Below are 115,343 nucleotides of genomic sequence, written 5' to 3'. Positions count from 1 at the left end.
GCGTTATGTAAACTCCCTGAAAATTACCCTATTTATACCAATCGTGGGGCAAGCGGCATTGATGGTTTAATTGCAACAATGGCAGGAATCGCAAAAGGTTCGAATGCTCCAACCGTGGGTGTTATTGGCGATATTTCCGCTCTGCACGATCTCAATTCTATTGCTCTACTACGCCAAATTACGCAACCAACCATTCTATTTATTATCAACAATAATGGGGGAGCAATTTTTGATATGCTACCAGTCGATCCTGTCGCAAAAGAGAAATTTTATCGCTTATCGCATAATCTTGAATTCTCACAAATAGCGACAATGTTTGGCTTGGAATATTTACGCCCGTATACTTGGGCAGATTTAGGCACCAAACTCAAACAAGCCTATGCACGCAAGGGCGTTACGCTAGTGGAAATTAAAGTCAATGACCAAGAAGGTAGTGCTTTATATAAAGGTATCATTGAACAAATCTCTCAAGCAATTATTGATTAATGCTCGCCTACCAATGGTATAAAAAACGTGGCAAGCCTGTTGTGTTTCTACACGGCTTGCTCGGGTCTAAACAGGATTGGGAAAAATGCTTCGATTATTTGCAAATAATTCCCGAAATCCGACCGCTTACCCTTGATCTCCCCTTTCATGGTGAAAGCCAAAATATTCCTTGTACTAATTTTGCTGAAATGCGTCAGCTACTACATTCTACACTCAATAATTTACTGGGTAATGAGCCATTTTGGCTTGTCGGTTATTCACTCGGTGGACGATTAGCCCTAGACTACACATTAAATAATCGTAATCCTAAACAGCTCGGTACGGTGTTGGAAGGTACAAATATTGGTTTAAATTCTGAGCAAGAACGCGCAAACCGCTGGCAAAATGATTGTCATTGGGCAGAACGTTTTCGAACAGAGCCTATTCGAAACGTATTAACAGATTGGTATCAACAGCCTGTGTTTAGGCAATTAAGTACGAACAAGCGGTTAGATCTTATCAATAATCGACAAAAGAATAACGGCTTACAAATTGCACATATGCTCAAAGCTACAAGCCTTGCTAAACAAGAAAATTTTAGTGGTAGTACTTGGGAAAATATTTATTTTCTAATTGGAGAACAAGATAATAAATTTCAACAAATAGCCTATCAAAACAATCTGCCTTATCGGCTTATTTCACATGCTGGGCATAATACCCATTGGGAAAACCCTAAAGAATTTATGCAACAACTTCGTATTATTATGGAAGAAAAAAATAATGGCACTACATCGCTGTCCTGAATGCCGCCACAAAATCAGTGAATCTTCCACAGTTTGTATTCACTGCGGTTTTTCATTTAGTGAAAATAATATGGCAAGTTATACACAGAAATTAGAACAACGCCGTTTACATAATGAAGAAATTAACCGAAAAAGCGTTAAATTACATTTGATTTGGCTAATCATTTTTACTTTAGTTATTGGTATTAGCGCTTACTTTAACCAATATTAAAAATGGCAACCAATGCTGCCATTTGTTATTATTTAGTGTTCAAATCTAAAAACTAAGGCTAGAAACTCACTAAGCCTTTTAACTTTTCAAGGGTTGATTCACCAATTCCAGATACTTTTGATAACTCATTAATATTTTTGATTTTTCCTTTTTTATTACGGTAATCAATAATTGCTTTCGCTTTTACCTCACCAATTCCATTGAGTGTTTGCAAGGTTGCTATATCTGCTTTATTTACATTCACTTTTGGCATTTTTTTAGTCGGAGTTTCACTAGTCGTTACTTTTTGAGTAATATCTTTTTTTATAATAGCTGCTTTTTCTAAAACCGATTTCTTAGCAGAATCTTTTGTTAATCCAACCGCTTGTTTAGTATGATTAAGCGACTCATTTACAGCCGGCTTGCTCATTTTAAGCACTTCAGTTACTTCTTTTTTTACATTAGGAACTGATAGTGTTTCTGCAAAAACAAACGATGAGTATATAACACTAATCGCAGCAAATAAATGTAGAAATAATTTCATTTTATTTTCCTTTTATTATCGTAAGTGAACGTCAAAAAAACCGTTAATATCTAATAATTTCAAACCATTATTAACCATCTGTTTAATTTCTTTATCTGAGAAATCATTACTGCTAATTTCTATGCCATTTTTAACTAAAGAGAGAGTACCATTCTCAAAATCTTGACGAACTTGTTTAGTTAAATCAGCAATTGTTCTTGTTCCATCAAGATATTGTGCTAAATGTTGAGAAAAGAAATCCAACTTAATTGGTTGATAATATTTATCTGATAAGTTTGTAATGTCTGGATTAAACATAACAAACTTAATAAAGTTTCTATATTTCTCTATAATTTTAGGTTTTTTCTTATAAGACGATGCTTTCTTTGGACTAAAAGATAGATATGTTCCATAAGAATGAATAAGAATAAATAATGTACTAATAACTTCTTCTTCATTATATTCTGGAAATTGTGATAACCAATCAAATACATCTCTTACCTTGCAAGGTTCATTTTTTGATTGTAAATATTCAAATAAATGTGCTCTTAGAGGAGTATAAAAAAGTTCTAAACTTCCAACGGATGTCGTCCAATAAGCAGCTTTTTCAGGTGTTGCCTCAACAAATTCAATTTTCACTGCAAAATAGATATCATAAAAATGATGGCAATAGGAATATTCTTCAATATTATTAGAAATCTCGTGTGTATCTAAATTTGCTTTATGTGTAATAATACTTGTTCTGAATTGTCTATTTTCAATAAAATCAACGTATTGTTCCACGCTTTCAAGTTTGTTCTCAAAAAACTGACATATTTGATTATATTCTTCATTTTGAAAAAGGAAATGATGAAAAATAATTGGTCTGGTACTATCTGTTACATAAGATAAATTATATTTAGAAATTTTTTGAATAAAATCTTTAAAATATAATGGATTATTATATCCCTCAAAATATTCATGAGCGATATAATACTTCTCTGACTTCATTATATCTTTAAAGGTATTCGCTAATACATTAGCAAATGGATTTAACGATCTTTCAAAAATATCGCTTGTAAATTTTAATGCCCCAAATGACTGTTCAGCCCGTTCCAACAGAGGTAAATTTGAATGACTACTAAAAAGCATTAATTCTTTTGCAATATCCTTTATTTTCCAGCCTGGATAAGTGTTATAACTAACATAAGCAATACCATTTGGTGCCAAATAATCTTGAATTGTTTGTAAAATCGCTTGTTGTACTGATTCTGGTACCCAACTAAACACACCGTGACAAATAATATAATCAAATTGAATCTTAAAACTTACTTGACTAATATCAGCAGTAACTAATTCTACATTCTCAACCCCTACTGCTTGCATCATTTGCTTTCCCACATTGATTTGATATTCAGCCAAATCAATGCCAACTATCTGACTATTCGGATAGCGGATTGCATAAGGTAATAAATTACCTCCATACGAACATCCAATTTCAAGTACTTTTGCATTAGCTAACGGAGCAGGATCTAATCCTTTCATCTTTGCAAGTGCATGTAAACGTGTTGGTTGGCAATGAGTAAATACGTTAGAAGTATAAGGCAGATCATTATAGCCTTGTGCTAAATCTGACGTGTGTTGTAGTGTCTCATTCATCGTTCTAAATACCATTAAAAATTATATTCTCATTGTAACACAAGGTTATACAAGATAAATTATTCTTATTTATAAAGAAACGGCTTTCTATTAGAGAAAGCCGTTAATCATAATTCATTAGAAAAACATATGCCTAAAGATTAAGCACTGCAAATAATACTAATACTGAATACAATGTAGATAATCCGTAGAAAATCCAACCACCCGCAGGGACATGTATTTTAAAATCATGTAACCCCAAATGAATACGATGCATTGCACACCACATTGGGAAAATCAGTAGAGCTAAAATTGCTAATTTACCAATCCAAGTGTGAGAAAACAGTACAATATTATCAGGAGATATTAAACCAAAAGGCAACAGAAATCCTAAAATAAGTACTAAGACCGGGAAAAATACTGCACTAATTGCTCCACCAGCACCAAAAAGTAGCCATACACTAGGTTCATTAGAACGTTTTGGGTTAAGTTTATCCATTTTCTACTCCTAAACTAGAATCAAAGCTAATAAGCTAACAAATGCAGTAATTCCCCAAAATACCCGAGAAACTAATTTCACATCAATACGTTGATTTTTTACAATGATATTCATCATTTGTGGTGCCATATTAAAAAACGTAAAGCTATTCAATAATACTGCTCCTAGAGTAATAATATTCAGAATAACGACTAACGGATTTTGTAGAAAGCCAATAAAGCTACTCTCAAAATTACCATTACCTAAACATACTAATCCATAAAATAGTTCTAAGCAGAACCACAATGTTGGTACGGATGTACTCTCACGTAAAACGTAAAATTTATAAAAATCTAACCGCTTCCACCACGTTGGAGATACTTCACGTACATACTTTTTACGTTTACTTGCTACTGTTGTCATTTTTCTCTCCTTACTTCTGTGGTTTCAGCATTGCAAATACATAATCTTTGGCACTTTCAATTTTACCTTGATTGACTGCTGATGACGGATTAACATGTTTTGGACAGACCTCAGAGCAATAACCCACAAAGGTACAACTCCATACCCCATTTTTACCATTGATAATCTTCATTCGCTCTGCTTTACCATTATCACGGTTATCTAAATTATATCGGTGTGCCAGTGTTAATGCAGCAGGTCCGACAAATTCTGGGTTTAATCCAAATTGTGGACAAGCGGCATAACATAAACCACAGTTGATACACATTGAGAATGTACGATATTTTTCTAATTGAGCAGGTGTCTGCTTTGTACGACTTTTAGCTAGTTCTTCTGCTGAATGAGGTTTACCGTCTAACGGTGGTGCTTTATTATCAATAATATACGGCTTGATAGACTCCAAACTCTCAATAAAATGGCTTAAATCAACAACCAAATCTTTCTCAATAGGGAAATTAGCAAGTGGCTCGATCCGCATATGGCCACTGTAATCACGCAAAAATGTTTTACAAGCTAATTTAGGCTTTCCATTCACCATCATTCCACAAGAGCCGCAGATTGCCATACGGCAAGACCAACGGAATGAAAGTTCTGGTTCTAATTCATCTTTAATATAACCAAGTGCATCAAGTAAAGAAGTTTGGCTATCATAAGGCACTTCATATTTGCTTAAAGATGGTTCGTTATCTTTCTCAGGGTTATAACGAAGTACCTCAACCGTCATTTTGCTTAGGTTACTCATCTTTTATTGCTCCTTTTTTGCTGCTTTTTCTTGAGCTTCTGCTTCTGCACCATATACACGTTTTGCTGGTTGCGATTTAGTAATTTTTACATCGCTATATTTGATAGTTGGCGCGCCATTTTCATTATAGAAAGCAAGAGTATGTTTTAAATAATTCACATCATCACGCTCTACATAATCTAAACGTTGATGTGCTCCACGAGACTCCTTACGATCTACTGCAGAAGATGAAATAGATTGTGCAACATCAAGAATATAGCCTAATTCAATTTTATAGAGTAAATCCGTATTAAAGACACTAGACGTATCTTTCACCTTAATACGTTTATAGCGGTCTTTTAATTCCGCAATCTTAGCAACCGTTGCTTCCATACTCTCTTGTGTACGATAAATACCACAACCTTCTTCCATTGAATCGCCCATCTCATTACGAATTTGTGACCAAGATTCTTCACCTTCTTGACGAGCTAATGCATAAACTCGATTAATTACATCTTGTGCTTGTGCATCAATGATTGCTTGATTACGAGTTGTCGTCTCTTCCGCACGACGAGCGGCCATTTCCCCTGCAACTTTACCAAATACGACAATTTCAGCTAGCGAGTTTGAGCCTAAACGATTTGCACCGTGTAACCCTGAAGATGCACATTCGCCAACAGCAAATAATCCTTTAATCGATGTTTCTGTTTGAGCATCAACTTCAATACCTCCCATTGTATAATGCACAACAGGGCGTACTGGAATAGGCTGTTTAGCTGGGTCAACCCCTTCATAAGCCTTAGCCAACTCACAAATAAATGGTAAACGTTCAAGTAAATATTTTTCACCTAAATGGCGTAAATCTAAATGTACAACATCAACACCTTTCGCTGTTTTTAACGTATTTCCCTTACGCCATTCTTGCCAGAAAGCTTGAGACACTTTATCTCGAGGCCCTAATTCCATATATTTATTTTCAGGCTTACCAATTGGTGTTTCTGGTCCTAAACCATAATCTTGTAAATAACGATAGCCATCTTTATTCACCAAAATACCACCTTCACCCCGGCAACCTTCGGTCATTAAAATGCCAGTATTTGGCAAACCTGTTGGGTGATACTGGACAAATTCCATATCACGCAGTGGCACGCCGTGGCGATATGCCATTGATAGCCCATCACCAGTAACAATACCACCATTGGTATTAAAGCGGTATGCACGACAACCACCACCAGTAGCAATCACAACAGCGTTTGCATTGATTTGCACAAAAGTGCCTTCCATCATATTCATTGCAACACAGCCACGAGCGTGTCCGTCATCAACTAAAATATCTAATACAAAATGCTCATCAAAACGGATAATTTGTGGATATTTAATTGATGTTTGAAATAACGTATGAAGTAAATGAAAACCTGTTTTATCGGCCGCAAACCACGTCCGTTCAATTTTCATACCACCAAAACGACGTACATTTATATCGCCATCATCTTTACGACTCCAAGGACAGCCCCAGCGCTCTAGTTGAGTCATTTCCACTGGTGAATGCTCTACAAAATACTCCACTACATCTTGTTCACATAACCAGTCACCACCGCCTACTGTATCATGGAAATGTTTTTCATAAGAATCGGTATCTTTTACTACCGCAGCAGCCCCACCTTCAGCCGCAACTGTATGGCTACGCATTGGATAAACTTTTGAAATTAAAGCAATTTTTAAATTAGGATTTGCCTCAGCAGCGGCAATAGCAGAACGTAAACCACTTCCGCCTGCACCCACAATAGCAATATCAACATTAACCGTCTGCACAATTTCCTCCTCGGGAAAATAAAAGGTATCACATAAAATTGCTGATATTTTGCCACTATTTTTAATTATTTATAACTATAATTTACAAATTATTAACATAAAAAATTTGGTTTTGTGATCTATCTCAAAAAACGCTAGTGAAAATCGTAAGTTATTGATAATCGCTATTATTAATGCGGTTATTTTAGCTCCAGATCGCTGAATAAGCGGTCTGTTACTCAATCAATTTTGTAATATTTATTTAAAAATATAGATAACTCACATTTATATTTTGTATAAAAAACTATCTATCATCTTACTAAATTACAATAAATGTTAAAAAAATGATAAGTTAGATCACTCATTCATCGGTATAATTTAAATTATTATTCCGTTTTTCATTTTATCACTATGAGATAAATAGGAAGATTTATTCATAATTTCGCAAAATTCTTGTAAAATCCAACCGCTTATTTCATTTTATGGTCAACCTATGTCGGATACTCAACACAAAGAGCCACAGGAACTTGAATCTGAAAATACATCGCTTTCAGATAACCTAGCAAAACCGCCACGCAAAAAACGCAAGTTTCTTTCTGCTTGTTTCAAACTATCTTTACTTGGCACTTGCTGTATCGCACTTTATTGCCTTTATCTCGATGGGAAAATTCGCTCAAAAATGGACGGCCAGGTTTGGAGTTTACCGGCTGAAATTTATGCACGAATCGAAAGTATTCGAATAAATGATAATCTGACCCTTGAACAGGTAAAACTTGCTTTAATTGATAATGGCTATCGTGAAGTCTCTGTTATTGCAACACCCGGTGATTTTAAAATTGAAAATAATACATTAGTGGTATTACGCCGAGCATTTCCTTTTCCAGAAACTCCTGAAGCACAACGTGTCCTACGTTTACGCTTTGTTGGTGATAAATTAGCCCGTATAGAAGATTTAGTTCGTTTAAAAGAAGTTGATGAATTTCGTCTTGATCCAAAACGGATTGCAATGCTCCATTCCGATAATGACGAAGAACGGGTAGTCTTACCCCTTCGTAATTATCCAAGTTTGCTGATTGAAACATTAATTTTAACGGAAGATAAACGCTTTTATACTCATAATGGCATTAGCCCATTAAGTATCGCTAGAGCGTTAATTACTAATTACCAGGCCGGCAAAACAGTGCAAGGCGCAAGTACGCTTACTCAACAACTGGTAAAAAATGTTTTCCTAACTAACGAAAAGTCCTTCGAACGTAAAATAAATGAAGCCTTGATGTCGATTATTTTAGATGCTCGCTACGATAAAAATCGTATTCTCGAAACTTATCTCAATGAAATTTATCTCGGGCAAAACGGTAGCTATCAAATTCACGGCTTCGCTCTTGCAAGCCAATTTTATTTCGGCAGACCTGTACAAGAAATTAGCTTATCACAAATGGCATTATTAGTGGGAATGGCAAAAGGGGCTTCACTCTACAATCCATGGCGTAATCCACAAGCCGCCTTGGAACGGCGAAATGTCGTACTACATATTTTGCTGGATAATAAAAAAATCTCCCAATCCGATTACGATTTCCTTGCACAACAGCCTCTTGGCGTAAAAGAAAAAAGCAATGTATATCGCCAGCAACCAGCATTTATGCACGCCTTAAATGTTGAACTTAAACGAGAACTTGGGGAATCTAATACCAGCCTACTCTCAGGTGCAAAAATTTTTACAACACTTGATCCAAAACAACAGCGTTCTGCGGAACTTGCAGTAATCAATGGGATTGCTAATCTTGAAAATGCCAATAAACGCATTAAAGATTTGCAATCTGCCGTTGTTGTTGCTGAATATGCTACAGGTAAAGTTCGAGCAATTGTGGGGGGAGTTCAAACCCAATATGCGGGCTTTAACCGAGCTTTGCAAACAAAACGTCAGATCGGATCGCTTGTTAAGCCTTCCATCTATGCAATCGCTTTATCTAACCCGAATTTATTCCGTTTAAATACACCTGTGAATAACCAACCAATTACGATCAGTATCAAAGGTAGCCCACCGTGGTCGCCTCGTAACTACGATCATCGTTTTAGTGGCTCTGTGATGTTAATGGACGCACTAGTTCGTTCATTGAACATTCCAACGGTCAATATTGGTATGAAAGTGGGGTTAAAAAAAGTTATTGAAAAGCAAAAAGAAATGGGCTGGGACGACGCAAAAATTCCACCATATCCTTCAACCTTGCTGGGTGCATACTCTATTTCCCCTTATGATGTAACGAAATCTTATCAAGTCATCGCTAACTCAGGGAAAAAAATCCCACTAACGACAATTGAAGCCATTATTTCAACCGAAGGCGAAATAGTTTATCAACGAGATCTCGGCAGTATCAATAATCAAATATTACCTGCTGAAGCCTCAATTCAAACCCTATACGCAATGCAGCAAGTCGTTGAACGAGGCACTGCTCGTAGCCTGCAAAATGATTTTTCAGCTCTCCATTTAGCAGGTAAAACAGGTACAACCAATAACGCCCGTGATACTTGGTTTGTTGGTATTGATGGTGAACATATTACGACTGTCTGGCTAGGAAAAGACAATAATAGCGATACCCATTTAACAGGTTCAAGTGGAGCATTACAAATCTACAAAGAATACCTTAAACGGGCATTACCAACCCCATTTAAATTACCAAAAAGTCCGAATATTCAATGGGTTGGGATTAACAGCTTTGGTGCTTGGGACTGTTCAAGTCCACGTCAAATTCCTGTTTGGAAAGATAAAGGACAACGTTATTGCACCAGTGGCGGCACAGTTGTACAACGTAAACCTAGTGTATGGGACGCTCTTTCCTTAGAGAAAGAAAATACCTCTCCAACCAAAGCTGATGAAGCCGAAGGACAAGCACCGAGTGAAGAAATCGCTCCTCGTGAATAAAAAATAAGTAAATTTTAAGCTAAAAAGACCGCTTGTAGCCAAATAACAAGCGGTCTCTTTTTCGCTATTTTTGCCAAAATATGGATTGCTTATCCTCTATTTACAACAGATTTTTAGTAATCAAACACAATCCCTATTTAATTTATAAAAAAGCATTGATTTCTTGGTGCGTTTTAGCTTTAATGCTTCCCCAATTTAATTTATCTATTCCCTAAATAACACAAGCAAAGAGGTATATTATGGCAGAGAGTTTTAGCGTTACACGCCGTTTTTTTGATGATAAAAATTACCCAAGAGGATTTTCACGCCACGGTGATTACACAATTCGTGAATCTCAAACTTTGGAACAATTTGGACAAGCGTGCTTAGCCTTAGAAAATGGTGAGCGTAAACCAACAACAGTAGAAGAAAAACAATTTGTAGCTGTGATGAAAGGTGAAAAAGCGCCCGAAACATTTTTAGAAAAAGTGTGGGTAAAATACCGCACCTTAACCACTAAAACTAAACGCATATACACACTTTCTGGCGATGTCAGTGGTGATATCGGCAGTGGCGATGATTCTGAATAAATAACTATACCAATGATGACGCCTATCGGCGTCTTCTTTCTTTTCTTTTAGCCAACAAACAGAACAATGACCTTACCTATCTCACAATATCCAGAACTTCTTGCAAAAAAAACAGCAGATCTTACCGCTTTACTTGCGCCATTTTCTGCACCTAAACTCGATGTTTTTGCCTCAGAACCAAGCCACTTTCGCCTACGGGCTGAATTTCGAGTATGGCACGATAGCCACGATCTCTATCATATTATGTTCGATCCTGTAACAAAGGAACGTTATCGAGTTGATCAATTTCCTATTGCGAGCCAGCTTATCAACAGAATGATGACTGTATTATTAGCCGAAATTAAAGGCAATGAAATACTTACACGCAAACTATTTCAAATTGATTATTTAAGCACCTTAAGTGGGCAAATCGCCGTCTCAATGCTCTATCATAAACCACTTACTGATGAATGGTGTGAGCAGGCAAAATTACTCAAACAAAGGCTAACGGGCTACGGCTTTAATGTCCAAATTATAGGACGAGCAACAAAGCAGAAAATTATACTTGATCACGATTATGTCGAAGAAGTACTAACAGTAGATAATACCCCTTACATTTATCGGCAAATGGAAAATAGCTTTACCCAACCTAACGGCAAAATGAATATTAAAATGCTAGAGTGGGCAAGGCAATGTACTGCGAATAGTCAAGGCGATTTACTTGAACTTTACTGTGGAAATGGCAATTTCTCGATTGCCCTCGCCAGTAATTTTCGTAAAGTGCTTGCCACAGAGATTGCGAAATCGTCTGTTGAATCCGCTCAATATAATATTAAGCAAAACGGTATTGAAAATTTAACTATTATCCGAATGTCCGCAAATGAATTCACGCAAGCCATTCAAGGAGTAAGAGAATTTTACCGTTTAAAAGGCGTAAATTTGAAAGAGTATGAGTGTAATACTATTTTTGTTGATCCACCACGAGCAGGACTTGATGCAGAGACATTAAAAATGGTACAAAGCTATGAGCGTATTTTATATATTTCCTGTAATCCAACCACATTAGTAGAAAATTTACAGACTCTCTGTGAAACTCATCGCATTGAAAAATGTGCATTGTTTGACCAATTCCCTTATACACACCATATTGAAAGCGGAATTTGGCTTATACGGAAAGAATAAATGCTGAAAAATAACGCATTTAAATATATTTATACATTTTTTTCTTGACCGTTTTACCAGTTATCTATATTATTTTGCCTGTTTTCAACGGAGGAATGGTCGAGCGGTTGAAGGCACCGGTCTTGAAAACCGGCGAGGGTTTGCGCCCTCCGTGAGTTCGAATCTCACTTCCTCCGCCATCAAATTCTAGCCTGTTGCTAATTGATTTAGTAGCAGGTTTTTCCTTAATAAAGTAAAAATATTGTTTTCAACACGGAGGAATGGTCGAGTGGTTGAAGGCACCGGTCTTGAAAACCGGCGAGGGTTTACGCCCTCCGTGAGTTCGAATCTCACTTCCTCCGCCATATAAACTAAAACGCAAGCCATTGGCTTGCGTTTTTTATTTATCTATTTACATCGAATAAACTTTTGATAAAACATTTCTTCAACCCTATACCTAATGTCAAAAGCAACACTGGCAAACTTAACCATAATGGTATGTCATCAAATTTCCACAGAGTCCCAACAAAAATACTACTCAATAATACCGCTTGCCCTAGCCCCATATTATTTTGGCTATTCAAACTCTGATTAATTTCAGCAAGGCGGTAATTTATTTGCTTTTGCTGTTGTAATGCTTGGAATACTGCTTCAGGAAATTCAGCAAAATGCTCACGAAATTGCGGTAAACGTTGCTGAATTTGACGTAACATCGACTGCACTCCCATTTGCTCATCAAGCCAATCTTGTAAAAACGGTTTTGCTGTTTGCCATAAATCTAATTGTGGATAAAGTTGTCTCCCTAGGCCTTCAATATAAAGTAATGTTTTTTGCAGTAGTACTAATTGGGGTTGTACCTGCATATTAAATTCACGAGCAACATTAAATAAATTGAGTAAGACTAACCCAAACGAAATTTCTGACAATGGTTTAGCAAAAATAGGCTCGCATACTTCACGAAAAGCTTGCTCAAACGCATCAATATCTGTATCTGCAGGTGTCCAACCAGACTCTACGTGTAGCAATGCAACTCGGCGATAATCACGATTAAAGAACGCGACAAAACTTTCAGCTAAATAGCGTTTATCATTCTGATTTAGTGTACCAACAATGCCACAATCAATGCCAATATATTGTGGATTTTCAGGATGCTTAGGATTGACGAAAATATTACCCGGGTGCATATCCGCATGGAAAAAGCTATCACGGAATACTTGAGTGAAAAATACCGTGACCCCTCGCTCCGCCAATAACTTCATTGCTGTGCCATTCGCCTCAAGTTCTGCGATATTTGACACAGGAATACCATAAATTCGTTCCATTACAATCACATTTTTATGGCAGAAAGCTTGATACATTTCTGGTACATATAGCATTTCGCTACCTTCAAAATTTGCTCGTAAACGTACTGCATTTGCCATTTCTTTACGCAAATCTAGCTCATCTAAAACCGTTTTTTCATACTCTCGAACGACTTCTGTAGCCCGTAATCGTTTCCCTTCTTTTGATAAACGAGGAATCCAGCCCGCCAAACGATACATTAAAGCCAAATCGTCTTTAATCACTGCTTCAATATCAGGACGTATCACTTTAAGAACCACTTCTTTACCTGCAAGCGGTTGGTTTTGATTAAATTTTGCAGTATGGACTTGTGCAATCGAAGCTGAAGCAAGAGCTATTTCATCAAAATCTTCAAACCACGTTTCCAATTTATCACCTAAGGCTCGTTCAATAATTTCCCGTGCCAATTTACCCTCAAAAGGAGTAACGGAGTCTTGTAGCAACGCTAGTTGATCAGCTAATTCAGGAGAGAACATATCCCGACGAGTTGAAAGCATTTGACCCAATTTTATCCAAACAGGACCAAGTTCTTGTAATGCCAAACGTAAACGTACGCCCAGCGGTTCATTTGGATATTGGTTTTTTACCCAAAATAATGATTTCCGCATCAATCGAGCCGAACGAGTAACAGGCACATTAGGGATCGCTTCATCTATCCCATAGCGTAAAAAAGTATGGATAATATGATAAAGACGGCGGAGGTTTTTTATAGTCATCTAACTCTCTTTTTTGCTCACTATAGTTAATGTTGAAAATTGTTGCTCTAATCTTACCGCTTGTTGGGCAAGCAATTCCACTTGATCGCAAAAATGAGCCACCTCTAAACGATGAACAAGTACTGGACGCTCAACCATCAAATTATCCACCATATTTTGGCTACTTCGAGCCACTTGGTTTTTCGCTTTGTAAAACACGTTACGAACAAAATCTGTCGTGGTTTGAGCGATGACATCACCAACAAAAGGGGAAAGCCATTCCGCAGGATCTTTTTCAATTTGATCAAGCAGTTGCGTAAAATGCTGTAAAACTTGAATATCACCTTGTAATATCAACGTTTTATCATTGATCAATGATGTCAATTTCGCTTTATCCGCTAATTTCGGTAACGCACTGGCTTCTAAGCTGACCGAACAATCAGGTTCGCCTTCATAAAGAGAAAGCCAATCCGTTCTTTGGGAACTAAAGAGAATAAAGCTGCTAAAGGTTGGTTGATTAAGCTGAATATGCAAAATCTTCCCATCTAATTTACGCAAAATAGGGGATAAATGTGGCGAATGTGCTAATAAATGATTAAAAAATGACTCTGCCCCCGCTGTGGCAAATTGTGGCAACATCAACTGTTGTAACAAACTGCTCATTAGAATTTATAGCCCCTATGTAATGCCACAATACCAGCACTTAAATTATAATAATTCACACTTTCAAACCCCGCATTTTCCATCATTGCTTTCAACTCATCTTGTTTTGGGTGCATTCGGATAGACTCTGCTAAATAGCGGTAGCTTTCGCCATCATTAACCACAGTTTCACCAATTTTAGGCAGAATATTAAACGAATAAAAATTATATACTTGACTTAATGGATCAATAATAGGTTTGGAGAATTCCAACACTAACAAACGCCCACCTGGCTTTAACACTCTATACATTGATCGCAATGCTTTATCTTTATCTGTTACATTACGCAAACCAAAACTAATCACAATACAATCAAAAGTATTGTCAGCAAAAGGTAAACTCTCGGCATTAGCTTGCACGTAATTCACATTGCCTACTATGCCCAAATTACGCAATTTATCACGTCCAACCTGCAACATTGAGCTATTAATATCAGCAAGAACAACCTCTCCACTCTCGCCTACAATACGAGAAAACTTTGCACTAAAATCGCCTGTTCCCCCAGCAAGATCTAACACTTTCTGCCCTTTACGCACCCCACTACAATCAATTGTAAATCGCTTCCAAACACGATGAATACCGAAAGAAAGCAGATCATTCATCAGATCATACTTGTCTGCTACGCTATGAAAAACATTAGCCACTAACTGTTGCTTTTCTTCTTTTGCTACCGTTTTAAACCCAAAATGGGTTGTTTCTGATTCAGGAGCGGGTGAGGCTTCTATCTCGTTCATTCTTTATCTCTCAACTCAAAAAATGGGCATACCTTAGCAAAAAAGCGGTCGAATTTCCTTAATATTTTGCAAAAATGTGAAGTCTGTCGTGGAAATCATTTTGAAAAACAGTAAGATAACTTATTATTGACAATTACTTAACAATTTCGTCAATTTCTCTTTTAATACAAATGTAGTTAATTATAGCAACAACAAGGTATCAACCCTTTTTGGAGAACAACAATGACACCTCAACTTCCTTTAGCAAAACAGATCAAAATCACCGACGTTGTACTACGAGATGCCCATCAATCACTTTTTGCTACCCGCTTACGCCTAAATGATATGTTACCTATCGCAAAAGAACTTGATGATATCGGATACTGGTCGCTTGAAGCTTGGGGAGGTGCAACTTTTGATGCCTGTATTCGCTTTCTCGGCGAAGATCCTTGGATTCGTTTAAGAGAGCTAAAAAAAGCAATGCCAAAAACCCCGCTACAAATGTTATTACGAGGGCAGAATTTACTAGGCTATCGCCACTATGCTGATGATGTTGTAGATAAATTTGTAGAACGAGCCATTAGAAATGGAATGTCGGTATTCCGAGTATTTGATGCAATGAATGATCCTCGCAATATGAAACAAGCCTTACAAGCGGTGAGATCTAATGGTGGACACGCACAGGGTACACTAAGCTACACCACAAGCCCCGTTCACTCTCTAAATACTTGGCTAGAATTAACCGAACAACTTCTTGAAATCGGTATAGATTCTCTCGTTATCAAAGATATGTCAGGTATTCTCACACCAATGGAAGCAGAACGCTTAGTCAGTGCAATCAAACAACAATATGATATACAACTTCATTTACACTGCCACTCGACCACTGGTATCGCAGAAATGACACAGCTCAAAGCTATTGAAGCAGGTGTTGATGGTATTGATACCTCTATTTCATCAATGAGTGGAACTTACGGACACCCTGCAACCGAAGCAATAGTCGCCACTTTACACAATACCCCTTACGATACGGGGCTAGATATCCAGAAATTAGAAAAAATTGCTGCCTATTTCCGTGAAGTCCGTAAAAAATACCGCCAATTTGAAGGGCAATTACGGGGTTCTGACAGCCGTATTTTAATTTCTCAAGTCCCAGGCGGTATGCTGACTAACCTTGAAAGCCAGCTAAAACAACAAAATGCGATGGATAAATTAGACCTTGTTTTACAAGAAATTCCACGAGTACGTAAAGATTTAGGCTACATTCCATTAGTTACGCCCACATCACAAATCGTCGGCACACAATCAGTAATCAACGTATTACTTGGAGAGCGTTATAAAAATATTGCAAATGAAGCAGCAGGGATTTTAAAAGGGGAATATGGTAAAACTCCTGCTCCAGTAAATGCTGAGTTACAAGCAAAAGTCCTTGATGGAAAAATGCCAATTACTGATCGCCCTGCTGATCACCTTTTACCTGAAATGGAAAAACTTTCAGCAGAAATTCAACAGCAAGCCAAAGAGAAAGGCATAACCCTATCAGAAAATGTCATCGATGATGTTTTAATTGTCGCTCTTTTCCCGCAAATTGGTTGGAAATTCCTTGAAAATCGGGGAAATCCTGATGCCTTTGAACCAGAACCTACTGGCGAAGTAATAGTAGAACAAGCGGTGAGTTCCAAACAAAAATCTGCAACACCAAAACCAGCAGAACAAACTGCAAGCACACCGCTTGATACGGCAATTACTGCACCAATGTCGGGAAATATTTGGAAAGTATTAGTAGAAGAAGGACAAAAAGTTTCTAAAGGCGAAGCACTGTTAATTTTAGAAGCAATGAAAATGGAGACTCAAATCTGTGCATCTCAGTCGGGTATTATAGAACAGCTTAATGTCAAAGCAGGCGATATAGTTACAGCAGGTGATATTTTAATCACCTTAACACTATAACATTTATTCAATATCAATTTTAATCCAAGGGTTTATATGAATATTTATCATACCAGTGAGCAATCAATTATTTGTGTACTTAAACCGCCTGCCGAGCTTGTCAAACAACAACAAATTTGGCAAATGGCAGAGCTTATCCAACAGCTACCCAACGTTGTAGAAATCGTTGTTGGAATGAATAATTTTACGGTATTTCACAATATGCAAGCCGATACCGACTTACTTAAACAACAACTTCAAGAAACGTGGCAAACTCTTTCACAACAACAAAATTCTCGTCAAGGTAAAATCGTTGAAATCCCTGTTCATTATGGCGGTGAATATGGTGAGGATCTTGCCAACGTTGCTGCATATCATCAAACAACACCAGAAGAAATTATTCAACGCCATACTAATGCGGTTTACACCGTTTTTATGATCGGTTTTCAACCCGGCTTCCCTTATTTAGGCGGGCTACCCGAAAACTTACATACCCCACGCCACAAAGTACCCCGTACTCGTGTTCCAGCAGGTTCAGTAGGCATTGGGGGAAGCCAAACAGGAATTTATCCATTTACTTCCCCGGGTGGCTGGCAACTCTTAGGCAAAACTGATCTTCCATTGTTTGATATTACAAAAACTCCCCCAGTATTATTACAAACTGGCGATACCGTTAGATTTATTGTAGAGAGTGTAAAACTATGATTTATATTGTAAATACCAGTGCTTTTGCGCATATTCAAGATTTAGGACGCTTCGGATTACGTCGTTTCGGTATTGGGCATACTGGGGCAATGGACACACTTGCTCTCCAAGCAGGTAATTTATTACTCAATAATGATGAAAATGCACCGGCTATTGAAATAACACTTGGTGGTTTAACGCTTACCTTTGACTGCGATACCCCCTTTTGTTTAACCGGTGCATTATTTGATGCAGATCTAGACGGTACGCCTGTTTACAGCTACTGGCGTTATACAGCTAAAGCCCGTCAAACACTTACAATCAAACGTAGCACAATGGGAAATTATGGCTATTTATGTGTAGCAGGCGGATTTATTGTTCCATCAATCCTCAATTCTTGTAGCACTGATCTCAAAGCTGGCTTTGGCGGATTTGAAGGAAGATTACTCAAAGCCGGAGATAATTTAACCACAGGTAAACGAGACACTTATCTTAGCCCACTAGGCATTGAACCCATTGCATTTACTAATCGTATTTATGCTACGGCATCATCTGAATACCACGCATTTTCTGAAGAAAGCCAACAATGCTTTTGGCAACAAGGTTGGGTATTACAACGCAATAGTAACAGAATGGGCTACCGCTTTGCAGGAGAGCAAATATTAGAGCTAAACACACCGCTTGAGATGCTTTCTTATGCCGCACCGATAGGAACAGTACAAGTTCCTCCTGATGGTCAGCCTATTATTTTAATGGCTGATGCACAAACAACGGGAGGCTATCCCAAAATTGCCTGCGTGATCAATGCCGATTTAGGCAGACTTGCTCAAAACCCTATTGGTAGCACACTCTATTTTGAACAAGTCTCGCACCAACAAGCGGTCGAATACCAACAAAAAAATGCAAATTATCTTGATAACATTCGGAGAATAGTGAATGAAATACGTTGATTTAAATGTCGATCTTGCCGAAGGCTGTGGCAATGATCATCGCTTACTACAATTGGTTACCTCTGCTAATATCGCTTGTGGCTTACACGCAGGGGATTTCAATGAAATGCGTAAGGCAATTTTGTGGGCAAAAGAAAATAAAGTACGAATTGGCGCTCACCCAAGTTTCCCAGATCGAGAAAATTTCGGTCGAACCAATATGCAACTGCCTGATGATGAATTAAAAGCTTGCTTACTGTATCAACTTGGTGCGATTAAAGCCCTTTGTGATGCAGAAAACCTACCAATAAGCTACGTAAAACCTCACGGAGCACTCTATAATCAAGCGGCAAAAGATCCTAAGTTAGCTCATCTCATTGCTGAAACCATTCACCAATTCGATCCGACTTTAAAATTGATGGGATTATCTGGTAGCTTAATGCTAAATGTTGCCAAAGAAGTTGGACTAGACGTTATTGCTGAAGTATTTGCAGATCGTCATTATTTATCAGACGGTTCGCTAGTTCCTCGTAGCCGTCCTGATGCATTAGTTGAAAATGATGAAGAAGCTATTGCCCAAGTCTTACAAATGATAGAACAAAAAACTGTAACATCTGTTGATGGTATCTATGTACCAATCCAAGCCGACAGTATTTGTTTACACGGAGACGGTGCTCACGCTATTGAATTTGCAGAGAAAATTCAGGAAGCACTCTCAGCCAAACATATAACTATCTGTGCCAACTCTCCTCAATAAGAAGGATTATCTTATGTCAAATAATCGTAACGCACTACTCGGTGCTGCATTTCTAATGGCAACTTCTGCCATTGGTCCAGGTTTTTTAACTCAAACGGCAACTTTTACCCAAACATTATTTGCCAGTTTTGGGTTTGTTATTTTACTCTCTATTTTGCTCGACATTGGTGCGCAGTTAAATATCTGGCGGATCATTGCCGTCTCCGAGAAAAAAGCACAAGATATTGCCAATGATGTATTACCTGGTGCAGGCTACTTTCTCGCTATTTTAATTGTAATGGGTGGGCTTGCCTTTAATATTGGAAATGTAGGTGGTGCAGGCTTAGGCTTGAATATTCTTACAGGGCTTTCTCCTGAAACAGGTGCTTTAATTAGCGGTGCAATTGCTGTTGCTGTTTTTCTGTTTAAAGAAGCCAGTAAAATAATGGATCGGTTCGCTCAAATTATGGGATTTATAATGATTGCCCTCACTGTTTATGTTGCTGTGCAATCCAATCCACCATTAGCAGATGTTGCAATTCATACGTTTGTACCAGAAAAATTAGATATTATTGCAATAGTAACATTGGTAGGTGGCACAGTTGGCGGTTACATTACTTTTGCAGGTGCTCACCGCTTACTTGATGCAGGAATTAAAGGAAAGCAATCCCTAAAAGAAGTTAGCAAAAGTTCAACTTCCGCAATTCTAATCGCTTCTGTAATGCGAATTGTTTTATTTTTAGCCGTATTAGGCGTCGTTAGCCAAGGCATTGCCCTTGATCCAAAAAATCCTGCCTCTACCCCATTTTCTTATGTTGCTGGAAATATAGGGCTTATCATTTTTGGTATTGTAATTTGGGCAGCCTCTATTACATCTGTAATCGGTGCAGCTTACACATCTGTTTCTTTTATTACTACCTTTTCACCAAAAATTGAAAAGCATAAAAATATCTGGATTATCGCTTTCATTGTTATTTCAACCTTAGTTTTAACACTCATTGGTAAACCAGCCCAAGTTTTAGTCTTTGTTGGAACATTAAATGGTTTAATTTTACCTATTTCATTAGGGTTAATCCTGCTTGCTGCATATAAAACCAAAATTGTTGGTGATTACAAACACCCTATTTGGCTTACCGTAATTGGTAGCATTGTTGTTATTACAATGGCAATTATGAGTGCAATTACATTATCTCGTTATATCTCCAATTTATTTTAACTAATTTGCAGTTTGCCTCTGTTAGAGGTTAAGATAAAATCACTATCATAAGAAAAGAATAGGAATTTTCGATGAAGACCGTTATTTTATACCTTACTAGAGATGGGCAAACTCGCAAAATTGCAGAACGAATTGCACAAGAAATGCACGGCGAAGTTACCGTACTTTCATTAAAAGAACAACCTAAGATTTCAGCCGAACAACTTATGCAATTTGATCAAGTTGTACTAGGGGCATCTATTCGTTATGGGCATTTTGACCCATTACTAGATCAATTTATTAAACAACACGCAACATTACTCAATCAAAAACAATCTGCATTTTTTAGTGTTAATCTTACCGCTCGCAAAGCAAATCGTAATACCCCAGAAAGTAATACCTATACACGAAAATTACTTGCTCGTATTGATTGGCAACCTAATCTAGTTAAAGTTTTCGCAGGGGCGCTACGCTATCCACGTTACCGCTGGTTTGATCGTGTAATGATTCGCTTTATTATGAAAATAACTGGAGGAGACACCGATACTCGCTACGAATATGAATATACAGATTGGCAGCAAGTTTCACAGTTCGCCAAACAACTTAGTAAGGATAATGAGTAAATTTAGTTAAATATAGTATAAATTTAACAATTATCACTTATAATTCTGCCGTCTGCCTAATACTATTAGGTCTCAATTTTACTTAGATTTAAAAAGGAACATTCTGTGAGTTTATTAAAAGAATTTCGTGAATTTGCTGTGAAAGGCAATGTTGTTGATTTAGCTATCGGTGTTATTATCGGTGGTGCATTTGGTAAAATCGTTTCATCTTTAGTAAGCGATATTGTAATGCCACCTATTGGCTTACTTATCGGCGGCGTAGATTTCAAAGATTTAGCCGTAGTATTAAAAGAGGCACAAGATGGCGCAGAAGCGGTTACTTTAAAATACGGTGCATTCTTACAAAACGTATTTGATTTTATCATTATTGCTATCGCTGTTTTTGCAATGGTAAAACTGATTAATAACCTGAAAAAAGCTCCAGAGCCTGAGCCAGAAAAAGCACCTGAACCAACAACAGAAGAAAAATTATTAACTGAAATTCGTGATTTATTAAAAAATAAATAATTCGGTTAGATAAAAAATGGCACACATCGTGCCATTTTTACTTTTTAACACATTCCAATTATAAAACTCCACAACATTGCTTAAATTTTTTCCCTGAACCACAAATACAAGGTTGCTTCTTAGTGGGTAATGGAACTGTCGGATCAACAAAATACCAACACTCTGCTATCTTTACAAACAGTGATAATTCATGATGAATTTGTATTCCTTCTACTGTTTTAAACAACGCATTAAATTCTACAACACTGTGATTTTTAGAAAAATTTGGTAAATGTTCAATCACTTCTAATCCAGCCCACTGCGTTGTTTCGCTCCATTGTTTCATCATTTGCTGATCTAATAATGACTGCTGGCTTGGCACTGTCGTTTTTACCAAATAATCGATATTTGTTTGAGTATATGCTGAATAACGAGAACGCATTAACTGTTCTGCCGTTACCGGGAGCTTTACATTAAGATGAAAAGGCTGGCAACAATCTTGATAAGCTAATGAAGATTGGCAAGGACATTGTTGGATATTTGACATAAGTAAAAAATTGGATAATCCCACCGCTTGTTAAAAGAAAAAACCTGCGTTTATACGCAGGTTCATAGTAAAATTTATTTTTTTACACGAGTATGTAATCCTTTCTTCTCCAGGTTACGATAAATTAACCACTGCTGGGTAATTGTAATCAGGTTAGAGGTTAACCAATAAAGCACTAAGCCTGATGGAAACCAAAGGAAAAATGCCGTAAATAACACAGGCATAAAAGTCATTACTTTCTGTTGCATTGGATCAGCAACTGGTGTTGGTGACATCTTCTGCAATAAGAACATTGACCCCCCCATTAACAATGGCAGGATATAATACGGATCTTGTGCTGATAAATCGTGAATCCAACCAAAGAATGGAGCGTGTCGAAGTTCAACCGCTTCCATAAATGTCCAGTAAAGAGCAATGAAAATTGGCATTTGCAATACGATTGGTAAGCAACCACCCATCGGGTTCACTTTCTCTTCTTTATACAGCTTCATCATCTCTTGGCTCATACGCTGGCGATCATCACCAAAACGCTCACGCATTTCTTGAATACGTGGCTGTAACATACGCATTTTTGCCATTGAAGTATATTGTGCTTTAGTTAATGGATAAAGAATAGTTTTTACCACAATAGTTACACAGATAATTGCTAGTCCCCAGTTCACCACTAATTTTTGAATATGTGTTAGTAACCAGAAAAGCGGTTTTGCGATAAACCATGCCCAACCATAATCTACAGTTAATTCAAAATTATTAGCCGCTTGCACCATCGCATTTTGATCTTTAGGACCTGTCCATAAATTACTTTTAATAGTTACTTCACTATTTGGTGCAACTTGTGTAAGTGGACCACGATAGCCCATTGTTCCCACACCGTTTGCAGTACGGCTATATAACGTATTCATTGCGTCTTGATCAGGAATCCACGCTGAAACAAAATAATGTTGTAAAATCGCAGCCCAACCAGCTTTAGTATCAATAGAAAGATTATTTTTCGCCATATCATCAAAGCTATACTTTTTATAGTTTACCTCTGAAGATGAGTACGCACCGCCCGTATAAGTTGGCATTGCAAAGTTGCCTGAACTTTCTACTAAGCTATGTTTAAGCTGTCCATAAGGCTGTACTTCTAGGCTTTCTGCTGTCTCATTTTTAATAGTGTAATTAACCGCAACATCATAACTACCACGTTTAAGTGTAAAGGTTTTAGTATAAATTACACCATCTTTCTCAAAAACAAGTGGAACATTCAGTTCATCTTGTCCTTCATTAAGGGTAAATTGATCAGCAGTCGTTTGATATTGGGGTCTACCTGCATTAGTATCAATACCATCTTTCCCCACTAAACCACTTTGAGCAATATATAAAACTTTACCGCTATCTTGTAGCAATTCAAGTGGGGTATTGGAATGGAGTTCGGCATTGAATTTTAATAAATCTGAATCAACAACATCACCACCTAACGTATCTACGGTTAAACGTAATACATCACTTTCGATAGTAATAGTTTTACCTTTAGCTGAATGTTCGGTAATCGGCGAACTTGTATTTGATGAAGCGGGAACATCGCCCGACTGTTTAGCTACTTGCTGTACCTGCTCTTGTTTTTGCGCTTGAATGGCAGGGTCAAAATCCTGCTGCCATTGCGTAAAAATCAAAAATGAGACAAGCAGTAACCCCATAATCAGTAAACTACGATTTGAGTTCATTTTAAGTTCTCTGTGGTTAAAGTGAATGGGGAAACCCCACGAATAGAAAAGTGTTTATTCTAATATAGGTTGCCCAACTATCCAACCAACTTTATACAACAAGATGAGCTTTCTTTACAATTTTTTATGAATTTGGTTAAAAAATTCATAGAATATAAAAATATTATCTTCCATTTTTATCTCCTTATTTCAACCTTTCACCAACAAAAATTTAACAAATATAATTGCTCGTTATCTCTACAAAATTTATTTAGCGAATATTTGATATAGTTCAAAAAATATCGTAACGATCTCCTAGTCAATCTATTGATTTTTGATTACTCTCATAAATGACCAATCAATATATCTTATTGTTTTAATAAGAAAAATTATCATTCTTAATTCACTGTGTGGGAGGCTCTCGTGAGATACGTTAGCAAAAATTTCAAAAATAATCTTACCGTTGTAACTGCAACATTTCTGGGATGTTTATCTTCTGCTTGGGCGCTTGTGCCAGATAAATATGAAGGTCCAAATCCAAATCTTGTGATTGAATCAGTTAATCAAAAATTTGCGGAAAAATACCCGCTACAATATGATTCTTGGGCAGCAACAAAAGAATCCACTGAAGTCATTGATGCACTAAATGAAGATCCCCGTTTGGTCGTACTTTGGGGCGGTTATAGTTTCTCCCATGCTTATAACAAACCACGTGGACATTACTACGCAATCACTGATGTACGCAGTATTTTACGTACTGGTGCGCCAAAAGATGAAAACTCAGGGCCTCAACCAATGGCTTGCTGGACGTGTAAAGGACCTGACATACCAAGACTTATCGCAGAAAAAGGTGAAGATGGTTACTTCGATGCAAAATGGGCAAAATATGGTTCTGAAATTGTCAATCAAATCGGTTGTGCTGACTGCCACGACACTACTTCTCAAGACTTCAAAGAAGGTAAACCCGCATTACGAGTCGCTCGCCCCCACGTTTTACGAGCTTTAGAAAGCATTGGCTGGAAATTCGATCAACTCGATAAACACGGCAAACGTGTCGCTATTTGTGCTAACTGCCACGTTGAATACTACTTTGCTGGAAAAACAAAAGCAGTAACCTTCCCTTGGGATAAAGGTGTTGATGTAGATAGTATTGAAAAATACTACGATGAAATTGAATTTAAAGATTGGACACACTCTTTGTCCAAAGCGCCTATGCTAAAAGCGCAGCACCCAGATTTTGAAATTTGGTCAATGGGTACGCACGGCAAAAATGGCGTCACTTGTATTGACTGCCATATGCCTAAAGTAGAAGCAAAAGATGGTAAAATTTATACCGATCATAAAATTGGTAACCCATTTGATGCCTTTGATTCAACTTGCAAAACTTGCCACGAACAAAGTAAAGAAAGTTTACAAGCTCGAGTAAAATCACATAAAAAAGAGATCAAAGACGTAATGGTTCGCTTAGAAGATCAACTTGTAAAAGCACACTTTGAGGCCAAAGCAGCTTGGGATGCCGGTGCAACAGAAACTGAAATGAAAGAGGCATTAGAAGATATCCGCCACGCTCAATGGCGTTGGGATTACTCTGCAGCAAGCCACGGCGGTTATATGCACGCCCCAGATGTGATTTTACACGTCATCAGCACAGGCTTAGATAAAGCAGCTGAAGCTCGTACAAAAATTGCTCGTGTACTCGCCGCTCACGGCGTAACCAAAGCAATTGAAATTCCAGATATCTCTACTAAAGAAAAAGCACAAGCTGTCATAGGTGTTGATTACGCAAAAATAGTTCGTGAAAAAGAAGAGTTTCTACGCACAGTCGTACCTCAATGGGAAAAAGAAGCGAAGAAAAAAGGTTTACTCCCAGCTGACGCACAAACACCATAAGTTGAGGTTTCTATGAAAAATATCATCTCAAAAGTAGGGCGAATCGCCCTACTACAAGCGGTCGCTTTAGTAGGATTTTTTGCAATTTCATCAACTTCAATGGCAGAAATGCCCCCACAACCAAAATCAATGTGGGAACAAACAGCTGATGATGCAACTATTGTTAAAGATGCTCGCCGTGACCCCAATACTTACTGTGTAAACTGTCATGGGCGTTTTTCTCAATTTGAACATGCAGGAAAACACTTTCACTCCGATACTCTCAGCCCAAACAATGGTAAGCCTTTAACCTGTGTGAGTTGTCACGGAAATATTTCAGAAAATCATCGTAAAGGGGTAAAAGATGTAATGCGTTTCAATGCCCGTGATAAAGCAAAAAATAAAGCCCTTGAACGTTCAGTAACGGAACAAAACCAAGTTTGCTTTGCCTGCCACGAACCAGATAAACTGCGTGAAACATTCTGGGCTCACGATACACATGCAAATAAACTGGCCTGCGTAAATTGCCATAAACTTCACCCAGAGCAAGAGCCAATGAAAGCGATTGCACCTAAACAACGAGTTAAATTATGTGTAGATTGCCACGGCGAAATGCACCGCAGTAAAGTAAATCAATTAGAACAAGCTAAGGATAAAAAATGAGTTGCTCCCGCCGAGATTTTGTATCAGGTGCAGGCGCCTTAGCAGTTGTGGCAGGCACAGTAGGACTTGCCACAAGCTCAATAAGCCTTGCAACTGAAAATAAACCAAAAACAATCCGTTATGCAATGGTACATGATGAAAATGCGTGTATAGGTTGCACTGCCTGTATGGAAGCCTGCCGTGAGACAAATAATGTACCGGAAGGAGTTTCTCGTTTAGAGATCTTACGCAGTGAACCTGACGGAGAATTCCCAAATGTTAAATATGAATTTTTCCGCCAATCCTGTCAGCATTGTTCCAATGCACCTTGCGTACAAGTTTGCCCAACTGGGGCATCATTTATTGATAAATCAACAGGGATTGTTGATGTCCATTCCGATCTGTGTATCGGCTGTCAATACTGTATCGCCGTTTGTCCTTATCGAGTACGGTTTATTCACCCTGTAAAAAAATCAGCTGATAAATGTAATTTCTGCCGTGATACCAATTTAGCCGCAGGTAAACAGCCCGCTTGCGTAGAAATCTGCCCAACACAAGCACTGACTTTCGGCGACTTAAACGATCCAAATAGCCTAGTTTCACAAAAAATTCGTAAGAATGAAACTTACCGCACGAAAGTAGCACTCGGTACAGATCCAAATCTTTACCACATTCCATTTAAGTCTGGGGAGGACAAACGATGAATAACTATGTCGCTTTTCATACTCCCAATTTAGTTTGGGATTCGACGATTGCTATTTACCTCTTCCTGCTAGGTGTAGCCTCGGGTGCAACGTTATTGGCCCTTATCTACAAACATACTCATAAATTAGCTGATCCAAGTAAAAATTGGCTTATTCGCAGTGCTGCAGTAATAGCTCCAAGTTCTGTTATGATCGGCCTAACTTTGCTAATTTTTCACTTAACTAAGCCTTGGACATTTTGGTACTTAATGTTTAACTACCAGTTCCATTCGATAATGTCGATGGGTGTAATGATGTTCCAACTGTATATGAGCGTTATATTTTTATGGATAGCCATTACCTTTAAAGAACTCATTGCAACACTCATTCATCGTTTTATTCCAGCGTTTAAATTTGTAAATAGCCTGATTAATTTCGCAGCAAAATTTATCTCCCTGATTGAGATATTACTGTTTATATTAGCAATCTTACTTGGGGTTTATACGGGATTTTTGCTGTCTGATTTAATCAGCTACCCAATGTTAAATACGCTTTGGCTACCTGCGCTATTTTTAGCATCGGGTACATCATCAGGAATCGCAGCGCTGTTAATTGCCCTACTTGTTGTTGGAAAACTTTCTCCCCATTCTAAAGAAATCCATTTCCTACACAAATTGGAAAAGCCTACGGTAACAGCCGAAATTCTGCTTTTAATTGCATTCTTTACCAATCTCTACTTAGGCGGCGGACAAAAAACAGTATCAGTAATAAATGCTCTCAGCGGTTTCTGGGGAACAATCTTCTGGGTAGGCGTCGTTGGCATTGGTATTCTCTTACCACTTGTTACCAATTTACTTGCCAATGAAAAACTAAAACACCAAAAAGCCTTTATCCTTTTCCTGGCGACTGCAGGTTTAACTGGTGTTATCTGTTTACGTTATTTCATTCTCTACGCAGGACAACTCACTATCGCCTAGCCTTATACAAACACACAAGCGGTTAGATAATGCAAAAATTTGCAAAATCTAACCGCTTGCATTTTTTTATGAAGAATAAAATGCTAAAGTAAGCAAAAATTTCATCATACAAGGCAATTAGCAAATGGTAAAAAATGAACTGCTTATTAAGCTTTCCAATGGTTTAAGCCGTTTACTCGGTAATCTCGTAAAAATTTCAAGCTACGGCTTTCACGCCATTTTCCCTAAAAAACGTTTTACTATTCCTGAATTTAGCCCTGCTAAATTACACTCAAACCGCCCTACTCGTATCAATAAAACTATTTGGCAAACAAATTATAGTAACCGAGTTACCCTTCCCGTCTACTGCAACTATTTATTTAATCGATTATTATCATTAAGCTATGATTACCGCTATGTCAGCACCGAAGCCCGAGAAGAATATATTAGAGCAAATGCTGATGAACGAACCTTTGAAGCATACAGTAAACTCACCGATGGCGCAGCTCAAGCCGATTTTTGGCGAATTTTCACCCTCTATAAAGAAGGTGGAATTTATATGGATATTGATGGCCATCTTGTTTGGGCGCTGTCTGCTATTATTGGTGAAAATGATAGCGAAGTTGTCATTACCCGCCGTGATAAATACACCAATTTTTTCCTTGCCAGTGAAAAAGGTAATCCATTTTTAAAAGATACTTTAGAAATTATCATTGATAATATTGAGCAACGCCGTATTAATGGGGGCGTATTTAGCTTAACGGGTCCAACCACCCTAAATATTGCCTTAGAAGGTAAACTAGTAAATAGCCGTCGAGATAAAATTACCTGTGCTCAAGGCACATTTACTAACGAATATTTCCAATATATGGATAAAAAACGAGGCAAATGGAACCACGCTAAAAATGAGGATCTATTGAAATAATACTATGAGAAAACTATTGCCCTACACTTTAAGTACCCTCGCACTCGCGCCACTGATGGCTGAAAGTGCTGTTCAAACAGCAGAAAATTCTTTGCAACAATTTCAACAACAAAGCCGAGATCAGCTCAATCAAATTCAGCAATCTCGCCAGCAACAATGGGTTAAGCAACACCAGTTTCAATCTACAAATTCTACGGCATCGACGGCAGATTTTTCCACTGCTTGCTTACCTTATACGGAATTAAAATTAGTCGGTTTTCATTTAATTGATCCTACCCCTTTTGCCCCCCAAAAAGGCGAATGTTTAAATGAAAACCGTTTAAATCAGCTAAGTAAAGCCATTACTGCTGCCTATTTAAAACAAGGCTATATTCATAATCCATTCCATTTTGAAGATGACCAATCTGGAGCTTTAACCCTGCGTGTGATAGAAGGTAAAGTAACTAAATTAACCACCGACAGCCCGTTATTAAATTTGGATATGTTGTTCCCTAATATAATCGGGAAGCCATTAAAAGTCGAAGTGTTAGATCAAGGTCTAGATCAAGCAAATAAAATGGCAGGAAGCTCCGTAAGTGTTGATGTTTTGCCCGCTAAAAATGGTGATATTGAGCTTGCTTTTGTGAATAAAGATCCTAAACGAGTAACGGGGGCAATTAAACTCGACAATACCGCCAGCAAAATTTACCACCGCTGGCAAACCAAGTTTGCACTGAATATCGATAGCCCTTTAGGCTTATCTGATAGCCTCTACCTTTCTGGCAGCCATACACTTTCTTCACGCTCACAATTTAGCCGATCCCTGACGTTATTCCATAGCTTGCCCTATGGCAAATTAAGTGTGAATAGTTTTCTCTCTTTCTCTCAATTCCAAACACAGGTGAAATTACCCCACAATAATGTGGAACAGAAAGGAAGAACTTGGCAAGCGGGGTTAAAATTTGATTACTTATTACACCGTGGGCAAAATCATATCACCACCGCAGGCGTACAATTAGAGCGTATCCATAGTAAGAGTTTATTTGATAATAGCCTGCTGAACTTACAAAGCCCGACACTTACTACCGTTCAAACTAACCTAAACCACTTACAGCTCTTTGAAAATGCGTCTTTAATGTTCGATCTCAGTTATGAACGAGGTTTAAAATGGTGGAATAGCTGGGCAAACAAGGGGCGAGATCAACCTGAAGGGCAGTTTAATAAATGGAATGCTAGTCTTCAATTTGATAAATATACAGCGTGGCAATCGCAAATTTTTAAACAAACTCACCGCTTGAATGCTCAATACAGCCATAACTATCTTGCTGGAATTAAACAAAATGATTTGCTCGGACGTTATGCCGTTCGAGGGTTTAATGATTTATCACTCTCTGCAGAAAAAAATGCTGTGCTACAAAATACCTTTTCGTGGATAAAAAATTACCAACAATGGCAATTTGAGCCTTATCTACTTTTAGATATGGGGATTCAAAAAGAAAATTCTCCACACGCTAATAGCCAACGAGCGTTAAGCTATGGCACAGGGATTAAGTTACAATATAGCAAACTCTCCGCCCAACTAGAATGGGCAAAAGGGCGTTTATTCAGAGTAGATTTACCTACCCGAAAAGAAAACACACTTTATGCAGGTCTTAGCTGGTATTTTTAATGAGAATTATTTATTAAAATCTTAAATAACCATAAAAATTTTGTGATCTAGATCACATTTTTACTAACTAATCCCTACTTTTATGTAAATTCCATTCACAGTGTCTCTAGCTCCTTTAGAATACGGAGACATACTACCTTAATCAAATAGGCTATTACTTTTGTTATCGTTTCCATTGATATTATTGGGAAGTGTTTACAAAAATAATTGCCTATTTTTATCCCTATTGATAAAAATAAAAGGACACTCTATGACAACAAAATTCACACTATCTACTTCAGGTAAAATTGCTGCTGCACTAGCTCTTTTTTACGGTTGCACCATTCCTTCTGCATTTGCGGATATCCAATCTGCTGATAGCCATACACAAATTCAACGCATTGCAGGTGTTGAAGTTATTAATATTGCAAAACCCTCAGAATCAGGCTTATCACATAATAAATACAATAAATACAATGTAGATACAAAAGGTGCGGTACTCAATAATGCCCTAGTAGATGGGAAATCTGTACTTGCAGGAAAATTAAATAAAAATAGTCAATTAGAGAATAAAGCAGCAACCGTCATTTTAAATGAAGTGGTTAAACGTCGTAGTCGTTCTACATTAGCAGGGAAACAAGAAATTTTCGGACAACAAGCGGATTATGTATTAGCCAACCCAAATGGTATTAGCTGTGATGGCTGTGGATTTATCAATACACCAAGAGCCTCATTAGTAGTAGGAAAACCAATCGTTACAGAAGGAAAGCTAACGGGCTACCAAGTTTCTGGTGATAAACAACTATCTACCTCAGGCAAGATTACGCAATCAGAGTCTGAGCAATTAGACTTTATTGCACCAACCATCAATATTTCAGGTGACCTTTCCGGTGGGAAAATCAACGTCGTAATGGGTAACAATACTATCCATCGTGATTCACAAGGTGTATTAACAGTTCAAAAGTCTGGACAAAGTATCCTAGATGGAAAAATTGCAGGCAGTATTCAAGCTGGACGGATTCGTATTCATTCCACAGATGATTTCGCCACGCTCCATATGCAAGGTGCAACCTTAGCAAGTAAAGATATGGTAATCAGTGCAGGTAATGCCAAAGTTGATGGTACTATCACTGAGCAGTATAACCGTAGAGATGATGTTTGGTTTGATAATAAGACAGGGGCAAAAGTTGTTGCAAGCCGAACAACAAATAATGGAACTTATAAAAAATCTAAGATTCAATCAGATAAATTAACATTCCAGGTAAAAAATAAATTAACCTTAACTGGTGCAGATATTGATGCCAAAGTAGGTGAGCTTGCTGCGGGTGAGATTAAATTCGGCACACAAAGAACCGAAGATTACCTACGCATTGGCAAAGACCAGACAAAGGGACAATGGCTCAGACACGAAGTTGATGATGATAAACAACAAACTATTCACCGCACAACACTCAATGTTGATAACTTACGTTTAATCGCAAACGAGGGAAAAATAAGTGGGGATGCAGTTAAAATCAATACAGCAAGCGGTTTGATTTATGGAAAAAATGGTATTGATTTAAAAGGTATTTCACAAACTCGTGTTTCAAATTCAATCGCTGATTTCAAACTGGAAACTGCACGTTTAAAAACCGGACATAGCTATCAAAATGCGGAAACATCAGAATTAATTCAGTCTGAATTAAATATTAAAGATAAACTCATTCTTGCAGGGCAAGGAGATATTACACTAGCCGCAGTGAAAGGAAATATCGATGGTAAACTGTTAATCAAGAATACAGGTAAAACCACATTCACTACTCAGGCCGTACAAAATACCTATAAGTTAGATGATCAACAAAAATTCTGGGGAGGGATTGCTGGCTCTAAAACATTGGGGAAAGGACGTACTGAAAATGTGCAATATGGTTCAGATTTTACAATTAAAGGCTTTACCTATATTGATTCACAAGGTGCACAAATTAAAGGTAGTCGTTTATTAGCCAGTGAAGGCTATATCAATGCCAATAAACATAATATTGACATCGATAGCGCAATGAACCAATTAACGGAACATTCTAATCAACGCACAGGTACTATTTTCGATATTACCAAAGAACGCAAAAATAGCTTTTCACATATATCAACTTCCCAAGGTTCAGAGATCAAATCTAAAACCAATTTAGCGTTAATAAGTGAGAAAGATTTAAACGTAATCGGTAGCCAAATTAGCGCATTAGGTGTCCTTTCTTTAGGCATTAAAGGAGATACTAATCTCTCTGCTGCTGAAAATTATATCCACAAAACGGAGCATCAATCGGGTTTTAATTTATCGGCTAAAGTGGAAAAACCAACAATTACTCTTGATGAAAAACCAATTATTGATGGCGTAGTAAATGGTATTAAAGATCAGAATTTAACGGCTGACTCTGCCACAAATTTACTCAAAAATAATCTAAAATTTAATGTAGAAGGTAGTGCAACGCTAGGTATTTACGACAAAAAACAAGAGAGCCACGCCACTACACATACCTCAACAACGATTGAAGGGAAATCCGTAGAGATCGCTACTGATAACCTAAACGTTACAGGCAGTAATGTAAATGCGACAGACGGTGATTTAACTATTAAAGCAAATAATGTAAATACTGAGGCTGCTTTAGATCATTTAACAAAAAATGAGAAAGAAGCGACCGCTGGTATCACAGGTAAAGTTCAGCTAACAGAAAACTCATTAACAGGATCAGTTAATGTTGGTATTCAACATAAAAACCAACAAACAGATACACAAACAGCCCAAAGTAGCACATTGAAAGCAAAGAACAATCTCAATATTCATGCAAATACCATTACGCATAAAGGTTCACAGCTTATCGCAGGAAATAATGTAAATGAAAATGCAGAAAATATTGATCATACAACAGCTCAAAACTCAACTCATACTAAAACACAAAGTATTGATACTGGTGCGACACTAAAAGTCTCTGTCGATAAAGAAAAAATGCTTAGTGGTAGTACAGAAATTTCTGCTGAAGGCAATAAACAAACCAGCCAAACTGTTAATCACCAAACTACAACCATTCAAGCAGGCAATGATATTGCAGTAAAAGGTAAAAATTTAAACGATAACGCAACCCAATACCAAGCTGGTAACAATATTAATGCAACTTCACAAAATCATAATGCCAATGCAGTATATGATCAAAAAAATAATCAAAGTACCTCTGCTGGAGCACATGTTGGCGTTGATGTTAGCACAAAAGATATGCAAACTTTTGATGTTAAGGCAAATATAGGGGGTAAATATCAGCAAGATAAATCCTCTTCATCAACCGCACAAAAAGCAAATTTCAATGCGGGAAATAATATTGCAATAGACACACAAAAATTTAATAGCCAAGCTGATCTACAAGCAGGTGGTAACGTTGATGTAAATGCAACAGAAGAAGCCAACTTTAATCAAGCAACAAATAATAAAACTCACTCTGGCGGTGGCTTTAAAGCAAATGTTGGTGCTGGAGCTTTAGTTGTTCCACAAGCTAATGCTGCCATACCATCTTTAGACTTTGACGTTTCAGCAAATGGCAATAGCGGACAATCAGAAAATGCGGTAACCTCAACGATTAAAGGAAAAAACATCGCTATTACTAGCGAAGGGACGACAACCTTACAAGGCACAAATATTCATGCTGAACAAAATGCGAATATTGCAGGTAATAAGGTAAATATTGAAGCAGGACATAGTAGCGTTAAAGAAGCAAATGGTAACGTTTCTGCTGGCGTTGGAATTGGCAGTGAATTATCTAGCTTAAAATTAAATCTTGGCGTGCAAGCAGAACATGAAAATAGTAATTCACATACTACAAGTAATGTAATTGCCCAGAATCTAAGCATTACCTCTAAGCAGGGAACAAAACTACAAGGCACTAACGTAGAAAGTACGAATCTAAATCTTGACACGGGTAAAGGTAATTTAGATCTAACAGCAACGAACGATCATACCAGTAAAACCAATGTCGGTATCAATCTCTCACTCAGTGGCAAAATAGACGATAAACAGTGGAAACCAAATTCAGGATCAGCAGGTCTTAATGTAAATGTTATTCGCAATGAAACACATACAGGTACATCAATCAATAGCCAAAACACTCACTTAAATGTAGGCAATGATACCAATGTAGTGGGTAGCCAACTCACTAGTGAATCTACTTCAGGCACAGTATATGGCAATGTAAATTTACAAACACTATCAAATAAAATCAGCGAAACAAATGTGAGTTTATCTGCAAATGGTAGTGGTAAATTTGCCCCGTATCAAAAAGATAAATGGCAAGAAAGTGCTAAAAAAGATTGGGATAATGGCACAATCGCAGGCGTAAAAGCAGGTATCAAAGCAAAAGTACATGTTAATAAACAAGCGACTAATCAAAAAGCTGAGTTTATCCATAAAACACGTCAGCCAACAATTAAAGGTAGTGTAAAAAATCTTAGAGTACCATCAGAACATTCTCGTCAAATTGCGTTCTCTACTAACTCCAATACACGCCTTAAAGAGATGATGAATAAAGCAATTAATGCACATCAAACAAGAAAATAGCGATCTTCTAATTTAAAATTAGATACTAATTAAAAAAATAAAGTAGCACATATTTTGTGCTACTTTTCTTTTAGATTTATTTTCCATTCGCTTTAACTTTACAAAGTTTTTGAGAATCTCACCGCTTGCAAGCCAAATTCCAAAGGTAATACAATGAAAGATCTAATAAAAAAGGAGGAAATTATATAATTTCCCCCTTATATTACCCACTTATTTTACTTCACTGTAATACGTGCAAACTTACGCTTACCAACTTGATATACAGCCGTACCTGTTTGAATAACTAATTTTGAATCTGATACTTTTTCACCATCAATTTTCACTCCGCCCTGATTAACAGAACGAATAGCTTCTGAAGTAGATGAAACTAACCCTGCTTCTTTTAATAAATTAGCAAGTCCCATACCACTCTCAAAGGTAAATTCGGGCATCTCATCAGGTATTGCACCTTTTTGGAAACGGTTGATGAATTCTTGTTCTGCGGCATTTGCTGCATCATCAGAATGAAAACGAGCAATAATTTCTTTCGCTAATAAAATTTTCACATCTCGAGGATTTTTACCATTTTCTACATCTGCTTTAAGTTGTGCAATTTCTTCAAGCGGTCGGAAGGAAAGCAAATTATACCAATCCCACATTAGTTCATCAGAAATAGACATCACCTTACCAAACATTTCGCTCGGCGCTTCCGTTACCCCAATATAGTTACCTAGGGATTTAGACATTTTTTTCTCACCATCTAAGCCGACTAATAATGGTAACGTCATCGCCACTTGTGGCTTCTGCCCTGCTGATTTCTGCAATTCACGCCCAATCAATAGATTAAAAGTTTGGTCTGTTCCACCAAGCTCAACATCTGCCTGTAAAGCAACTGAATCTTGCCCTTGTAGTAGCGGATAAATAAATTCGTGGATCGCAATCGGTTGATTATTACCAAAACGTTTTTTGAAATCATCACGTTCTAACATTCTCGCTACTGTATAATTAGATGCAAGGCGAATCATACCCTCTGTACCTAATTGAGATAACCACTCAGAGTTAAATACAATACGAGTTTTCTGTGGGTCAAGAATTTTAAAAATTTGCTGTTTATAGGTTTCCGCATTACGCAAAACATCTTCACGAGTAAGAGGCGGACGTGTACTATTTTTCCCAGAAGGATCGCCCACCATACCCGTAAAGTCACCAATTAAGAAAATTACCTCGTGACCTAATTGCTGGAATTGGCGTAATTTATTTAATACAACGGTATGCCCCAAATGGATATCTGGTGCGGTTGGATCTGCCCCAAGTTTGATCCGCAACGGACGGTTTTCTTTTAGTTTTTCAATTAAATCCGCTTCAGAGTAAACATCTTCTACCCCACGCTTTAGTTCCGCAAGGGTCATTTCAAGAGATTGAGTCATTGATTTTCCTTAGTTTTAATGAGCTTAATATATGAATTATTATAACGGAACTAATAAAGAATGCGAACAATCAGGCATTACTTGTTTTTCAACATTTCGTTCATTTCAATAAGCAAGCTATTTTCTCGTTTTAAATTCTCAATTAACTCATCTTTATGAGAAAGAATAAGTTGCAAACGCTGTATTTCTAACGCTAAATCACCACCTGCAATTGAAAAACAAGAGTTAGTAAAAGTGCTATTATTAGCCGAGTTATTAAAGTTTATCTGAGCATCTTCGCCATAAGACAATAACTCAATCATATCTATTCCAAAAACTTCCGAAATCTGTTCTAACCTACCCAAATTAGAACGAGTATCCCCACGTTCAATTTTGGCATATCCTTGAGTAGACATACTTAATTTATGTGCCATATCTTCTTGTGTCCATTGACGACTTTCTCTTAATTGACGGATTTTTTCATTTGTTTTCATAAACAATACTTTTTAGATAGGTTTAGTGATTTTTTAGGAATGCTAAGTTTATAAGTTGTTGATTGTAACATAATCTATAAAAACAGCATAATTAAGGGCATCATATCAAATTTCATATCCAAATATATGTTAATGCTAAAAGAAATTAATCAGTTAACTACATATCTTCCTATTGGAGAAGAGCAAAATAATATATACTCAATTATTAAACATAGAAATATAGAATGGTTATGCCACTTTACTCCAAGACAAAATTTAGAAAATATCAAGAAAGCAGGATTAAAATTAAGAAATCATTTAAATTCTAATGATATCATAACAGATGATAGTAGATTTGATCGCTATTGTGATGCCATCTGTCTCTCTATTAGTAAACCCAATAAATGGATGTTTAATAAGAAACAAGAACTCGGCTTTGATTTATGTTTGCTTATTATCAATCCAGCAATCTTATACCGAAAAAAATGTATCTTTTATCCCCATAATGCTGCAACAAAAAGTTATCGTAATACTGATTTAGAACAGCTTATAGGGGCTAGCTCTTTAGAAAATTTATTCGCTAACCCTATCACCTATCAAAAATCAGGACATGGACCACAATCTATTTATAGATATGAATATTTAGAAGAATGTGAAACAACATCAGATCAAGCAGAAGTACAATGTTTAGAAAATATTGAGCCTATTTATATTGATCATATTATTGAAGATAATATTCCTCTAACTTATCAAGAAATTTATAATTTTATTACACAAAAAAAACTTGAAGAACAACGTAAATTAGAACAACAACGTAAATTAGAACAACAACGTAAATTAGAACAACAACGTAAATTAGAACAACAACATAAATTAGAACAACTATTAGAAACAAATAGTGGCTGTTCAGATATTTTCATTCTTATCGCTATAGCTACTATAATTATAATTCTATTATAAGTATAGGAAAATTTATGACAACAAAAAATATGGGAATTGCAACTCGCCCGATATTTATTCCTAATAGAGAGACCCCTGGCGTTATTGAACAAGAAATAACATTTGATTGGTATATGGGAATGAGTACAGAAGTTCGTAAACGCTCAATAATCAGTTTACATAATAATGCTAGCCTAGTTGGATATAAAAAAATATTAGAAGCATCAAGTAAATCTGAACAATCTATCGGTATTCAATTAAGTGCTTTTTTTCTTAAAAATATTAAAGGATATCCCGTTGAAAATCTATTCCAAAGTAGTAAAGTATTTGAAAATGGTGGTCCTTATCGTGATTTATTAACCGTTACACCAAGAGAGGCAAAAAAAGATCAACGACTCAAAGAAAGTGGGGATTTAATAGAATTTAAATTTAATAATAAAAAATATCCTCTAGAACCAAAAAGTTTATTTTATGATTGGCTCTATATAAATGTTTTATTTTCTAATAGAAATTTAAATTTAAGAGAAGACTTCTTTGAAATGAAATTTGATGCAATTAGTGATATTGAATTTAACCCTAAAAAATCATTTAATTGTCAAGCTAGAACACTTGCGTTATGTATATCTCTTTATGAAAATGAAAGTATTCAAGATTTTATCGAAGACCCAATTCAATTCTCTCGGGAATTTAACTTGTATAAATATGAAGAAGTAGATAACAAAAAAGATAACTCTAATCATTCTTTTGATTTCTAGCAGAATTATTATCTCACTTTTCAAAATAAAAAAGCGCCGCATTTTGTGGGGGAATGCGGCGCAAGAGTTGGAGTGATTACCTATTATTTTTGAAGTGATTAAATGATAATAATTATCATTTATAAAATCAACAAAATTTACAATCCTTACAAAATAGCAATTATTGATAACTAATGCCTTTTATTAATCTATCCTTTAATCCATCAACTAACGGCTATTTCTTAAATAAACTCGATAATTCGCACTTTCTGGCGTAGGTTTTGCTAAATTCATTTCTGTTTTAGAACGAGGCTCTACCCAAAAATTATGCCAAGGGGTGCGCTCACTAGGATCTAACGTTTGGGTTACACCTTGTTCATCATACCAAAATAATTTGTATTGAACATTTAAAGGCTGTGCGGTTAAATTTGCTACTCTGAGTAAAAAAGGCTCAGCAGTAACGTTCACCTGCTCGGCTAAAGGTAATTCCATATTCACAATCGGTTTCGTACCAGAAGGCAAATAACTCGTAGGATTATTTGAACAAGCGGTAAGAAAAGCACTAAAAAGTGCGATAAATGCAAAATTTTTTTTCATCTTATTTCGCCAACATTTTTCCAAGTGGCTCACCGCCTACTAAGTGTAAATGAATATGAAAGACTTCTTGTCCACCATTTTTATTGCAATTCATAATGACTCGATAGCCATCTTGAGCTATTCCCTCTTGCTCTGCAATTTTTGCTGCCACCGTAAATAGTCGTCCTAAAATGAGTTCATCTTCGTGAGTAACGTGGTTCAATGTCGGAATAAATTTGTTTGGTATAATCAAAATGTGTACGGGTGCTTGTGGGGAAATATCTCGAAAGGCTGTGACTAAATCATCTTGATAAACAAGCTCTGCAGGAATTTCTTTACGAATAATTTTACTAAAAATAGTTTCTTGATAATCGGTTAAATCAGTTTGCATATCGGTTTCCTTCTATAATAGAGATACAAGCGGTTTGATTGTCTAATTTTTTTGCTTATTTTGCAACTTTATCGCCACAACCAACGAGGTACACGTTGCTGATAATGCGTAAAACGCTTACCAAATTTCTGCATTAGTATTTTTTCTTCAGGGATAATTTGAAATTTGGTTAAAATACAGCCAAAAAACCATACATTCACTAATGCTAATACATTTCCCAACCATAATGCCAACGTAATCAATAAACAAGCAAGCCCTATATACATTGGATTACGAGTAAAACGATAAATACCGTGAATAACAAGTTCAGTGGTTTTATTCAGGTCAAGGGGATCAACCGTTGTCCTTTTTTGATGAAAAGCAACTATCCCCAAAAAACTAACTGCTATGCCAAATATGGCAAAAATAACCGCCAAAAAGCGATAGAATATAGTCGGTTGAGTTATATTGGGAAAAATAAAAATAATTACAGAAAAAAGCAAAAACAATATAGGTGGGGGAATTTTTATTGCCATTATTTATCTCCGCCAAGAATTAAATGATGTAGAGGAATATCCCAAGACTCCACAGGTAAGCTCTCTACCTGTTGAAAATGGTGTGCAAGCCCAACACGAGTTACATTTGGCATTTGAGCCAACGTTCTATCATAATAACCGCCCCCCACTCCAAGCCGATTTCCCTTCTTATCACAAGCGACAAGAGGCACGAAAATCATCTCTAGCTCATTAGGTGGAATAATATTTCTGATATCTAATCTCGGTTGCAAAATACCAAAACGGTTTCGTTGTAACCTAGACTGCTCTTCAAATTTTAAGAAAAGCAACTGACGGAAAGCAAACGGATGCAATACCGGCAAATAAATATTTTTACCTTGCAAACGCAAATGCTCTAGCAAAGCAAGCGGTGAGATTTCACCATTAAATGGTAAATATAAAGCAATATTATTGGCTTGATAATGCGTAACAAGTTGTTGAGCTTGTGGGACAATTTGTAGCGCTGCTTGTTGCTGTTGGGTATCAGAAAGGGATAAACGTTTCAGACGCATTAAATTGCGTATTCGATGAGATTGAGAATAATAAGAATTCTGCATAAAGCCCCGAAGTGCCGCTGTCGGTAGTGGTCCTTGAACCAAATGGTTCAAGGGAGTCAAACATAATCGTTTTTAGGCTTCTCGCAAGCGAGCCTGCTCACCAACAATCAAGGGTTCAACTCAAGGAGTTAAAATTATCGGCTCAGGGACGTAACCTATAACGAACACTTCAGGTGATTCGCATACTAACGGAATTTAAATCGTTTTCCTAGTAGTCGATGCCATAAAATAATAAAAATTATTCTATTCGTTATGTTCTTGACCAATTACCATACTCTTAATATCCGTTGACTGAAATTTTTCCAACGAACTATCCAACTGTTTTACACAAGCCATCAATACATTTTTGTTCTCTAAATTTTTACGCTGTTCTTGTTCCAATTCATAATTTAAATTTAATGCAACAATAGAGAGAACTTTTTCTAGCTGAATAATCCCAGATTGTTCTTTCAATTCCGCCACTCGCTCTTCCAAACGTTGTGCTGATGCTAATAAAAATTCCTGTTGCTCAACAGGACAATAAAGACGCAAAACTTGTCCAAAAAGGGATAATTCAATATTATTCTTTGACATTATGGGGAAATCCTCACCAAAACGAAAATTTTTGCTATTATGCCACTCTTTAACTAAATCACAAATCCAAACTATGGCTATTTTACAACCGAACGAATTTAAACAGCTCATTAACGAGTTGCATATTGATTATACTCCTGCTGAATTTCACGGCTTTTTAAGTGGCTTAATCGCAGGTGGCGTACAAGATGAATCGTGGAAAACTCTAACGTATCAATTTACCAATGATGGGCATGCATTTTCACAAATTCCCCTTACAAAACTGAACGAATTTTATAAGCAACTTAATGAAAATTTTGACGAAGCCAATACACTTTTTTCTATTTGGCTACCGCAAGATGAAAATGGATTTACCCTTGCTGATAGTATCGCTGAATGGACAAGCCACTTTTTACTTGGCTTAGGGCTTGCTCAACCTACTTTACAACAAGAAACTGATGAAGTTGGTGAAGCAATTGATGATCTTGATGAAATTACTAAACTTGGCTACAACGAAGACGATAATAACGAAGAACTGCTTGAAGCAGGTGAAGAAGTTACTGAATACCTGAGAGTCATCGCACTCTTTTTACACAGCCACTTCGCCAAACCTAAAATGGCTGAAAAACCAAAAGTACATTAAGGCTAAATAACTTGAACTATTGAACAGCAATTTAACCCAATGAGGAAGCCGAGCAATGAACCAATACGAAAAATCGCAATGGGCATTTGGTATGACGCCAAATACTCTTGTTAATCTCGTTGTTGCAGGGGAAAAAACAGCGACTTGTTCAGGCAAATTATTTTATACCTTAGAAAATGAGCCACTTCCAACAGTTACAGGCAAAACAGAAATTATTTTAGACGCTCAAGGTAACCCTGTTGTAGAAATTCAAATAACAGACGTTTTTGTAGAAAAATTCGGCAAAGTTCCCGAAGAATTTGCACTAGCAGAAGGCGAAGGTGATTTCGCATATTGGCGAGCAATTCATCAGCAATTTTTTAATCAACAGATTCAATCAAGTTTACCTTTGACTGAACAATCTCAATTTGGCATTGAAAATCAGCAGGTTACAGATGATTTTGAAGTAGTTTGCGAACGTTTTCACGCTATCAAGATTTATCCAAAAACCTATCAGCAATGGCTTGAATTTGCACAACAGGCACTACTTGAAAATGCCGAAAAAGATCCGTATCTCAATCCCAAAACCGATGCAAATTTACTGCTACAAGCGGTTACTAAACGGTCAAAATCTGCTATTTTTGCCTTTAATGATACAATCTTAACAGAAAATGAATTACGCCAGCTTGCACAGAAATTAGCCCGCCGAGCCAAAGGTGAACCAATGGCATATATTTTAGGTGAGAAAGAATTTTGGTCATTACCCATAATGGTATCGCCCGTCACCCTCATTCCTCGCCCAGATACAGAACGACTAGTAGAAATTGCCCTAGAAATAGCATACAAGCGGTTGGATTCTCAATCTTTTTTACATATTCTCGATCTTGGCACAGGTACTGGTGCTATTGCCCTAGCTCTTGCGAGCGAGCTAGGAAATAAAGCTGAAATTTTAGGGATCGATAAACAGCCTGAAGCCGTTGCGTTAGCGAAAAAAAATCAGCAAGCATTAGGACTTAATAACGTATATTTTAAACAAGGTAATTGGTTTGATACCTTGCAAAATGAGCAATTCGACCTTATTGTAAGCAATCCGCCGTATATTGATGCACAAGACTGCCATTTAAATAAGGGTGATGTACGTTTTGAACCCCTCTCTGCCCTGATTGCAGATGAAAAAGGTACGGCAGATTTGCAAAAAATAATCAAAAACGCACCGCTTTACCTAAAAAATAACGGCGCATTAATTTTAGAACACGGCTGGCAACAGGCTCATTGGGTTCAACACACTTTTAAACAACATCAATGGCATAATATTCAAACCGCTCAAGATTATGGCGGTAACGAGAGAGTAACGTGGGCAATATGGACGAGATAATTTTTCCAACAACATTAATGAAAAAACAACGTATAGATTTACAACGATTTTTATATAAAGAGCTTATTCGGCTCAGTATGCTCGTTGATGAAGATTTATCTGAATCACAAATTCGAGGCTTAATATCATCACTGACTAAAAAAGCAAAATCCGTCGTAACGGGTGAAAAAAGTGAAGAACGTATTGAACAGCTTCTGCAATTTTTTTACCAACAGCAGGGCTTTCACTGCGACTACGCAGAATATTTTTATACGGATAATCTCTTAATTCACAAAGTATTACGCCAAAAACGGGGAATGCCTGTCTCACTTGGAGCAATTTTACTCTATTTAGCAGCAACACTAGATTTACCCCTTTATCCCGTAAATTTTCCAACACAGCTTGTGATCCGAGCTGATATTATCAACGCTCAAGGACGACAAGAAACACGTTTTATCAACCCTTGGGACGGTAGTTATCTTCCGTTTGAAAAAATGGAAAAATGGTTAGAAGGGGAAATGGGTTACGGGGTGGAACTTGGGCGTGAGTTTTTGCGTATCGCTGAACAAGATGAATTATTAGAACGCTTAGAAACCGTGTTTAAAATGGCACTGACTCGTGAAGGAAAATACCCTGAAGCATTGCGTTTGATTGAGTATCGTCTCATTTTTGAACCTGATGATCCGTATGAAATTCGAGATCGAGGAATGGTACTTGCCAGTATGGATTGCTTCCACGCCGCTTATGATGATCTCAGTTATTTTATCGATCAATGCCCTGATGACCCTTCTGCTACAATTTTAAAATTAGAAATCGTAGGGCTAGAAAAACAGAGCAAAGCCAATTTATTTCATTGATCTTCACGATCTTTATACTTATTTAATAGTTATCACCGCTAATTAGCAAGGATCTTTTATGAATCAAAAAACTATCCGTCTCGGAAATATTGAAATTGCCAACAATAAGCCTTTTGTACTTTTTGGTGGTATGAATGTGCTAGAAAGCCGTGATATGGCAATGACCGTTTGTGAAAAATATGTTGAAATTACCCAGAAATTAGGCGTGCCGTATGTGTTTAAAGCCTCATTTGATAAAGCAAACCGCTCATCTATTCACTCTTACCGTGGACCAGGAATGGAACAAGGGTTAAAAATCTTCCAAGAGTTGAAAGATACCTTTGGTGTAAAAATTATTACTGATGTTCACGAAATTTACCAATGCCAGCCTGTTGCTGATGTTGTGGATATTATCCAACTCCCTGCATTTCTTGCTCGCCAGACAGATTTAGTCGAAGCAATGGCTCGAACAGGGGCAGTAATCAATGTCAAAAAACCTCAATTTCTAAGCCCAGGACAAATGGGGAATATCGTAGAAAAAATTGAAGAATGTGGTAATGATCAAGTGATTTTATGCGATCGTGGCACAAACTTTGGCTACGATAATTTAGTGGTCGATATGCTTGGTTTTAACGTAATGAAACAAGTATCAAAGGGCTGTCCTGTTATTTTTGATGTAACTCACTCACTACAATGTCGTGATCCATTTGGCTCGGCTTCAAGTGGAAGACGAGCACAAGTTACTGAGCTCGCTCGCTCGGGAATGGCCGTCGGGATTGCGGGACTATTCCTTGAAGCCCACCCCGATCCAAACAATGCAAAATGTGATGGGCCATCAGCCCTGCCTCTTTCTGCATTAGAAGGCTTTATTCGACAAATGAAAGCCATAGACGATTTAGTTAAATCTTTCCCTGAATTAGATACTTCAAAATAAGACAAGCGGTTAGTTTGTAAAAAAATTGGCAAATCTAACCGCTTATTATATAGTTCTACTTAATTTAACATAAGAATAACAAAATAAGGAGTTTGATGATGGTAAACATCGTTTTTCTAGACCGTACAGGCGTACCTGCCAGCCACGATATTCCCCGCCCTACTTTTGAACATAATTGGATAGAATACGATCGTACTAGCCCAGAAGAAACCTTTGAAAGATCAAAAGATGCCAATATTATCGTTACTAGCAAAGTTGTCTTCAACCGAGAATTATTAGAAAAATTACCCAACCTTAAACTCATTGCCCTTACTGCTACAGGAACGAATAATATTGATTTAATCGCTGCCAAAGATCTTGGTATTGCTGTCAAAAATGTAACTGGTTACTCAAGTGTTACCGTGCCTGAACACGTATTAGGTATGATCTTTTCCCTAAAGCATAGCTTAATTGGTTACCATCGTGATCAAATTACCTCTGACCGTTGGGCAACCTGTGGACAATTCTGTTATAACGACTATCCAATTACTGATGTGCGTGGTTCAACCCTTGGAATCTTCGGTAAAGGCTGTTTAGGGAGCGAAACAGGACGTTTAGCGGAATTACTTGGAATGAATGTACTTTACGCAGAACATCGCAATGCAACAGCTATTCGCCCAGGCTATACCCCATTTGAAGAAGTGTTAAAACAAGCAGATATTGTGAGCTTACACTGCCCACTTACTGAATCTACCCATAATCTAATCAATGCTGAAACCTTAGCAATGATGAAGCCAACTGCTTATCTCATCAATACAGGACGAGGCCCACTGGTTGATGAAAATGCCCTTTTAAATGCATTAGAAAATGGAGTGATTGCTGGTGCCGCATTAGATGTATTAGTTAAAGAGCCACCTGAAAAAGATAATCCACTTATGCAGGCAGCAAAACGTTTACCGAATCTCTTGATTACACCTCACATTGCTTGGGCAAGCGATTCCGCTGTTACCACGTTAGTAAATAAAGTGGCGCAAAATATTGAAGAATTTGTTAAAACAGGAAAATAGGAATTTTTATGAAAATCAAAACATTAGTACTAACTATTACAACACTTATTGGCGTAAGTTTTACTCACCAATCTATCGCACAAACATCAGAGAATGCCGAAAAAATTGAGGTTAAATTACAACTCCTTAATCAAAATGGTAATAAAGATATTGGTACCGTAACGGTTACCGAATCTCCTTATGGATTAGTTTTCACCCCTAATTTAACGGATCTGACCGAAGGGCTACACGGCTTCCATATTCACCAAAATCCAAGCTGTGAAGCTAAAGAAAAAGACGGAAAAATGGTTGCAGGATTAGGAGCAGGCGGACATTGGGATCCAACTAACGCTAAACAACACGGGTATCCGTGGTCTGATAATGCACATTTGGGGGATCTACCTGCTCTAGCGGTTAGCCATCAAGGCACAGCAACCAACCCCGTGCTTGCACCACGTTTGAAAAAGTTGAATGATATTCGTGGACATGCATTGATGATCCACATAGGTGGAGATAATCATTCAGATCACCCAGCAATGCTTGGCGGTGGTGGTGCAAGAATGGCGTGTGGTGTTATCAACTAATAATACTCACTTCCCCAAACGATTAGCTACCAGGGGAAAATACACTTGGGCATAAACTAAGTTAATGCGATTTCAACTTTCCCTCTGCAATTATTCGCAGAGGGCTTTTACTTTTATTGTAATTATATGAATTTAACAACTCCATTATTTATTGCTCAACGTTATTGGCGATCTAAAAGTGGTGACCGTTTCGGACGGTTAGTTACTAATCTTGCTAGCCTAGGAATCGTGCTAGGCGTAATGGCATTGATTATCGTCCTATCGGTAATGAATGGTTTAGAGAATATGCAAAAACGTAACCTTCTCTCTTCTTTACCACACGCTATTGTCTCGCCACTTTCGCAAAACATGGCGAGAAACGAACCGCTTGTAATACCCGATTTTGCATCTAAAGCCGTCCCAATTAGCCAAACAAATGTGATTATTCAAAGCCCAAAAGCTATTAACGCTGGCGTATTAATTGGCGTTGAAAATTCTACTGATGATCCACTATTGGCAGAGATCCCAAATCTTACTGAAAAATTACCTAGCAATGAATTTAACGTAATTATCGGGGCTCAACTTGCTTCACAGCTCAAACTAACCTTAGGCGATAAAATTCGGCTAATGATCACTGAAAATAGCCAATACACTCCTTTTGGACGAGTGCCAGTACAGCGATTATTTACGGTAAGCGATATCTACCATAGCTATAACGGAGCAGGAAGTTATACTCTATTTGCTAATTTAACCGATGTAGGAAAATTACTCCGTTTACCAGAAAACCAAGTTCAAGGCGTACGTCTTTTTCTCAACGATCCTTTCCAAGTAACCGAACTTGCCCAAACGTTTTCGAACGATAAATGGCAAATTCGAGATTGGCGTGAGCAGAAAGGAGAATTTTTCCAAGCCGTTAGAATGGAAAAAAATATGATGGGCTTGCTAGTAAGCCTAATCATTATTGTCGCTATTTCAAATATTATTACCTCTCTAAGTTTAATGGTTGTTGATAAACAAGGCGAAATTGCCATTTTACAAACCCAGGGGCTAACCAAGGGGCAAGTTATGCAAATATTTGTGATGCAAGGTGCGATTGTCGGAATCATCGGAGCTATTATCGGCGGTATACTCGGCTGGATAACAACTACCTATTTGAGCAATTTAATTACAGTAATCAACCCAACGGGTGTTGTTCTACCGACCGAGATCTCTTACTCACAAATCGCAATTATTGTACTTTCTTCAATTTTTTTATCGTTAATTTGCACGCTTTACCCTGCTTATCGAGCCTCAAAAATCGAACCTGCGGAAGCCTTACGTTATGAGTAGAAAATCCCCTATTCCTAAAATGCCTTGGGCAGCACAACATCAATGGCAGTTTAAACCCCTTCCACTGATTGTTATTTGCATTGCAATGGCTGTAATGGGTATCGGAGATGGTATGATCGTGCTTGCTAATTTTGGCTCAAGCCCTTGGACTGTTTTTGCACAAGGGCTTTCCCTACAAACAGGGCTATCGATTGGTATTGTGATTGGCATCATCAGCCTCGTAGTACTACTACTTTGGCTACCATTAAAATTACGTTTTGGGTTAGGTACGCTATTAAACGTCATAATTATTGCTGTATTTATCGATCTTACCGTCTATTATTTCCCCGTTCCTGAGCTATTGATTGAACGTATCGCTTTTATTATTATTGGATTAATACTATTTGGAGTAAGCACAACATTCTATCTTTCTTGCGAACTTGGAGCTGGCCCACGAGATGGGCTAATGGTCGGTATCTGCCAAAAATATGGTTGGCGAGTTGGCATTGTTCGTACCACTATTGAAGTCAGTGCTTGCCTATGTGGCTATTTACTTGGCGGTACAGTAGGTATTAGTACACTTGCCTTTGCCCTTGGCGTTGGTTGGATTATTCAAGGAACTGCAATCGTTTTTCAACACTACAAGCGGTTAGATTAGCACTAAGTTTTACGTTTTTTAAATGATAGGGAATATAAAATGCAAAAAGATATTTACTTAGCGGGTGGTTGTTTTTGGGGAACAGAAGCCTTTATGCAACGCATCAAAGGCGTTATCAATGCTGAATCAGGCTACGCTAATGGTAACTGTTTAAACCCCAGTTATCAGCAAGTATGTAGTGGTAGCGGACACGCAGAAGTCGTCAAAGTTACCTATGAAAACGATAAAATTAGTTTAACAAAATTACTGGAGTATTATTTTAAAGTTATCGATCCAATTAGTATCAACCAGCAAGGTGCAGATAAAGGCATTCAGTATCGCACAGGGATTTATTATGTTGATCCACAAGATAAGCCTATCATTGAACAAGCACTTAACGAACTACAAAGACAATATACCCAGCCCTTAGCTATTGAAAATGAAGCACTTGAGCATTATTTTCCTGCAGAAGAATATCATCAAAATTATTTAGATAAAAATCCGAATGGCTACTGTCATATTGACGGTCAATTAATGAACCAAATTCTCAAAGAGCAATAGGAATATCCTTTAATGAAAAAAGAACCAATGATCATTGCATTAGCTTGTGATATTAAGTACTCAGCGCAAGCTATCACATTAATTAAATCCATCTGTTATCATAAACATCGTAATGTTAAATTTTATCTTTTACATAAAGATTTCCCCAATGAATGGTTTAATGTTATGAATCATTACCTAAATCAATTAGATTGTGAAATCATTAGTGCTACAATACTTCATGACCATCTACAGAATTACCCAACAGCAGAACATATCACTGAAGTAACATACTATCGTTATTATCTTCAAGAAATTCCGGAAGACAGAGTCCTTTATTTAGATAGCGATATTGTCGTCAATGGTAATTTATACGATTTCTATTACCAAAATTTTTATGATAAATCGGCTGTTGCTGTTACTGATATGTACGTAAACAATTCAGAACATTTCCACAATATTAGGCCCTATTTCAATGCAGGTGTTCTATTAGTAAACAATAAAAAGTGGAAGAAACAAAATATTCAAGGTTCATTACTTGCCTATTCAGAAAAATTTATAAAAAAAGTGATTTACGCAGATCAAGATATTCTCAATATAGTACTCAATAATGACATCATTGTTGCCGATAAAATATACAACTTTCAAGCTGGTGCAAGGTTTGGTTTTTATCCACAAGGAAAATTTGAATTATCGAAAGAAACAGAGAAACTAGATCAAGACCCTCTCATTATTCACTATACTAGTCCTTATAAACCATGGTTAATTTCCCCAGACGCATTATTTAGAGATAAATACTGGTTCTATTTTAGCCTTGAATGGCAAGATATTATTCAACGTAATTTGGAAAAAGAAGGTAACTAAAAAGAAGCCTACCTTCCTTTTCCATTTATAAAATATGGACTATTTAATCCATTTATTTTCATCTTGTTGGCGTTCAAATTCGGCATCAAACGTATTTTCATCTGCAGTATTTCTCCTAAAAGATGCTGAATTTGAACTAAAAATATCAAATCTAAACTTACGACGAAAAAACGCCAATCCTATTTGCTGTATAAATTTTTGAGTAATAGGTAATAAGAGTAAGAACGCTAAAATATCGCTCAAAAATCCAGGAAGAATAAGTAAGAAACCAGAAATAACAAAAAATAAAGATGAAATAACCGCTTGTGTTATATTCTTTCCCTCATAAATTTGAGAACGAAGCTGCCAGATCGCCCTTATTCCACTCATTCTAATTAACCAAATACCCAATATTGAAATACCTAGCATCAATAGCATCAAAGGCAATACACCAATAGCTGAGCCTACCGTAATCAGCAACGAAATTTCTATATAAATGTAAAGAAAAATACCAAGTAAGAAAATAAGTAGTGGCACAAAAATATCCTTTTATTACATTGCATAATGTGAATTACATTGTGCTGTTTTAACCTTTTTTCAACTTTTTTTCAGCAAATTTTACTGAATGGGTTCAAAAACTTAATAAACTATGTTATCAATATGTTTCTTTTACTATAAGAATAACAAAAGGATACAACATCAATGAATGGTGCAAATTTAGTTATTGAATGCTTAAAAGCACAAGGGGTACGTACACTATTTGGCTACCCAGGTGGTGCAATAATGCCGGTTTATGATGCAATTTATGATTCAGGCTTAGATCATTTACTCTGTCGTAATGAACAAGGTGCAGCAATTGCGGCAATTGGCTATGCTCGCTCAACTGGAAAAACAGGCGTTTGCATTGCGACCTCAGGGCCAGGGGCTACTAATTTAATTACGGGCCTCGCCGATGCGTTACTGGATTCTATCCCAATCGTTGCCATCACAGGACAAGTAGCAAGCGCATTTATCGGTACAGATGCTTTTCAAGAAATTGATGTGTTAGGTTTATCACTTGCGTGCACAAAACACAGCTTTATCGTGCAAAATATTGATGAATTACCTGAAATTATGGCGAGAGCCTTTCAAATTGCTGAAAGCGGACGACCTGGCCCAGTACTCATTGATATTCCTAAAGACGTACAATTTGCTCCAACGTCATCAAAACCAATTGTCTATGAGAAAATTGCAGATAATACCCAAAACCCTACCGCTTTAGCTGAAGCCAAAACCTTACTTGCTCAAGCAAAACGCCCTATCCTTTATGTTGGAGGCGGTGTTGGAATGGGAAAAGCAGTACAAGCGGTACGATCTTTCCTTGAAATAACGCAAATGCCATCTGTATCCACCTTAAAAGGATTAGGTACTATCCCACCTAATAACCCACTTTATATGGGAATGCTTGGAATGCACGGCACAAAAACCGCCAATTATGCTGTTCAAGAATGCGATCTACTTCTTGCTGTTGGTGCTCGCTTTGATGACCGAGTAACAGGAAAATTAGATACCTTCGCACCAAGTGCCAAAGTAATCCATATTGATATTGATATTGCAGAAATCAATAAGTTACGAAAAGCTGATGTTGCTTTACAGGGGAATTTAACTGAAGCAATGAATTTCCTTGCCCAACCGCTCTCTATTGATGCTTGGCGTAATGATATTCAACAGATGAAAGCTGATTTTGATTTTACTTATCAAGATAATGAAGGGGATAAAGAGATTGATCCGTGGGCATTACTCAATACCCTTTCACAACGTAAACCACAAAATGCCGTAGTTACCACCGATGTTGGGCAACATCAAATGTGGTCTGCACAACATATGCAACACTTTGCCCCAGAAAATTATTTAACCTCTGCGGGGCTTGGCACAATGGGCTTTGGTTTACCTGCAGCTATTGGTGTCGCAAAAGCTCGCCCACAAGATCCTGTTATTTTGATCACAGGAGACGGCTCATTAATGATGAATATCCAAGAATTTGGTTCAATCAAAAGAGGGAATTTACCAATTAAAATGGTGCTACTTGATAACCAACGATTAGGTATGGTTCGTCAATGGCAATCGCTTTTCTTCCACGGCCGCCATAGCCAAACGATTCTTGATGATAACCCAGATTTCATCACTCTCGCGTCTGCTTTTGGAATACAAGGCGAACGCATTGAAAAGGCAAGTGAAGTTTCAGAGGCAATTAACCGCTTGTTGAATGCTGAAAATGCCTATTTACTCCACGTGTGCATTCCAGATGAAGAGAATGTCTGGCCACTTGTGCCACCAAATGCGTGTAACAGCGATATGATTGAAGAAGATATTGGGGTGTAATAATGAATCAATATACATTAACTATTCAAGCCAAACAGCGCCCAGAAACATTAGAACGCTTATTACGAGTTATCCGCCATCGGGGTTTTACTATTCTCAAACTGAATAGTGAACACGGTGAGTACATTACATTACAGCTCACTGTACAAAGCGAACGTGAAATATCATTGTTGGTTCATCAACTGGTAAAATTACCTGATGTTATCTCTGTAAACTAAACATAGGTAATCTACAAGCGGTGGGATAACACAAAAAATTTGCTATCCCACCAAATTCACAGGATAAAATTATGAAAACCCTTGGCATCATTGGCGGAATATCGCCCAAAAGTACAACAAGTTATTATACTCAGATCAACCACGCAATTAACCAAGCAAAAGGTGATAATCACAGTGCTAAACTTATTGTTTATAGTGTTGATTTTGAACAGATCGTCCAATGTCAAAAAAATGGGGATTGGCAACAAGCGGGTGAGATTTTAGCCGACGCAGGAAAACGTCTTGAAACAATAGGGGCTGAGGCCATTTTATTAGCAACTAACACTATGCACAAAGTCGCAGAACCTATTATTCAAGCAATCAATATCCCATTTCTACATATTATTGATGCCACTGTACAAGCAATTAAAGAACAAAAATTAAATAATATTGCTCTGCTTGGTACACGTTTTACGATGCAAGATAATTTTTATCGTGATTATTTAAACAAACAGCAAATTAACGTTATTGTGCCAAATGATGAACAACAAGCAGAAATTCACCGCATTATTTTTGATGAACTGTGTGTTGGAATTATTCGCCCAGAATCAAAACAATTCTATTTAGATATCATTAAAGACTTACAACAACGAGGTGCTGAAGGCGTTATTTTAGGCTGTACCGAAATTGGTTTATTGATACAACAAGCTGATTATAATTTACCATTATTTGATAGCACTGGTTTACATTCAAAAATGGCAATCAAGTTTATATTGGAATAAACTTGATTAAGTAAATATCTAAGTCAAAATAGTAAAAGAGGAAAATTCGAACAATGTATAAATTGTATTTTAATTTTATACATATTGGTGATCAAATCTGTACAACTGCCATTCCAGAGAATATTTATCATCTCACAGGTAACAAATGTGTAATTAGTGATAAACGCATTTGGGCATTTGATTATAACCCCTATGTTGTATTTATGGACGAGGAAGAAAGTCAGCATTTGCCAGAATTAAATCTTATACCTGATACAAGAATACGAGAGCAATGCCAAAATTATGCGAATAATTATAATTCACACATAATTAACAGCCAAACTGAATTTATGTGTTTTAATCTTCTTTATGATACAAAACAAAAAACACCATTTCCAGCCATTCCTTTAAAGCACCCTCGTTTATATATTTTTGAAAATGAAATCATTAAACCAAATAGAATTATAGTTCATACAACAGGTTCAGATAGAACAAGAGATAATCAGCCTAACATACGAACAACCTTAGGAGAAGATGATGTCCGAGTGATGTCTGACGATGTAATTACATCAATTAAAAAGAATTATCAACATTATGATATTATCCAAATTGGAGGAAAAAATGATAAGCCTCTTGGCTTTGGGCTTAATTTATGTGGGCAGTTAAACTACTGGGAAACAGCAAAACTCATTGCAGGCTCTGCAAAATTTATCGGAGTTAATTCAGGACCAATGCATATTGCTAATTGTTATCCTCGGGTTGAAAAACGGATTGTACTACAAGAGTTCCCAGCAAGCACCCTAATACAATATAAACCTGGCGATTTACGAAATTGGTTATTTTCTTGGCTTGACCCCAGTTATACCTATTTTAATAAATATGAAGACGATATTGGCTATACTTATAGCCACACAAAGATTTAATAAATATCACAATAATAAATTTAAATTATAAAAAATATGGAGTGAGATAATAATGCCTAAATTACGTTCTGCAACCAGCACTCAAGGTCGCAATATGGCAGGGGCTCGAGCATTATGGCGAGCGACTGGAATGAAAGAAAACGACTTCGGCAAACCTATTATTGCCGTTGTAAACTCATTTACACAGTTTGTGCCAGGACACGTTCATTTAAAAGATATGGGGCAATTAGTTGCTGCCGAAATCGAAAAAGCAGGCGGTGTTGCGAAAGAGTTTAACACTATTGCCGTTGATGATGGCATCGCAATGGGGCACGGCGGTATGCTCTATTCATTACCTAGCCGTGATTTAATTGCAGACTCTGTTGAATATATGGTCAATGCACACTGCGCTGACGCAATGGTTTGTATTTCCAACTGCGATAAAATCACCCCTGGAATGTTAATGGCAGCTCTACGCCTTAATATTCCAACTATTTTTGTTTCAGGTGGACCAATGGAGGCTGGAAAGACCAAGCTATCCGATAAAATCATCAAATTAGATTTAGTTGATGCAATGATTCAAGGAGCAAATCCAAATGTTTCTGATGCAGAAAGCGAACAAATCGAACGTTCTGCTTGCCCTACTTGTGGCTCTTGCTCTGGAATGTTTACCGCTAATTCAATGAACTGCCTCACTGAAGCTTTAGGTCTTAGTTTGCCAGGTAACGGCTCGTGTTTAGCTACTCACGCTGATCGCAAGCAACTCTTCTTAAAAGCAGGACAACAAATTGTTGAACTATGCAAACGTTACTATGAACAAGATGATGAAAAAGTATTACCTCGTGCCATTGCAAATAAACAAGCCTTTGAAAATGCAATGAGTTTAGATATTGCAATGGGAGGTTCAACCAATACAGTTCTTCATCTGTTAGCGGCCGCTCAAGAAGCCGACGTTGATTTTACAATGGCTGATATTGACCGATTATCCCGAGTTGTACCTTGTTTGAGTAAAGTTGCACCTAATACCCAAAAATACCATATGGAAGATGTACATCGAGCGGGTGGTATTATGGCAATTCTAGGTGAACTAGATCGTGCAAATCTGCTAAACAGCAATACTCATACCATACTAGGAATGAGCCTTGCAGAACAAATTGCCCAATATGATATTATTTTAACCAAAGACGAAGCAGTACATACATTCTTCCGAGCAGGGCCTGCTGGCATCAGAACAACTCAAGCCTTCTCTCAAGATACCCGTTGGGATAGCGTTGATGATGATCGTGAAAATGGTTGTATCCGCAGTAAACAGTTTGCCTATAGCCAAGATGGCGGTTTAGCAATGCTCTCAGGAAATTTAGCGCTCGATGGTTGTATTGTGAAAACAGCAGGGGTCGATGAAAGTATCCTAAAATTCACAGGAAAAGCTATTGTGTTTGAAAGCCAAGAAGATGCTGTTTCAGGTATTCTAGGTGGCAAAGTAAAAGCAGGACATATTGTTGTTATCCGCTATGAAGGGCCAAAAGGCGGACCAGGTATGCAAGAAATGCTCTACCCAACAAGCTACCTCAAATCTATCGGCTTAGGTAAAGAATGTGCCTTATTAACAGACGGGCGTTTCTCTGGCGGTACATCAGGCTTATCAATCGGACACTGCTCACCAGAAGCTGCCGCAGGCGGTGTTATTGGTCTAGTCAAGGACGGCGATACCATTGAAATTGATATTCCAAATCGCTCCATTCAGCTTATCGTATCAGATGAAGAACTTGCTCAACGCCGACAAGAACAAGATAAATTAGGCTGGAAACCTGTTAATCGTGAACGAGAAGTCTCTTTCGCTTTAAAAGTTTACGGGCATTTTGCTACTTCAGCAGATAAAGGTGCGGTGCGAGATAAAACTAAAATCTAGCCTAGAGTAATCTCACAAGCGGTAAAATTTGCTAATTTTTTGCTTATTTAACCGCTTGCACCACACCAGTTGGTTCAGTAGAATGCAATGTTTTTAATTGATTTATGGAGTTATAAATGTTTGGAAAAGGTGGATTGGGCGGCTTAATGAAGCAAGCTCAACAAATGCAAGAACGTATGCAAAAAATGCAAGAAGAGATCGCCCAACTAGAAGTAACGGGTGAATCAGGTGCAGGTTTAGTGAAAATTACGGTCAATGGTGCTCATAACTGTCGCCGTATTGAAATTGACCCATCACTAATGGAAGATGATAAAGAGATGCTGGAAGATTTAATTGCTGCCGCATTTAATGACGCTGTACGCCGTGCTGAAGAGTTACAAAAAGAGAAAATGGCAACAGTTACTGCTGGTATGCAATTACCGCCTGGAATGAAAATGCCTTTTTAAGATAAAAAATCAGATAATAAAAAAGCGACTTACTGTCGCTTTTTTATTTATTAAGAATTGTTTTGAACGTAATCAATTGCTGATTGAACAGTAGTAATTTTTTCTGCTTCTTCATCAGGAATTTCGATATCGAATTCTTCTTCTAAAGCCATCACTAACTCAACAGTATCAAGAGAATCTGCACCTAAATCTTCGATGAAAGAAGCTTCTGGTTTTACATCTTCTGCTTTTGCGCCAAGTTGATCAACGATGATTTTTTTTACGCGTTCTTCAATGCTCATTTTTTGTTTCCTATGTGAATTCGCTTAGTGCGAGAGTTAAATAGTGTAAAGAAAAACGCTGAAATTTCAACTACTTCAGCGAGAGTCGCCGAGAAGTCAAACCAGTTTTCCTACACCCAAATTGAAATATGCTCTATAACTGAGCAAAAAGTTAAGCAATTCTACCATTATGATGGGGGTTTATCCATAGGGGATTTTTATTTGCCGTTGAATTTTGTTAAACAAGCGGTTAGATTTCGACAATTTTTACAAATTCATAAAAATTTCTAAAGAAATTGTGCGGTTTTGCTTTAGAATAAAGGGATTTTTAGCTTATTAAGAGATAACAGAATGCGTACAAGCCAATATCTATTTTCAACGCTTAAAGAAACACCAAATGATGCTCAAGTAGTCAGCCACCAATTAATGCTAAGAGCAGGTATGATCCGACCGCTTGCTTCAGGGCTATATACTTGGCTACCAACAGGAATTCGTGTATTAAAAAAAGTCGAGAATATTATTCGTGAAGAAATGAATAAAAGCGGGGCATTAGAAGTGGAAATGCCTGTTGTCCAACCTGCCGATTTATGGATTGAATCTGAACGCTGGGAGGACTATGGTCCAGAATTGCTTCGTTTTAAGGACCGTGGCGACCGCCCTTTTGTGCTTGGCCCAACTCACGAAGAAGTTGTTACTGATCTAGTTCGCCGAGAAATTAGCTCATACAAACAGCTTCCGTTGAATTTATATCAAATTCAAACAAAATTCCGTGATGAAGTTCGCCCACGCTTTGGTGTAATGCGTGGACGAGAATTCTTAATGAAAGATGCTTACTCTTTCCACATCAGTAAAGAATCATTGCAAGAAACCTACGATATTATGCACCAAACTTATAGTAATATTTTTACTCGTTTAGGTTTGGATTTCCGCCCAGTGGCTGCTGATACTGGCTCTATTGGCGGTTCAGCCTCCCACGAATTCCAAGTGCTAGCTGAAAGTGGTGAAGATGATGTCGTATTTTCAACTGAATCTGATTATGCTGCCAACATTGAACTTGCCGAAGCGATTACGATTGGTGAACGCCAAGCGCCTACGGCTAAAATGCAACTTATAGACACGCCAAATGCAAAAACGATCAATGAACTTGTTGAACAATTTGCTCTACCTATTGAGAAAACTGTAAAAACACTGATCGTAAAAGGCTCAACGGAAGAACAACCATTAGTCGCATTAGTTATTCGTGGCGATCACGAACTCAATGAAATTAAAGCTGAAAAATTAGCAGAAGTCGCCGAACCATTTGAATTTGCTGATGAAATAGATATCAAAGCCAAAATTGGGGCGAGTGTTGGTTCACTTGGTCCTGTTAATTTATCTATTCCAGTAATTATTGACCGAAGCGTTGCCATAATGAGCGATTTTGCAACGGGTGCAAACATTGACGGCAAACACTATTTTAACGTGAACTGGGAACGTGACGTCGCTCTTCCAAAAATCGCTGATTTACGTAATGTTGTTGAAGGTGATCCAAGCCCAGACGGCAAAGGCACACTTCAAATTAAACGAGGCATTGAAGTTGGGCATATCTTCCAACTTGGTACAAAATATTCAGAGGCAATGAAAGCCACCGTTCAAGGTGAAGATGGACGTCCACAAACAATGATTATGGGCTGTTACGGCATTGGTGTTACTCGTGTTGTGGCTGCCGCCATTGAACAACATCACGATGAACGAGGCATTATTTGGCCAACCGATGCCATCGCGCCTTTTACCGTTGCAATTGTGCCAATGAATATGCAAAAATCAGAAAAAGTTCAAGCATTTGCACAAGAACTCTATAAAACATTGATGGCACAAGGTATCGAAGTGATTTTTGATGACCGTAAAGAACGCCCAGGTGTAATGTTTGCTGATATGGAACTTATTGGCGTACCGCATATGATTGTAATTGGCGAGAAAAATCTTGATAATGGTGAGATTGAGTATAAAAATCGCCGTACAGGTGAAAAACAGATGATTGCTAAAGAGCAACTCATTGAATTTATTGCTAATCAAATTCAGCGCTAATTTACCGATATAAAAAAGGCTATCTTAGAAAATGCTCATATTCTAAGATAGCCTCCAAATAATAAACTATAAGTCTAATGCTAATAGCTCACCTAAAAGTGTATCAATTTGTTTGATATATTGTGGATTCATACCAAATAGCCCTAAATGCCCCCAATCATCTTTTACTACTTTCCATTCACTATTTGGAATCATCTCTTGTTCAACTTTACAATCTGCCTGACGAAAAAACATATCCTCATCAATAGCAATACAATACATTTTGCACTTTATACGATGCAATGCTGCTTTTAAGTCGCCATTTGTATGACGACTAACATCCCCGTGTTGCCATTTCCAAGCACAGCATAGTAATGTATTTGGATCCATTGGTTGAAAATAAGCCTGAGTAAAGCCTTCACTAAAACTTACTGCGTCAGGAAATTGCAAATCTTCATACAATTTTTTACGCCACATTTCTGTACTAAACCCCATCACATTCCATATATCACCATGTCTTGATAATGCGGCTTTCATACTTTCAATAGAATCATACTCCCCGTCTTTAAAGGCCGGATCCATCGTCAATGTATTCATTAAGGTTCGAGTGAAAATAAAATCATGATCACTATTTTTAGCATAACCTGCTATAGGTGCTGCCCGTTTCATAAAATCTGGAAAACGCACCGCCCATTCATAGGTTTGCTGAGCCCCCATTGATCCGCCCATCACCAAAGCTAGCTGCGTAATACCAAAATGCTCTGTCAAAAGCTTATATTGTGCTTTTACATCATCTTCAATGCGTACCAATGGAAATTTACTTCCACGAATAGACTCATGTGCATTCCAAGGTGAAGTAGATAGCCCATTACCAATTTGATTAACAATAATAATAAAATAGCGATTTGGATCAAGCGGACGCCCCTCACCCACATAAACATCTTCCATAATTTTACTTGTACCAGAATACCAAGTTGTAATTAAAATCGCATTGCTTCTGTCTTCATTCAGCGTACCTAATGTTCGCACAGCTAGTTCAAGATTTGGTATTTTTCCCCCTTCAGCAAGTTCAAAATCACCGAGGGAAATAAGTTGATAATTACCATGAATTTCTGGATTATAATAAGCATGTTGTTGCATTTTGTACTCCTTCCGTATGAAAAAGCTATAAGCTAATATTGTTGTAAAAATAGCCACTTTCCGAATGTAGCACAAATATTTATATATTCCTAGAGACAGATCTACCAGCATTTATGCAATAATTTTATTAACTCTTTTTAAATAAATCTGAAATAACCACTTTAAAATATAAAAACTGACCGCCTGTAAACATATACAAGCGGTCAGTTTTTATATTTCTATTCACTTGGAATTAACAATACGACTAATCTAATGGAACTTCTGGATCGGGCTGTTTAGTAATGCGGTTACGTAAATCACGGCGGATCATTTCAATTGTCCAAAACCATAAAATATGCCCTACAATTTCCGAAATATGTTCATATAATGGCCAATCTAAAACAGGCGGGGTTAAACCTAATAATGGGAATGCAATATAGTGGGCCCCAATAGTTGCAACAATCCCAGCAAATACACCTTGCCATAGTTTAACTTTAGGAAAAATTTCAGCAATAACGCAATAAGAAATAGCAAATACTAATGAAAAGATAATATGTGTTACACCAATCCAGTTAAAACCTTGATCAGCAAAAGTAAATACCGCTTGTGTTGGGTCAATACCAAGATAATCTCTTAAAAAAACGTGTGGCGGATTTAAAAATGCACGAGAACAAACCTCAAGAGCTTGAGAAGGATCAGTACAAGCTGAAGCGAAAAAATCAAATGGGCTACGAGGCGGTAACGGATGCTCTGCTCCCCATTTTACAAACGCAGAAATAATACCTGCAATCACACCAACGAAAAGTGCAACACCATAACGACGACGAGTTGGATTCGTTGTTTCAAATAAGTTCATAATGCCCCCTATTTTGTTGTTAATATATATTTTCCTTTGAATAAATTATCAAAGGAATTTTATTTTAAAAGAATAAATAAAATTATGTAGTAATTACGTTTATTTATTTGATACATATCAATTTTTTGATTTCCCTCAATGCTACACAAGATAAATATATCTTTAATCAAATAACGATTACCACTGAATTGAAAACATAGTTAAGAACAAATATACTTGCGTCTCATTCTAATTTAAATGAATGTGTATAGTACAACTATATGTAATATCTTTATAACAACAACCAATAAACCATTTTAAGGAGATACCTATGTTTTCATTCTTGAAAGCCTCTGCTCCAGCCCCTCGCATTGATGATGCAAAGGTCGATGCAGAATATCGCAAATTGCGTTGGCAAGTATTTGCTGGCGTATTCATTGGCTATGCCGCCTATTACTTAATTCGTAAAAACTTCTCTCTCGCTATTCCCTATTTAATTGATGAATATGGCTTTAGTAAAGCCGACCTTGGTAAAGTGGGCGTAGCACTTTCACTTGCTTACGGCTTAAGTAAATTTATTATGGGGAATATCTCTGATCGCAGTAACCCAAAATATTTTATAACTGTTGGCTTACTCGGCTCTGCTATTATTAGTTTAATTTTTGGTTTAGTACCTGGCGTACTATCTTCTATTCCCATTATGATTATATTAGCTGCATTTAATGGCTGGTTTCAGGGAATGGGCTATCCACCAGGTGCAAAAACAATGACAAACTGGTTCTCTGTATCTGAACGGGGTGTTTGGTGGAGCTGGTGGAATGTTTCACACAATATCGGTGGTGGCTTAATCGGGCCATTAGCAATTTTAGGCTTATCCATCTTCGGTGTGTGGCAATCTATGTTCTATTTACCCGCATTGATTGCCATTGTGCTTGCTTTTATTATGTTCTTTTTAATGCGAGATACCCCAGAATCACAAGGGTTACCTCCTATTGATGAATATAAAGGCGAAAAAGTTATTGAGAAAGTAGAGTCTGCACACACCCTTTCTTCTAAAGATATTTTCTTCAAATATATTATTAACAATAAATTCCTTTGGGCAATTACATTTGCAAACGTATTCGTTTATTTTATCCGCTACGGTATTATTGACTGGGCACCGACTTACTTAAAAGAGGTTAAACATTTCTCTGTCGATAAACAAAGCTGGGCATACTTTCTTTACGAATACGCAGGTATTTTTGGAATGCTTGCAAGCGGTTACTTAAGCGATAAAGTTTTCAAAGGACACCGTGCTCCACCAATGCTTCTATTCCTCGTTGGCGTATTAATTGCAATTATTATTTATTGGAAAAACCCTGCGGGTAATCCGTTAATTGATAATATCTGCTTAGTTGCAATTGGTTTCTTAATTTACGGCCCTGTAATGATGATTGGTTTACAAGCAGCAGATTTAGTTCCTCGTGTAGCAACGGGTACAGCAACGGGTTTAACTGGTCTATTTGGCTATTTTATCGGCTCAGCAAGTGCAGGATATGTAATGGGTAAATTAGTCGATCTATTCGGTTGGGACGGTGGCTTCTATGCACTCATCGTTTCTTGTGTACTCGGTTTCTTATTGATTGCACTAACACTATTTAGAAAAACGACTCACGTCTAATTAATAATAAAAAAGCACGTAAGTAACCGCTTGCGTGCTTTTCTTTCTACTTATCTATTTCCAATATTTTTTCTTCGATGTTTGCCCTATCCCAACATTAAAACTGTTTGTTGGATCTAACTTCTGATAGAACGCTTTTAACGTTGGCTTCGCTTCATACAAATGCCCTACATTATGTTCCGCGGGATATTGTGCACCACGTTCATCAAGTAACCTCAGCATTTCTTGTTCAATATCTAACCAATTATAGCCTTTCTTCACAATATAATCTTGATGAAAAACATAGCACATAAAATGCCCATAATAGAGTTTATGGATCAATTTATCATTCAACGATTGAGGTAATTTCTCATACCAGTCTTTATCATTACGGCGTAAGGCAATATCCAAAGCAACAATTTCTTCCACTTCATTTGTATGAACTGCACGATAACGAATTGCTGCAGATGCTACGGCAAAACGATGTAACATTGCCGCTTGTGATTCCTCAGCGTTACATTCAAAATATCCACTTTGATTATTTACTAATTTATCTAAATACTCTCGGGCTTCAGCAATACCCTTTCCACCCATTTTTAAGATCAGATGGTGTTCATATTTGTCCCGATATTGACGTAAACTATCAGGAAGATGCTGAGGAATAAAAATTGATAAAAACTGCAATGCTTTATCACTAAAATGATTAGGCATAAAAGCCCATTTTTTAGTAATTCTATCCACTTTAGCTTTTAATTCAAAAAGCGTTGGCAAGCGGTGTGTTCCAAATTTTTTTATCACCCAAAATGTATCTTTTCCATATTTAGCCGCAATATCAAACGCATCTCGATGAATATATTCACCCGAAATTGGTAAGTTTTCAAACTCAGCTAAAATATGCCGTCTTAACTCCGCTAAAACCTCTGTGCTATTTGTGCCAATATAAAAGACTGCCGTTTCACTCTCTTGCGGGAATGTATCTAGCCGTACCGCAAATACCCCTAATTTTCCCGCACAGCCTGATGCATCATAATGACGATTAGGATCTGCATTAAAACGAGCGGGGGTATCTTCATCTACTTGGCGAATATGATTACAATAATGGTGATCGTGCCCCTTACCACACCCTAGCTGTACATCTTTAGGCTGATAGTGCTGATCTTGTAAATTAGTTAAAATTTCTTCTGGAGTTTTCCCAAGCTCAACACCTAATTTATTGATAAGTTCTAACTCACCTTGCTCATTTAGTTGAGCATATAATGCCATTTCAGTATACGCTGGACCACGCTGTACCAATGCTCCACCTGAATTATTACATACTCCGCCAATTACCGAAGCCCCAATACAAGATGAACCAATTACCGAATGTGGCTCACGTTGATGATCTTTTAACAACAATTCTAATTCATTTAAGGTTGAGCCTGCCAAACAGATTACTTGTTCAGCATTGTTAATCAGCTGAATACCCGTAATCCGCATTGTATTGATAATCACAATCGGACGATCATAATCATCACCATTTGGCGTAGAACCTCCCGTTAATCCTGTATTAGCTGCTTGTGAAATGATGATAACATCTGCTTTAACACAGGCTTTCAGCACCCGCCAATACTCTAATAATGTGGCAGGACGCACTACTGCCAATGCCTGCCCTGTTCCAAACCGATATCCACTTCGATAACTTTCACTTTTACTAGCATCCGTAATGACATATTTTTCACCGACAATCGCATTTAATTCAGAAATGAGTTGATGATCTAACATAATGATTTCCTTAGATAAATTTCATTACATCATATTAACAATCCAACACGTAAATACAATAATAAAAAAGCCAGACTGTGATCTGGCTCGCAAAGATTGCGAAAAATTTATACCTAATTACTATTTATTATCTTGCATAATATAAGGATAGAATGGTTTTCCCCAATCTACCGTTGATGGATTATCAATCATTATTTGAATAATGATAGGAACAATTTTTGATAAAATATCACAACCATCTTGTAATTGTGTACGGTTTGCAGAACTATTATATGTCGATCCACCATGAAAAATTTGGTTTCTCAACGTATAAAGTCGCTCAAAAGTAAAAACAAGAACCCCTCTCGTATTTTTCATTCTTATCGAATTTAATGCCAGATTGTTAGCTTCCTGCATTTTTCTCTCCCATCTATTAGAAGGAAATTCTTTGCGTAATTCAAACCAAAAAGGCTGGAAAGTATAACGATTTTCTAATAATGCAGAAATAGGATCAGGAAGCTCATTCCAAATGATGGACTCTAATTGTTTATTATTATCAAGACAACAAATATTTGTAATAAAATCAATAAAGGTTTCTTTCTCTATGGCAGATTCATTAACAATCTCTCTAGCATAAGCCGCATTGAACGCTATCCATAATGTAGAAAACTTAATATCAGGATCTTCCGTATTTTCTGCTTTCTTTAACCAACTAATTGCACGATGAATGCGTAAACGGAAATCATCAGTATAATTAGATTTATTAGCTCTATAAGTTAGTTCGATTTTTTGAAGCATGTTCTATATTCTCATTAACATATCCTCCCACATTAGCCAATTTGGAGAGGATAGAATATCACTTATTTATAAATCATTAATATCAAATTCTCTTTGTATCTCTTTGCACAAATTATTTTTGTTAATTAAAATAAACTTTTTACGCAATAGAACAATTTGAAAAACAGCTGGAACAGTTACTCTATAATCCGGTCCAGAAATATCAATAGCAGTTATCCCTCCCATTAATACCCAACCAATTGGGCCAGCTAGTACAGTAGCTCCCCTTGTTAAAACTGCACTTGTTGTAATAGATAAACTATGTAAAAACAATGATTTTGTTATTGCTGAAGTAATAAGTGCGGTTAATTGATAAGCAGAAAAACCGCCTGATGCAAAAATCCTTTTAGCTGCATTTGAAATAGCTGAACGGTTCGCTATTTTATAGCCATCAAATTTTATATCTTCAGCAAATTCACTTAGCTCTTCAGCTAACATCTTATTAATAGAGTCCATTAAAATACTAGATAATAAGATGTTTTCGCTCTCTTCAACTTCCCATATAATCTCTTATATTGTTTTTAAGACTTTTATCTGTTATTACCTTATCACAGACATCTAGTAATACTTCACGATAAAGAACACCTTTACCTCCTCTAAATATTGTCATAAAACTATTTGATCCAAAACATTGAATTTCTGCCGAAATATTTTTCCAATATCTAGAGTGTCTTGGATAATATCTCTCATAATTTTCATTATTTGTTAATTCTTCCGTGAGCCTCTTTTTTCCATCTGTATCATGAGTTAAACAATATACTAAGTCGTGTGAATCATTATCTTCACAGGAAGATAAAAATTATAAATCTTTATCCTCCCTATATGCCATATTTCTTATCCTATTTATAAGCTAAATTTAGATAAAACCCAGCCAAATCCTGCTTTTACAGCTGATATTATGTTTGATGGGCTAAAAACTACTTCTGCTGCTTTCTTAGCACCACTCCAAATTATATCAAATAACGATTCTTCAACGGCCTCATTCGTTGAGCGATTATAGTCTAGTCTTCCATCGTCATTTTTATAATTTTCTTTTTTTTGATTTACATCTCTAGAAATTACCACTCGTTTTTTTTTGTCTTTTAATTTATTAACCATAAAATATAATAATTTAGAAATATTATATGGTTGTACTGTTTTCTCAGGTTTCTTAATATTCTCACGCCCAGCCGTAAAATATAAAAGATCAAATTTAATACCCGTTTCAGAATATAATCTATCTTCTAACTCTTTTTTATTCATATCAATAGTTTCCATTAACTCATCATCAGGTCTATTATTCTCATAATCCCATTCTCCATCACAATTTATTTTATCTATTTTATTTAATGCAATAATTATACGATCAGTATCATTCACTTCACTACTTTTAAAGAACGGAATAATATGATTAGTTAATAAAGTATAAGTTGTACCTAAATCTCTACTTGAAGCATCTAAAAGACATAAAACAAGGTCAATTACAGCTTCTCCCTTATCATTCTTTTCTTTTAACTTATCCATAATCATCTTGGAAAATAGCCTATCATTTTCTGATGAATCTCCAAGCCCTGGAGTATCCCAAATAATTGTATTTTTTAATTCATATGCTGTAATTTCTTGTGTCTGAGGTTTTGCACTTTTCCCAATTTCAGCAACATCTTTATTTTCAGATACTCCTTGGATCTTAAAAACCGCATTAACAGTTGAGCTTTTCCCAACTCCTGTTGCCCCTACAACTAATATATTTAGTTTAGTTTGCTTTATATTATCTAATAAATCTCTTAATGTCTTCACTTCTTCTGAATAAGAAAAACTAGAAAGAAAATCTTCAATTTTTTTTAATAGGTCAGCGTTACCATTTTTCATAAATATTCTCCATTTTTATTGTTAATAAATTCTATTTAATTATTTATATTTCTTACTAATATAAATTGGTCATATATTTCAATCTTATAATCTAATTTATAATCAAATAATATATCCGACAATTTCATTACCATTTCAGAAAAATATAAATAAACTTTACTTGAAATATAATGTGATTTATTATAAACACCACATTTTAATTTATTTCCTCTTATATATTTTACAATTTCATTTACAATACTTAATAAATATTCCATATAGCCTTCAGAACATAATGGCATTCCTGTTTGAATAGTAAAACTACAATATTTATCTACTAAATCTTGATAAGATTCTTTATAATTAGATAAAGTTATATCATATATGTCTGAATAATCAATCATATTCTTCTCCATTTAATTATTAATATAATTTTTCATTTGTTCAATAAGATCATCTTGTAACCATTCTGGACTAATAATATGCAAATGCGGTATCCAATATTGAACTAATGGAATAATTTCCATTTCATTGATATTACGGCATTGAAGAAGTAAACTGCCATCATCTAATTTTTCAATAATTTCCTGATTAGGTAATAGATTTCTTCTAAGGAAGTAAGCGGATACTTTAGCTGAAACTTTGATAACGACTTGATTGAGTTGATTTCCGTGTGAAATACTATCGCTCTTTTTAATTTCTTGTAGGAATTTTGGATCTAGCTCAAATTTCTCATTTTTAATAATTAACATCTTAATTTGAGTAAAACAAAATGTTTTTTCTTTACCATTATCTAGCCCAATTAAATACCAGATACCATTTTTATTGACTAAAGAATAAGGCTCTAATTCGTAATTTTTACCCGTATTATCATTGAGTTTTTGGTAATAGAAATGAATTTTAGATTGTTGTTCAATCGCTTTTTGTAGATCATTAAATTCTTTCTGTTTATTTTTAATATCTTCGTACTGAAAGCCTTTTATTTGTATGCTTTGGATTAAGTTGTCCTGAAAGAATTTCCGATCAATTTTAGGTAAGAGATCTTGAATACTGGCAAAATTTGCAAAGCGTTCAATATCTTTTTGAGATAGGTGTCCTAATTGAGATAAATCTAGGCTGTAATAGCCCTGTTCGCACTCTTTCCACTTTAATAAGCTAAAACGTTCATTAAGATCCTTTTGTATCGTGCGGGGAGTAACATTGAAGCGTTCAGCAAGATCCGCTACATTCAAACGCTCTCCCATATTCAAGTCAGTCAGAATAGCAACAAGCCGCTGTGCCACTTTTTCATTTTTTTTATTCTTCGACATAAGCATTCTCTGTTTTTCGATATGTAGAAATTATACTGACCTACTTTGCACGGTTGCTTCGCACGTTTCAATAAAGTTGAAAAAAATTTAGCAAAGTTTTTACTAAATTATACACAACAAACACAAAAATGGAACTTAGATTATTTCAAATAATAATATAGCTCTCTTTTTATTTGAGAGTGAATAGCTAATATTTCTCTACGGAGGAGTAATGATTAAACAAGAAAACTCAGAATTAGATAAACGTGTCGGTAAAGCTGTTGCCCATTACCGTAAAATGGCAGGACTTTCTCAAGCTGAGGTCGCAGAAATAATGGGGCTAAGTAACGATGCTATTTCAAAAATGGAACGTGGGAACATTACCCTTAATGTTTCTCGTTTATTTGAATTTGCACAAATTTTTAATTGCCAAGCCTCTGATTTTTTAATTGCAACGAGTAATCGCGTTGAAGATCAACACCAGCACTTATCTCAACTTCTATTGAAATTAAATTCAGAAGACCGTGGGCAGCTACTCCGTATCATCGAACAAATGATATCCTGGAAACAAGATCACAACAGTATGCCTTAAAATCCCAAATTACAATCTTTCCCTACCATCCATTTTCCAATTTACCTTTCTCAAGGTCAGTATTATTTGTTATAAAAAACCGATCAATGTCACAAAATACAAACAAAGTATTAACATTTGATTGACAATGATCAGCTATTCTGTCTAAATTCTCACCGTCATTAAGCTTTTCTACTCAATTCATTGGAGGCGTTATGCAATATAACCATGATGTAATATTAAAAGAGAACAGAACATTTAAACCAAGTGATGATTTTCGCCGACAAGCAAATATTTCAGGACTTGAAAGTTACCAAGAACTATGGAATTTTGCTGATAAAGACTATCTCAGCTATTGGAGTGATTTAGCCCGTGAGCTAATTACCTGGAAAAAACCATTTATGGAAATTTTTGATGATAGCAATGCTCCTTTCTATAAATGGTTTAGCGATGGCACGTTAAATGTTTCTTACAACTGTTTAGATCGTCATTTACCTGATAAAGGAAACAAAGAAGCCATTATTTTTGAATCTGATTTCGGCCAAGTGCAAATTTTTACTTATGCGCAACTACATAATAGAGTATGCCGTTTTGGTAACGCTTTACGTGAATTGGGAGTGAAAAAGGGCGATAGAGTCATTATTTACCTTCCAATGATTGCAGAAGCCGTCATCGCAATGCAAGCCTGTGCTAGAATTGGTGCAGTACATTCTGTGGTATTCGGTGGCTTTTCTGCTAATGCATTACGAGATCGTATTGAAGATGCAGGTGCAAAATTAGTAATTACGGCAAATGCTGGCTTACGGGGCGGAAAAATTATTCCATTAAAAGAAACGGTGGATGAAGCCTTAGAACTCGGCGGAAAATCCGTAGAAAATGTTGTAGTTTATCACCGCGTGAATATAGATACACCGTGGAAAAAAGGAAGAGATCTTTGGTGGAATGAGCTCACTGCAAACCAACCTGCATTTTGTGAACCTGAATGGGTAAACGCCGAAGATCCTCTCTTTATTCTTTATACATCTGGTTCAACAGGTAAACCTAAAGGGATTGTACACAGCACAGGAGGCTATTTACTCGGTGCATTAAATTCATTCCGTACTGTATTTGATAATAAACAAGACGATATTTTCTGGTGTACTGCTGATGTAGGCTGGATAACAGGGCATTCTTATGTTTGTTACGGTCCACTGGCAAATGGTGCCACACAAGTTATCTATGAAGGTGTACCAAGCTATCCTGATCCAGGGCGAATTTGGCGTATCATTCAACGACATAAAATTACCGTTTTCTATACTTCTCCAACCTTAATTCGTTCCTTAACCCGCCTTGGTGAGCATATTCCCAATAAATACGATCTTTCATCATTACGCTTATTAGGTAGTGTTGGAGAACCGATCAATCCATCAGCCTGGATGTGGTTCTATGAAATAGTTGGAAAAAATCGCTGCCCGATTGTTGATACTTGGTGGCAAACAGAAACAGGCTCTATTATGTTAGCACCTATACCAGGTGTCATTGCAACTAAACCAGGTTCTTGTACATTGCCTCTTCCTGGCATTATGGCAGAAGTGCTTGATGAGTCAGGCAATAAATGTGAGCCAGAACAAGGTGGCATATTAGTAATTAAACGTCCATTCCCATCAATGCTACGCACTATTTGGAACGATCCTGAACGCTTCAAAAAAACCTATTTTCCAGAAGAATATGGTGGTAAATATTACGTTGCAGGCGATTCTGCTCACCGTGATAATGATGGCTATTTCTGGATTTTAGGAAGAACTGATGACGTATTGAATGTATCAGGACATCGCTTAGGTACAATGGAGATTGAATCAGCTTTAGTTTCCAATCCAAAAGTGGCTGAAGCCGCCGTAGTTGGCAAACCTGATGAAATTAAAGGGGAATCTATCGTTGCCTTTATTGTACTAAATGGAATGCGTCCTGAAGGTGAAGAAGCCAAAGAACTCGCTGAAGAACTAAAAACTTGGGTTTCAAATGAAATTGGTAAAATCGCACGGCCTGAAGATATTCGTTTTGCCGAAAACTTACCAAAAACTCGTTCTGGTAAAATTATGCGTCGCCTATTACGTTCTATCGCAAAAAATGAGCTTATAACACAGGATATTTCAACGCTTGAAAATCCGCAAATTATCGGACAATTACAGCAGCAATTACTGTAACAAGCGGTCAGATCCGAGTAAATTTTTGCAATTTAATAAGGGGCAATAATTATTGCCCCTTTTCCTATGAGAATGCCAATAAATACTTTATTTTATGGATTACGTTTAAATTTACTGAAATTAGGCGCTCGTTTTTCATTAAACGCATTGCGTCCTTCTTGCCCTTCCTCTGTCATATAAAATAACATTGTGGCATTACCTGCTAACTCTTGTAACCCTGCTTGCCCATCACAATCTGCATTCAATGCAGCTTTCAAGCAACGCAAAGCAATTGGACTATTACGTAACATTTCACGACACCAACGCACAGTCTCTTTCTCTAAATCTACATAAGGAACAACTGTATTGACTAGTCCCATATCTAAAGCTTCTTTCGCATCATATTGACGACATAAGAACCAAATCTCACGAGCTTTTTTCTGCCCAACAATACGAGCCATATAACTTGCGCCCCAACCGCCATCAAAAGATCCAACTTTCGGGCCTGTTTGACCGAAAATGGCATTTTCTGCGGCAATCGTCAAATCACACAACATATGTAGAACGTGTCCCCCACCAATCGCATAGCCCGCTACCATTGCCACAACAGGTTTCGGACAGCTACGAATATCACGCTGAAAATCTAAAACATTCAGATGATGCACACCGCTCTCGTCCTTATAACCGCCGTAATCGCCTCGAACTTTTTGATCTCCCCCCGAACAAAATGCTTTTTCGCCTTGCCCAGTCAGTACAATAACCCCAATATTTTCATCAAAACGAGCATCTGCAAAGGCGTTAATCATCTCTTTAACCGTTTGAGGGCGGAAAGCATTACGCACTTCAGGGCGATTGATGGTAATTTTGGCAATACCATCGTTCGATTTATGGTAAAGAATATCTGTATAGCCTTCACTATAATCTACCCATTCAGCAGGTGCGTAAAGCACATCATCTTTTGAATTTTGCATTTCTTCGTCCTTTTTTCAAAAATTAAGCGGTCAGATTATACCTGAATTTTGCAAATTTTTCGGTAAATCTCACCGCTTGCACTTGTATTTATCAAATCTATCGCTATATTCCATAGGTCAATTAAACAAAAGGAAACATTATGTCTTTAAATTTAGAAGCAGTAAAATTAGAAAGCGTAGAAGCACAAGGCGGATACGGCGTTGGGCTACAAATCGGACAGCAGCTTATCGGTAGTGGCTTAGAAGTTGAACCTGAGGCTGTGGTAAAAGGTATTTTTGATGTATTAAACCAAAATCCACCTGCATTAGACCTCAATGTGGTTACCAAAGCATTACAAGAATTACAACAACGTGCAGAAGCAATGCAAGCAGAAGCCTTTAAAGCCTTAGAAGCAGAAGGCAAAGCATTCCTAGAAGAAAATAAGAAACACTCAACAGTAAAAGAAACGGAAAGCGGTTTACAATACGAAGTATTGACAGAAGGAACTGGTAAAGTGCCAACTAAATCAGATAAAGTTCGTGTTCACTACACCGGTTCATTAATCGATGGCACTGTTTTTGATAGCTCAGTAAAACGTGGTACACCAGCAGAATTCCCAGTAACTGGCGTTATTCCAGGTTGGGTTGAAGCCTTACAAATGATGCCTGTTGGCTCAAAATGGCGTTTAACAATCCCTCATCATCTAGCCTATGGTGAACGTGGTGCAGGAGCTTCAATTCCACCACTTAGCACATTAGTATTTGAAGTAGAATTACTTGATATTGTTTAATATGAGCTAATCTCTAATCATAAATAAAAACGGCGCTTAATTGTGCCGTTTTTATTCTATTTAACTAGCTAAACACTTACTAACAAGCTGCCAATAAATTGCAAAAGTTACCTTAAACTTACCGCTTGCTTATTGTATTGATTAATAAGATTTACGCTCAAACTGCTGTTGAATTTCTTCAATACTAGTTACTTTTTCAAATCCTTTTAATTCCGCAGGCTGATTAATCTTTTTATTAATTCCAATTGCTTGGCTAGCAAGTACAAACCCTTTTTGATCGATAACGGCTTGTTGGTAGAAATCAATAATATCCTGCAATTTAAGCTGTTTAAGTGTAGCGATAACTTGTGTTTTATGATCAAATTTATCATTGCCACGTTCAAAATCATTCTCAAAATTCGCAAACTCTTGAGCAAGAGATTCAGGCTTACGCTCTAAAATTTTAATCAAGCTACTACGGTATTTCTCGAAATCTTCTGCCGACATTGCTTTTAATTTCGCTAAAGTTTCAGCAAAGAAACGTTGATTATGCTCCATAATCGCTTGAGCAGAAACCGTTGGGCTTTGAACTAGAAATTGTAAGCCTGATGTTTTACCAATACGATTTGTCGTTGCATAGACCACATAGCCTAGCTGTTTATCAGTACGCAAATCATCAAAATACCAGCGAGAAATAATACTTTGTAACAAAGACGCTCGGCTGATACTATCAATTTCTTGATAATTATTAGGGAAATAAGCAACTGTTAAAGCATTATCTTCGTGTGGAATTTGCTTTATATAATTTAATTTACGTTGGCTTTGGTTAATATCAATATATTCGCCACGATTTATTTCTGAATTAGCATATTTAATTGTTTGATCTAGCGTATTAACAATATCTTTTACCTGTTCATCAGTAAAATTACCTAATGATAATACTTTAAGCCCTGTTGCTTTAGTTAAAATGCGTTGACGAGCTTGCTCAATATCATTAAGCTGAATTGTTTCAATCATTTTACGTTCTTTATCCATTTCAAAATAAGGATATGATTTAAAATTCGTTATTACACTATTTGCTTGACGTAGCGCATTCTCTTTTTCTTGCTTATCTAAAGCCTCTAGATAACGCTGTTTAGCTTGAGATAATACCTCTTGTTTTAATTCAAATCGGCTAAAATTCTGCAATTTATCTTTTAATAATTTTGCTAAATTTTGCGTATAGCCACTTAATCCAATCGTTAAGCCATTAACTCCACTATTAATGTTTGTTTCAATACCAGCAACTGTCGATTGAAAATCAATATTCGCTTGTTCTAATTCACTCATATAATTTAATAATGAAGTACTAATATAATTTTTTAATTCATAGTTATTTGGAAAATTTGTAAAACCAATATTCATTATTGCTTTAGGCTCATCTGAAAAATATTGGCTACCCATTGCATAAATTTCTGTACCTTTTTCTTTTTCAACTAATAAAGGGATTTTACGAGATTTATCCACTTTATTTAATGAAAAATCAGTTGCAAAATATGGGTTTAATGCTGGTAATTTTAATTCTGGATTTTTACTAAAATCTAACCACTGTTTCTTCTGCTCGTCTGTAATTTTACGAATTGCATAAGGTGCTTCAAAATATTTAGTTTTATGATCTGTTGTTGCTTTATCATTAATTAACATAATACGAGCATTATCAACAGTCATTTCTGCTAATTTTTCTTCAATCGCTTTATTATCCATTGTATCGACAATAAATCCTGCATCAATGACATTTTCTAATGGATAATACATCATTTTAGAAACAAGCCCTGCAACATAACTACCACTTTTCTCAGTTTGTAAATGCTCAAAAGCTTGATTTAAACTTACTTTTAATTCATCAAAATAACTAGGTTGTACGCCTACTTTTTTAATTTTATTGATCTGTTGGAAGACTAAAGAAATAATCTTCTCTTTTTGCTCTAAACCTTTATCGGTTAAATCAATATAGAATGTAAAATCACCACGATTACGGCTTACATCATCAGAACTTTCTGATTGCACACCGCTATCAGATAAACCTTCTTTAATTAAATAATCTGATAATGTACCTTCACTATTATTATTAAAGACATAAGCTAAATATTCACCCGTTTTATGTTTAAATTGCGCTTTATCTTCTGGCATATCAAAAGAAATTACTAACATTTTATTTGGTTTAACGGGTTTATAATCAATAATAACGCTCTTATCTTGCTCTCTAAAAAATGGCATATCCATTATAGGTACAGATAAGTTTTTATTTTTTACTTTACCTAGATTTTTCTCGGCTAATTGAGCTAATTTTTCAATCGGCTGATTCGAATAAAGCACTGCTTTCATCAAATTTGCTGAATAATGTTGCTGATAAAATTTAACTAATTCATCTTGCAATTTACTCTCTTTTTTATCGGATAACGTAACATTATTTCCCACTGCAAATTTAGTAATTGGGTGATTTGGATTTGCTGTTGCTAAATTAACATCATGCATTAAAAATGCATCATTTGATTTTGCTCTTACCATTTCTGCATTTACTGCATTGACTTCTTTTTTCGCATTTTTTTCAGATAAAAGTGGCTGAGCAAATGCATCAGACAAACGGGCAACGGCCTCATCAAAGGCATTATTATTTACTTCTAAATAGTAAACAGTACGATCAGATGCTGTATAAGCGTTATTATAGCCACCATTTTTTGTCAGAAATCCATCTAAGCTATTTGTTTCAGGAAACGCTTTTGATCCCATTAGAATCATATGCTCAAGATAATGTGCCAGCCCCTGTTGCTGAACAGGATCTTCCATAGATCCCATAGGTAAACCAACAGACATCAGGGATTTATTGGCCTTTTCATCAGAAATAAGTAGCACTTCCATCCCATTTTCCAAACGGATTCCTTGATAAATAGCTTTATCTGCTGGGCTTTTAGTAATAGTACTATTAATTACACTAAAGCCTTTTTGCTGTGCAGCCACAACATTGCTAGCAGTGTGATTTACACTAGAATTTGCAAATACTGCGGTAGAATGCACAAGCCCTAAAGCAAAAATAGTATGTAAACTGTACGTTAAAAACGATTTCTTCATTATAAATCCTTATTAATATGTTGAGTCATTTTGCCAAACCAAGCCACTGTTCGGTTGTGAATTTCCGCATAGTCTAATGCGGAAGTTTGTGCCATAACTCGTTGCAAATAAACATTGTTATCTTCAGATTGTAATGCTTTTTGACATTGTACTTCGATGGAAGTTTCTTTCTGAAATTTTTTAATATATGTTTCTATATTATCGGTAATTGCCCATTTTAATTGAGTAAAACTTTCTAAATAATCTGATAAATACTCATTTAATAAATGTTCAGCTTCTTCATTTGAAATACCTGTAAATGTTAAATAATTTACATTATCTTTATTTCGATAATAAAATCTGATTTCTTCAATAATATCACTTTTAGTTTTACTATTTTTATTTTGATTAGCCCTCAGTAGTAAATAATATATCCACATTTGAATAATATATTTATCCTTCAATGAGCCAACTCTCCATTGAACAATGGTTTCATCAAATAAATTCTGAATATTACCAATTAATTTTACAGTATGATTACCAAAATGAAATTTATATATACATTCAATACTATCAGGCTGTTTAGATAAATAAATAGATAACCTTTCTCTTAATTTACTGATCGATAAAGTTAATTGTTGTTCACTAATTTTTGCAAAAGAACTAGCAGGTAGACTACCTTGTAACTTTGCATTCTCAAAAAGTTTATCAAACTGATTTATCTCTACATTTATAAGCTCCTCTAATAAATTAAACTTTTCTAATCCAGAAAGATTAAAATGTTCTGAATCTAATATTGATTTATCATAACTTTCTAAATTAACACCTAGTTGATAATTAAAAAAATATTTTAATGGTGATTGTAAATAAGCAATAAGATGAGATAAATCGACTTCTATTTCGTCTTCATTATTTTCGTTTTTATATAACGCTCTATCATTAGTGATTTCTGTTAAAAACTCAAGCTCTGAGCTTGATTGATTTTTAGCTTTTAACCACTCTTTATCATAGGCAATATTTCCATTAATAAAATTTCTAGGACTAAATATCGTCATAGAATGATAATTAATTATTAATTTCTGTCCATTACTCAGCCTATCTTGAAGATAATCAATTAATTGAGAAACTAAAACAGAGGGTAATTTATTTGTACTATCCGTTAATGATTGTCCAATATAACTGACATAAAAAATTTGTTGTGCAGAAAGTAGTGCTTCTAAAAATAAATAACGATCATCATCACGTTTAGAACGATCGCCTTTCTGATAAGCATATTGCATTAAATCAAAATTATTTAATACCTGCTGACGAGGAAAATCCCCTTCATTCATTCCTAATAAACAAACGACTTTAAAAGGAATAGCTCGCATTGGTAACAAAGTGCAGAAATTTACTTTTCCAACTAAAAAATTAAGATTATTTCTCTGTTCGCTTAATCTCTGTTCAAATAAAAGTGAAATAACCTCAATATCTAATTTTTCCATAAAATCAGCTTGTTCAATATGATTAAATGTTGATTCAATAATTTCTAATAAATTTGATAGTGTTACCGCATTTTCTTCATTATCTTGATAAAACTTCTGAATTAATTGAGTGAGCATTATTTTCCACTCTAACGCACTATGTGGTTCAATAATAAAATTAACCCAAGCGGTTAGATTTTGAATAAATTTTGCAATATATCCTATAATTTCTGCAGAAAGACCATAACTTTCATCAAAAGCAAGAATATCTTGCCAAGCATTATTTTCTGCTTTTAAACTTAGCCCCAATAATAAGCGATTTAGACCATTTTCCCACGAATTATAATTCGTCCAATTATCATTATCTTTTTTAAGTCCTGCACGAACACCAGATAACTCAGCCCATTCTCTTAATGTTGATAATTGTATTTCTGTTAATTGATACTTTTCTCTAATTGCTTTTACATCAAATAAAGAAAAAATTTCATCTAATATAAACTTCCGATCCTTTAACGATAATATATTAATAAAACTAGCAATAATTGGATCAATATAGTTGATCTTTTGATCCGAAAGGGAAAATGGAATAAATCTAGGATCTTTCCTATTATAACTAGAAAATACCGCATTAATATAAGGAGCATAACTATCAATATCCGCAGACATTACAATAATATCTTTAGGGGCTAAATCAGGGTTTTGTTCAAAAAGCAATAATAATTGATTATGCAATACTTCCACTTCCCGCATTTTACTGTGGCAAGCATGAATTTGAATAGAATTATCTTGCTCTGCTATATTAAAATTTGAATGGTATTCAGAATATAAAATAGCATTTTTAATTTGATCAAGTAGTTTTCCTGTTTCAAATGGCTGATAATAATCAATGTCTTGTAATTCATTTTCTGCAAGCAAACTCAAAAATTCTTTTCCTTGCTTTCCCCATATTGTTAGAAGTGGATTACCCTGCTCTGCTAACAGTTGATCAATCTCTTCAGTTGATAAATTTCTCTTTAATGCTAATTTTTCTAAAACCTTATCTTCCCGATCATTTGCCCAATAACTTTCACTAGGATTAGTAAAAAAGAAATGAATATGACAATATTCGCTTAATTTTTTTAAAAAGTTTAATTGTATTTGGGGTAAAGAAGAAATGCCAAAAATAAAGATACGTTTTGGTAATTTTTCTTTTTCTAATTCTGTTAAAGAATCTAATTTATCAAAATAGCGCTGTTGTAAATAAGCACGATGAGATGTTGTAAATATAAGTTCAGGCGTATCTTTTTTTAAATCATTTACTAATGCATTCCATAAAATACACTGCCATTTCATATTTATTTCAATAGCCGTCATATCTTTATTTTTGAACGAAATTGTTTGTGATATCTCATTTAATACTTTACCTAGTTCACCATTTTCCCATAAAATTAACCATTGTGGTCGATAAACTAAATATTGATCAAACAAATCTGCAATCTTACTTACTAATTGATATTCTTTTAATTGATCAGCCTGTTTTAAATAATGAGCTAAAAGACTAAATTCTTCCATTGCTAGATAATTTGGCAGTAAACGCATTAAATGCCATACCATTGCATTACGTTCAAAGATATTCTCTTTTGGCAGTTCTGGAAATAATAGGCGATATTGCTGCCATAAAAAACTTGTCGGGTAAGGAAATTGAATATTACCAATAACACCAATCTGTTCTGACATTTGCATTTGTAGCCATTGTGCCATTCCTAGACTTTGGACTAATACTACTTCTTGACTAAAGGGATCAGGATTTGGATCTTGTTGTAAAATCTTAATTAATACATCTTTATGGTGGCTAATTTGATTAGAATAGTAAACAGTAAACATTGCAATTTCCTCATAATTTTGGCTATTTTACTGTTTTAAATAACCCTTGGCTAAGGGTTTCCAACTTTTATTTCTCCTAATGGAAATATCACTTTAATAAAAGAATGATTACATTGTACTGTAAAAAGCAAATTATTTTGCTTAACCAACCGCTCACATTCACGATTTGCCATTTTTAATGCAATTTGATTTTCAGCAATCTGTAATGCTTGTTGCTGTTGGTATAAAAAATTAGCTAGCCTTGTTTGTTTTGATTGCCATTTATTATAAGAAAATAACATTATCGCAAATAAACTTATCGTCATTAGCACGCTAATACCTGTTTCAGCTTTAATCAATTTCATTAGATAATAGACTCTTAGAATGAGATAAATACGACCAACTAGAAAGTTGATTATCTATATTCTCAATCACCTCTTTCTTATAAGAGATATTACGTTCTTTTCTTTTATTATCATAAGAAGAATATAATACACCATAAATATTATACCTACCTTTTATATCAAAATAATTATCGGTAATAATAATTCCATAAAAATGATTAGGAAGTTCTCCATCAATATCATCTAATACTTTAACAATTTTTGGATTATCTATTGAAGTTAAAGGAAGTTCATCTAACTTACTAATTAGATAAATATTATCTTTATAATCATCACTATTCAAATACTGTCTAATTTGTTGATATTCAATATAACTTTTTGTTGGCTTTTTAATAAAAAAAGATTTCTTAATACAGTTAAAAGAATAGTTTAAAAATTGTATTTTCTCTTTCTGTAATTGACTACATAATATGTTCTCATCTCGCTTAAGGTCAATAATAAGATTAAAATTATTATTTAAATATTGATAATGATAATTATGTGTTATTTTCTTTTCAGATAACATATCATCTTTAGTGATAAATAAAAGAGTAAATAATATACTTAATAGTAGTAATGAAAGAATAGATACATTTCCATAAAAAAAATATCTCATAGCTTTACCTATTCAATAAATAACTATAAGCGGTTTCTTGGTAACTAATATTTTTCATTTTATTAGAACGTAATGTTAAACCTATCGCTAATAATTTATCCGATACAATCCATTTGAAGGATAAATTATCAACAGTATAATCAGATAACTCAAAAGCCTTTCGCCATAAATTAAGTTCACAACTTTTAGCCCACTGATTACAGTGATCCGAATAGCAACGATCAATCGCCTTATCATCAAAAAATGATATTTGTTTTGATTCAAATTTAATACCAAATAACTCCTTTTTAACATCTTTAGTATTATTAATTTTATCTTTTATACAAGGCTGTTTTTTATTTCGACTACCAATACAACCATCTTGATTTAAATCATATAGAAAAAGAAAGCAGTGTGGTGAACCTAAGTAATACGCTTTTCCATCTATTAAAAAAGAATCATAATTACTTTCTGTACGAAATGGACCTTGATACCCACTATGCTGGATATGTTGTTGAAAATAATTCAATAGTTGTTGCGTAGTTTGCTGTAAATTAAGTAATTCTCGTTGCTTATTCTGCATAGAATAAATATTAGTATAAAAATAAGAACAGACAAAAAATAAAAGAACACTTAAAGATAATGAAATTATCATTTCAATGAGAGTAAATCCGCTATATTTATTCACGACATTTTGTCCTTTTATTATCTTGTGCTACATTAATTATTCCACTTGCATCAAACTGGATAACTTTTTGGTATTGATTATACTTTAATCCTAAACAAACCGTTTCTAAGTGACCAGAATTACCATAAATATTCATAAAACTATTAGGGTATATATTCTTACTTTTTAATTCTAAATTCTTCAGTTTAGATTTATAGATATAGTAACTAGAGGCTAGCTTACAATTTGTTATATTCAAACAATCACAGATAATTTCTTTACTACTGTGCTTTTCAATTGCAATAATACACCAATCATAAGTAGTTTTATTTTGACTAATCGTTAATGAATATCTTTGTTTTTTATAACGTGCTTGTGTTTGAATTTTATAAATAAAGGTTTTAATTTGATCAATTTCATTATTCAATAAGATAGGAATTTGAATACGAAATAATATAGGAGAGATAAAATAAATTGAAATAATGATAATAACTAACGTGATCAATAATTCAATCAGTGCAACTGCTCGATACATTATACTTCCCCTATATTTAGAGGAAGATCATAAACTCAGATAATTTATTGTAAATAATCCGTAATTATTTTTGCGGCAGAGATCGAAAAATTAAAATGCCGTAGTATCTTGAAATAGGCCAACTTTTAAATCAATCGCGCGATAAATTACTCGGCCATCAACTTCCACTTCACCATCAGCCATTCCCATCACTAATTTACGGTTGATAACTCGTTTCATATTAATACGATAAATCACTTTTTTAGCTGTTGGTAAAATTTGTCCTGTGAATTTTACTTCACCAACACCTAATGCTCTTCCTTTGCCTTTACCACCGATCCAACCAAGGTAAAAACCGACTAATTGCCACATTGCATCTAATCCTAAACAACCAGGCATCACGGGATCTCCGATAAAATGGCAGTTAAAAAAGGGTAAATCTTTATGAATATCAAGCTCCGCTTCAATATAACCTTTTTCAAACTCACCCTTTAGATTAATTTGCGTAATTCTATCCATCATCAACATTGAAGGTGCAGGTAATTGTGGCCCTTCGTTACCAAATAATTCCCCTCGGCCTGAGGCTAATAGATCTTGATAATCATAACTTGGCTTCATTTTCGGTGTACAATCGTTCATTATTTTTCCTATAAAGTAAATATAGAGCCTATACATTATTAGGCTATTTATACTTATATAGTAACAGACATTCAAAATAGAGAACAGTTGTACGCTGACTTGTCGGATCAGTGAAATAATTTATTGTATAATTTTTGCCAAAATGAACCGCTTGTTTCTTCACTTTGTAACTGCTTATTGATCAAAGTAAAAATAGAAGATTTATCAGAAAAATCTCCAGTATCTTCCGTATAGAAATCTCGAGCAAATAAAATTTGTATTGCTTCAAATACATCAGATACTGCCCAAATAGCAAATTTCTCCGCTTTTACTGCGTCAATAATTTCACTATTTAAGCTCAAATGCGACATACATACTGCTGGAATAATCACTCCTTGTTTGCCGGTTAAACCTCGAGCATTACATAAGCTAAAAAAGCCTTCTATTTTTTGATTCACACCTCCGACACTTAGTACATTCCCAAACTGATCAATTGCTCCCGTTACCGCAAAAGATTGTGGTAACGGCACCTTTGCTAATGAACTAATCAATACACAGAAAATCGCTAATGATGAGCTATCCCCATCAATTTCACCATAAGACTGCTCAAATACAAGGGAGGCCGAAAAAGGTAATTGTGAAGGTAATTCGAGTAAATTAGCTAGACAAGATTGTGCCAATAAAATCCCTTTAGAATGGATATTTCCGCCCAGCTCGACTTTTCGCTCAATATCGTGTATTTCTCCTTCACCAAGCTGAGCGTTACAGCTAATCCGTAAAGGCTCACCAAAAGCATAAGGTACACCATCAAATTCTACAACTGAAAGCCCATTGATTTGACCTATCACTTCATCATCTGTTTCGATATAAACTTGATCAGTAAGCATATCTTGTAAAGCAAATTGCTGTAATCTTTCTGCTTGCTGTTGCAGAGAATCAAAATAAGGTTGAATATGATCTAATTCCTTTTGTTCTGGATAAAATTGTGCTAACCCCAATATATATTTTTTCAGTAATGTCGGTGAAATGCTAATAAGTTTCTGACTTTCACTTTCACGAATAAATTGATTTAATAATAAATTTGTTCCTTGATCAGTAAATAATTTTCCTATCTTTTCTTGTGCAAAAGATTGAATATAATTTCTCCACTTTACTACATTTTGTTCTTCTAATGCTAAATAGCTATCAATCTCTGCATATTGGCAAAATTGATATAAAGTATCATCATACGCAGATAGCGTAGCAACATCATCACGGTTCCCCACCAACACTAATTTAAACACAGATACGACCTCATCAATATGACTTGGCAACACATTTGCACTATTCGGCGTATAATGCCTAAATAACAATGCTTGCTTTAATTTATCCCACTGATGAATATCTAATAATAGATTATTTAAGTTAAGTAATAATATTTGATGATTAGCCTGCTGGATAATACCTGGTACATATTGAATTTTATGCTCTTTTGATAAATACATCTGATAACCAAACAAACTATTTGAGGTAAATTCCATTTTACTTATCACTGAGCATTGATGTTGGCTAAACTCATTTTCTATTTCAGCCAAAAATTCAGGGAATAATTCTGTTTTTAAAACTAATGCAGAGCCAAATTCGCTTTTAGCAAATTGTGCGATTGCCTGCTTTGCGTTAGGTTGAAAATCAAAAAATTGAACCGCTTGTAATTGCGGTTCAAATGTATAATTTATACTCAGCAATTTCCAGCTAAGGGGAGAAAGTTGCACAAGATTTCCTCATTATCAAAATTTTTTCCATTATAACACCGCTTACCTTTAGATTTAAAATAATCACTTATATTTAATGACAAAGCAGATTCCGCTATACTTAAATATTATTGGGGGAAGTTATGAGATACCAAAAATTAGACATTCAAGAAGCCAACTGGAAATGGAAATATTTGCTTAAAAAACATCGTGAAGGAGAAAATATTACTAAATATGAAGAACAAAGTTACATTGAATTAAAAATACAAAAACTAGTAACACTGCAAAATTCCCCCGAGGAAATTGAAGATTGGATTAAATCGGAAATGACCGCAGATCAACGCAGACGAATGCGGCAATCCATTCGGGCTAGACGTAAACGTTTTTTTAACGCTGAAAAGCAATCAACACGCAAAAAATCTATCGATCTTGACTATTCAAGCTGGGTACGCTTATCACAGCAAGCAAATGAAATGGAAATGACGCTGTCTGAAACTATTCATTATTTAATTGATGAAATAGAAAATAAACAGATTTATACCGAGCAGGTAAATAAAATGAAGGAAAACTTGAAAAAACTGCTAAAAGAATAAGAAATAAGCGGTTAAATAATAAGATTTTTGTGATTTCAATAAACTAGTTAATAAAAATGCCCACTTAATGTGGGCATTTTTGCATTAAGATACTTAATCTAAGTACTTAAGAAGTGATTACATTGCAACTTCTTTTGAACCTTGAACTTGGATCTCAACACGACGATCTGGTGCTAAACAAGCGATAAGCGCTTTACGACCTTTAACTGCATCACAAGTGTTGCCAGTTACAGGGTTTGCTTTACCGTAACCTACAGCAGTAACTGCGGCAGGGTTTACACCTTTAGAAACGATGTAGTTAGCAACTGACTCAGCACGACGTTGAGAAAGTTTTAAGTTGTATGCTTCTTTACCGATACGGTCAGTATAACCATTTACTTGGATTGCTGGAGAAGCTAAACCTAATTTGCTGATCTCATCATGAGCTGCATCTAATGATGCTGCTGCAGCTGGTTTTAAGCTTGCTTTAGCAAAATCAAATAATACATCTGAGCTGAATGCAAAGTTTTTAGTTACGATTTCTGGTTGAGCAACTGGTGCTGCACCTTGACCGAAACGGTATGATAAACCAGCAGTTACAGAACCAATATCTGGGCTGTATTGGAAATTAGTGCCAGTATTACCAGCTTTACGCTGAGCTTTGTCTAAGTTACCAACACGGCTTAACCATTGATATTCAACACGAGCTGCTAATTCTGGAGTAATTGCATACTCTAAACCACCTGCTAATACTAAAGAAGTTTTTAAATTGTGTGATTTAACACGTGAATCTTTAGCAACAGTTGGTTGGAAGTAATAGTCAGAACGAACTAATGCTGCACCAACACGAGCATAAGCGTCTAAACCATCAACGATTGGGTAGCTACCTTTTAAGCTAATGTGAGCACCGTGCGCAGAATGTTTTGCAGCACGTTTATCTTTTTCTTCACCAGCGAAAGTAGTGTTACCACGTGCACGGCCGAAGTAATCGTAGCCTGCTTCAACTGCAAGGTTATCAATGATTTGGTAACCAGCGAATACACCGTAAGTTACAGAGTTACGGTTAACACCGATATTATCATTATTACCAATTTGACCGCCTTTTTTAGCATCAAATTGAGTTAAACCATCGTGGAATGATGCCCAACCAGTTTTAGCACCTACGTATGCAGTGTTTGCTTGTGGTGCTGCTTGAACTGAAGCGATTGCTAAACCAGAAACTGCTAATGCAATTAAAGATTTTTTCATTTTAATAATCCTCATATTATCGTCATTACGAGATAAAAAGTATTCAACAAAAATCAAACCGACCTTATGTTGAGCTTAAATGCCTCCTAAACCCAAAATAGATTTGAAGAAGGTCTAGAATTCTTGTGTATTCTATCAAAAAATATTCGACTTCAAACGGAACTTTTGTAAAAAAGTGTAATACCCACTCAAAACAGTCTATTTTTTAAACAAATAACTAACAATTTTCAAATACTTAAATCCATTTAAAATGGAATAGTATGTATAAGTCTAACAAAATTTTTGCAAAGTTACAAAAAAGAAATTTTGTAGAAATCGTATAATTTTGTACTCATTAACCTTAAATCTCCCGTAAAATCTTGCTACTATCACCTTAAATATAAAATATCACTCATTCTAAATGTATTATGATTCCTCGTTTAGCAGACACACCTCAACTTGATTCAATAGTTAAAGATTTCTTAATATTGCTTAAACAGCAGCGATTTCAGGGCGACATTGCCTCTAGCTATGCAGAAAGACTCTCTTTAGCAACTGATAATAGTGTTTATCAGCAAATTCCACAAGCCATTCTTTTTCCGAAATCAGTCAATGATGTTGTGATACTTACCCAACTTGCTCAAATACCTGAATTTCAACAGATTAGTTTTACTCCGAGAGGCGGTGGAACAGGAACAAACGGGCAATCATTAAATCACAATGTTATTGTCGATCTTTCCCGCCATATGAACCAAATTCTTGAACTCAATGTAGAAGAACGTTGGGTAAGAGTGCAAGCAGGCGTGGTAAAAGATCAACTTAATCAATTTCTAAAACCGTATGGATTATTTTTCTCCCCAGAGCTTTCAACCAGTAATCGAGCTACTCTCGGGGGAATGATCAATACTGATGCGTCAGGACAAGGCTCATTGCAATATGGCAAAACCTCTGATCACGTTCTGGCACTTAAATCTGTGCTAATTAATGGTGAAATTTTAGAAACACAAGCGATCAGTTCCGACAATTTTTTTACTCAGCTAGAACAACTCCAGCTTTCACCATATAGCTACAATTTACACAAAGCAATCTTCACTCGCTGTCGGCAAATACGCCCAACAGTGCTGAATGAACTTCCTCAACTTAACCGCTTTTTAACGGGCTACGATCTAAAAAATGTATTTAATCACGATGAAAGCACGTTCAACCTTAGCCGAATTTTAACTGGGTCAGAAGGCTCACTGGCTTTTATTTGTGAAGCTAAACTGAATTTATTGCCTATTCCACAATTCCGAACACTAATTAATATCACCTACAATTCTTTTGATGCTGCCCTGCGAGCTGCCCCTTTTATGTTACAAGCAAAGGCACTATCAGTCGAAACTATTGATTCCAAAGTACTCAACCTTGCTAAACAAGATATTATTTGGCACTCCGTGTCTGATTTAATTAACGAATCGTCAGATAATCCTATTTTAGGGATCAATATTGTTGAATATGCATCTAACAATCTCGCTCAAAATACTGCACAAATCCAACACCTTTGTACTGAGCTCGATTATAAAATAGCTGAGGGAACAAGCGGTATAATCGGCTACCAAATTTGTAATGACTTGAGCGATATAGAAAAAATTTACACTATGCGGAAAAAAGCAGTCGGGCTACTGGGTAATACACAAGGTTGGGCAAAACCTATTGCCTTTGTGGAAGATACCTGCGTTCCACCTGAATATCTTGCCGATTACATTGCAGAATTTCGCCAACTATTAGACGATAACCATTTAGATTATGGAATGTTTGGACACGTCGATGCAGGTGTACTACACGTTCGACCAGCGTTTGACCTTTGTGATCAAGAGCAAGTTATAAAATTTAAACATATTTCTGATCAAGTTGTTCAATTAACTGCCAAATATGGTGGGATAATTTGGGGAGAACACGGAAAAGGAATGCGTTCTGCTTACGGTGAACAGTTTTTTGGCAAAACTTTATGGCAAGAACTTCGCTATATAAAATCACTTTTTGACCCTCAAAACCGCCTAAACCCAGGTAAAATTTGTACGCCATTACATAGTGAACAATCACTCTACCCGATTGATGCCCAAATGCGAGCAGATTTCGACCGCCAAATTCCACTTCAAATACGAGAACACTTTAAAGGAGCAATGAGTTGTAACGGCAATGGCTTGTGTTTTAATTTCGATGTCCATAGCGTAATGTGCCCCTCAATGAAGATTTCTAATAATCGGCTCTATTCTCCGAAAGGCCGAGCTACGCTCATTCGGGAATGGCTACGACTATTAGCAAAACAGAATATTTCACCAGAAACCTTACTGGACTTACCTAAAGATCAGCTAAAACTCGTAGAGTTCGTGCAAAAACTCACAAATCAATTACACAAAACGACACGCTATGATTTTTCTCACGAAGTCAAACAAGCAATGGACACCTGCTTAGCCTGTAAAGCCTGTGCCAGTCAATGTCCAATTAAAATTGATGTTCCAAGCTTCCGTGCAAAATTCAATGCACTTTATCATCAACGTTATTTCCGACCACTTCAAGATCATCTCGTTGCCAATTTAGAATTTATTGCCCCTTTTATGGCAAAAATACCAAAAACCATCAATTTTTTAAGCACCCATAAAATGGCCGAAAAAATAGCGAAAAAAGTACTAGGAATGGTAGATATTCCTAAACTTTCCGTTCCTACATTATCACAACAATTACGCCATATTAACTATCCGAATAACAGCTTAGAACAGCTGGAACAAAAATTAGCAAGCGGTGAGATTTCGGCAAAAAAATGTATTTTCATCGTCCAAGATCCTTTTACCAGCTATTATGATGCCAACGTAGTCGCTGATTTTATACAGCTTTGCCAAAAACTAGGCTTTAACCCTATTGTTTTACCATTCAATCCAACAGGCAAAGCCCTACACGTTAAAGGCTTTCTCACTCGGTTTGCTCGAACCGCTAAAAATCAGGCTGAAATGCTTTCTCGTTTAGCAACGCTCGGAATTACAATGGTTGGGATAGATCCTGCCCTTACTCTAATTTATCGTGAAGAGTACAAAGAAATTCTTAAACATCAGGTAGGAGAATTTGAGGTCTTGCTAGCAAATGAATGGCTCATTAAGCAACTGAATACAGATCATCTTACTAGCTACAAAAAAATGCCTACATCTGACCGCTTGCCGTGGCACCTTTTTATACACTGTACCGAATCAACATCCGTACCAAACAGCCACACACTGTGGCAACAAATTTTTGCTTATTTTGGCGAAAGCCTTATGTTGGAAAAAACGGGCTGTTGTGGAATGGCTGGTACATTTGGGCACGAGGCCAAACATCTTGCAATGTCAAAAGCCATTTATGCACAGTCTTGGCAAAAAAAATTACAATGCAAAGATTTGCAACGTTGCCTTGCGACTGGCTACTCCTGCCGTAGTCAAGTAAAACGTATGGAACATCAAGTATTAAAACACCCTGTTCAAGCCCTGCTCTCAATCTTATAATAGAAAAATAGAAGGAAATTAAATGATCTGGAAGAAAGCAACAACCATTAAACAGCTTAATCAGCTTTGCCAAAGCTCAGCTATTTCTCATTTAGGCATTGAATTTACAGCGCAAGGCACAAATTGGTTGGAAGCAACCGTTCCTGTTGATCAACGCACTATTCAGCCCTTCGGGCTTTTACATGGAGGAATTTCTGCCACTCTAGCAGAAACACTCGCCTCAGCAGCTTCGTTACTCTGTTGCGAAGAACATCAATTTCCCGTTGGTACGGAACTTAATATCAGCCATTTAAAAGCTGTGAAGCAAGGAAAAGCACTCGGGCGTGTATTACCTTTACATTTAGGTAAAGATAACCAAGTTTGGGAAGTTAAAATTCAAGACGAAAACGACCGCTTGTGTGCAGTTGCACGACTAACAGTTCGTCTACTGACTAAATAAAAAATGGGTGATATTCACCCATTTCTCCTGTTCAGTTATGCTTTGTTATGAATAGTACATCTCAAATTCTACAGGGTGAGGGGTCATATTCAAGCGTTCAACCTCTTTACGACGCATACCAATATATGCCTCAATAAAACTTTTACTAAATACATTACCTTGCAGCAAGAAAGCGTAATCTTGTGATAAGCTATTCAACGCCTCATCAAGAGAACTTGCTACAGCCGGGATTTCTTGTAATTCTTCAGGCGGAAGATCATATAAATTCTTATCCATCGCATCACCTGGATGAATTTTATTTAAAACTCCATCAAGCCCTGCCATTAACAAGGCAGAAAATGCTAAATAAGGATTTGCTAATGGATCTGGGAAACGAGCTTCAACTCGAATTGCTTTTGGGTTAGTTACCGCTGGAATACGAATTGATGCTGAACGATTACTTGCGGAATAAGCTAATAAAACAGGGGCTTCAAAGCCAGGAACTAACCGCTTGTAAGAATTTGTACTTGGATTAGTAAACGCATTTAATGCCTTAGCATGCTTGATAATTCCGCCAATATAATACAGCGCTGTTTCTGATAATCCTGCATATTTATCCCCCATAAATACATTTTTACCGTCTTTACTGAGTGACATATTACAGTGCATACCTGATCCATTATCACCTGTGATCGGTTTTGGCATAAAACAAGCTGTTTTGCCGTGAGCCAAAGCAACGTTTTGCACTACATATTTATAAATTTGCGTCTCATCTGCTTTTAATGTTAGAGAATTAAAACGGCAAGCAATTTCATTTTGCCCTGCAGTTGCTACTTCGTGGTGGTGTGCTTCAACAACTAAGCCTAGCTCTTCTAAAATCAAACACATTTCCGAACGAATATCTTGTGCTGTATCATTTGGTGCAACGGCACAATATCCACCTTTTGTCAGTGGGCGATAACCTTTATTACCATTGTCATAACGAGTTTGGCTATTCCACGCACCTTCAATATCATCAATCTCATAGGAATTTCCATTCATTCCTACGCCAAAACGTACATCATCAAATAAGAAAAATTCAGGTTCAGGTCCAAAAAAAACTGTATCCGCAATACCTGTTGATTTCAAATAATTTTCTGCACGGATTGCAATCGAACGAGGATCACGATCATAGCTTTGCATTGTGTTAGGATCATAAATGCTACAACGAATAATAAGTGTTGGTATCGTAGCAAAAGGGTCAACAACTGCCGTTTCCGCAATAGGCATCAACAACATATCTGCTTTATTGATTGTTCGCCAGCCTTCCACTGATGATCCATCAAACATTTTACCCTCTTCAAATAGTTCTTCTAACTCATCTTCTATCAACGAGGTTGGCAACGATACTCCGTGTTCTTTACCTTTAATATCAGTAAATTTTAGTAACACAAATTTAATTTCATTCTCTTTTATCAGCTTTGCTACATTCTCAATGGCATTCAACATAATGCTAAATTCTCCTTTAATAAAATCAAAATTCCATTTGCAAACGGTTGCAAATAAATAATATGCTAGAAAGATACTGGATTTCTGCTTATTTTTAAATGATTATTGATCAAAAATATGCAAAAATTTAGATAAAACTACCGCTTGCATCCCTATTCCCCTCAACACTATTTAGCGGTACTATTTAGCAACCTAATCCTAACTTGGACATTACAATGAATTTAATCTCTCGAGAACAAATGTTATCTGTTTTTCATCGTCGAGCATCTACTCGAAACTACGATCCAAATAAAAAAATTCCCACCGATGATTTCGCCGCTATCTTGGAATTTGCTCGGCTTTCACCTAGCTCTGTTGGCTCTGAACCTTGGAAGTTTTTGGTAATTCAAAACAGTGAATTACGCCAAAAACTTAAACCCATCAGCTGGGGAATGGCAACTCAAGTAGATGATTGTAGCCATTTAGTCGTTATTTTAGCGAAAAAAAATGCTCGTTATGATTCCGATTTCCTGCGTGAATCAATGGTTCGCCGTAATCTTACCCCTGAACAGATTCCTTCGGTAATAGAAAAATATAAAAACTTCCAATTAAACGATGCCAATATAGGTGAAGATCCACGCCAATTATTTGATTGGACTAGTAAACAAACTTATATTGCCTTAGCCAATATGCTCACAGGTGCAGCGGCATTAGGCATTGATAGCTGTCCAATTGAAGGGTTTAATTACCAAGAAGTAAATTCCATTTTGGCAAATGAAGGGCTATTTGATCCCGCAGAATGGGGGGTATCTGTTATGGCTACCTTTGGCTATCGAGCCAAAGAAATTAAACCCAAAGCTCGTAAACCAATCGAACAAGTCGTTGAATGGGTGCTATAGTTCAATAAATATGAATAGACAAGGGCGTGAAATTGATCCGCCCTTTACTAATAGCCTAATGCTTTAAAATTTGGCAAAAAATTATTCGTATCTAACCGCTTGACGACCGTTTCAATTCTCCCATCTGAATGCAACGTTATCTCACGCCAGCCTTGTGAAATAGGATCAAGAGTAAACTCGTTACAATTTGGTTTAAATTGAACACACGTGGAAGGCGTTGAAAGAATTCGGTAGCCCTGCCACTCGCTATCAACTTCTTGATGAATATGTCCATGTAAAATTGCTTTTACCTTTGGATAAGGCTTTAATACTTCCGCTAGCTCATTAGCATTCGCTAAACTATGTTGATCTAGCCACGCAGAATTAGTTGGCAGAATATTATGGTGTAAAACAATCAGAGTATAACGATCTGGATACTCTGCTAATTTTTGGGCTAAGCTATTCAATTCCGCTGAACTTAACTCCCCTTTCGGCACATTGGCTAAATGACTATCTAATAAAATAAGTTGCCATTTTTCACCTGCCAAAATCTGCTTATGTGGTTGAATTTGTGAATATGAAGCTAATATTTCGCTCATATCAGGTTGAATATCGTGATTTCCTTCAATCCAAAATAGTGGTTTTTCCAATAACTTAACCATCTGAGCAAAACGATGGTACGCTCCACTATGATGATCTTGCACAAGATCGCCTGTGGCTAGCACAAAATCAAACTCAAATGACGATTGTAATATCGCCTCTAATACTGCTTGAAAACTCTGTATAGTTGGAACACCGAGTAGCTCTCCTGCTTCATTTGTAAATAAATGGGGATCTGTTATTTGTAAAATACGAATAGATTTTAAATCAGGGAAATCGTACACCTACATATCCTGCTGTCTTCAAAAATAATAATTAGATCAGTCTAATCATTTTAAATACGTTGTCAGTAAGCAATGTTCAAAAATGTGGAATAGACCACATTTTTCTTTTAACTTGAGCTAAACTTACATTTCTTTAAAATTCTTGTTTTACCGAGATCAAAAAAGCGGTCAAGTTTTCTTCAAACTGACCGCTTATAAATTTAAGTACTATTTTCCTAAATTATCAAAGAATTTTTTCACGCCATCAAAAAAACCTTGATGTTTAGGGCGATGTTGCCCTTTATCTGATAAGCTTTCTTCTAATTTACGCAACAACTCTTTCTGATCTTCATTCAATGACACTGGTGTTTCAATAATCGTTTTACAAATGAGATCGCCCGTATGATGACTACGTGGGCTTGTAATCCCTTTTCCTCTAATACGGAATAATTTGCCTGTTTGCGTTTCTGCTGGAATTTTTAGTTTGACTCGCCCATCTAGCGTTGGCACTTCAATTTCGCCCCCTAATGCTGCTAGAGTAAAACTGATCGGCACTTCGCAATAGAGATTTGAGCCATCACGCACAAAAATATCGTGTTCTTTAACATGAATAACCACATATAAATCCCCTGCTGGCGCACCGTTTTCACCCGCTTCTCCTTCTCCAGATAACCGTAATTGGTTACCCGTATCCACCCCTGCTGGAATTGTTACTGAAAGATTTTTGGTTTTATGTACTCGTCCTTCACCGTGACAAGAATGGCAAGGTTTCTCAATTTTTTTCCCTGTACCATGGCAACTTGGACAAGTTACTTCCGTAACGAAAAAGCCTTGCTGGCGATGAATACGACCAGAGCCGTGGCAATGTGGACAAGTCTCCACCTTACTGCCTGCTTCTGCACCTGAACCGTGGCAAGTATCACACTCTGCAAGGGTTTGAATACGAATATCTTTTTTAACCCCACGCACTGCTTCTTCTAGGGTAATTTCAAGATTGTACTGTAAATCATCACCCCGTACTACACGCTGACGGCGACTTCCGCCACCAAATCCACCGCCAAACATTTCACTAAATATATCTTCAAAGCCGCCAAAACCGCCACCAAATCCACCGAAGCCACCACCGTTACCTCCGCCGCCTTGTTCAAAGGCTTGATGACCATATTGATCATACATTGCACGTTTTTCGCTATCGCCTAAAATTTCATAGGCTTCTTTTAGCTCTTTAAATTTTTCTTCAGCTTCTTTACTCCCTTGATTTTTATCAGGGTGATGCTTTGCCGCAAGGCGTTTATAGGCACGCTTAATCTCTTTTTCACTTGCCCCTTTTGATAAGCCAAGCACTTCATAATAATCACGTTTTGCCATTGTAGTCTCTCGTTATTTTCTAAATTATTGGTTTATATAATGTTTTTTTACAAAATTATATTTTAAGTCTAAAAAGCGTTGATAATCTGTCATTAGTTGATAAATCAACGCTCGTTCTTCAAATGCTACTCGCTCAGTCGGTAAATCATATTGTCTAAAACGGCTAAACATTGCCTGCAATTGTGCTGATAATGCTTCAGGAATAATTTCACGGTTAATTTGTTGCGAGGCTAATTGGAAAATTTCTGCTAATGTTTTACCATCTTCTTGTGGGAATTTAATTAAAAACGCATTATCAATCATATAGCGTAAAATAACCGCTTGTGATTGCCGAAATACCGTATAATCCACATCAAACAATGAATGACTAAACAGATTATTTTCCCGCTCTTGCTGAACCGTTTTTTCCATTAACGCCAACTGGGCATTTAATTGCTGATACAATTTTTGTGTCTCTGCTTGTTTATCCCCTAAAGCCAGCGCTAATTGTTTTGCCAAATTTCCCATTATATGAGAAATCAGCCCTTCAACTTGTCGTTGCATTTGCTCAATCTGTTTTTTATAAGATGGCATATACAAATTGAACAAGGTTGCAACCCCAAGCCCCACAAACATTAAACCAAACGCATTATAAATAATAGCGACATCAACCGACTTAGCATTGATGAAATGGCTTAATAATACACAGCTTGGAACTAGCCCCGAAATTAAGTTAAAACGTAAAGACAGTGGAATGTAAATCAACAATAAAATTGCAAAAACTTCCAGCGAATATCCAAAATAATAAAATAACCCAACACCTAAAATCAGCCCTAAAACTAACGACATTAAACGCTGAAAAGCAATTTTTAAAGTCAAAAGCCGAGTATCCATTATGCTCAACATCGCAATAATCCCTGCAGAAAAGCTATAATGTAGCCCTAAAATATCTGCGAGGTGGATAGCTAAAATTGTGCCTAAGGTAAGTTTGACGACCCGAATGGCAGTATTATTTGTTAGAAAGCTCACAAAAGCTCCTTAATACAAGCGGTTAGTTATCCAATAAAAATACGAGTTTACAACTTAACAGTGTGCCACGATTGAAATATAGATTTCCACTCTGCCGTCTGGATAATATTTTTCCAAATCTATTTCGTATAACCGCTTTAATAGCCCTTGCTGAGTCTTTTTATTGATAAGCTCCCACGTTTTAGCCAAATTCTCACGATCAGTAATAAACTTTTCAAACGCATTCAGATCTTCTATATAAATTGGTTTTAGTCCGTTACTTTGAGGTAATTCAACCGCAATAGAAAACTTATAGCTACCTTCAAAATCAGCTTCATAATGGCTATATACATTATAGATAACTTCATCTGACTGACTTTGATTTTGCCAAAGCTGTGAAATCATCGCTGGCGCTGTTTTATGATTAAGCCGTTCTTGAATTAACGGATAGAGTGTTAAAATCATTTTATTTCCTGATTTATCAATACTTATAGCATTGTGTATAACCGAAAAGGGCGTATTACTACGCCCTTTGAAAGATTAAAGAAGATTATTTATTATCTTTTACTTCTTCAAATTCAGCATCAACTACACCATCATCTTTTGGATTTTGTTGTGGTTGCTGACCGCCAGCTTGTGCTTGGCTTGCTTGCATTAACGGTTCAGATACTTTTACAAGAGCTTCGATTTTTGCTTCAATCTCTGCTTTGTCTTCACCTTTCGCTGCGGTTTCTAACGCAGTAAGCGCTTCTTCAATCTTCGCTTTATCATCTGCATTTAACACATCGCCTGCTTCACTAATTTGTTTACGGGTTGAGTGAACAATCGCATCAGCTTGGTTACGAGTTTGAACTAACTCTTCAAATTTACGATCTGCTTCTGCATTTGCTTCTGCATCACGTACCATTTGCTCTACTTCTGCATCACTTAAACCTGAAGAGGCTTTAATCGTGATTTTTTGCTCTTTACCTGTATTCTTATCTTTTGCAGAGACGTGCAAGATACCGTCTGCATCAATATCAAAGGTAACTTCAATTTGTGGCATACCACGAGGTGCAGGCTGAATGCCATCTAGGTTGAATTGACCTAATGATTTATTATCTGACGCACGTTTACGCTCACCTTGTAACACGTGAATGGTTACCGCACTTTGGTTATCTTCCGCAGTTGAGAACACTTGGCTATGTTTTGTTGGGATTGTAGTATTTTTCTCGATAAGTTTTGTCATCACGCTACCCATCGTTTCGATACCTAATGAAAGTGGCGTTACGTCTAATAAAAGAACGTCTGTTACATCACCTGCTAATACCCCACCTTGTACTGCTGCACCAATTGCCACTGCTTCATCAGGGTTCACATCTTTACGAGGCTCTTTACCGAAGAAATCAGCAACTTTTTGTTGTACTAATGGCATACGGGTTTGACCACCAACTAAAATCACATCGTTAATTTCAGAAACAGATAATCCTGCGTCCGCTAATGCAACTTTTACTGGCTCAAGTGAACGTGCCACTAAATCTTCAACTAATGCTTCTAATTTTGCACGAGTAATGGTTAATACTAAGTGTTTTGGCCCTGTTGCATCTGCTGTGATATACGGAAGATTTACTTCAGTTGATTGTGCAGATGAAAGCTCAATTTTAGCTTTTTCTGCCGCTTCTTTAACACGTTGCATCGCCATAGAATCATTGCGTAAATCTACGTTTTGATCTTTTTTGAACTCTTCAACAATGTAGTTAATTAAACGGTTATCAAAGTCTTCACCACCTAAGTGAGTATCACCATTGGTTGCACGCACTTCAAATGTTTGCTCACCATCAATATTATCAATTTCGATGATAGATAAATCGAATGTACCACCACCTAAGTCATAAACTGCAATGATTTGGTTCTCTTTCTTAGAATCTAAACCGTAAGCTAATGCTGCTGCTGTTGGCTCATTGATAATACGTTTAACTTCTAAACCTGCGATACGACCCGCATCTTTAGTTGCTTGACGTTGCGCATCATTAAAATACGCTGGAACAGTAATTACCGCTTCGGTTACTGGCTCACCTAAGAAATCTTCTGCTGTTTTTTTCATTTTTTTCAATACTTCAGCAGAAATTTGTGGTGGTGCCATTTTCTCATTTCTGACTGCAACCCACGCATCACCATTGTCCGCTTTAGTGATCTCAAAAGGCATAATTTCGATATCACGTTGCACTTCTTTATCTTCAAAACGGCGACCAATTAAACGTTTGATTGCAAATAAGGTATTTTTTGGGTTAGTGATTGCCTGACGTTTTGCTGGCTGCCCCACTAACGTTTCTTTATCGGTATAAGCAATGATTGATGGAGTGGTACGCGCACCTTCTGCATTTTCTAATACACGAGGTTTATCACCGTCCATTACTGCTACACAAGAGTTGGTTGTACCTAAGTCAATACCAATGATTTTTCCCATTTTTAATTCCTCTATAAAATATATGTTTTCTATTTGTAAGTTAGCCTTAAGATTGTGCTTTTCTACGCTATTTCAAGACTATTTAAATACTTTTTTCCAAAAAGAAACGGGAAGTAATTTGACGTTCCCGTTCAGACAAAACAGTAAATAGGGGTAAAAAATAGGAGTTCAAGGGGAAAAATAAAAAAAATTGAGAATTTATAAGATTTTTCTATCTATATCTACGAAAGACAAAACAAGCGGTCAAATTGCAAAAAACTTTGCTAATCTCACCGCTTGTTGGTTAATCCCGCCAGAAGCTAGGGGAAAGGATCACAAGTAAAGTGAATACTTCTAAACGTCCGCACACCATTGCGAAAGTCAGTACCCATTTTGCACTGTCTGGTACTTGCACGAAATTGCTACTCACCGCCCCTAACGCTGGGCCAAGATTATTCAGGCTAGCGATCACAGCATTTAACGCATCAAAGGTATCCATTCCACACGCAATCGTTGCTAACCAACAAACAACAAACACAAAGAAATAAGCGGAGAAAAATGCCCAAATTCCCTCGACCATTCGTTCCGATAAAACGTGCTTACCTAATTTAATTGGCTGAACAATATTAGGGTGAATAAAGCGGTGAATTTCTCGCTTTCCTTGCAAATAAAGCAGTAATACACGGAACATTTTTACGCCCCCACCCGTTGAGCCTGCACAACCGCCAATAAACGAAGCAAGCACTAATAATAGTGGTAAAAATGAAGGCCATTGGCTGAAATCGTGTGCAGAAAATCCCGCTGTGGTGGAAATCGCCACAGAATGTAACAACGCCTGCGAAAACGTGGTATTTAACTGTTCAAAATAGTGATTGCCCCACAAAACAACAAAGCAGATCAAAAAAAGTGAAACTTGCACGAAAAGAAAAAAGCGAAATTCATAATCACGCCAATACAAGCGGAAAAAATTCTGTTTCACTTGCCCTTTATAACTTTCTTGTAATTTATCAAATGCCGTAAAATGTAATGCAAAATTACAAGACGAAATCAATAAAAACAGCACCGTGATTGCGTTAATCATTTCACTATTAAAATAGCCAATACTCGCATCGTGGGTTGAAAATCCCCCAATCGAAACGGTAGAGAAACTATGACTAATCGCATCAAATACAGTCATTCCTGCAAGCCAAAATGCCAATGCACATAATACGGTCAGCGACACATAAATAAGCCATAACGCTTTCGCTGTTTGAGCAATACGGGGGCGCATTTTTTGCTCTTTCAATGGACCTGGCATTTCCGCCCGATATAACTGCATTCCACCAATACCTAACAGAGGAATGATCGCCACCGCTAACACGATAATCCCCATTCCTCCTAGCCATTGCAGAAATTGGCGATAAAACAAAATAGCTTTCGGCAAGGAGTCTAACCCTGTAATCACCGTCGCCCCTGTGGTGGTTAGCCCTGAAAATGACTCGAAAATAGATTGAGAAAAATTTAGATTAGGGTTTTCTAACAAAATAAACGGTACGGCCCCCAGTGAGCCTAACACAACCCAAAATAGTACCACAATCAAAAAGCCCTCTCGGGAACGTAGCTCTTGTTTATTATTTCGACAAAACCACCAAAGTATCGTCCCGACTGAAAAATTCAGCACAAAAGCCTCTAAGAACGATCTACCACCACCGTCCCCATAAATCAATGCCACAAAGGCAGGCACAAGCATTGTGAATGAAAAACACATCACTAAAATACCCACAATGCGAATTATAGAAAGAAATTGCACGAAAAATCCTTGAAATTCAAAATTCGCTAAAATGGTACTCTGCTTTTATCTTCAGTCAAATTTTTTCTCTGTTATAATGCCCGTTTTACGATAACAAGCGGTGTGATTTAATGGAAAATTTGCAAAATTGCCAGCTCGACTGGAAGCCTTCAGCAACCATTCATAACTTACTCAAACGGGCAAAAATTATTGGTGAAATCCGTCAGTTTTTTACAGAACGAGGCATACTTGAAGTTGAAACCCCAACGATGAGTGAATTTTCTGTTACCGATGTTCATCTTTCTACTTTTCAAACCCAATTTTTATCACCATTTGAAACACAAGCCAAAACACTCTACCTCATAACCAGCCCTGAATATCATATGAAGCGTTTGCTCGCCAATGGTAGCGGAGCGATTTTTCAGATCTGTCGGGTATTTCGTAACGAAGAAGCAGGTAAACGACATAATCCCGAATTTACTATGTTGGAATGGTATCGCCCTCATTTTGATATGTATCGGCTAATCAACGAAGTTGATGATTTACTGCAACAAATTTTAGATTGTGAGCCTGCGGAATCTTTTAGCTATCAATTTATTTTTCAAACTTATGTTGGTTTAGATCCGCTTTCTGCCAGCCAAGCACAGTTGGTAACTAAAGCCCAAGAACACGGCTTACAGTGTGATGAAAATGAAGATAGAGATACTCTATTGCAATTTCTCTTCAGCGAGGTGGTTGAAACTCAAATAGGCAAAGATCGCCCAACAGCAGTTTACCATTTCCCTGCAAGCCAAGCCGCATTAGCTCAAATTAGCACCGAAGATCATCGTGTTGCAGAACGATTTGAGTTCTATTACAAAGGGCTAGAACTGGCTAATGGCTTTCACGAGTTAAGTGATGCCAAAGAACAATTACGCCGTTTTGAACAAGATAATCAACAACGAAAAATAATGGGTTTACCCCCTCAGGAACTTGATCACCGTTTTATTAGTGCATTGCAAGCAGGCATTCCAAACTGTTCAGGGGTCGCACTAGGGATTGATCGCCTATTGATGATCGCAATGCACGCTGAACGAATTGACGAAGTAATGGCATTTGGGGTTGAAAGGGCTTAAAATATCTTATTTTTTGAGCATTTAACCGCTTACAAGCGGTCATTTTCTAGAATTTTTTGCCAAAAACTGATTTTATACAAAGGAAAACGCATTGAATAACCTATTTATTATTGACTCCCACTGCCATTTAGATTCCCTTGACTATGAAACTCGCCATAAAGATGTCGATGAAGTCATCGACTCTGCGAAAAACCGAGGCGTACAGCATTTAATCTCAATCTGTACTACCGTTGGGCGTTTCTCTAAAATGAAAGCGCTCACCGCCCACCGCAAAGACGTTTCGCTTTCCTGTGGCGTTCATCCACTGAATGTGGAAGATGAACCTTTCGATTATGATAAATTATTAGAATTTTCCCAAGATCCGAAAGTCGTAGCGATTGGTGAAACAGGGCTAGATTACCACTATACCCCCGAAACTAAGGCATTACAGCAATCGCTCTTTGAACAACAAATTGAGATTGCGAACCGCTTGCATAAGCCATTAATTATTCACACTCGTTCCGCTCGAGAAGATACAATTCACCTCCTAACAAAAGGCAACGCAGAAAAATGTGGCGGTGTGTTGCACTGTTTTACAGAAGATTGGGATATGGCAAAAAAAGCATTAGACCTAGGGTTTTATATTTCAATTTCGGGCATTATTACCTTCCGTAATGCTGAAGAATTACGAGATGTAGTGCGTAAACTACCGCTTGATCGTTTATTAGTGGAAACCGATTCCCCTTACCTTGCCCCTATTCCTTATCGAGGCAAGCCAAACCAGCCCGCTTATGTACGAGAAGTCTGTGAATATGTTGCAACACTCAAGGGGGTATCCCTTGAAGAAATGGCACAAATTACAACACAAAACGTGCAAAACTTATTCAAAATAACTTGCTAAGGAGCTGTTATGAAATCTATCATCAAATATTTTCTAATTTTAGTTATGCTATCATTGCATATCGTTCTTATTGGTGCGGTAAATTATGCTTTTCCAAGCTATGAAACCACCGCTGTAACAGGAATGGAAGTTCGCCGAATGGATAAAGACGGAATGATCAGCAAATCTAATCCACCCGATGGCGAAGTACGTGATGTCTATTTTTTATTCACCGAACAGCCTGAAAATAAAAAAATTATGGTTTACCGAAATGAAGATACGGGCTGGGGATTACCGTTTTATTTTAAATTTAACTCAGCAGATATTCAGGCCAAAGCCCAAGCCTATGCTAACAGCAAACAATTAGTTGAAATTAAATACTATGGTTGGCGGATTAACTGGCTCAATGAATTCCGTAATATCGTGGCAATCAAACAACTTGATGAAAATAATACGCCATCAAAACCGTGGGTAAGCTATATTCTCTATGTGCTCTTTGGAATCACTTTTTTCTTATCCGTGCAAGTTATCCGTGGTTGGTTTGATAGTTCGAAATAATTACACAATGAATAATAAGGCAGGTAATTTACCTGCCTTTAAGATATCTATTCCCACTCGCTTTTATTTATCCTAACGTAGAAAAAATGGTTCAATACTTTATCGCCGATCTTCATTTAAATGATGCCCAACCAGAAATTACCGAGCTTTTTTTGCAATTTATGACAGAAAAAGCACCGCTTGCTGACACTCTGTATATTTTAGGCGACCTATTTGATTTTTGGATTGGTGATGATGAAAACTCCGAACTTATCCAAACCGTCAAAAAAGCAATTAAACTAGTTACGGCACAGGGTGTACCCTGCTATTTTATCTGTGGCAATCGAGATTTCTTACTTGGTAAGAAATTTGCAGAGCAAACAGGAATGCAGCTCCTACCAGATTATCACCTCATTGATCTTTACGGTAAAAAAACCCTTTTATGCCACGGCGACACGCTCTGTATTGACGATATCAAATATCAGCAATTCCGCAAAAAGGTCCATCAAAAATGGCGACAACAGCTATTTTTATGTTTACCGTTATGGGTAAGATTAAAAATCGCACAAAAAATTAGACAAAAAAGCCGTGGTGAGAAAAATATAAAACCAGCTGAAATTATGGACGTTAATCCTGAATTTACTGCCAACCTTATGCTGCAATATCAAGCTGATTGGCTCATTCACGGACACACACACAAACAAGCGGTACATTATTGCAAAAAAAATTCAACAACTGACCGCTTGTTTACCCGTATTGTACTAGGTGATTGGGGAAAAACTGCCTCTATTTTAGCCGTAACGCCTAGCCATTTTGAATTTAATCAGGAACGATAATGATCGATGTAATTATTCCCTGCTACAACGCAGAAACAACCCTACAACGAGCTGTACAAAGTGCGTTGAACCAAGCTGAACTTGGTATAATTTGGATCATTGATGATGGCTCAACGGATCACACTTTCGCCCTTGCAAAACAATTTGAAGCTCAAGTTCCCAATAAAATTCGAGTTGAAAAAATGCCCTATAATAGTGGGGTTGCTAAAGCACGAAATTGGGGAGCATTACAAAGCACGGCTGAATTGATCGCTTTTTTAGATGCAGATGATGCCTACGAACCACAAGCTCTGCACGTGGCACAAGCTATTTTTCAATTTCGTCCCGAAACAGCATTAGTACGGCTTGCAATGACACCCGTCAATCTTGATTCTCGCTATACTAATCACCCTAATTTTTCCTACGCGTGGCAAGTTATTCAAATGACTTGTGCAAGTAATATGGTCTTTAGACGGGCCTTTTTCCTCGCTTGTGGTGGCTTTCCACAAGATAAACTTTTTCGTACATTCGGAGGAGAAGATGGAGCATTAGGAATCGCTACAACAAAAATTAGCCATATTTCAACCGCTTTTGATGCCGTAGGAGTACAACATTTCTGCCGACCAGGTATGCACGCTGAATATCTATTAGAAGCTATTTTATACCAAAATCAGCGAGCAGAAATTACTGCTGAACAACTCCAACACGCTGATCGTGTTACCGATAATATTTGCCAGCAAATCACGCAATTACGGGCTTGCTTAACGACTGAACATATTGGTATTCACCCTGTCAAACTTGAATGGAATTGATTGAAAAATTCACTAAATCAACATATCATTTGTCTTTATGACTCATTTTTATTCATTATGAAGCTATTTTATATCCTACTCGGTTTTAGTGCGATTGTACTTGGCATCATTGGTATTGCCTTGCCAGGGCTACCCACAACGCCTTTTTTACTACTTGCCTTATATTGCTTTGGTAAAAGTTCCGAACGCCTAAAAAATTGGTTTATTGGCACAAAAATCTACGATAAATATCTAAAAGAATACGATCGAAACCGAGCTATGACACTGAAACAGAAAATCAGCATTCTCGCTTTTTCTGCCCCATTTTGTCTCTTTGCCCTCTTTACCCTACCGAATATTTGGGGAAAAATTGCGCTCATTTTGACCATTTTCTTCCAATATTATTACTTCATCTTTAAGATTAAAACTTTAGAAAAACAGCCAAGCAAGGTAGAATAGCAAACATTTCATTCTACAAAAAAGTAATCTAAATGACCGCTTGTTTAAGTAAAACCACACTCAAAATTGGCTTAGTCTCGATCTCTGACCGAGCCTCACAAGGTCTCTACGCCGATCAAGGCATTCCTGAATTACAGCAATGGCTTGAACAAGCACTCACTGAACCTTTTGAACTCGAAACTCGACTAATTCCCGATGAACAGCCATTGATTGAGCAAACGCTCATTGAATTAGTAGATCAACACGCTTGCCATTTAGTCTTAACTACGGGGGGTACAGGGCCTGCAAAACGTGATGTTACGCCCGATGCGACTCTGGCTGTTGCTCACCGAGAAATGCCTGGTTTTGGTGAACAAATGCGTCAAGTTAGCTTACATTTTGTGCCAACGGCAATTCTTTCTCGCCAAATTGGTGTGATTCGCCATTCTTCACTAATTTTAAACTTACCAGGTCAGCCTAAAGCAATTAAAGAAACGTTAGAAGGCGTAAAAGATAATAATGGAAAAGTACTCGTCCAAGGCATTTTCAGTGCTATTCCCTACTGTTTACAACTTTTAAGCGAAATTTATATCGACACGCACGCTGAAGTTTGTAAAAGTTTCAGACCTAAATCAGCTAGACGCTAGGAAAAGAAAATGAAAACTTATCTACAGGATCTTCGCTGGGGAAAATTCAACCTTATTAAAGGTGATATGATAAGTGATATTGCATCACAATACGGAGAATGGTCAGATGTTGAAGTTTGTATTTTTCAACAACTTTTAAATACCCAATCTAATGTTATCGAAGTAGGTTCAAATATTGGTATGCATTCTGTTCCTTTAGCCAAAATGATTCCTAATGGAAAACTTATTTGCTTCGAGCCTCAACGCATTATATTCCAACAGCTTTGTTGTAATTTAGCTTTAAATAATCTCACCAATGTAGAGACATTCCGCATTGGGGTCAGCAATCAAATGACAACACAATGGATAGAAACCAGTGATTATAACCAAAGATGGAATTATGGAAGTTTCTCCCTTAATCACGGGTTTAATACTGAGGGACGCTTTTTAGGCAACATATCTCATGAAGAAATTGATATCATTGCTTTAGATAACTTTCCCCCAATACAATATCTCCCTTCACTTACATTGCTTAAAATTGATGCCGAAGGGTTAGATATATCGGTACTACAAGGCGCACAAAATATCATACAACTTCATCACCCTTTCATTTTTATTGAAGTACATAATTCAACAGTTGAAGATACGCTAAAAGAATTAAATCGACAAGAATACCAAGCTTATTGGATTATTTCCGAACGCTATCAATCGGATAATTTTAACCAATCAGCCCCTATAGAATCAGGTATAGATATAAATTTTCTCTGTGTGCCAAATCATTTAGATGAAAATATTAGTGAAACTTACCCGATATTCAATAAATTAGTTAAAGTAAAATCTATCGAACAATTATTTAATAGATCTATTCCACTACTACGGAAATAAACCATAAAATGAAAAAAATCGAAGCCATAATTAAACCCTTTAAATTAGATGATGTGCGAGAAGCACTCACTGATGTCGGCATAACAGGTATGACCGTCACCGAGGTAAAAGGATTTGGGCAACAAAAAGGGCATACTGAGCTGTATCGTGGCGCCGAATATGCAATCGATTTCTTGCCTAAAGTTAAACTTGAAATCGTAGTAACTGACGAGCAACTTGACGATTGTCTTGAAGCCATTATTGACACTGCACAGACAGGGAAAATTGGCGATGGTAAAATTTTCGTCTATGATATTGAAAGAACAATTCGCATTCGTACAGGCGAAGAAAATGAAGAGGCTATCTAATTTAATCTTAATCAAAGGCGTGATTAGCGCTAACAAGCGGTTAGATTTCAACATAAAATGCAAATCTACCGTCAATTTCATCAATTTAAAAGGATAATTCACTAATGAAAAAAACAGGTCTTGTGTGGCTTTGGTTAAGTTTCGCATTAATTGCACTTGATCTTCTGTCAAAATATTGTGTGGTACAACATTTTGAATTAGGCGAGAGTATGAATATTTTACCTGTATTTAATCTTACCTACGCGCGCAATTATGGCGCAGCCTTTAGCTTTTTAGCGGATCACTCAGGCTGGCAAAAATACTTTTTCTTAAGTTTAGCGGTAGTAATTTCTGCAGCGCTTACTGTAATGCTATATCGCAATAAAGCAACGTTGAAATTACAAAATGCAGCCTACGGGTTAATTATTGGCGGAGCTATTGGTAATGCAATTGACCGTGCTTATAACGGTTATGTGGTTGATTTTTTTGATTTTTATTGGGATATTTATCATTATCCTATTTTTAATATTGCCGATATTGGCATTGTTGTGGGAGCGGGACTACTTATTTTAGACTCGATCTTAGCGCCGAAAAATAAAAAGAGTGATTAAATGAACATTATTTTAGCCAATCCAAGGGGTTTTTGTGCTGGAGTTGATCGTGCAATTTCGATTGTAGAATTAGCCTTAGAAATTCACGGCTCTCCGATTTATGTTCGCCACGAAGTCGTTCATAACCGCTTTGTAGTGGACGGATTAAAAGCCAAAGGGGCAATTTTTGTTGAAGAATTAGATGAAGTACCAAATGGAGCAATTGTTATTTTCTCCGCTCACGGGGTTTCTCAAGCTGTTCGTCAAGAAGCTAAACAACGTGGATTAAAAGTTTTTGATGCAACCTGCCCATTAGTTACAAAAGTACATATGCAAGTTGCTAGAGCCAGCAAAAAAGGGACAAAAGCTATTCTAATTGGACACGAAGGGCACCCTGAAGTTGTTGGTACAATGGGGCAATATGATAACCCAGAGGGTGGTATTTTTTTAGTTGAAGATGTAGAAGATATTGCCAAGTTAGGCATAAATAGCGACCAAAATCTAACCTTTATGACCCAAACTACTCTTTCTATTGATGATACTAGTGATGTTATTGAAGCCTTAAAACAAAAATATCCTGCTATTCAAGGACCTCGTAAAAATGATATTTGCTACGCCACAACAAACCGCCAACAAGCGGTGAGAGAGTTGGCAAAATTAGCACAATTAGTGTTGGTTGTTGGTTCGAAAAATTCCTCTAATTCTAACCGCTTGGCTGAATTAGCTTCACGAATGGGTACGCCTTCAAAACTTATTGATGGGCCACAAGATATTGATCCACAATGGTTAAATGGCGTTACTACCATTGGAATCACTGCAGGTGCATCTGCACCTGAAGTGCTAGTGCAATCTGTTGTTTCTCACCTCAAAACATTAGGGGTAACAGACGTTAATGAATTAGAAGGTTGCGAAGAAAATACCGTCTTTGAAGTCCCACGTGAATTAAGAATTACAGAGGTAAATTGATGAATCGTTTCAGAATTGAATGGCAATGTCGGCGTGGAATGAGAGAATTAGATAAGCTCATTATGCCTTTTTATCAACAACATTTTGATGAACTAAACGAGGCGGAACAAACTACGTTTGTAGAAATGCTAAATTATACCGACCCTGAATTATTCAGCTGGTTTATGCTACAACAGCCTGCACCAACGGCGGAACTCCAAACATTAATTATGCTAATTCGTACTAAATTAGCTTATTAAAAATAAGCCCCTAGATTAGGGGCAAATTTATTAAACATAACCATAGTTCATCAACCGTTGATAACGGCGATCAAGCAATCCCTCGTTATCTAGCTGATCAAGATCAGCTAAATCTTCTACTAATCGTTGTTTTAAATTGAATGCCATTTCATCAACATTACGATGTGCACCGCCCAATGGCTCTGGAACAATATTATCAATGAGTGCTAACTCTTTTAAGCGAGGAGCGGTTAGCCCCATAACTTCTGCAGCAGTTGAGGCTTTTTCTGCACTTTTCCATAAAATAGAGGCACAGCCTTCTGGAGAAATAACGGAGTAAGTTGAATATTGCAACATATTTACTTTATCACCCACGCCAATAGCTAAAGCACCGCCTGAACCACCTTCGCCGATAACCGTACAAATAACTGGCACTTTTAAGGTAGACATTTCACGCAAATTACGGGCAATCGCTTCTGATTGTCCACGCTCTTCTGCACCAATCCCTGGATAAGCCCCAGGCGTATCGATAAAAGTGATAATCGGCAAATGAAAACGTTCTGCCATTTGCATTAAACGTAATGCTTTACGGTAGCCTTCAGGCGCAGGCATTCCAAAATTGCGTTTTACTTTTTCTTTTACATTTCGCCCTTTTTGATGTCCAATAACCATAACAGGTCGTCCATCTAAACGAGCAATACCACCAACAATCGCTTTATCATCAGCAAAAGCTCTATCGCCTGCAAGTTCATCAAATTCAGTAAAAATCTTCTCAATATAATCTAACGTATAAGGACGGCTAGGGTGGCGTGCCATTTTTGAAACCTGCCACGCATCAAGATCTGCAAATGTTTTTTTCGTCAATTCTTCGCTTTTCTTTTGTAAACGAGCAATTTCATCATCGAGGTTAATTTTTTTATCATTCCCAACAGCTGAACGCAGTGCCTCGATTTTTGCTTCTAACTCCGCAATGGGTAATTCAAAATCTAAATATTCTTGAGTCATTCTTTTTCCTTTCTTTTGCAGAAATAAACCGATGTATTCTATCAGTGAAATGGGGTTAAGCGGTTAGATTTGGCTAAAAATTTGCAAATTTTCTTGCTGATCCGACCGCTTACATTAGCTAACTTACACTAAATTGTCCCATACAACCCCGATCTCTAAGCATTAAATCCGATACACCAAACGTAAAAGGCTCACTTGCTGAGGCTTGATGTTCAAAACGAACAAGCAGAGTAACTTGTTGATTTTTTTCAAGCCAGACGGTATCTCGCCAAGCTAACTGTTTATACGGAAGTTTCTGTTTATTTTTGGTTTCAATAATAAATTTTGCCCCTTGTAGGGTAAACCCTACTGGCTCATCGCTTGTCAGATACCAACGTTCTACCGTATCTTTTTTAGCGGTAAAATCGAGCCGTTTAGGATCAAATCTCTGTTGATTAATGAGAAAATCCAACGGGCGTATGCTAAATGTACGCTCTTTATTAATTGTTAATTTAAACTCATCAAGTTGAAAAGGGGGTAAAACAGCTTTATTTTCAAATGCAGAAGCCAACCCTTGTGGACGTAGCTCAATAATCGTGTTATCAACTAATTCATTATCATCGGTAAAAAGCTGTTCAATAGTGTAAAAAAAGCCTCGTTTCTGACCGCTGATCAGGCGAACAATTTCCATACTATTTACATCTACTAGTAATTCGACTCTTTCACTCGGGGCAAGGGAGATACTCTCCATCTCAAGTGGTTCAGCAAAAAAACCAACCCCTGTGGCAATAACAAACAGGGGCTTGCCATTATCTAAACGCAATTCATAATGACGGGATAATGAGGCATTGAGTAAACGTAAGCGAACCCACCCCCTTGGCACATCGAAGTAAGGTGATTCTTGCCCATTAACAAATAACCGCTTACCAAAAAATTGTATGCCTTGTTTATCTAGCACCTGCATGCCAGAGGTATTCATTAACTGATCTTGTAAAATAAGTGGAATATCATCTATACCATATTTATTCGGTAACTTTGCTTTACGGCTTTCGCCATCTTCAATAAGCCAAAAACCCGCTAATCCTCGGTATGTTTGAAAAGCTGAATTTAGCATTGTATCTGCGTGATACCAACCACTACAAGCGGGTTGATTTACCGTTAAAATGGGCGACCAACTACTATTGGGGGCTAATTGACGATGAATAGACCCCACCATTTCAGTCGGGGCAAATAGGCCTTGAATAGTAATGGATAAGGGTTGAGGCAAGCTATTTATATAGGTTAAACGCACAGCATCACCCGATTTTACTCGTACAGTGGGAGCAAGATAGCGCCCATTTACGCCCCATACATCAACTAATTTACCTGCATCAAACTGTGTTTGAGAAGGGCGAAAATCCAAGCGAACAGGACGTCCTCTCCCAACCTCAATTAACGGTGGAATTGATAGTTTTCCCCGTATTTTTGCCCAAACTATACTTGGTGTAAATGCTATTACACTGCTAGCCGTTAAACGGTGTAATAATTGACGGCGTGATAATTTCATTGTTTTCTACTTTACTCATTACCAGTAGTTAATCTGCTTGCTTTTCTAGCATAGCGACTTCTTCATCTAACTGTGCTAATTTTTGTGCCATCTGAGTATGGCACTTTTCAATCAATTCTTTAACATTTTCACGGCTATAGCCCGAAGTATCAATTGGCTCAAGCATTTCGCATATTACTATACCGTTATTCCAACGGTTTAAATTAATTTTATTATGTAAACTTGAGCAAACAACTGGCACAATGGGTACACCCGCTGCAATAGCCGTATGAAAAGCACCCGATTTAAACGGGAGCAAGCCACGCCCACGGCTTCGTGTGCCTTCAGGGAACATCCAAATAGAAATTTTTTCCTTTTGAATAATTGTTGCGACTTTATTCATCGTGCTAATTGCACTACTTCGCTTTTCACGGTGCAGTAAAATATTGCCCGTTGCCCAATAGACAAGTCCAAAAAAAGGTACCCAGATGAGGCTGCGCTTGCCAATACTCACAGTTCTCGGTGGCATCATTCCTGCGATTGTCAGCATATCGTAATTATTCTGATGATTACCAATATAAATAACGGGTTGAGTCAATTCAGGTTTTGAACGTTTAATCACCTTAACGCCGATCAACGGATACAATGCACCAAAAGAACGGGCAACCACTCCAACACTACTAGGATTACGCAAACGAACCAATGCATATAGCGTTCCAACTAAGCAGATCAAAATAGAAGCCGTTGTAACCGCTAGAATTCTAATTAATTTTAACATAGTAAATTCCACCAAAAATTTTTCTCAAGTATAACAAAAAATGCAAAATACGTGCGGTTTTCATTTTCACGAAAAATCGGTATAGTAACAAAGGATTATTAACCCCACATAAAGGATAATTTTATGACTCAAATCACACTAGGCGGTACGCCAATCGAAGTTGTAGGCAACTTTCCTGCACAGAATACGACTGTTGAAAACTTTACCTTAGTTAATAAAGATTTAGGTGAAGTTTCATTAGCTGATTTTGCAGGTAAACGCAAAATTCTAAATATTTTCCCAAGCATTGACACAGGAATTTGTGCAACGTCAGTACGCACCTTCAACCAAAAGGTAGCTGAATTAAATAACACGACAGTACTTTGTATTTCAGCAGATTTACCGTTTGCACAAGCTCGTTTCTGTGGTGCAGAAGGAATCGAAAATGTGGTTACTTTATCAACATTCCGTAATCACACTTTCCCGAAAGCAGTCGGTGTTGAAATTGCAACAGGCCCATTAGCAGGTTTAACCGCTCGTGCTGTTATTGTATTAGATGAAAATAACAAGGTACTTCATAGCGAACTTGTGCCAGAAATCAAACAAGAACCAAATTATGAAGCCGCATTAGCCGTACTATAATCTGATTTCTTTAACAAGCGGTAAGATCAATGCAAAATTTGTTTAGATCTTACCGCTTATTTTCTGATTAAAAAACAACCTAGTATTTCCTGTACTTATTCAATTCTCCTAATTCATTGTTTTTTATAGTAAAATTTCTCTACTTAAGATCTTATTTATAGTTATACAGGATCTTTTTCCTGATCTATCACAAATTTATCCACAGCCTGTGGGGATAATCTCCCAAAAAATGGGAAGATTTTCACCAAATTGATCATCATCGATCTTTTATTCATTTTCTGAAAATAAAAACGGCAAATAAATGTTAGTATATACAGTGGATAAATTACCTTCTTTTTATAGAGAAAATTGCAAAACCTAATTTAATGGCAAGAAGTTATCAACAAATTTTCATCTTATTCACAGAGTTATCCACAATATGATTATTTTTCCACAACAGACCGCTTGTTATTGCCATTTTCAGTTGTTCAAATACCCGAATTGTGAAACAATTCAACTCACTTCGCATAGCATAAAAAAATAAGGCGGTCTGCATTGATCGATTTTGATGGTTACCGCCCAAATGTAGGTATCGTAATCTGTAATAAGCAAGGACAGGTGTTATGGGCGAAGCGGTTTGGACAAAACTCTTGGCAATTTCCACAAGGCGGAATTAACGAGGGAGAAAACATTGAAACAGCAATGTACCGTGAGCTTTATGAAGAAGTCGGCTTATCTAAAAAAGATGTACGAGTACTTTGGGCATCAAAATTTTGGTTAAAATATAAACTTCCTAAGCGATTAATTCGTACGGAGAATACTAGCCCTGTTTGTATAGGGCAAAAACAGCGGTGGTTCTTACTACAACTCGTGAGTGATGAAAGTGTTATCAATTTAAAGACCTCTAAAACACCTGAATTTGATGGTTGGCGATGGGTCAGCTTTTGGTATCCCGTTCGTCAAGTCGTCTCATTTAAACGGGACGTTTATCGTAAGGTAATGAAAGAATTTGCACAAATTCTGATCAACACAAAACCCAAAGAGCCTTCTTCAGATGAACGAAAAGAACGCCATTCAACTCGTAAAGAATTCCGAAAACCTTATCGAACACATTTAAATAGAGGAAAAAACCGTGATTGAGATTATTTTAATTTGTCTTGCATTAGGAGCTGTTGTTGGTTTTTTAGCTGGTTTATTTGGTATTGGTGGTGGACTGATTATCGTGCCTGCTTTAAGCTATATTTTACCTATGGTTGGGCTACCGAATAACTATGTTATGTCAATGGCACTAGGTACTTCTTTTGCCACAATTGTTATAACTGCCTTTTCTGCTGCACATCGACATCATAAATTAGGCAATGTAGATTGGAATGTGAGCAAATTTTTTATTCCAGCACTGATGATTTCTGTATTTCTTTCTGGCTTTGTGGTAACGCAAATTCCTAAAGCAAATATGGCAAAAATTTTTGCTGTTATTGTGCTATTTCTCGCTTTAAAGATGTTATTTTCATTGAAAAAATCTGATGCAAAGCCAAAACCTATTACGCCAAAATCAACACTGATTGCAGGCAGTATTATTGGTATGATCTCAAGTATGGCTGGCATTGCTGGTGGAGCATTTATTGTGCCTTATCTAAATGGACGAGGGCTTGAAATGAAACGTGCCATTGGTACATCTTCATTTTGCGGTGCGTTATTAGGTGTTGCTGGCACTTTTAGCTTTATTATTAGCGGTTGGAATATGCCCGATCTTCCTCCTTATTCATTAGGTTATATCTATCTTCCTGCTTTACTTGGAATTACACTAACCTCCTTCTTCACATCAAAACTTGGGGCAAACGCTGCAAACGTACTCCCCGTTCCTATCTTAAAAAAAGCATTTGCGGTATTGCTCGTTGGCATTGCCATAAATATGTTCCTAAAATAGAGGCTATATGAATCAAGCATTTTTTATTACTCCACAAATCGACCCTGTTGCGTTCTCACTAGGGCCACTCTCCCTCCACTGGTACGGTATTATGTACCTTCTTGGATTCGGTTTTGCTTATTGGCTAGGTACAAAACGAGCTAAAAATTCACACGGTATCTGGACAACTGCACAAGTCGATCAACTGCTTTTCAATGGTTTTTGGGGCGTCATCTTAGGTGGTCGGATTGGTGATGTATTCTTTTATAGTTTCGATCATTTACTAAACGACCCTACCTACCTATTCCGTATTTGGGAAGGTGGAATGTCTTTTCACGGTGGGCTAATTGGGGTTATGATCGCAATGATTTGGACATCTCGCCGCCAAAAACGTAGCTTCTGGCAAACGGCTGATTTCGTTGCCCCTCTCATTCCATTTGGCTTAGGTATGGGACGCATTGGTAATTTTATCAACAGCGAATTATGGGGACGAGTTACTGACGTGCCGTGGGCAATGGTTGAGCAATATGCTGATGGATCATTCAGTCCACCACGCCACCCATCGCAACTCTATGAGGCGTTTTTAGAAGGATTAGTACTCTTTATTATTCTCAATATATTTATTCGTAAGCCTCGCCCAACAGGCTCAGTTGCAGGTTTATTTCTATTCTGCTACGGTATCTTCCGTTTCTTAGTTGAATACGTACGAGAAATTGACCCAACAGTGAATACCACCGCTGATCTCATCACCCGAGGGCAGTTACTTTCATTACCAATGATTATTGGTGGGCTAATTATTATTGCTATCGCTTATAAATATAAAAAAACTTCATAAATTTACTTAATCTCACCGCTTGCTCTAATGAGCAAGCGAATCAAGAAATAATAAAAAATATGACAAAAAAATTTAAACTTATAGGCTTTGACCTTGATGGAACATTAGTCAATAGCTTACCTGATCTCGCTCTTTCTCTTAATTCTGCTTTTGCTGAAGTTGGCTTACCACAAGCTCCAAAAGAATTGGTTCTTACTTGGATTGGCAATGGTGCAAATGCTCTTTTCACCCGAGGTTTAGAATGGACAGGCAAAGCTAATGAATTTTCAGAAACACAGCTAAACCAGCTCAAACAACGTTTTGATACCTTATATGGTGAAAATATCTGTACCCTCAGCGAACTCTATCCAAATGTAAAATCTACGTTGGAAACCCTACACGCTAAGGGCTATATTCTCGCCGTTGTAACGAACAAACCAGCACGGCTAGTCAAACCCGTGTTACAAGCCTTTGATATTATTCACCTCTTCACAGAGGCGCTTGGTAATGAATCACTGCCTGCAATTAAACCACACCCTGCTCCACTTTATTATTTATGCGGAAAATTTGGGCTTTATCCACAAGAGATACTATTCGTAGGCGATTCAAAAAATGATATTCTCGCTGCCCAAAATGCAGGTTGTATCAGTGTTGGCTTAACTTATGGCTATAACTATAACATTCCAATCAGCGAATCAAATCCTGATTATATCTGTAATAATTTCGCTGAAATTTTAGAAATTGTAGGCTAATCCAGCCCGTAATAGTCGTAAAAATTTAGAAAGGAAAAATTATGTCAAAACCCATCGTTTTCAGTGGCGTTCAACCTTCAGGTGAACTGAGTTTAGGCAACTATTTAGGCGCATTACGCCAATGGACAAAAATGCAAGATGACTATGAATGCCTGTTTTGTATTGTCGATCTTCACGCTATTACCGTACGTCAAGATCCCGAAGCTCTTCGTAAAGCAACATTAGATACCCTTGCTATTTATCTAGCTTGTGGTATCGACCCAAATAAAAGCACTATTTTTATTCAATCACACGTTCCAGAGCATACACAACTTGCATGGGCATTAAATTGCTATACCTATTTTGGCGAAATGGGACGAATGACCCAATTTAAAGATAAATCTGCACGACACGAAGACAATGTCAATGTTGGTTTATTTACCTACCCCGTTTTAATGGCAGCCGATATTCTCCTTTATCAAGCGAACCAAGTTCCCGTAGGTGATGATCAAAAACAACACCTTGAAATTACCCGTGATATTGCCAACCGATTTAATGCCATTTATAGTGAAAAAGATAGTGAAGGAAACCTCCTTACGCCTATTTTCACTGTTCCCGAAGTCTTTATTGCTAAAACGGGAGCAAGAGTAATGTCACTACTAGAGCCAACTAAGAAAATGTCTAAATCTGATGATAACCGTAATAATGTGATCGGTTTATTAGAAGATCCTAAATCTGTGGCGAAAAAGATTAAACGAGCAATGACCGATGGCGATGAACCACCTGTTGTACGATACGATGTGAAGCAAA

At 36.7% G+C, this 115,343-nt stretch carries 112 protein-coding genes, 2 tRNA genes, 1 other RNA gene and 2 pseudogenes (2 of these 117 running past the window's edge); 67 read left to right on the top strand and 50 right to left on the bottom strand.

The window, feature by feature from the left end; genetic code table 11:
- The 3 genes in view from menD to A6B43_RS05155 are tightly spaced (each overlapping or abutting the next) and all read left to right on the top strand, a layout consistent with a single transcriptional unit that may run on beyond the window.
- Positions 1-486: the end of a 2-succinyl-5-enolpyruvyl-6-hydroxy-3-cyclohexene-1-carboxylic-acid synthase gene (menD, locus tag A6B43_RS05165; RefSeq protein ID WP_124211457.1), read on the top strand. Its footprint begins 1,227 nt before the window's first position; the window shows 486 of its 1,713 coding nt (coding positions 1,228-1,713); its start codon lies beyond the left edge, outside the window; the stop codon is at positions 484-486.
- Positions 486-1,268, top strand: coding sequence for a 2-succinyl-6-hydroxy-2,4-cyclohexadiene-1-carboxylate synthase (gene menH, locus A6B43_RS05160; protein WP_124211456.1), 783 nt, complete (start codon positions 486-488; stop codon positions 1,266-1,268). Before menD ends, menH begins: the two co-directional genes overlap by 1 nt.
- Positions 1,246-1,479, top strand: a complete 234-nt coding sequence (locus A6B43_RS05155) for a zinc ribbon domain-containing protein (protein WP_124211455.1) — start codon at positions 1,246-1,248, stop codon at positions 1,477-1,479. Before menH ends, A6B43_RS05155 begins: the two co-directional genes overlap by 23 nt.
- A gap of 58 nt (positions 1,480-1,537) precedes the next feature.
- Here the strand turns inward: A6B43_RS05155 and A6B43_RS05150 are convergent, their stop codons facing one another.
- The 6 genes from A6B43_RS05150 to frdA form a co-directional block, all read right to left on the bottom strand.
- Positions 1,538-2,002 carry a ComEA family DNA-binding protein gene (locus A6B43_RS05150; RefSeq protein WP_124211454.1) on the bottom strand — a complete coding sequence of 155 codons (465 nt, stop codon included), beginning with the start codon at positions 2,000-2,002 and terminating at the stop codon, positions 1,538-1,540.
- Positions 2,003-2,017: 15 nt separating this feature from the next.
- A complete protein-coding gene (locus tag A6B43_RS05145) occupies positions 2,018-3,619 on the bottom strand; it encodes a methyltransferase regulatory domain-containing protein (RefSeq protein ID WP_237306856.1) in 1,602 nt (533 codons plus the stop codon).
- 133 nt (positions 3,620-3,752) lie between these two features.
- Positions 3,753-4,097 carry a fumarate reductase subunit FrdD gene (gene frdD / locus A6B43_RS05140; RefSeq protein WP_124211453.1) on the bottom strand — a complete coding sequence of 115 codons (345 nt, stop codon included), beginning with the start codon at positions 4,095-4,097 and terminating at the stop codon, positions 3,753-3,755.
- A gap of 9 nt (positions 4,098-4,106) precedes the next feature.
- Positions 4,107-4,499, bottom strand: coding sequence for a fumarate reductase subunit FrdC (frdC, locus tag A6B43_RS05135; protein WP_124211452.1), 393 nt, complete (start codon positions 4,497-4,499; stop codon positions 4,107-4,109).
- 10 nt (positions 4,500-4,509) lie between these two features.
- Positions 4,510-5,280: a succinate dehydrogenase/fumarate reductase iron-sulfur subunit gene (locus tag A6B43_RS05130; protein WP_124211451.1), complete on the bottom strand. Its 771-nt coding sequence runs from the start codon at positions 5,278-5,280 to the stop codon at positions 4,510-4,512.
- A gap of 3 nt (positions 5,281-5,283) precedes the next feature.
- Entirely contained in the window at positions 5,284-7,071 is a 1,788-nt protein-coding gene (gene frdA / locus A6B43_RS05125) for a fumarate reductase (quinol) flavoprotein subunit (protein WP_124211450.1), read from the bottom strand.
- A gap of 472 nt (positions 7,072-7,543) precedes the next feature.
- On the opposite strand from frdA, the gene mrcB reads away from it, so the two are divergent.
- From mrcB to A6B43_RS05100, 5 genes are all read left to right on the top strand, one after another.
- A complete protein-coding gene (gene mrcB / locus A6B43_RS05120) occupies positions 7,544-9,970 on the top strand; it encodes a penicillin-binding protein 1B (protein ID WP_124211449.1) in 2,427 nt (808 codons plus the stop codon).
- A gap of 239 nt (positions 9,971-10,209) precedes the next feature.
- The gene (locus tag A6B43_RS05115) at positions 10,210-10,539 is read left to right on the top strand and encodes a MaoP family protein (RefSeq protein ID WP_124211448.1); all 330 of its coding nucleotides are present in this window, start codon (positions 10,210-10,212) and stop codon (positions 10,537-10,539) included.
- Positions 10,540-10,605: 66 nt separating this feature from the next.
- Complete coding sequence (gene trmA / locus A6B43_RS05110; RefSeq protein ID WP_124211447.1) at positions 10,606-11,700, top strand: tRNA (uridine(54)-C5)-methyltransferase TrmA; 1,095 nt, start codon at positions 10,606-10,608, stop codon at positions 11,698-11,700.
- Between the two features lie 89 nt (positions 11,701-11,789).
- Positions 11,790-11,879: transfer RNA gene (locus A6B43_RS05105), tRNA-Ser, on the top strand.
- A 75-nt stretch (positions 11,880-11,954) separates the two neighbouring features.
- Positions 11,955-12,044 (top strand) — tRNA-Ser (locus tag A6B43_RS05100).
- Between the two features lie 39 nt (positions 12,045-12,083).
- Here A6B43_RS05100 and ubiB read toward each other — a convergent pair.
- Genes ubiB through ubiE form a run of 3 tightly spaced genes read right to left on the bottom strand, consistent with a single transcriptional unit; the run spans position 12,084 to position 15,151 of the window.
- Positions 12,084-13,736 (bottom strand): ubiquinone biosynthesis regulatory protein kinase UbiB, encoded by a 1,653-nt coding sequence (ubiB, locus tag A6B43_RS05095; RefSeq protein WP_124211446.1) that lies wholly within the window; start codon positions 13,734-13,736, stop codon positions 12,084-12,086.
- Positions 13,737-14,378, bottom strand: coding sequence for a ubiquinone biosynthesis accessory factor UbiJ (locus A6B43_RS05090; RefSeq protein WP_124211445.1), 642 nt, complete (start codon positions 14,376-14,378; stop codon positions 13,737-13,739).
- A complete protein-coding gene (gene ubiE / locus A6B43_RS05085) occupies positions 14,378-15,151 on the bottom strand; it encodes a bifunctional demethylmenaquinone methyltransferase/2-methoxy-6-polyprenyl-1,4-benzoquinol methylase UbiE (protein WP_124211444.1) in 774 nt (257 codons plus the stop codon). Before ubiE ends, A6B43_RS05090 begins: the two co-directional genes overlap by 1 nt.
- Before the next feature lie 222 nt (positions 15,152-15,373).
- Between ubiE and oadA the strand changes: the two genes are divergently transcribed.
- The 7 genes from oadA to mscL all read left to right on the top strand — a co-directional run bounded on the left by oadA (position 15,374) and on the right by mscL (position 21,733).
- Positions 15,374-17,080 carry a sodium-extruding oxaloacetate decarboxylase subunit alpha gene (gene oadA, locus A6B43_RS05080; RefSeq protein WP_124211443.1) on the top strand — a complete coding sequence of 569 codons (1,707 nt, stop codon included), beginning with the start codon at positions 15,374-15,376 and terminating at the stop codon, positions 17,078-17,080.
- Between the two features lie 36 nt (positions 17,081-17,116).
- Positions 17,117-17,764 carry a 5-oxoprolinase subunit PxpB gene (gene pxpB, locus A6B43_RS05075; protein WP_124211442.1) on the top strand — a complete coding sequence of 216 codons (648 nt, stop codon included), beginning with the start codon at positions 17,117-17,119 and terminating at the stop codon, positions 17,762-17,764.
- Positions 17,761-18,693, top strand: coding sequence for a 5-oxoprolinase subunit C family protein (locus A6B43_RS05070; protein ID WP_124211441.1), 933 nt, complete (start codon positions 17,761-17,763; stop codon positions 18,691-18,693). The genes pxpB and A6B43_RS05070 overlap by 4 nt, the downstream gene beginning before the upstream one ends.
- On the top strand, positions 18,680-19,429 hold the full coding sequence (gene pxpA, locus A6B43_RS05065; protein ID WP_124211440.1) for a 5-oxoprolinase subunit PxpA: 750 nt from the start codon (positions 18,680-18,682) through the stop codon (positions 19,427-19,429). The genes A6B43_RS05070 and pxpA overlap by 14 nt, the downstream gene beginning before the upstream one ends.
- 13 nt (positions 19,430-19,442) lie before the next feature.
- Positions 19,443-20,624, top strand: coding sequence for an NRAMP family divalent metal transporter (locus A6B43_RS05060; RefSeq protein ID WP_124211439.1), 1,182 nt, complete (start codon positions 19,443-19,445; stop codon positions 20,622-20,624).
- 71 nt (positions 20,625-20,695) lie between these two features.
- Positions 20,696-21,226: a menaquinone-dependent protoporphyrinogen IX dehydrogenase gene (gene hemG, locus A6B43_RS05055; protein ID WP_124211438.1), complete on the top strand. Its 531-nt coding sequence runs from the start codon at positions 20,696-20,698 to the stop codon at positions 21,224-21,226.
- A gap of 105 nt (positions 21,227-21,331) precedes the next feature.
- Positions 21,332-21,733 (top strand): large-conductance mechanosensitive channel protein MscL, encoded by a 402-nt coding sequence (gene mscL, locus A6B43_RS05050; RefSeq protein ID WP_124211437.1) that lies wholly within the window; start codon positions 21,332-21,334, stop codon positions 21,731-21,733.
- Between the two features lie 58 nt (positions 21,734-21,791).
- Here mscL and A6B43_RS05045 read toward each other — a convergent pair whose 3' ends face one another.
- Together A6B43_RS05045 and yidC are read right to left on the bottom strand one after the other, a co-directional pair.
- Positions 21,792-22,259 (bottom strand): YchJ family protein, encoded by a 468-nt coding sequence (locus tag A6B43_RS05045; protein WP_124211436.1) that lies wholly within the window; start codon positions 22,257-22,259, stop codon positions 21,792-21,794.
- 74 nt (positions 22,260-22,333) lie between these two features.
- The gene (gene yidC / locus A6B43_RS05040; RefSeq protein WP_124211435.1) at positions 22,334-23,965 is read right to left on the bottom strand and encodes a membrane protein insertase YidC; all 1,632 of its coding nucleotides are present in this window, start codon (positions 23,963-23,965) and stop codon (positions 22,334-22,336) included.
- Positions 23,966-24,367: 402 nt separating this feature from the next.
- On the opposite strand from yidC, the gene nrfA reads away from it, so the two are divergent.
- From nrfA to A6B43_RS05005, 7 genes are all read left to right on the top strand, one after another.
- Entirely contained in the window at positions 24,368-25,834 is a 1,467-nt protein-coding gene (gene nrfA, locus A6B43_RS05035; protein WP_124211434.1) for an ammonia-forming nitrite reductase cytochrome c552 subunit, read from the top strand.
- 12 nt (positions 25,835-25,846) lie between these two features.
- The gene (nrfB, locus tag A6B43_RS05030) at positions 25,847-26,476 is read left to right on the top strand and encodes a cytochrome c nitrite reductase pentaheme subunit (RefSeq protein WP_124211433.1); all 630 of its coding nucleotides are present in this window, start codon (positions 25,847-25,849) and stop codon (positions 26,474-26,476) included.
- Complete coding sequence (nrfC, locus tag A6B43_RS05025; protein WP_124211432.1) at positions 26,473-27,159, top strand: cytochrome c nitrite reductase Fe-S protein; 687 nt, start codon at positions 26,473-26,475, stop codon at positions 27,157-27,159. The genes nrfB and nrfC overlap by 4 nt, the downstream gene beginning before the upstream one ends.
- Complete coding sequence (gene nrfD, locus A6B43_RS05020; RefSeq protein ID WP_124211431.1) at positions 27,156-28,115, top strand: cytochrome c nitrite reductase subunit NrfD; 960 nt, start codon at positions 27,156-27,158, stop codon at positions 28,113-28,115. Before nrfC ends, nrfD begins: the two co-directional genes overlap by 4 nt.
- Positions 28,116-28,239: 124 nt before the next feature.
- Positions 28,240-29,019, top strand: a complete 780-nt coding sequence (locus A6B43_RS05015) for a glycosyltransferase family 32 protein (RefSeq protein WP_124211430.1) — start codon at positions 28,240-28,242, stop codon at positions 29,017-29,019.
- A gap of 4 nt (positions 29,020-29,023) precedes the next feature.
- Positions 29,024-30,667 (top strand): ShlB/FhaC/HecB family hemolysin secretion/activation protein, encoded by a 1,644-nt coding sequence (locus A6B43_RS05010; protein ID WP_237306853.1) that lies wholly within the window; start codon positions 29,024-29,026, stop codon positions 30,665-30,667.
- 250 nt (positions 30,668-30,917) lie between these two features.
- Positions 30,918-35,222 (top strand): hemagglutinin repeat-containing protein, encoded by a 4,305-nt coding sequence (locus tag A6B43_RS05005; RefSeq protein ID WP_124211429.1) that lies wholly within the window; start codon positions 30,918-30,920, stop codon positions 35,220-35,222.
- 215 nt (positions 35,223-35,437) lie between these two features.
- Here A6B43_RS05005 and tyrS read toward each other — a convergent pair whose 3' ends face one another.
- Entirely contained in the window at positions 35,438-36,628 is a 1,191-nt protein-coding gene (gene tyrS, locus A6B43_RS05000) for a tyrosine--tRNA ligase (protein WP_124211428.1), read from the bottom strand.
- A gap of 77 nt (positions 36,629-36,705) precedes the next feature.
- The gene (locus A6B43_RS04995; protein WP_124211427.1) at positions 36,706-37,101 is read right to left on the bottom strand and encodes a helix-turn-helix domain-containing protein; all 396 of its coding nucleotides are present in this window, start codon (positions 37,099-37,101) and stop codon (positions 36,706-36,708) included.
- A gap of 132 nt (positions 37,102-37,233) precedes the next feature.
- Between A6B43_RS04995 and A6B43_RS04990 the strand changes: the two genes are divergently transcribed.
- Both A6B43_RS04990 and A6B43_RS04985 read left to right on the top strand, forming a co-directional pair.
- The gene (locus A6B43_RS04990) at positions 37,234-38,040 is read left to right on the top strand and encodes a DarT ssDNA thymidine ADP-ribosyltransferase family protein (RefSeq protein ID WP_170152438.1); all 807 of its coding nucleotides are present in this window, start codon (positions 37,234-37,236) and stop codon (positions 38,038-38,040) included.
- Between the two features lie 14 nt (positions 38,041-38,054).
- On the top strand, positions 38,055-38,774 hold the full coding sequence (locus tag A6B43_RS04985; RefSeq protein ID WP_124211425.1) for a DarT1-associated NADAR antitoxin family protein: 720 nt from the start codon (positions 38,055-38,057) through the stop codon (positions 38,772-38,774).
- Between the two features lie 207 nt (positions 38,775-38,981).
- On the opposite strand, the gene A6B43_RS04980 is transcribed toward A6B43_RS04985, so the two are convergent.
- The 6 genes from A6B43_RS04980 to A6B43_RS04955 all read right to left on the bottom strand — a co-directional run bounded on the left by A6B43_RS04980 (position 38,982) and on the right by A6B43_RS04955 (position 41,383).
- Entirely contained in the window at positions 38,982-39,350 is a 369-nt protein-coding gene (locus A6B43_RS04980) for a YcfL family putative periplasmic lipoprotein (protein ID WP_124211424.1), read from the bottom strand.
- Position 39,351: 1 nt separating this feature from the next.
- Entirely contained in the window at positions 39,352-39,720 is a 369-nt protein-coding gene (locus A6B43_RS04975; protein WP_124211423.1) for an HIT domain-containing protein, read from the bottom strand.
- Between the two features lie 68 nt (positions 39,721-39,788).
- Positions 39,789-40,235: a methyltransferase family protein gene (locus A6B43_RS04970; RefSeq protein ID WP_124211422.1), complete on the bottom strand. Its 447-nt coding sequence runs from the start codon at positions 40,233-40,235 to the stop codon at positions 39,789-39,791.
- Positions 40,235-40,810, bottom strand: a complete 576-nt coding sequence (locus tag A6B43_RS04965; protein ID WP_170152437.1) for a 5-formyltetrahydrofolate cyclo-ligase — start codon at positions 40,808-40,810, stop codon at positions 40,235-40,237. The genes A6B43_RS04970 and A6B43_RS04965 overlap by 1 nt, the downstream gene beginning before the upstream one ends.
- Positions 40,810-40,989: non-coding RNA, 6S RNA (ssrS, locus tag A6B43_RS04960), on the bottom strand. Before ssrS ends, A6B43_RS04965 begins: the two co-directional genes overlap by 1 nt.
- Positions 40,990-41,053: 64 nt before the next feature.
- Positions 41,054-41,383: a cell division protein ZapA gene (locus A6B43_RS04955; protein WP_124211421.1), complete on the bottom strand. Its 330-nt coding sequence runs from the start codon at positions 41,381-41,383 to the stop codon at positions 41,054-41,056.
- A 73-nt stretch (positions 41,384-41,456) separates the two neighbouring features.
- Here A6B43_RS04955 and A6B43_RS04950 point away from each other — a divergent pair, with 73 nt between their 5' ends.
- The 10 genes from A6B43_RS04950 to A6B43_RS04905 all read left to right on the top strand — a co-directional run bounded on the left by A6B43_RS04950 (position 41,457) and on the right by A6B43_RS04905 (position 50,045).
- The gene (locus A6B43_RS04950) at positions 41,457-42,005 is read left to right on the top strand and encodes a UPF0149 family protein (RefSeq protein ID WP_124211420.1); all 549 of its coding nucleotides are present in this window, start codon (positions 41,457-41,459) and stop codon (positions 42,003-42,005) included.
- 55 nt (positions 42,006-42,060) lie between these two features.
- A complete protein-coding gene (prmC, locus tag A6B43_RS04945) occupies positions 42,061-43,359 on the top strand; it encodes a peptide chain release factor N(5)-glutamine methyltransferase (protein WP_124211419.1) in 1,299 nt (432 codons plus the stop codon).
- The gene (locus A6B43_RS04940) at positions 43,347-44,195 is read left to right on the top strand and encodes a SirB1 family protein (protein ID WP_124211418.1); all 849 of its coding nucleotides are present in this window, start codon (positions 43,347-43,349) and stop codon (positions 44,193-44,195) included. The genes prmC and A6B43_RS04940 overlap by 13 nt, the downstream gene beginning before the upstream one ends.
- Positions 44,196-44,253: 58 nt before the next feature.
- A complete protein-coding gene (gene kdsA, locus A6B43_RS04935; protein ID WP_124211417.1) occupies positions 44,254-45,108 on the top strand; it encodes a 3-deoxy-8-phosphooctulonate synthase in 855 nt (284 codons plus the stop codon).
- Between the two features lie 98 nt (positions 45,109-45,206).
- Positions 45,207-46,154 carry a 2-hydroxyacid dehydrogenase gene (locus A6B43_RS04930; RefSeq protein ID WP_124211474.1) on the top strand — a complete coding sequence of 316 codons (948 nt, stop codon included), beginning with the start codon at positions 45,207-45,209 and terminating at the stop codon, positions 46,152-46,154.
- An 8-nt stretch (positions 46,155-46,162) separates the two neighbouring features.
- Positions 46,163-46,717 carry a superoxide dismutase family protein gene (gene sodC / locus A6B43_RS04925; RefSeq protein WP_124211416.1) on the top strand — a complete coding sequence of 185 codons (555 nt, stop codon included), beginning with the start codon at positions 46,163-46,165 and terminating at the stop codon, positions 46,715-46,717.
- Between the two features lie 126 nt (positions 46,718-46,843).
- On the top strand, positions 46,844-48,025 hold the full coding sequence (locus A6B43_RS04920) for a lipoprotein-releasing ABC transporter permease subunit (protein ID WP_124211415.1): 1,182 nt from the start codon (positions 46,844-46,846) through the stop codon (positions 48,023-48,025).
- Positions 48,018-48,662, top strand: a complete 645-nt coding sequence (gene yczE, locus A6B43_RS04915; RefSeq protein ID WP_124211414.1) for a membrane protein YczE — start codon at positions 48,018-48,020, stop codon at positions 48,660-48,662. The genes A6B43_RS04920 and yczE overlap by 8 nt, the downstream gene beginning before the upstream one ends.
- Positions 48,663-48,701: 39 nt before the next feature.
- Positions 48,702-49,202: a peptide-methionine (S)-S-oxide reductase MsrA gene (msrA, locus tag A6B43_RS04910; RefSeq protein WP_124211413.1), complete on the top strand. Its 501-nt coding sequence runs from the start codon at positions 48,702-48,704 to the stop codon at positions 49,200-49,202.
- 12 nt (positions 49,203-49,214) lie between these two features.
- Positions 49,215-50,045, top strand: coding sequence for a glycosyltransferase family 8 protein (locus A6B43_RS04905; RefSeq protein ID WP_237306845.1), 831 nt, complete (start codon positions 49,215-49,217; stop codon positions 50,043-50,045).
- Between the two features lie 39 nt (positions 50,046-50,084).
- Here the strand turns inward: A6B43_RS04905 and A6B43_RS04900 are convergent, their stop codons facing one another.
- Positions 50,085-50,561 carry an FxsA family protein gene (locus A6B43_RS04900; RefSeq protein WP_124211412.1) on the bottom strand — a complete coding sequence of 159 codons (477 nt, stop codon included), beginning with the start codon at positions 50,559-50,561 and terminating at the stop codon, positions 50,085-50,087.
- 165 nt (positions 50,562-50,726) lie between these two features.
- Here A6B43_RS04900 and ilvG point away from each other — a divergent pair, with 165 nt between their 5' ends.
- From ilvG to A6B43_RS04870, 6 genes are all read left to right on the top strand, one after another.
- On the top strand, positions 50,727-52,385 hold the full coding sequence (gene ilvG / locus A6B43_RS04895; protein WP_124211411.1) for an acetolactate synthase 2 catalytic subunit: 1,659 nt from the start codon (positions 50,727-50,729) through the stop codon (positions 52,383-52,385).
- A gap of 2 nt (positions 52,386-52,387) precedes the next feature.
- The gene (gene ilvM, locus A6B43_RS04890; protein WP_124211410.1) at positions 52,388-52,603 is read left to right on the top strand and encodes an acetolactate synthase 2 small subunit; all 216 of its coding nucleotides are present in this window, start codon (positions 52,388-52,390) and stop codon (positions 52,601-52,603) included.
- 71 nt (positions 52,604-52,674) lie between these two features.
- Positions 52,675-53,364 carry an aspartate/glutamate racemase family protein gene (locus A6B43_RS04885; protein ID WP_124211409.1) on the top strand — a complete coding sequence of 230 codons (690 nt, stop codon included), beginning with the start codon at positions 52,675-52,677 and terminating at the stop codon, positions 53,362-53,364.
- Between the two features lie 53 nt (positions 53,365-53,417).
- Positions 53,418-54,266: a glycosyltransferase family 9 protein gene (locus A6B43_RS04880; RefSeq protein ID WP_124211408.1), complete on the top strand. Its 849-nt coding sequence runs from the start codon at positions 53,418-53,420 to the stop codon at positions 54,264-54,266.
- A gap of 52 nt (positions 54,267-54,318) precedes the next feature.
- The gene (gene ilvD / locus A6B43_RS04875) at positions 54,319-56,154 is read left to right on the top strand and encodes a dihydroxy-acid dehydratase (RefSeq protein ID WP_124211407.1); all 1,836 of its coding nucleotides are present in this window, start codon (positions 54,319-54,321) and stop codon (positions 56,152-56,154) included.
- A gap of 116 nt (positions 56,155-56,270) precedes the next feature.
- Positions 56,271-56,600 (top strand): YbaB/EbfC family nucleoid-associated protein, encoded by a 330-nt coding sequence (locus A6B43_RS04870; protein WP_124211406.1) that lies wholly within the window; start codon positions 56,271-56,273, stop codon positions 56,598-56,600.
- Between the two features lie 50 nt (positions 56,601-56,650).
- Here the strand turns inward: A6B43_RS04870 and acpP are convergent, their stop codons facing one another.
- Positions 56,651-56,881, bottom strand: a complete 231-nt coding sequence (acpP, locus tag A6B43_RS04865; protein ID WP_124211405.1) for an acyl carrier protein — start codon at positions 56,879-56,881, stop codon at positions 56,651-56,653.
- 330 nt (positions 56,882-57,211) lie between these two features.
- Between acpP and proS the strand changes: the two genes are divergently transcribed.
- Complete coding sequence (proS, locus tag A6B43_RS04860; protein WP_124211404.1) at positions 57,212-58,927, top strand: proline--tRNA ligase; 1,716 nt, start codon at positions 57,212-57,214, stop codon at positions 58,925-58,927.
- A gap of 66 nt (positions 58,928-58,993) precedes the next feature.
- Here the strand turns inward: proS and A6B43_RS04855 are convergent, their stop codons facing one another.
- Both A6B43_RS04855 and A6B43_RS04850 read right to left on the bottom strand, forming a co-directional pair.
- A complete protein-coding gene (locus A6B43_RS04855; RefSeq protein ID WP_124211403.1) occupies positions 58,994-60,046 on the bottom strand; it encodes an alpha/beta fold hydrolase in 1,053 nt (350 codons plus the stop codon).
- Between the two features lie 244 nt (positions 60,047-60,290).
- Positions 60,291-60,881 (bottom strand): YagU family protein, encoded by a 591-nt coding sequence (locus tag A6B43_RS04850; RefSeq protein WP_124211402.1) that lies wholly within the window; start codon positions 60,879-60,881, stop codon positions 60,291-60,293.
- A 310-nt stretch (positions 60,882-61,191) separates the two neighbouring features.
- Here A6B43_RS04850 and pgtP point away from each other — a divergent pair, with 310 nt between their 5' ends.
- On the top strand, positions 61,192-62,520 hold the full coding sequence (gene pgtP / locus A6B43_RS04845) for a phosphoglycerate transporter protein PgtP (protein WP_124211401.1): 1,329 nt from the start codon (positions 61,192-61,194) through the stop codon (positions 62,518-62,520).
- Between the two features lie 54 nt (positions 62,521-62,574).
- On the opposite strand, the gene dld is transcribed toward pgtP, so the two are convergent.
- The 7 genes and pseudogenes from dld to A6B43_RS04815 form a co-directional block, all read right to left on the bottom strand.
- Complete coding sequence (gene dld / locus A6B43_RS04840; RefSeq protein WP_124211400.1) at positions 62,575-64,260, bottom strand: D-lactate dehydrogenase; 1,686 nt, start codon at positions 64,258-64,260, stop codon at positions 62,575-62,577.
- Between the two features lie 120 nt (positions 64,261-64,380).
- Positions 64,381-65,037 carry a HEPN domain-containing protein gene (locus tag A6B43_RS04835; RefSeq protein WP_124211399.1) on the bottom strand — a complete coding sequence of 219 codons (657 nt, stop codon included), beginning with the start codon at positions 65,035-65,037 and terminating at the stop codon, positions 64,381-64,383.
- A 66-nt stretch (positions 65,038-65,103) separates the two neighbouring features.
- Entirely contained in the window at positions 65,104-65,532 is a 429-nt protein-coding gene (locus tag A6B43_RS08825; protein WP_211329685.1) for a ubiquinol-cytochrome C chaperone family protein, read from the bottom strand.
- 34 nt (positions 65,533-65,566) lie between these two features.
- Positions 65,567-65,839, bottom strand: a pseudogene (locus A6B43_RS08905) (hypothetical protein); the annotation flags it as partial.
- 80 nt (positions 65,840-65,919) lie between these two features.
- Positions 65,920-66,924, bottom strand: coding sequence for a GTPase family protein (locus A6B43_RS04825; protein WP_124211398.1), 1,005 nt, complete (start codon positions 66,922-66,924; stop codon positions 65,920-65,922).
- Between the two features lie 35 nt (positions 66,925-66,959).
- Positions 66,960-67,307, bottom strand: coding sequence for a hypothetical protein (locus A6B43_RS04820; RefSeq protein WP_124211397.1), 348 nt, complete (start codon positions 67,305-67,307; stop codon positions 66,960-66,962).
- A gap of 12 nt (positions 67,308-67,319) precedes the next feature.
- Positions 67,320-68,213 (bottom strand): WYL domain-containing protein, encoded by an 894-nt coding sequence (locus tag A6B43_RS04815; protein ID WP_124211396.1) that lies wholly within the window; start codon positions 68,211-68,213, stop codon positions 67,320-67,322.
- A 211-nt stretch (positions 68,214-68,424) separates the two neighbouring features.
- On the opposite strand from A6B43_RS04815, the gene A6B43_RS04810 reads away from it, so the two are divergent.
- On the top strand, positions 68,425-68,784 hold the full coding sequence (locus A6B43_RS04810) for a helix-turn-helix domain-containing protein (RefSeq protein WP_237306843.1): 360 nt from the start codon (positions 68,425-68,427) through the stop codon (positions 68,782-68,784).
- Positions 68,785-68,978: 194 nt separating this feature from the next.
- Positions 68,979-70,946: an acetate--CoA ligase gene (acs, locus tag A6B43_RS04805; RefSeq protein WP_124211395.1), complete on the top strand. Its 1,968-nt coding sequence runs from the start codon at positions 68,979-68,981 to the stop codon at positions 70,944-70,946.
- 92 nt (positions 70,947-71,038) lie between these two features.
- Here the strand turns inward: acs and menB are convergent, their stop codons facing one another.
- Positions 71,039-71,896 carry a 1,4-dihydroxy-2-naphthoyl-CoA synthase gene (menB, locus tag A6B43_RS04800; RefSeq protein ID WP_124211394.1) on the bottom strand — a complete coding sequence of 286 codons (858 nt, stop codon included), beginning with the start codon at positions 71,894-71,896 and terminating at the stop codon, positions 71,039-71,041.
- 140 nt (positions 71,897-72,036) lie between these two features.
- Here menB and A6B43_RS04795 point away from each other — a divergent pair, with 140 nt between their 5' ends.
- A complete protein-coding gene (locus A6B43_RS04795) occupies positions 72,037-72,666 on the top strand; it encodes an FKBP-type peptidyl-prolyl cis-trans isomerase (RefSeq protein ID WP_124211393.1) in 630 nt (209 codons plus the stop codon).
- Between the two features lie 141 nt (positions 72,667-72,807).
- On the opposite strand, the gene ptrA is transcribed toward A6B43_RS04795, so the two are convergent.
- From ptrA to A6B43_RS04755, 8 genes are all read right to left on the bottom strand, one after another.
- On the bottom strand, positions 72,808-75,753 hold the full coding sequence (gene ptrA, locus A6B43_RS04790) for a pitrilysin (RefSeq protein ID WP_124211392.1): 2,946 nt from the start codon (positions 75,751-75,753) through the stop codon (positions 72,808-72,810).
- Entirely contained in the window at positions 75,753-79,058 is a 3,306-nt protein-coding gene (gene recC / locus A6B43_RS04785) for an exodeoxyribonuclease V subunit gamma (RefSeq protein ID WP_124211391.1), read from the bottom strand. The genes ptrA and recC overlap by 1 nt, the downstream gene beginning before the upstream one ends.
- Before the next feature lie 50 nt (positions 79,059-79,108).
- Positions 79,109-79,402, bottom strand: coding sequence for a DUF5374 domain-containing protein (locus tag A6B43_RS04780; RefSeq protein ID WP_124211390.1), 294 nt, complete (start codon positions 79,400-79,402; stop codon positions 79,109-79,111).
- Positions 79,389-80,036, bottom strand: a complete 648-nt coding sequence (locus tag A6B43_RS04775) for a DUF2572 family protein (RefSeq protein ID WP_124211389.1) — start codon at positions 80,034-80,036, stop codon at positions 79,389-79,391. Before A6B43_RS04775 ends, A6B43_RS04780 begins: the two co-directional genes overlap by 14 nt.
- Before the next feature lie 4 nt (positions 80,037-80,040).
- On the bottom strand, positions 80,041-80,598 hold the full coding sequence (locus tag A6B43_RS04770) for a hypothetical protein (RefSeq protein WP_237306833.1): 558 nt from the start codon (positions 80,596-80,598) through the stop codon (positions 80,041-80,043).
- A 97-nt stretch (positions 80,599-80,695) separates the two neighbouring features.
- Positions 80,696-81,217: a Type II secretory pathway, pseudopilin PulG gene (locus tag A6B43_RS04765; RefSeq protein WP_124211388.1), complete on the bottom strand. Its 522-nt coding sequence runs from the start codon at positions 81,215-81,217 to the stop codon at positions 80,696-80,698.
- A gap of 90 nt (positions 81,218-81,307) precedes the next feature.
- Complete coding sequence (gene fabA / locus A6B43_RS04760) at positions 81,308-81,835, bottom strand: bifunctional 3-hydroxydecanoyl-ACP dehydratase/trans-2-decenoyl-ACP isomerase (RefSeq protein WP_124211387.1); 528 nt, start codon at positions 81,833-81,835, stop codon at positions 81,308-81,310.
- Between the two features lie 107 nt (positions 81,836-81,942).
- Complete coding sequence (locus tag A6B43_RS04755) at positions 81,943-83,565, bottom strand: AAA family ATPase (protein ID WP_124211386.1); 1,623 nt, start codon at positions 83,563-83,565, stop codon at positions 81,943-81,945.
- Between the two features lie 122 nt (positions 83,566-83,687).
- Between A6B43_RS04755 and matP the strand changes: the two genes are divergently transcribed.
- Positions 83,688-84,137: a macrodomain Ter protein MatP gene (gene matP / locus A6B43_RS04750; protein ID WP_124211385.1), complete on the top strand. Its 450-nt coding sequence runs from the start codon at positions 83,688-83,690 to the stop codon at positions 84,135-84,137.
- Positions 84,138-84,254: 117 nt separating this feature from the next.
- On the opposite strand, the gene ompA is transcribed toward matP, so the two are convergent.
- Positions 84,255-85,364, bottom strand: a complete 1,110-nt coding sequence (ompA, locus tag A6B43_RS04745; RefSeq protein WP_124211384.1) for a porin OmpA — start codon at positions 85,362-85,364, stop codon at positions 84,255-84,257.
- A gap of 407 nt (positions 85,365-85,771) precedes the next feature.
- Between ompA and ydiJ the strand changes: the two genes are divergently transcribed.
- Both ydiJ and A6B43_RS04735 read left to right on the top strand, forming a co-directional pair.
- Positions 85,772-88,855 carry a D-2-hydroxyglutarate dehydrogenase YdiJ gene (gene ydiJ / locus A6B43_RS04740; protein WP_124211383.1) on the top strand — a complete coding sequence of 1,028 codons (3,084 nt, stop codon included), beginning with the start codon at positions 85,772-85,774 and terminating at the stop codon, positions 88,853-88,855.
- Between the two features lie 22 nt (positions 88,856-88,877).
- Entirely contained in the window at positions 88,878-89,294 is a 417-nt protein-coding gene (locus A6B43_RS04735) for a hotdog fold thioesterase (RefSeq protein ID WP_124211382.1), read from the top strand.
- A 45-nt stretch (positions 89,295-89,339) separates the two neighbouring features.
- Here the strand turns inward: A6B43_RS04735 and glnA are convergent, their stop codons facing one another.
- Positions 89,340-90,761 (bottom strand): type I glutamate--ammonia ligase, encoded by a 1,422-nt coding sequence (glnA, locus tag A6B43_RS04730; protein ID WP_124211381.1) that lies wholly within the window; start codon positions 90,759-90,761, stop codon positions 89,340-89,342.
- A gap of 215 nt (positions 90,762-90,976) precedes the next feature.
- On the opposite strand from glnA, the gene A6B43_RS04725 reads away from it, so the two are divergent.
- Entirely contained in the window at positions 90,977-91,639 is a 663-nt protein-coding gene (locus A6B43_RS04725) for an NAD(P)H-dependent oxidoreductase (RefSeq protein ID WP_124211380.1), read from the top strand.
- A 47-nt stretch (positions 91,640-91,686) separates the two neighbouring features.
- On the opposite strand, the gene cpdA is transcribed toward A6B43_RS04725, so the two are convergent.
- The 6 genes from cpdA to A6B43_RS04695 all read right to left on the bottom strand — a co-directional run bounded on the left by cpdA (position 91,687) and on the right by A6B43_RS04695 (position 99,050).
- The gene (gene cpdA / locus A6B43_RS04720; protein ID WP_124211379.1) at positions 91,687-92,502 is read right to left on the bottom strand and encodes a 3',5'-cyclic-AMP phosphodiesterase; all 816 of its coding nucleotides are present in this window, start codon (positions 92,500-92,502) and stop codon (positions 91,687-91,689) included.
- 207 nt (positions 92,503-92,709) lie between these two features.
- Positions 92,710-93,849, bottom strand: a complete 1,140-nt coding sequence (gene dnaJ, locus A6B43_RS04715; RefSeq protein WP_124211378.1) for a molecular chaperone DnaJ — start codon at positions 93,847-93,849, stop codon at positions 92,710-92,712.
- A gap of 24 nt (positions 93,850-93,873) precedes the next feature.
- Complete coding sequence (locus tag A6B43_RS04710; protein ID WP_124211377.1) at positions 93,874-94,857, bottom strand: aromatic acid exporter family protein; 984 nt, start codon at positions 94,855-94,857, stop codon at positions 93,874-93,876.
- 54 nt (positions 94,858-94,911) lie between these two features.
- Positions 94,912-95,301, bottom strand: coding sequence for an effector binding domain-containing protein (locus A6B43_RS04705; protein WP_124211376.1), 390 nt, complete (start codon positions 95,299-95,301; stop codon positions 94,912-94,914).
- A gap of 85 nt (positions 95,302-95,386) precedes the next feature.
- Positions 95,387-97,282 (bottom strand): molecular chaperone DnaK, encoded by a 1,896-nt coding sequence (gene dnaK, locus A6B43_RS04700; RefSeq protein ID WP_124211375.1) that lies wholly within the window; start codon positions 97,280-97,282, stop codon positions 95,387-95,389.
- Between the two features lie 283 nt (positions 97,283-97,565).
- Positions 97,566-99,050, bottom strand: coding sequence for a TrkH family potassium uptake protein (locus tag A6B43_RS04695; protein ID WP_124211374.1), 1,485 nt, complete (start codon positions 99,048-99,050; stop codon positions 97,566-97,568).
- A gap of 110 nt (positions 99,051-99,160) precedes the next feature.
- On the opposite strand from A6B43_RS04695, the gene epmA reads away from it, so the two are divergent.
- The 12 genes from epmA to A6B43_RS04635 all read left to right on the top strand — a co-directional run bounded on the left by epmA (position 99,161) and on the right by A6B43_RS04635 (position 107,216).
- Positions 99,161-100,144, top strand: a complete 984-nt coding sequence (gene epmA, locus A6B43_RS04690) for an elongation factor P--(R)-beta-lysine ligase (RefSeq protein WP_124211373.1) — start codon at positions 99,161-99,163, stop codon at positions 100,142-100,144.
- A gap of 91 nt (positions 100,145-100,235) precedes the next feature.
- Positions 100,236-101,024 (top strand): TatD family hydrolase, encoded by a 789-nt coding sequence (locus A6B43_RS04685; RefSeq protein WP_124211372.1) that lies wholly within the window; start codon positions 100,236-100,238, stop codon positions 101,022-101,024.
- Between the two features lie 9 nt (positions 101,025-101,033).
- Positions 101,034-101,561 carry a DUF1523 family protein gene (locus tag A6B43_RS04680; RefSeq protein ID WP_124211371.1) on the top strand — a complete coding sequence of 176 codons (528 nt, stop codon included), beginning with the start codon at positions 101,034-101,036 and terminating at the stop codon, positions 101,559-101,561.
- A gap of 86 nt (positions 101,562-101,647) precedes the next feature.
- A complete protein-coding gene (gene lpxH, locus A6B43_RS04675) occupies positions 101,648-102,376 on the top strand; it encodes a UDP-2,3-diacylglucosamine diphosphatase (RefSeq protein WP_124211370.1) in 729 nt (242 codons plus the stop codon).
- Positions 102,376-103,167: a glycosyltransferase family 2 protein gene (locus A6B43_RS04670; RefSeq protein WP_124211369.1), complete on the top strand. Its 792-nt coding sequence runs from the start codon at positions 102,376-102,378 to the stop codon at positions 103,165-103,167. The genes lpxH and A6B43_RS04670 overlap by 1 nt, the downstream gene beginning before the upstream one ends.
- A 57-nt stretch (positions 103,168-103,224) precedes the next feature.
- On the top strand, positions 103,225-103,605 hold the full coding sequence (locus A6B43_RS04665; protein ID WP_124211470.1) for a YbaN family protein: 381 nt from the start codon (positions 103,225-103,227) through the stop codon (positions 103,603-103,605).
- Positions 103,606-103,637: 32 nt separating this feature from the next.
- Entirely contained in the window at positions 103,638-104,231 is a 594-nt protein-coding gene (gene mog / locus A6B43_RS04660) for a molybdopterin adenylyltransferase (RefSeq protein ID WP_124211368.1), read from the top strand.
- 9 nt (positions 104,232-104,240) lie between these two features.
- Positions 104,241-105,095 carry an FkbM family methyltransferase gene (locus A6B43_RS04655; RefSeq protein WP_124211367.1) on the top strand — a complete coding sequence of 285 codons (855 nt, stop codon included), beginning with the start codon at positions 104,241-104,243 and terminating at the stop codon, positions 105,093-105,095.
- 8 nt (positions 105,096-105,103) lie between these two features.
- Entirely contained in the window at positions 105,104-105,442 is a 339-nt protein-coding gene (gene glnB / locus A6B43_RS04650; RefSeq protein WP_124211366.1) for a nitrogen regulatory protein P-II, read from the top strand.
- A 104-nt stretch (positions 105,443-105,546) separates the two neighbouring features.
- Complete coding sequence (lspA, locus tag A6B43_RS04645; protein ID WP_124211365.1) at positions 105,547-106,032, top strand: signal peptidase II; 486 nt, start codon at positions 105,547-105,549, stop codon at positions 106,030-106,032.
- A complete protein-coding gene (gene ispH / locus A6B43_RS04640) occupies positions 106,033-106,977 on the top strand; it encodes a 4-hydroxy-3-methylbut-2-enyl diphosphate reductase (RefSeq protein WP_124211364.1) in 945 nt (314 codons plus the stop codon). It abuts the gene before it with no gap.
- Entirely contained in the window at positions 106,977-107,216 is a 240-nt protein-coding gene (locus A6B43_RS04635; RefSeq protein WP_124211363.1) for an FAD assembly factor SdhE, read from the top strand. The genes ispH and A6B43_RS04635 overlap by 1 nt, the downstream gene beginning before the upstream one ends.
- A 30-nt stretch (positions 107,217-107,246) precedes the next feature.
- Here the strand turns inward: A6B43_RS04635 and accA are convergent, their stop codons facing one another.
- From accA to A6B43_RS04620, 3 genes are all read right to left on the bottom strand, one after another.
- Positions 107,247-108,200: an acetyl-CoA carboxylase carboxyl transferase subunit alpha gene (gene accA / locus A6B43_RS04630; protein ID WP_124211362.1), complete on the bottom strand. Its 954-nt coding sequence runs from the start codon at positions 108,198-108,200 to the stop codon at positions 107,247-107,249.
- 118 nt (positions 108,201-108,318) lie between these two features.
- Positions 108,319-109,725, bottom strand: a complete 1,407-nt coding sequence (locus A6B43_RS04625) for a multicopper oxidase domain-containing protein (protein WP_124211361.1) — start codon at positions 109,723-109,725, stop codon at positions 108,319-108,321.
- A 28-nt stretch (positions 109,726-109,753) separates the two neighbouring features.
- Positions 109,754-110,482 carry a 1-acylglycerol-3-phosphate O-acyltransferase gene (locus tag A6B43_RS04620; RefSeq protein ID WP_124211360.1) on the bottom strand — a complete coding sequence of 243 codons (729 nt, stop codon included), beginning with the start codon at positions 110,480-110,482 and terminating at the stop codon, positions 109,754-109,756.
- 123 nt (positions 110,483-110,605) lie between these two features.
- On the opposite strand from A6B43_RS04620, the gene tpx reads away from it, so the two are divergent.
- From tpx to trpS, 6 genes and pseudogenes are all read left to right on the top strand, one after another.
- Positions 110,606-111,103, top strand: a complete 498-nt coding sequence (tpx, locus tag A6B43_RS04615; RefSeq protein WP_124211359.1) for a thiol peroxidase — start codon at positions 110,606-110,608, stop codon at positions 111,101-111,103.
- A 534-nt stretch (positions 111,104-111,637) separates the two neighbouring features.
- Positions 111,638-112,106: pseudogene (gene rppH, locus A6B43_RS04610) on the top strand (RNA pyrophosphohydrolase); the annotation flags it as partial.
- Between the two features lie 108 nt (positions 112,107-112,214).
- Complete coding sequence (locus tag A6B43_RS04605; protein WP_124211357.1) at positions 112,215-113,009, top strand: sulfite exporter TauE/SafE family protein; 795 nt, start codon at positions 112,215-112,217, stop codon at positions 113,007-113,009.
- Between the two features lie 7 nt (positions 113,010-113,016).
- Entirely contained in the window at positions 113,017-113,823 is an 807-nt protein-coding gene (gene lgt / locus A6B43_RS04600) for a prolipoprotein diacylglyceryl transferase (RefSeq protein ID WP_124211356.1), read from the top strand.
- Positions 113,824-113,882: 59 nt separating this feature from the next.
- Positions 113,883-114,554, top strand: a complete 672-nt coding sequence (locus A6B43_RS04595) for a phosphoglycolate phosphatase (RefSeq protein ID WP_124211355.1) — start codon at positions 113,883-113,885, stop codon at positions 114,552-114,554.
- 41 nt (positions 114,555-114,595) lie between these two features.
- A protein-coding gene (gene trpS / locus A6B43_RS04590; RefSeq protein WP_124211354.1) for a tryptophan--tRNA ligase crosses the window boundary here: on the top strand, positions 114,596-115,343 show its 5' portion. It continues 281 nt past the right edge of the window; the window shows 748 of its 1,029 coding nt (coding positions 1-748); the start codon lies at positions 114,596-114,598; its stop codon lies off the right edge, out of view.

This window comes from Vespertiliibacter pulmonis, from assembly GCF_013377275.1.
GTDB lineage: Bacteria > Pseudomonadota > Gammaproteobacteria > Enterobacterales > Pasteurellaceae > Vespertiliibacter > Vespertiliibacter pulmonis.
The sequence above is the reverse complement of the archived record's forward strand: the minus strand, read 5'-3'. Positions and strand labels throughout refer to the sequence as shown.

What these genes read in the sequence shown, in the direction of transcription:
- A6B43_RS04995 (WP_124211427.1), bottom strand. Translation starts at nt 37,101, where the DNA reads ATGAAAACAAATGAAAAAATCCGTCAATTAAGAGAAAGTCGTCAATGG.
- menH (WP_124211456.1), top strand. Translation starts at nt 486, where the DNA reads ATGCTCGCCTACCAATGGTATAAAAAACGTGGCAAGCCTGTTGTGTTT.
- ptrA (WP_124211392.1), bottom strand. Translation starts at nt 75,753, where the DNA reads ATGAAGAAATCGTTTTTAACGTACAGTTTACATACTATTTTTGCTTTA.
- A6B43_RS05015 (WP_124211430.1), top strand. Translation starts at nt 28,240, where the DNA reads ATGGTAAAAAATGAACTGCTTATTAAGCTTTCCAATGGTTTAAGCCGT.
- acpP (WP_124211405.1), bottom strand. Translation starts at nt 56,881, where the DNA reads ATGAGCATTGAAGAACGCGTAAAAAAAATCATCGTTGATCAACTTGGC.
- A6B43_RS05005 (WP_124211429.1), top strand. Translation starts at nt 30,918, where the DNA reads ATGACAACAAAATTCACACTATCTACTTCAGGTAAAATTGCTGCTGCA.
- frdD (WP_124211453.1), bottom strand. Translation starts at nt 4,097, where the DNA reads ATGGATAAACTTAACCCAAAACGTTCTAATGAACCTAGTGTATGGCTA.
- ompA (WP_124211384.1), bottom strand. Translation starts at nt 85,364, where the DNA reads ATGAAAAAATCTTTAATTGCATTAGCAGTTTCTGGTTTAGCAATCGCT.
- A6B43_RS04670 (WP_124211369.1), top strand. Translation starts at nt 102,376, where the DNA reads ATGATCGATGTAATTATTCCCTGCTACAACGCAGAAACAACCCTACAA.
- A6B43_RS04990 (WP_170152438.1), top strand. Translation starts at nt 37,234, where the DNA reads ATGCTAAAAGAAATTAATCAGTTAACTACATATCTTCCTATTGGAGAA.
- dld (WP_124211400.1), bottom strand. Translation starts at nt 64,260, where the DNA reads ATGTTAGATCATCAACTCATTTCTGAATTAAATGCGATTGTCGGTGAA.
- A6B43_RS04725 (WP_124211380.1), top strand. Translation starts at nt 90,977, where the DNA reads ATGAATTTAATCTCTCGAGAACAAATGTTATCTGTTTTTCATCGTCGA.
- A6B43_RS05010 (WP_237306853.1), top strand. Translation starts at nt 29,024, where the DNA reads ATGAGAAAACTATTGCCCTACACTTTAAGTACCCTCGCACTCGCGCCA.
- A6B43_RS04655 (WP_124211367.1), top strand. Translation starts at nt 104,241, where the DNA reads ATGAAAACTTATCTACAGGATCTTCGCTGGGGAAAATTCAACCTTATT.
- A6B43_RS04620 (WP_124211360.1), bottom strand. Translation starts at nt 110,482, where the DNA reads ATGTTAAAATTAATTAGAATTCTAGCGGTTACAACGGCTTCTATTTTG.
- dnaJ (WP_124211378.1), bottom strand. Translation starts at nt 93,849, where the DNA reads ATGGCAAAACGTGATTATTATGAAGTGCTTGGCTTATCAAAAGGGGCA.
- matP (WP_124211385.1), top strand. Translation starts at nt 83,688, where the DNA reads ATGAGATACCAAAAATTAGACATTCAAGAAGCCAACTGGAAATGGAAA.
- A6B43_RS04775 (WP_124211389.1), bottom strand. Translation starts at nt 80,036, where the DNA reads ATGAGATATTTTTTTTATGGAAATGTATCTATTCTTTCATTACTACTA.
- A6B43_RS04735 (WP_124211382.1), top strand. Translation starts at nt 88,878, where the DNA reads ATGATCTGGAAGAAAGCAACAACCATTAAACAGCTTAATCAGCTTTGC.
- A6B43_RS04820 (WP_124211397.1), bottom strand. Translation starts at nt 67,307, where the DNA reads ATGATTGATTATTCAGACATATATGATATAACTTTATCTAATTATAAA.
- A6B43_RS04680 (WP_124211371.1), top strand. Translation starts at nt 101,034, where the DNA reads ATGAAATCTATCATCAAATATTTTCTAATTTTAGTTATGCTATCATTG.
- A6B43_RS08825 (WP_211329685.1), bottom strand. Translation starts at nt 65,532, where the DNA reads ATGGACTCTATTAATAAGATGTTAGCTGAAGAGCTAAGTGAATTTGCT.
- yidC (WP_124211435.1), bottom strand. Translation starts at nt 23,965, where the DNA reads ATGAACTCAAATCGTAGTTTACTGATTATGGGGTTACTGCTTGTCTCA.
- nrfB (WP_124211433.1), top strand. Translation starts at nt 25,847, where the DNA reads ATGAAAAATATCATCTCAAAAGTAGGGCGAATCGCCCTACTACAAGCG.
- A6B43_RS05070 (WP_124211441.1), top strand. Translation starts at nt 17,761, where the DNA reads ATGATTTATATTGTAAATACCAGTGCTTTTGCGCATATTCAAGATTTA.
- A6B43_RS04980 (WP_124211424.1), bottom strand. Translation starts at nt 39,350, where the DNA reads ATGAAAAAAAATTTTGCATTTATCGCACTTTTTAGTGCTTTTCTTACC.
- A6B43_RS04625 (WP_124211361.1), bottom strand. Translation starts at nt 109,725, where the DNA reads ATGAAATTATCACGCCGTCAATTATTACACCGTTTAACGGCTAGCAGT.
- A6B43_RS04920 (WP_124211415.1), top strand. Translation starts at nt 46,844, where the DNA reads ATGAATTTAACAACTCCATTATTTATTGCTCAACGTTATTGGCGATCT.
- A6B43_RS05130 (WP_124211451.1), bottom strand. Translation starts at nt 5,280, where the DNA reads ATGAGTAACCTAAGCAAAATGACGGTTGAGGTACTTCGTTATAACCCT.
- pxpA (WP_124211440.1), top strand. Translation starts at nt 18,680, where the DNA reads ATGAAATACGTTGATTTAAATGTCGATCTTGCCGAAGGCTGTGGCAAT.
- A6B43_RS04815 (WP_124211396.1), bottom strand. Translation starts at nt 68,213, where the DNA reads ATGTCGAAGAATAAAAAAAATGAAAAAGTGGCACAGCGGCTTGTTGCT.
- acs (WP_124211395.1), top strand. Translation starts at nt 68,979, where the DNA reads ATGCAATATAACCATGATGTAATATTAAAAGAGAACAGAACATTTAAA.
- nrfC (WP_124211432.1), top strand. Translation starts at nt 26,473, where the DNA reads ATGAGTTGCTCCCGCCGAGATTTTGTATCAGGTGCAGGCGCCTTAGCA.
- glnB (WP_124211366.1), top strand. Translation starts at nt 105,104, where the DNA reads ATGAAAAAAATCGAAGCCATAATTAAACCCTTTAAATTAGATGATGTG.
- A6B43_RS05115 (WP_124211448.1), top strand. Translation starts at nt 10,210, where the DNA reads ATGGCAGAGAGTTTTAGCGTTACACGCCGTTTTTTTGATGATAAAAAT.
- nrfD (WP_124211431.1), top strand. Translation starts at nt 27,156, where the DNA reads ATGAATAACTATGTCGCTTTTCATACTCCCAATTTAGTTTGGGATTCG.
- epmA (WP_124211373.1), top strand. Translation starts at nt 99,161, where the DNA reads ATGGAAAATTTGCAAAATTGCCAGCTCGACTGGAAGCCTTCAGCAACC.
- lgt (WP_124211356.1), top strand. Translation starts at nt 113,017, where the DNA reads ATGAATCAAGCATTTTTTATTACTCCACAAATCGACCCTGTTGCGTTC.
- ubiE (WP_124211444.1), bottom strand. Translation starts at nt 15,151, where the DNA reads ATGAACGAGATAGAAGCCTCACCCGCTCCTGAATCAGAAACAACCCAT.
- A6B43_RS04770 (WP_237306833.1), bottom strand. Translation starts at nt 80,598, where the DNA reads ATGCAGAATAAGCAACGAGAATTACTTAATTTACAGCAAACTACGCAA.
- A6B43_RS04965 (WP_170152437.1), bottom strand. Translation starts at nt 40,810, where the DNA reads ATGCAGAATTCTTATTATTCTCAATCTCATCGAATACGCAATTTAATG.
- A6B43_RS05150 (WP_124211454.1), bottom strand. Translation starts at nt 2,002, where the DNA reads ATGAAATTATTTCTACATTTATTTGCTGCGATTAGTGTTATATACTCA.
- A6B43_RS04905 (WP_237306845.1), top strand. Translation starts at nt 49,215, where the DNA reads ATGAAAAAAGAACCAATGATCATTGCATTAGCTTGTGATATTAAGTAC.
- glnA (WP_124211381.1), bottom strand. Translation starts at nt 90,761, where the DNA reads ATGTTGAATGCCATTGAGAATGTAGCAAAGCTGATAAAAGAGAATGAA.
- A6B43_RS04955 (WP_124211421.1), bottom strand. Translation starts at nt 41,383, where the DNA reads ATGTCAAAGAATAATATTGAATTATCCCTTTTTGGACAAGTTTTGCGT.
- A6B43_RS04635 (WP_124211363.1), top strand. Translation starts at nt 106,977, where the DNA reads ATGAATCGTTTCAGAATTGAATGGCAATGTCGGCGTGGAATGAGAGAA.
- A6B43_RS04975 (WP_124211423.1), bottom strand. Translation starts at nt 39,720, where the DNA reads ATGCAAACTGATTTAACCGATTATCAAGAAACTATTTTTAGTAAAATT.
- ilvG (WP_124211411.1), top strand. Translation starts at nt 50,727, where the DNA reads ATGAATGGTGCAAATTTAGTTATTGAATGCTTAAAAGCACAAGGGGTA.
- ydiJ (WP_124211383.1), top strand. Translation starts at nt 85,772, where the DNA reads ATGATTCCTCGTTTAGCAGACACACCTCAACTTGATTCAATAGTTAAA.
- A6B43_RS04970 (WP_124211422.1), bottom strand. Translation starts at nt 40,235, where the DNA reads ATGGCAATAAAAATTCCCCCACCTATATTGTTTTTGCTTTTTTCTGTA.
- kdsA (WP_124211417.1), top strand. Translation starts at nt 44,254, where the DNA reads ATGAATCAAAAAACTATCCGTCTCGGAAATATTGAAATTGCCAACAAT.
- A6B43_RS04780 (WP_124211390.1), bottom strand. Translation starts at nt 79,402, where the DNA reads ATGAAATTGATTAAAGCTGAAACAGGTATTAGCGTGCTAATGACGATA.
- A6B43_RS05155 (WP_124211455.1), top strand. Translation starts at nt 1,246, where the DNA reads ATGGCACTACATCGCTGTCCTGAATGCCGCCACAAAATCAGTGAATCT.
- pxpB (WP_124211442.1), top strand. Translation starts at nt 17,117, where the DNA reads ATGAATATTTATCATACCAGTGAGCAATCAATTATTTGTGTACTTAAA.
- A6B43_RS04930 (WP_124211474.1), top strand. Translation starts at nt 45,207, where the DNA reads ATGGTAAACATCGTTTTTCTAGACCGTACAGGCGTACCTGCCAGCCAC.
- A6B43_RS04885 (WP_124211409.1), top strand. Translation starts at nt 52,675, where the DNA reads ATGAAAACCCTTGGCATCATTGGCGGAATATCGCCCAAAAGTACAACA.
- A6B43_RS04595 (WP_124211355.1), top strand. Translation starts at nt 113,883, where the DNA reads ATGACAAAAAAATTTAAACTTATAGGCTTTGACCTTGATGGAACATTA.
- A6B43_RS04880 (WP_124211408.1), top strand. Translation starts at nt 53,418, where the DNA reads ATGTATAAATTGTATTTTAATTTTATACATATTGGTGATCAAATCTGT.
- mrcB (WP_124211449.1), top strand. Translation starts at nt 7,544, where the DNA reads ATGTCGGATACTCAACACAAAGAGCCACAGGAACTTGAATCTGAAAAT.
- ilvM (WP_124211410.1), top strand. Translation starts at nt 52,388, where the DNA reads ATGAATCAATATACATTAACTATTCAAGCCAAACAGCGCCCAGAAACA.
- recC (WP_124211391.1), bottom strand. Translation starts at nt 79,058, where the DNA reads ATGTTTACTGTTTACTATTCTAATCAAATTAGCCACCATAAAGATGTA.
- A6B43_RS04985 (WP_124211425.1), top strand. Translation starts at nt 38,055, where the DNA reads ATGACAACAAAAAATATGGGAATTGCAACTCGCCCGATATTTATTCCT.
- mog (WP_124211368.1), top strand. Translation starts at nt 103,638, where the DNA reads ATGACCGCTTGTTTAAGTAAAACCACACTCAAAATTGGCTTAGTCTCG.
- A6B43_RS04765 (WP_124211388.1), bottom strand. Translation starts at nt 81,217, where the DNA reads ATGTATCGAGCAGTTGCACTGATTGAATTATTGATCACGTTAGTTATT.
- hemG (WP_124211438.1), top strand. Translation starts at nt 20,696, where the DNA reads ATGAAGACCGTTATTTTATACCTTACTAGAGATGGGCAAACTCGCAAA.
- A6B43_RS05045 (WP_124211436.1), bottom strand. Translation starts at nt 22,259, where the DNA reads ATGTCAAATATCCAACAATGTCCTTGCCAATCTTCATTAGCTTATCAA.
- fabA (WP_124211387.1), bottom strand. Translation starts at nt 81,835, where the DNA reads ATGAACGATTGTACACCGAAAATGAAGCCAAGTTATGATTATCAAGAT.
- A6B43_RS04810 (WP_237306843.1), top strand. Translation starts at nt 68,425, where the DNA reads ATGATTAAACAAGAAAACTCAGAATTAGATAAACGTGTCGGTAAAGCT.
- lspA (WP_124211365.1), top strand. Translation starts at nt 105,547, where the DNA reads ATGAAAAAAACAGGTCTTGTGTGGCTTTGGTTAAGTTTCGCATTAATT.
- lpxH (WP_124211370.1), top strand. Translation starts at nt 101,648, where the DNA reads ATGGTTCAATACTTTATCGCCGATCTTCATTTAAATGATGCCCAACCA.
- tyrS (WP_124211428.1), bottom strand. Translation starts at nt 36,628, where the DNA reads ATGACTCAATCTCTTGAAATGACCCTTGCGGAACTAAAGCGTGGGGTA.
- sodC (WP_124211416.1), top strand. Translation starts at nt 46,163, where the DNA reads ATGAAAATCAAAACATTAGTACTAACTATTACAACACTTATTGGCGTA.
- trmA (WP_124211447.1), top strand. Translation starts at nt 10,606, where the DNA reads ATGACCTTACCTATCTCACAATATCCAGAACTTCTTGCAAAAAAAACA.
- dnaK (WP_124211375.1), bottom strand. Translation starts at nt 97,282, where the DNA reads ATGGGAAAAATCATTGGTATTGACTTAGGTACAACCAACTCTTGTGTA.
- frdC (WP_124211452.1), bottom strand. Translation starts at nt 4,499, where the DNA reads ATGACAACAGTAGCAAGTAAACGTAAAAAGTATGTACGTGAAGTATCT.
- A6B43_RS05145 (WP_237306856.1), bottom strand. Translation starts at nt 3,619, where the DNA reads ATGAATGAGACACTACAACACACGTCAGATTTAGCACAAGGCTATAAT.
- ilvD (WP_124211407.1), top strand. Translation starts at nt 54,319, where the DNA reads ATGCCTAAATTACGTTCTGCAACCAGCACTCAAGGTCGCAATATGGCA.
- A6B43_RS04825 (WP_124211398.1), bottom strand. Translation starts at nt 66,924, where the DNA reads ATGAAAAATGGTAACGCTGACCTATTAAAAAAAATTGAAGATTTTCTT.
- A6B43_RS04850 (WP_124211402.1), bottom strand. Translation starts at nt 60,881, where the DNA reads ATGAACTTATTTGAAACAACGAATCCAACTCGTCGTCGTTATGGTGTT.
- A6B43_RS04665 (WP_124211470.1), top strand. Translation starts at nt 103,225, where the DNA reads ATGAAGCTATTTTATATCCTACTCGGTTTTAGTGCGATTGTACTTGGC.
- A6B43_RS04940 (WP_124211418.1), top strand. Translation starts at nt 43,347, where the DNA reads ATGGACGAGATAATTTTTCCAACAACATTAATGAAAAAACAACGTATA.
- A6B43_RS04795 (WP_124211393.1), top strand. Translation starts at nt 72,037, where the DNA reads ATGTCTTTAAATTTAGAAGCAGTAAAATTAGAAAGCGTAGAAGCACAA.
- A6B43_RS05060 (WP_124211439.1), top strand. Translation starts at nt 19,443, where the DNA reads ATGTCAAATAATCGTAACGCACTACTCGGTGCTGCATTTCTAATGGCA.
- A6B43_RS04835 (WP_124211399.1), bottom strand. Translation starts at nt 65,037, where the DNA reads ATGCTTCAAAAAATCGAACTAACTTATAGAGCTAATAAATCTAATTAT.
- msrA (WP_124211413.1), top strand. Translation starts at nt 48,702, where the DNA reads ATGCAAAAAGATATTTACTTAGCGGGTGGTTGTTTTTGGGGAACAGAA.
- prmC (WP_124211419.1), top strand. Translation starts at nt 42,061, where the DNA reads ATGAACCAATACGAAAAATCGCAATGGGCATTTGGTATGACGCCAAAT.
- oadA (WP_124211443.1), top strand. Translation starts at nt 15,374, where the DNA reads ATGACACCTCAACTTCCTTTAGCAAAACAGATCAAAATCACCGACGTT.
- yczE (WP_124211414.1), top strand. Translation starts at nt 48,018, where the DNA reads ATGAGTAGAAAATCCCCTATTCCTAAAATGCCTTGGGCAGCACAACAT.
- menB (WP_124211394.1), bottom strand. Translation starts at nt 71,896, where the DNA reads ATGCAAAATTCAAAAGATGATGTGCTTTACGCACCTGCTGAATGGGTA.
- ubiB (WP_124211446.1), bottom strand. Translation starts at nt 13,736, where the DNA reads ATGACTATAAAAAACCTCCGCCGTCTTTATCATATTATCCATACTTTT.
- A6B43_RS05090 (WP_124211445.1), bottom strand. Translation starts at nt 14,378, where the DNA reads ATGAGCAGTTTGTTACAACAGTTGATGTTGCCACAATTTGCCACAGCG.
- A6B43_RS04705 (WP_124211376.1), bottom strand. Translation starts at nt 95,301, where the DNA reads ATGATTTTAACACTCTATCCGTTAATTCAAGAACGGCTTAATCATAAA.
- pgtP (WP_124211401.1), top strand. Translation starts at nt 61,192, where the DNA reads ATGTTTTCATTCTTGAAAGCCTCTGCTCCAGCCCCTCGCATTGATGAT.
- ispH (WP_124211364.1), top strand. Translation starts at nt 106,033, where the DNA reads ATGAACATTATTTTAGCCAATCCAAGGGGTTTTTGTGCTGGAGTTGAT.
- A6B43_RS04950 (WP_124211420.1), top strand. Translation starts at nt 41,457, where the DNA reads ATGGCTATTTTACAACCGAACGAATTTAAACAGCTCATTAACGAGTTG.
- A6B43_RS04855 (WP_124211403.1), bottom strand. Translation starts at nt 60,046, where the DNA reads ATGCAACAACATGCTTATTATAATCCAGAAATTCATGGTAATTATCAA.
- tpx (WP_124211359.1), top strand. Translation starts at nt 110,606, where the DNA reads ATGACTCAAATCACACTAGGCGGTACGCCAATCGAAGTTGTAGGCAAC.
- proS (WP_124211404.1), top strand. Translation starts at nt 57,212, where the DNA reads ATGCGTACAAGCCAATATCTATTTTCAACGCTTAAAGAAACACCAAAT.
- accA (WP_124211362.1), bottom strand. Translation starts at nt 108,200, where the DNA reads ATGACTCAAGAATATTTAGATTTTGAATTACCCATTGCGGAGTTAGAA.
- A6B43_RS04870 (WP_124211406.1), top strand. Translation starts at nt 56,271, where the DNA reads ATGTTTGGAAAAGGTGGATTGGGCGGCTTAATGAAGCAAGCTCAACAA.